At 34.8% G+C, this 115,343-nt stretch carries 132 protein-coding genes, 1 pseudogene, 1 riboswitch and 1 other annotated feature (1 of these 135 only partly in view); of the genes and pseudogenes, 19 read left to right on the top strand and 114 right to left on the bottom strand.

All coding sequences use genetic code 11. The features are described 5' to 3' along the window. Positions 1–336: 336 nt before the first annotated feature. From ACFVR1_RS11930 to ACFVR1_RS11915, 4 genes are all read right to left on the bottom strand, one after another. Positions 337–654 carry a hypothetical protein gene (locus ACFVR1_RS11930; protein WP_387584258.1) on the bottom strand — a complete coding sequence of 106 codons (318 nt, stop codon included), beginning with the start codon at positions 652–654 and terminating at the stop codon, positions 337–339. Positions 655–898: 244 nt separating this feature from the next. Further along, entirely contained in the window at positions 899–1,081 is a 183-nt protein-coding gene (locus tag ACFVR1_RS11925) for a hypothetical protein (protein WP_387584257.1), read from the bottom strand. Between the two features lie 128 nt (positions 1,082–1,209). Further along, entirely contained in the window at positions 1,210–1,851 is a 642-nt protein-coding gene (locus ACFVR1_RS11920) for a hypothetical protein (RefSeq protein WP_387584255.1), read from the bottom strand. 206 nt (positions 1,852–2,057) lie between these two features. Further along, the gene (locus ACFVR1_RS11915) at positions 2,058–2,567 is read right to left on the bottom strand and encodes a DUF3916 domain-containing protein (protein WP_387584254.1); all 510 of its coding nucleotides are present in this window, start codon (positions 2,565–2,567) and stop codon (positions 2,058–2,060) included. Between the two features lie 252 nt (positions 2,568–2,819). On the opposite strand from ACFVR1_RS11915, the gene ACFVR1_RS11910 reads away from it, so the two are divergent. Continuing rightward, complete coding sequence (locus tag ACFVR1_RS11910; RefSeq protein ID WP_387584252.1) at positions 2,820–2,954, top strand: hypothetical protein; 135 nt, start codon at positions 2,820–2,822, stop codon at positions 2,952–2,954. Between the two features lie 477 nt (positions 2,955–3,431). Here the strand turns inward: ACFVR1_RS11910 and ACFVR1_RS11905 are convergent, their stop codons facing one another. From ACFVR1_RS11905 to ACFVR1_RS11880, 6 genes are all read right to left on the bottom strand, one after another. Further along, positions 3,432–3,641, bottom strand: coding sequence for a hypothetical protein (locus tag ACFVR1_RS11905; RefSeq protein ID WP_387584251.1), 210 nt, complete (start codon positions 3,639–3,641; stop codon positions 3,432–3,434). A 270-nt stretch (positions 3,642–3,911) separates the two neighbouring features. Next, a complete protein-coding gene (locus ACFVR1_RS11900) occupies positions 3,912–4,364 on the bottom strand; it encodes a hypothetical protein (RefSeq protein WP_387584249.1) in 453 nt (150 codons plus the stop codon). A gap of 781 nt (positions 4,365–5,145) precedes the next feature. Further along, positions 5,146–5,694 (bottom strand): hypothetical protein, encoded by a 549-nt coding sequence (locus ACFVR1_RS11895; RefSeq protein WP_387584248.1) that lies wholly within the window; start codon positions 5,692–5,694, stop codon positions 5,146–5,148. Between the two features lie 232 nt (positions 5,695–5,926). Continuing rightward, the gene (locus ACFVR1_RS11890) at positions 5,927–6,382 is read right to left on the bottom strand and encodes a hypothetical protein (protein ID WP_387584247.1); all 456 of its coding nucleotides are present in this window, start codon (positions 6,380–6,382) and stop codon (positions 5,927–5,929) included. A gap of 211 nt (positions 6,383–6,593) precedes the next feature. Continuing rightward, positions 6,594–6,965, bottom strand: coding sequence for a YxiJ family protein (locus ACFVR1_RS11885; RefSeq protein ID WP_387584246.1), 372 nt, complete (start codon positions 6,963–6,965; stop codon positions 6,594–6,596). Positions 6,966–7,116: 151 nt separating this feature from the next. Continuing rightward, the gene (locus ACFVR1_RS11880) at positions 7,117–7,359 is read right to left on the bottom strand and encodes a hypothetical protein (RefSeq protein WP_387584245.1); all 243 of its coding nucleotides are present in this window, start codon (positions 7,357–7,359) and stop codon (positions 7,117–7,119) included. A 406-nt stretch (positions 7,360–7,765) separates the two neighbouring features. On the opposite strand from ACFVR1_RS11880, the gene ACFVR1_RS11875 reads away from it, so the two are divergent. After that, entirely contained in the window at positions 7,766–7,906 is a 141-nt protein-coding gene (locus ACFVR1_RS11875; protein WP_387584243.1) for a hypothetical protein, read from the top strand. Between the two features lie 276 nt (positions 7,907–8,182). Here the strand turns inward: ACFVR1_RS11875 and ACFVR1_RS11870 are convergent, their stop codons facing one another. The 11 genes from ACFVR1_RS11870 to ACFVR1_RS11820 all read right to left on the bottom strand — a co-directional run bounded on the left by ACFVR1_RS11870 (position 8,183) and on the right by ACFVR1_RS11820 (position 18,003). Further along, on the bottom strand, positions 8,183–9,844 hold the full coding sequence (locus ACFVR1_RS11870; protein ID WP_387584241.1) for an alpha-keto acid decarboxylase family protein: 1,662 nt from the start codon (positions 9,842–9,844) through the stop codon (positions 8,183–8,185). A 211-nt stretch (positions 9,845–10,055) separates the two neighbouring features. Beyond that, the gene (locus ACFVR1_RS11865; RefSeq protein ID WP_387584239.1) at positions 10,056–10,622 is read right to left on the bottom strand and encodes a 5' nucleotidase, NT5C type; all 567 of its coding nucleotides are present in this window, start codon (positions 10,620–10,622) and stop codon (positions 10,056–10,058) included. Positions 10,623–10,639: 17 nt separating this feature from the next. After that, positions 10,640–11,722, bottom strand: a complete 1,083-nt coding sequence (locus tag ACFVR1_RS11860; RefSeq protein WP_387584238.1) for an FAD-dependent monooxygenase — start codon at positions 11,720–11,722, stop codon at positions 10,640–10,642. After that, complete coding sequence (ribD, locus tag ACFVR1_RS11855; RefSeq protein WP_387584236.1) at positions 11,719–12,828, bottom strand: bifunctional diaminohydroxyphosphoribosylaminopyrimidine deaminase/5-amino-6-(5-phosphoribosylamino)uracil reductase RibD; 1,110 nt, start codon at positions 12,826–12,828, stop codon at positions 11,719–11,721. The genes ACFVR1_RS11860 and ribD overlap by 4 nt, the downstream gene beginning before the upstream one ends. A 13-nt stretch (positions 12,829–12,841) precedes the next feature. Then, positions 12,842–13,588 (bottom strand): GTP cyclohydrolase II, encoded by a 747-nt coding sequence (locus tag ACFVR1_RS11850; RefSeq protein WP_387584234.1) that lies wholly within the window; start codon positions 13,586–13,588, stop codon positions 12,842–12,844. Positions 13,589–14,074: 486 nt separating this feature from the next. Beyond that, complete coding sequence (locus tag ACFVR1_RS11845) at positions 14,075–14,500, bottom strand: GNAT family N-acetyltransferase (RefSeq protein WP_387584232.1); 426 nt, start codon at positions 14,498–14,500, stop codon at positions 14,075–14,077. Positions 14,501–14,503: 3 nt separating this feature from the next. Further along, positions 14,504–15,382, bottom strand: a complete 879-nt coding sequence (locus tag ACFVR1_RS11840; protein WP_387584230.1) for an aminoglycoside 6-adenylyltransferase — start codon at positions 15,380–15,382, stop codon at positions 14,504–14,506. A 127-nt stretch (positions 15,383–15,509) separates the two neighbouring features. Beyond that, a complete protein-coding gene (locus ACFVR1_RS11835) occupies positions 15,510–16,157 on the bottom strand; it encodes an HAD hydrolase-like protein (protein WP_387584228.1) in 648 nt (215 codons plus the stop codon). A gap of 122 nt (positions 16,158–16,279) precedes the next feature. After that, positions 16,280–16,693, bottom strand: coding sequence for a VOC family protein (locus ACFVR1_RS11830; RefSeq protein ID WP_387584227.1), 414 nt, complete (start codon positions 16,691–16,693; stop codon positions 16,280–16,282). 89 nt (positions 16,694–16,782) lie between these two features. Next, positions 16,783–17,208, bottom strand: a complete 426-nt coding sequence (gene fabZ, locus ACFVR1_RS11825; RefSeq protein ID WP_387584226.1) for a 3-hydroxyacyl-ACP dehydratase FabZ — start codon at positions 17,206–17,208, stop codon at positions 16,783–16,785. A gap of 285 nt (positions 17,209–17,493) precedes the next feature. Further along, on the bottom strand, positions 17,494–18,003 hold the full coding sequence (locus tag ACFVR1_RS11820; RefSeq protein WP_387584224.1) for a TetR/AcrR family transcriptional regulator: 510 nt from the start codon (positions 18,001–18,003) through the stop codon (positions 17,494–17,496). A 113-nt stretch (positions 18,004–18,116) separates the two neighbouring features. Between ACFVR1_RS11820 and ACFVR1_RS11815 the strand changes: the two genes are divergently transcribed. Beyond that, the gene (locus tag ACFVR1_RS11815; protein ID WP_387584223.1) at positions 18,117–18,455 is read left to right on the top strand and encodes a VOC family protein; all 339 of its coding nucleotides are present in this window, start codon (positions 18,117–18,119) and stop codon (positions 18,453–18,455) included. 243 nt (positions 18,456–18,698) lie between these two features. Here ACFVR1_RS11815 and ACFVR1_RS11810 read toward each other — a convergent pair whose 3' ends face one another. Together ACFVR1_RS11810 and ACFVR1_RS11805 are read right to left on the bottom strand one after the other, a co-directional pair. Beyond that, positions 18,699–19,175, bottom strand: coding sequence for a GNAT family N-acetyltransferase (locus ACFVR1_RS11810; protein WP_387584222.1), 477 nt, complete (start codon positions 19,173–19,175; stop codon positions 18,699–18,701). Next, positions 19,139–19,558: a GNAT family N-acetyltransferase gene (locus ACFVR1_RS11805; RefSeq protein ID WP_387584220.1), complete on the bottom strand. Its 420-nt coding sequence runs from the start codon at positions 19,556–19,558 to the stop codon at positions 19,139–19,141. Before ACFVR1_RS11805 ends, ACFVR1_RS11810 begins: the two co-directional genes overlap by 37 nt. Before the next feature lie 92 nt (positions 19,559–19,650). Between ACFVR1_RS11805 and pdxR the strand changes: the two genes are divergently transcribed. Together pdxR and ACFVR1_RS11795 are read left to right on the top strand one after the other, a co-directional pair. Then, positions 19,651–21,036 carry a MocR-like pyridoxine biosynthesis transcription factor PdxR gene (pdxR, locus tag ACFVR1_RS11800; RefSeq protein ID WP_387584218.1) on the top strand — a complete coding sequence of 462 codons (1,386 nt, stop codon included), beginning with the start codon at positions 19,651–19,653 and terminating at the stop codon, positions 21,034–21,036. A gap of 200 nt (positions 21,037–21,236) precedes the next feature. Further along, a complete protein-coding gene (locus ACFVR1_RS11795) occupies positions 21,237–21,401 on the top strand; it encodes an aspartyl-phosphate phosphatase Spo0E family protein (protein WP_387584217.1) in 165 nt (54 codons plus the stop codon). A gap of 83 nt (positions 21,402–21,484) precedes the next feature. On the opposite strand, the gene ACFVR1_RS11790 is transcribed toward ACFVR1_RS11795, so the two are convergent. From ACFVR1_RS11790 to ACFVR1_RS11780, 3 genes are read right to left on the bottom strand one after another with little or no spacing between them, the layout of a single operon-like run. Continuing rightward, positions 21,485–21,841, bottom strand: a complete 357-nt coding sequence (locus ACFVR1_RS11790) for a cupin (RefSeq protein ID WP_387584216.1) — start codon at positions 21,839–21,841, stop codon at positions 21,485–21,487. Positions 21,842–21,899: 58 nt separating this feature from the next. Further along, entirely contained in the window at positions 21,900–22,685 is a 786-nt protein-coding gene (locus tag ACFVR1_RS11785; RefSeq protein WP_387584214.1) for an SDR family NAD(P)-dependent oxidoreductase, read from the bottom strand. Further along, entirely contained in the window at positions 22,639–23,586 is a 948-nt protein-coding gene (locus ACFVR1_RS11780; RefSeq protein WP_387584212.1) for an MBL fold metallo-hydrolase, read from the bottom strand. Before ACFVR1_RS11780 ends, ACFVR1_RS11785 begins: the two co-directional genes overlap by 47 nt. A gap of 225 nt (positions 23,587–23,811) precedes the next feature. Beyond that, positions 23,812–24,025 (top strand) — a binding site (T-box leader). A gap of 103 nt (positions 24,026–24,128) precedes the next feature. Here ACFVR1_RS11780 and ACFVR1_RS11775 point away from each other — a divergent pair. From ACFVR1_RS11775 to ACFVR1_RS11765, 3 genes and pseudogenes are all read left to right on the top strand, one after another. Continuing rightward, a pseudogene (locus ACFVR1_RS11775) lies at positions 24,129–25,031 on the top strand (Nif3-like dinuclear metal center hexameric protein). A gap of 63 nt (positions 25,032–25,094) precedes the next feature. After that, positions 25,095–25,907 carry a pyrroline-5-carboxylate reductase gene (gene proC, locus ACFVR1_RS11770; RefSeq protein WP_387584211.1) on the top strand — a complete coding sequence of 271 codons (813 nt, stop codon included), beginning with the start codon at positions 25,095–25,097 and terminating at the stop codon, positions 25,905–25,907. Positions 25,908–26,006: 99 nt separating this feature from the next. Beyond that, positions 26,007–26,177 (top strand): hypothetical protein, encoded by a 171-nt coding sequence (locus ACFVR1_RS11765; protein ID WP_387584210.1) that lies wholly within the window; start codon positions 26,007–26,009, stop codon positions 26,175–26,177. 5 nt (positions 26,178–26,182) lie between these two features. On the opposite strand, the gene rnz is transcribed toward ACFVR1_RS11765, so the two are convergent. From rnz to mce, 6 genes are read right to left on the bottom strand one after another with little or no spacing between them, the layout of a single operon-like run. Continuing rightward, a complete protein-coding gene (gene rnz, locus ACFVR1_RS11760; protein ID WP_387584329.1) occupies positions 26,183–27,136 on the bottom strand; it encodes a ribonuclease Z in 954 nt (317 codons plus the stop codon). A gap of 4 nt (positions 27,137–27,140) precedes the next feature. Further along, a complete protein-coding gene (locus ACFVR1_RS11755) occupies positions 27,141–28,385 on the bottom strand; it encodes a DNA polymerase IV (protein ID WP_387584209.1) in 1,245 nt (414 codons plus the stop codon). A gap of 55 nt (positions 28,386–28,440) precedes the next feature. Beyond that, complete coding sequence (locus ACFVR1_RS11750) at positions 28,441–28,938, bottom strand: chemotaxis protein CheW (RefSeq protein ID WP_387584208.1); 498 nt, start codon at positions 28,936–28,938, stop codon at positions 28,441–28,443. Between the two features lie 22 nt (positions 28,939–28,960). After that, positions 28,961–30,073, bottom strand: a complete 1,113-nt coding sequence (locus ACFVR1_RS11745) for a M20/M25/M40 family metallo-hydrolase (protein ID WP_387584207.1) — start codon at positions 30,071–30,073, stop codon at positions 28,961–28,963. Between the two features lie 17 nt (positions 30,074–30,090). Beyond that, the gene (locus ACFVR1_RS11740; RefSeq protein ID WP_387584327.1) at positions 30,091–31,638 is read right to left on the bottom strand and encodes an acyl-CoA carboxylase subunit beta; all 1,548 of its coding nucleotides are present in this window, start codon (positions 31,636–31,638) and stop codon (positions 30,091–30,093) included. A 4-nt stretch (positions 31,639–31,642) separates the two neighbouring features. Next, complete coding sequence (gene mce / locus ACFVR1_RS11735) at positions 31,643–32,053, bottom strand: methylmalonyl-CoA epimerase (protein WP_387584206.1); 411 nt, start codon at positions 32,051–32,053, stop codon at positions 31,643–31,645. 126 nt (positions 32,054–32,179) lie between these two features. Here mce and prli42 point away from each other — a divergent pair, with 126 nt between their 5' ends. Further along, positions 32,180–32,275, top strand: coding sequence for a stressosome-associated protein Prli42 (prli42, locus tag ACFVR1_RS11730; protein ID WP_387584204.1), 96 nt, complete (start codon positions 32,180–32,182; stop codon positions 32,273–32,275). Positions 32,276–33,017: 742 nt separating this feature from the next. Here the strand turns inward: prli42 and ACFVR1_RS11725 are convergent. The 4 genes from ACFVR1_RS11725 to ACFVR1_RS11710 are packed head-to-tail and all read right to left on the bottom strand — an operon-like array spanning position 33,018 to position 38,436. Continuing rightward, positions 33,018–33,458 carry a BrxA/BrxB family bacilliredoxin gene (locus tag ACFVR1_RS11725; RefSeq protein ID WP_387584203.1) on the bottom strand — a complete coding sequence of 147 codons (441 nt, stop codon included), beginning with the start codon at positions 33,456–33,458 and terminating at the stop codon, positions 33,018–33,020. A gap of 40 nt (positions 33,459–33,498) precedes the next feature. Beyond that, the gene (meaB, locus tag ACFVR1_RS11720) at positions 33,499–34,593 is read right to left on the bottom strand and encodes a methylmalonyl Co-A mutase-associated GTPase MeaB (protein WP_387584201.1); all 1,095 of its coding nucleotides are present in this window, start codon (positions 34,591–34,593) and stop codon (positions 33,499–33,501) included. Then, positions 34,593–36,713, bottom strand: coding sequence for a methylmalonyl-CoA mutase (gene scpA, locus ACFVR1_RS11715; protein WP_387584325.1), 2,121 nt, complete (start codon positions 36,711–36,713; stop codon positions 34,593–34,595). The genes meaB and scpA overlap by 1 nt, the downstream gene beginning before the upstream one ends. 25 nt (positions 36,714–36,738) lie before the next feature. Continuing rightward, complete coding sequence (locus ACFVR1_RS11710) at positions 36,739–38,436, bottom strand: methylmalonyl-CoA mutase family protein (RefSeq protein WP_387584200.1); 1,698 nt, start codon at positions 38,434–38,436, stop codon at positions 36,739–36,741. A 74-nt stretch (positions 38,437–38,510) separates the two neighbouring features. Here ACFVR1_RS11710 and ACFVR1_RS11705 point away from each other — a divergent pair, with 74 nt between their 5' ends. After that, positions 38,511–39,212, top strand: coding sequence for a ZIP family metal transporter (locus ACFVR1_RS11705; RefSeq protein WP_387584199.1), 702 nt, complete (start codon positions 38,511–38,513; stop codon positions 39,210–39,212). Here the strand turns inward: ACFVR1_RS11705 and ACFVR1_RS11700 are convergent. After that, on the bottom strand, positions 39,209–39,781 hold the full coding sequence (locus tag ACFVR1_RS11700) for a maltose acetyltransferase domain-containing protein (RefSeq protein ID WP_387584198.1): 573 nt from the start codon (positions 39,779–39,781) through the stop codon (positions 39,209–39,211). The two genes, ACFVR1_RS11705 and ACFVR1_RS11700, sit on opposite strands and share 4 nt — an antisense overlap. Positions 39,782–40,539: 758 nt before the next feature. Next, positions 40,540–41,793: an MDR family MFS transporter gene (locus ACFVR1_RS11695; RefSeq protein ID WP_387584196.1), complete on the bottom strand. Its 1,254-nt coding sequence runs from the start codon at positions 41,791–41,793 to the stop codon at positions 40,540–40,542. Positions 41,794–41,897: 104 nt separating this feature from the next. On the opposite strand from ACFVR1_RS11695, the gene ACFVR1_RS11690 reads away from it, so the two are divergent. After that, positions 41,898–43,541: an ABC transporter substrate-binding protein gene (locus ACFVR1_RS11690; RefSeq protein WP_387584194.1), complete on the top strand. Its 1,644-nt coding sequence runs from the start codon at positions 41,898–41,900 to the stop codon at positions 43,539–43,541. A gap of 169 nt (positions 43,542–43,710) precedes the next feature. Here the strand turns inward: ACFVR1_RS11690 and ACFVR1_RS11685 are convergent, their stop codons facing one another. From ACFVR1_RS11685 to ACFVR1_RS11660, 6 genes are all read right to left on the bottom strand, one after another. After that, entirely contained in the window at positions 43,711–44,943 is a 1,233-nt protein-coding gene (locus tag ACFVR1_RS11685) for an ATP-binding protein (protein WP_387584192.1), read from the bottom strand. Positions 44,944–45,513: 570 nt separating this feature from the next. Then, entirely contained in the window at positions 45,514–46,983 is a 1,470-nt protein-coding gene (locus ACFVR1_RS11680; RefSeq protein WP_387584190.1) for a protein adenylyltransferase SelO, read from the bottom strand. Positions 46,984–47,152: 169 nt separating this feature from the next. Then, a complete protein-coding gene (locus ACFVR1_RS11675; RefSeq protein WP_387584189.1) occupies positions 47,153–47,350 on the bottom strand; it encodes a hypothetical protein in 198 nt (65 codons plus the stop codon). Between the two features lie 4 nt (positions 47,351–47,354). Then, complete coding sequence (locus ACFVR1_RS11670) at positions 47,355–47,792, bottom strand: NUDIX hydrolase (protein ID WP_387584187.1); 438 nt, start codon at positions 47,790–47,792, stop codon at positions 47,355–47,357. A gap of 66 nt (positions 47,793–47,858) precedes the next feature. Then, positions 47,859–48,125, bottom strand: coding sequence for a hypothetical protein (locus ACFVR1_RS11665; RefSeq protein WP_387584185.1), 267 nt, complete (start codon positions 48,123–48,125; stop codon positions 47,859–47,861). 49 nt (positions 48,126–48,174) lie between these two features. Then, complete coding sequence (locus ACFVR1_RS11660) at positions 48,175–49,053, bottom strand: aminoglycoside phosphotransferase family protein (RefSeq protein WP_387584183.1); 879 nt, start codon at positions 49,051–49,053, stop codon at positions 48,175–48,177. A gap of 789 nt (positions 49,054–49,842) precedes the next feature. On the opposite strand from ACFVR1_RS11660, the gene ACFVR1_RS11655 reads away from it, so the two are divergent. Next, a complete protein-coding gene (locus tag ACFVR1_RS11655; RefSeq protein ID WP_387584181.1) occupies positions 49,843–50,346 on the top strand; it encodes a S4 domain-containing protein in 504 nt (167 codons plus the stop codon). A 117-nt stretch (positions 50,347–50,463) separates the two neighbouring features. Here ACFVR1_RS11655 and ACFVR1_RS11650 read toward each other — a convergent pair whose 3' ends face one another. From ACFVR1_RS11650 to ACFVR1_RS11610, 9 genes are all read right to left on the bottom strand, one after another. Then, complete coding sequence (locus ACFVR1_RS11650; protein WP_387584180.1) at positions 50,464–51,033, bottom strand: isochorismatase family protein; 570 nt, start codon at positions 51,031–51,033, stop codon at positions 50,464–50,466. Between the two features lie 106 nt (positions 51,034–51,139). Continuing rightward, the gene (locus tag ACFVR1_RS11645) at positions 51,140–51,346 is read right to left on the bottom strand and encodes a hypothetical protein (protein ID WP_387584179.1); all 207 of its coding nucleotides are present in this window, start codon (positions 51,344–51,346) and stop codon (positions 51,140–51,142) included. A gap of 54 nt (positions 51,347–51,400) precedes the next feature. Continuing rightward, the gene (locus ACFVR1_RS11640; protein WP_387584177.1) at positions 51,401–52,393 is read right to left on the bottom strand and encodes an LLM class flavin-dependent oxidoreductase; all 993 of its coding nucleotides are present in this window, start codon (positions 52,391–52,393) and stop codon (positions 51,401–51,403) included. 209 nt (positions 52,394–52,602) lie between these two features. Next, on the bottom strand, positions 52,603–53,907 hold the full coding sequence (locus ACFVR1_RS11635; protein WP_387584175.1) for a dihydrolipoamide acetyltransferase family protein: 1,305 nt from the start codon (positions 53,905–53,907) through the stop codon (positions 52,603–52,605). 15 nt (positions 53,908–53,922) lie between these two features. Beyond that, positions 53,923–54,906, bottom strand: a complete 984-nt coding sequence (locus ACFVR1_RS11630; protein WP_387584174.1) for an alpha-ketoacid dehydrogenase subunit beta — start codon at positions 54,904–54,906, stop codon at positions 53,923–53,925. After that, on the bottom strand, positions 54,906–55,916 hold the full coding sequence (locus ACFVR1_RS11625; protein ID WP_387584172.1) for a thiamine pyrophosphate-dependent dehydrogenase E1 component subunit alpha: 1,011 nt from the start codon (positions 55,914–55,916) through the stop codon (positions 54,906–54,908). Before ACFVR1_RS11625 ends, ACFVR1_RS11630 begins: the two co-directional genes overlap by 1 nt. Positions 55,917–55,931: 15 nt before the next feature. After that, entirely contained in the window at positions 55,932–57,362 is a 1,431-nt protein-coding gene (gene lpdA / locus ACFVR1_RS11620) for a dihydrolipoyl dehydrogenase (protein ID WP_387584171.1), read from the bottom strand. A 90-nt stretch (positions 57,363–57,452) separates the two neighbouring features. After that, positions 57,453–58,547 carry a branched-chain amino acid dehydrogenase gene (gene bcd, locus ACFVR1_RS11615; RefSeq protein WP_387584169.1) on the bottom strand — a complete coding sequence of 365 codons (1,095 nt, stop codon included), beginning with the start codon at positions 58,545–58,547 and terminating at the stop codon, positions 57,453–57,455. A gap of 163 nt (positions 58,548–58,710) precedes the next feature. Further along, positions 58,711–60,732 (bottom strand): sigma 54-interacting transcriptional regulator, encoded by a 2,022-nt coding sequence (locus ACFVR1_RS11610; protein WP_387584168.1) that lies wholly within the window; start codon positions 60,730–60,732, stop codon positions 58,711–58,713. Positions 60,733–60,938: 206 nt separating this feature from the next. Here ACFVR1_RS11610 and ACFVR1_RS11605 point away from each other — a divergent pair, with 206 nt between their 5' ends. Continuing rightward, positions 60,939–61,178: a DUF2627 domain-containing protein gene (locus ACFVR1_RS11605; RefSeq protein ID WP_387584166.1), complete on the top strand. Its 240-nt coding sequence runs from the start codon at positions 60,939–60,941 to the stop codon at positions 61,176–61,178. Positions 61,179–61,427: 249 nt separating this feature from the next. Here ACFVR1_RS11605 and ACFVR1_RS11600 read toward each other — a convergent pair whose 3' ends face one another. The 30 genes from ACFVR1_RS11600 to ACFVR1_RS11455 form a co-directional block, all read right to left on the bottom strand. Further along, positions 61,428–62,147: a glycerophosphodiester phosphodiesterase gene (locus ACFVR1_RS11600; protein WP_387584165.1), complete on the bottom strand. Its 720-nt coding sequence runs from the start codon at positions 62,145–62,147 to the stop codon at positions 61,428–61,430. Next, positions 62,140–63,711, bottom strand: a complete 1,572-nt coding sequence (locus ACFVR1_RS11595) for a flagellar assembly protein A (RefSeq protein ID WP_387584164.1) — start codon at positions 63,709–63,711, stop codon at positions 62,140–62,142. Before ACFVR1_RS11595 ends, ACFVR1_RS11600 begins: the two co-directional genes overlap by 8 nt. Before the next feature lie 325 nt (positions 63,712–64,036). Further along, the gene (locus ACFVR1_RS11590) at positions 64,037–64,195 is read right to left on the bottom strand and encodes a hypothetical protein (RefSeq protein WP_387584163.1); all 159 of its coding nucleotides are present in this window, start codon (positions 64,193–64,195) and stop codon (positions 64,037–64,039) included. A 111-nt stretch (positions 64,196–64,306) separates the two neighbouring features. Further along, the gene (locus ACFVR1_RS11585) at positions 64,307–65,086 is read right to left on the bottom strand and encodes a hypothetical protein (RefSeq protein ID WP_387584161.1); all 780 of its coding nucleotides are present in this window, start codon (positions 65,084–65,086) and stop codon (positions 64,307–64,309) included. 41 nt (positions 65,087–65,127) lie between these two features. Continuing rightward, positions 65,128–65,841 carry a hypothetical protein gene (locus tag ACFVR1_RS11580; RefSeq protein WP_387584160.1) on the bottom strand — a complete coding sequence of 238 codons (714 nt, stop codon included), beginning with the start codon at positions 65,839–65,841 and terminating at the stop codon, positions 65,128–65,130. 229 nt (positions 65,842–66,070) lie between these two features. Further along, on the bottom strand, positions 66,071–66,262 hold the full coding sequence (locus tag ACFVR1_RS11575) for a hypothetical protein (protein WP_387584159.1): 192 nt from the start codon (positions 66,260–66,262) through the stop codon (positions 66,071–66,073). Positions 66,263–66,841: 579 nt separating this feature from the next. Continuing rightward, positions 66,842–67,633 (bottom strand): sporulation transcription factor Spo0A, encoded by a 792-nt coding sequence (gene spo0A / locus ACFVR1_RS11570; protein WP_387584157.1) that lies wholly within the window; start codon positions 67,631–67,633, stop codon positions 66,842–66,844. Positions 67,634–68,498: 865 nt separating this feature from the next. Then, on the bottom strand, positions 68,499–69,455 hold the full coding sequence (locus tag ACFVR1_RS11565) for a SpoIVB peptidase S55 domain-containing protein (protein WP_387584155.1): 957 nt from the start codon (positions 69,453–69,455) through the stop codon (positions 68,499–68,501). A 94-nt stretch (positions 69,456–69,549) separates the two neighbouring features. Continuing rightward, entirely contained in the window at positions 69,550–71,253 is a 1,704-nt protein-coding gene (gene recN / locus ACFVR1_RS11560) for a DNA repair protein RecN (RefSeq protein WP_387584153.1), read from the bottom strand. A 74-nt stretch (positions 71,254–71,327) separates the two neighbouring features. After that, positions 71,328–71,777, bottom strand: a complete 450-nt coding sequence (gene ahrC, locus ACFVR1_RS11555) for a transcriptional regulator AhrC/ArgR (protein ID WP_387584151.1) — start codon at positions 71,775–71,777, stop codon at positions 71,328–71,330. Between the two features lie 98 nt (positions 71,778–71,875). Continuing rightward, a complete protein-coding gene (locus ACFVR1_RS11550) occupies positions 71,876–72,694 on the bottom strand; it encodes a TlyA family RNA methyltransferase (protein WP_387584149.1) in 819 nt (272 codons plus the stop codon). After that, complete coding sequence (gene dxs / locus ACFVR1_RS11545) at positions 72,691–74,586, bottom strand: 1-deoxy-D-xylulose-5-phosphate synthase (RefSeq protein WP_387584323.1); 1,896 nt, start codon at positions 74,584–74,586, stop codon at positions 72,691–72,693. The genes ACFVR1_RS11550 and dxs overlap by 4 nt, the downstream gene beginning before the upstream one ends. Positions 74,587–74,675: 89 nt before the next feature. Beyond that, positions 74,676–75,560 carry a polyprenyl synthetase family protein gene (locus ACFVR1_RS11540; protein ID WP_387584147.1) on the bottom strand — a complete coding sequence of 295 codons (885 nt, stop codon included), beginning with the start codon at positions 75,558–75,560 and terminating at the stop codon, positions 74,676–74,678. Continuing rightward, positions 75,553–75,774 carry an exodeoxyribonuclease VII small subunit gene (gene xseB, locus ACFVR1_RS11535; protein WP_387584146.1) on the bottom strand — a complete coding sequence of 74 codons (222 nt, stop codon included), beginning with the start codon at positions 75,772–75,774 and terminating at the stop codon, positions 75,553–75,555. The genes ACFVR1_RS11540 and xseB overlap by 8 nt, the downstream gene beginning before the upstream one ends. Positions 75,775–75,779: 5 nt before the next feature. Continuing rightward, positions 75,780–77,132, bottom strand: coding sequence for an exodeoxyribonuclease VII large subunit (xseA, locus tag ACFVR1_RS11530; RefSeq protein WP_387584145.1), 1,353 nt, complete (start codon positions 77,130–77,132; stop codon positions 75,780–75,782). Between the two features lie 66 nt (positions 77,133–77,198). Further along, positions 77,199–78,053 carry a bifunctional methylenetetrahydrofolate dehydrogenase/methenyltetrahydrofolate cyclohydrolase FolD gene (gene folD, locus ACFVR1_RS11525; protein ID WP_387584143.1) on the bottom strand — a complete coding sequence of 285 codons (855 nt, stop codon included), beginning with the start codon at positions 78,051–78,053 and terminating at the stop codon, positions 77,199–77,201. 26 nt (positions 78,054–78,079) lie between these two features. Continuing rightward, positions 78,080–78,457 (bottom strand): transcription antitermination factor NusB, encoded by a 378-nt coding sequence (gene nusB, locus ACFVR1_RS11520; protein ID WP_387584142.1) that lies wholly within the window; start codon positions 78,455–78,457, stop codon positions 78,080–78,082. A gap of 557 nt (positions 78,458–79,014) precedes the next feature. After that, positions 79,015–79,410, bottom strand: coding sequence for an Asp23/Gls24 family envelope stress response protein (locus tag ACFVR1_RS11515; protein ID WP_387584140.1), 396 nt, complete (start codon positions 79,408–79,410; stop codon positions 79,015–79,017). A 17-nt stretch (positions 79,411–79,427) separates the two neighbouring features. Then, a complete protein-coding gene (accC, locus tag ACFVR1_RS11510) occupies positions 79,428–80,774 on the bottom strand; it encodes an acetyl-CoA carboxylase biotin carboxylase subunit (RefSeq protein WP_387584138.1) in 1,347 nt (448 codons plus the stop codon). A gap of 16 nt (positions 80,775–80,790) precedes the next feature. After that, positions 80,791–81,288: an acetyl-CoA carboxylase biotin carboxyl carrier protein gene (gene accB / locus ACFVR1_RS11505; RefSeq protein ID WP_387584137.1), complete on the bottom strand. Its 498-nt coding sequence runs from the start codon at positions 81,286–81,288 to the stop codon at positions 80,791–80,793. A 255-nt stretch (positions 81,289–81,543) separates the two neighbouring features. Beyond that, positions 81,544–82,077, bottom strand: coding sequence for a SpoIIIAH-like family protein (locus ACFVR1_RS11500; RefSeq protein ID WP_387584136.1), 534 nt, complete (start codon positions 82,075–82,077; stop codon positions 81,544–81,546). Between the two features lie 4 nt (positions 82,078–82,081). Continuing rightward, positions 82,082–82,513, bottom strand: a complete 432-nt coding sequence (locus ACFVR1_RS11495) for a hypothetical protein (RefSeq protein WP_387584135.1) — start codon at positions 82,511–82,513, stop codon at positions 82,082–82,084. A gap of 200 nt (positions 82,514–82,713) precedes the next feature. Beyond that, positions 82,714–83,625, bottom strand: coding sequence for a stage III sporulation protein AE (locus tag ACFVR1_RS11490; protein WP_387584133.1), 912 nt, complete (start codon positions 83,623–83,625; stop codon positions 82,714–82,716). Positions 83,626–83,638: 13 nt separating this feature from the next. Next, positions 83,639–84,022 carry a hypothetical protein gene (locus ACFVR1_RS11485; RefSeq protein ID WP_387584131.1) on the bottom strand — a complete coding sequence of 128 codons (384 nt, stop codon included), beginning with the start codon at positions 84,020–84,022 and terminating at the stop codon, positions 83,639–83,641. A gap of 3 nt (positions 84,023–84,025) precedes the next feature. Next, complete coding sequence (locus ACFVR1_RS11480; protein ID WP_387584130.1) at positions 84,026–84,235, bottom strand: SpoIIIAC/SpoIIIAD family protein; 210 nt, start codon at positions 84,233–84,235, stop codon at positions 84,026–84,028. 113 nt (positions 84,236–84,348) lie between these two features. Next, a complete protein-coding gene (efp, locus tag ACFVR1_RS11475) occupies positions 84,349–84,906 on the bottom strand; it encodes an elongation factor P (RefSeq protein WP_387584128.1) in 558 nt (185 codons plus the stop codon). A gap of 17 nt (positions 84,907–84,923) precedes the next feature. Further along, positions 84,924–85,985, bottom strand: a complete 1,062-nt coding sequence (locus tag ACFVR1_RS11470; protein WP_387584126.1) for a M24 family metallopeptidase — start codon at positions 85,983–85,985, stop codon at positions 84,924–84,926. A gap of 72 nt (positions 85,986–86,057) precedes the next feature. Further along, entirely contained in the window at positions 86,058–86,486 is a 429-nt protein-coding gene (locus ACFVR1_RS11465) for a hypothetical protein (protein WP_387584125.1), read from the bottom strand. Between the two features lie 476 nt (positions 86,487–86,962). Continuing rightward, positions 86,963–89,527 (bottom strand): vitamin B12-dependent ribonucleotide reductase, encoded by a 2,565-nt coding sequence (locus ACFVR1_RS11460; protein WP_387584123.1) that lies wholly within the window; start codon positions 89,525–89,527, stop codon positions 86,963–86,965. Between the two features lie 165 nt (positions 89,528–89,692). Beyond that, the gene (locus ACFVR1_RS11455; protein ID WP_387584121.1) at positions 89,693–90,529 is read right to left on the bottom strand and encodes a lipoate--protein ligase family protein; all 837 of its coding nucleotides are present in this window, start codon (positions 90,527–90,529) and stop codon (positions 89,693–89,695) included. A 126-nt stretch (positions 90,530–90,655) separates the two neighbouring features. Here ACFVR1_RS11455 and ACFVR1_RS11450 point away from each other — a divergent pair, with 126 nt between their 5' ends. Next, positions 90,656–91,015, top strand: a complete 360-nt coding sequence (locus tag ACFVR1_RS11450; RefSeq protein WP_387584322.1) for a rhodanese-like domain-containing protein — start codon at positions 90,656–90,658, stop codon at positions 91,013–91,015. Positions 91,016–91,953: 938 nt separating this feature from the next. Here ACFVR1_RS11450 and gcvPB read toward each other — a convergent pair. From gcvPB to ACFVR1_RS11355, 19 genes are all read right to left on the bottom strand, one after another. Continuing rightward, positions 91,954–93,414: an aminomethyl-transferring glycine dehydrogenase subunit GcvPB gene (gcvPB, locus tag ACFVR1_RS11445; protein WP_387584119.1), complete on the bottom strand. Its 1,461-nt coding sequence runs from the start codon at positions 93,412–93,414 to the stop codon at positions 91,954–91,956. Further along, entirely contained in the window at positions 93,407–94,753 is a 1,347-nt protein-coding gene (gene gcvPA, locus ACFVR1_RS11440) for an aminomethyl-transferring glycine dehydrogenase subunit GcvPA (RefSeq protein WP_387584321.1), read from the bottom strand. Before gcvPA ends, gcvPB begins: the two co-directional genes overlap by 8 nt. 23 nt (positions 94,754–94,776) lie before the next feature. Beyond that, the gene (gene gcvT, locus ACFVR1_RS11435) at positions 94,777–95,880 is read right to left on the bottom strand and encodes a glycine cleavage system aminomethyltransferase GcvT (RefSeq protein ID WP_387584118.1); all 1,104 of its coding nucleotides are present in this window, start codon (positions 95,878–95,880) and stop codon (positions 94,777–94,779) included. Between the two features lie 158 nt (positions 95,881–96,038). After that, positions 96,039–96,133, bottom strand: a riboswitch (glycine riboswitch). Between the two features lie 118 nt (positions 96,134–96,251). Beyond that, the gene (locus tag ACFVR1_RS11430; protein WP_387584116.1) at positions 96,252–96,764 is read right to left on the bottom strand and encodes a shikimate kinase; all 513 of its coding nucleotides are present in this window, start codon (positions 96,762–96,764) and stop codon (positions 96,252–96,254) included. Positions 96,765–96,778: 14 nt separating this feature from the next. Continuing rightward, positions 96,779–96,985: a hypothetical protein gene (locus ACFVR1_RS11425; RefSeq protein WP_387584115.1), complete on the bottom strand. Its 207-nt coding sequence runs from the start codon at positions 96,983–96,985 to the stop codon at positions 96,779–96,781. Next, positions 96,963–97,418 (bottom strand): competence type IV pilus minor pilin ComGF, encoded by a 456-nt coding sequence (gene comGF / locus ACFVR1_RS11420; protein ID WP_387584114.1) that lies wholly within the window; start codon positions 97,416–97,418, stop codon positions 96,963–96,965. Before comGF ends, ACFVR1_RS11425 begins: the two co-directional genes overlap by 23 nt. Continuing rightward, entirely contained in the window at positions 97,397–97,705 is a 309-nt protein-coding gene (gene comGE, locus ACFVR1_RS11415) for a competence type IV pilus minor pilin ComGE (protein ID WP_387584112.1), read from the bottom strand. The genes comGF and comGE overlap by 22 nt, the downstream gene beginning before the upstream one ends. Then, the gene (gene comGD, locus ACFVR1_RS11410; protein WP_387584110.1) at positions 97,698–98,132 is read right to left on the bottom strand and encodes a competence type IV pilus minor pilin ComGD; all 435 of its coding nucleotides are present in this window, start codon (positions 98,130–98,132) and stop codon (positions 97,698–97,700) included. Before comGD ends, comGE begins: the two co-directional genes overlap by 8 nt. Further along, positions 98,122–98,466, bottom strand: coding sequence for a competence type IV pilus major pilin ComGC (comGC, locus tag ACFVR1_RS11405; protein ID WP_387584109.1), 345 nt, complete (start codon positions 98,464–98,466; stop codon positions 98,122–98,124). Before comGC ends, comGD begins: the two co-directional genes overlap by 11 nt. Positions 98,467–98,482: 16 nt before the next feature. Next, complete coding sequence (gene comGB / locus ACFVR1_RS11400; protein ID WP_387584107.1) at positions 98,483–99,547, bottom strand: competence type IV pilus assembly protein ComGB; 1,065 nt, start codon at positions 99,545–99,547, stop codon at positions 98,483–98,485. Then, the gene (comGA, locus tag ACFVR1_RS11395) at positions 99,528–100,544 is read right to left on the bottom strand and encodes a competence type IV pilus ATPase ComGA (protein ID WP_387584106.1); all 1,017 of its coding nucleotides are present in this window, start codon (positions 100,542–100,544) and stop codon (positions 99,528–99,530) included. Before comGA ends, comGB begins: the two co-directional genes overlap by 20 nt. Before the next feature lie 343 nt (positions 100,545–100,887). After that, positions 100,888–101,172, bottom strand: coding sequence for a hypothetical protein (locus ACFVR1_RS11390; RefSeq protein ID WP_387584104.1), 285 nt, complete (start codon positions 101,170–101,172; stop codon positions 100,888–100,890). A gap of 165 nt (positions 101,173–101,337) precedes the next feature. Beyond that, positions 101,338–101,568, bottom strand: a complete 231-nt coding sequence (locus tag ACFVR1_RS11385; protein ID WP_387584103.1) for a hypothetical protein — start codon at positions 101,566–101,568, stop codon at positions 101,338–101,340. Positions 101,569–101,570: 2 nt separating this feature from the next. Then, positions 101,571–101,756, bottom strand: a complete 186-nt coding sequence (locus tag ACFVR1_RS11380) for a hypothetical protein (RefSeq protein WP_387584102.1) — start codon at positions 101,754–101,756, stop codon at positions 101,571–101,573. Between the two features lie 49 nt (positions 101,757–101,805). Then, the gene (locus ACFVR1_RS11375) at positions 101,806–101,943 is read right to left on the bottom strand and encodes a hypothetical protein (RefSeq protein WP_387584101.1); all 138 of its coding nucleotides are present in this window, start codon (positions 101,941–101,943) and stop codon (positions 101,806–101,808) included. Positions 101,944–101,947: 4 nt separating this feature from the next. Further along, complete coding sequence (locus tag ACFVR1_RS11370) at positions 101,948–102,187, bottom strand: hypothetical protein (RefSeq protein ID WP_387584099.1); 240 nt, start codon at positions 102,185–102,187, stop codon at positions 101,948–101,950. Beyond that, positions 102,169–102,480 carry a terminase small subunit gene (locus ACFVR1_RS11365; RefSeq protein WP_387584319.1) on the bottom strand — a complete coding sequence of 104 codons (312 nt, stop codon included), beginning with the start codon at positions 102,478–102,480 and terminating at the stop codon, positions 102,169–102,171. Before ACFVR1_RS11365 ends, ACFVR1_RS11370 begins: the two co-directional genes overlap by 19 nt. A gap of 30 nt (positions 102,481–102,510) precedes the next feature. Next, positions 102,511–102,792 carry a hypothetical protein gene (locus ACFVR1_RS11360; RefSeq protein WP_387584098.1) on the bottom strand — a complete coding sequence of 94 codons (282 nt, stop codon included), beginning with the start codon at positions 102,790–102,792 and terminating at the stop codon, positions 102,511–102,513. 65 nt (positions 102,793–102,857) lie between these two features. After that, on the bottom strand, positions 102,858–103,076 hold the full coding sequence (locus ACFVR1_RS11355) for a hypothetical protein (RefSeq protein WP_387584097.1): 219 nt from the start codon (positions 103,074–103,076) through the stop codon (positions 102,858–102,860). Between the two features lie 631 nt (positions 103,077–103,707). Between ACFVR1_RS11355 and ACFVR1_RS11350 the strand changes: the two genes are divergently transcribed. Then, positions 103,708–103,881: a hypothetical protein gene (locus tag ACFVR1_RS11350; RefSeq protein WP_387584095.1), complete on the top strand. Its 174-nt coding sequence runs from the start codon at positions 103,708–103,710 to the stop codon at positions 103,879–103,881. Between the two features lie 58 nt (positions 103,882–103,939). On the opposite strand, the gene ACFVR1_RS11345 is transcribed toward ACFVR1_RS11350, so the two are convergent. Further along, positions 103,940–104,218 (bottom strand): DUF1064 domain-containing protein, encoded by a 279-nt coding sequence (locus ACFVR1_RS11345; RefSeq protein ID WP_387584318.1) that lies wholly within the window; start codon positions 104,216–104,218, stop codon positions 103,940–103,942. Continuing rightward, on the bottom strand, positions 104,202–104,345 hold the full coding sequence (locus ACFVR1_RS11340) for a DUF1064 domain-containing protein (protein ID WP_387584093.1): 144 nt from the start codon (positions 104,343–104,345) through the stop codon (positions 104,202–104,204). Before ACFVR1_RS11340 ends, ACFVR1_RS11345 begins: the two co-directional genes overlap by 17 nt. 329 nt (positions 104,346–104,674) lie before the next feature. Between ACFVR1_RS11340 and ACFVR1_RS11335 the strand changes: the two genes are divergently transcribed. Then, positions 104,675–104,917: a DUF2626 domain-containing protein gene (locus tag ACFVR1_RS11335; RefSeq protein ID WP_053588888.1), complete on the top strand. Its 243-nt coding sequence runs from the start codon at positions 104,675–104,677 to the stop codon at positions 104,915–104,917. A 55-nt stretch (positions 104,918–104,972) separates the two neighbouring features. On the opposite strand, the gene ACFVR1_RS11330 is transcribed toward ACFVR1_RS11335, so the two are convergent. Then, the gene (locus tag ACFVR1_RS11330; RefSeq protein WP_387584316.1) at positions 104,973–105,611 is read right to left on the bottom strand and encodes an MBL fold metallo-hydrolase; all 639 of its coding nucleotides are present in this window, start codon (positions 105,609–105,611) and stop codon (positions 104,973–104,975) included. Between the two features lie 153 nt (positions 105,612–105,764). Here ACFVR1_RS11330 and ACFVR1_RS11325 point away from each other — a divergent pair, with 153 nt between their 5' ends. Then, positions 105,765–105,944, top strand: a complete 180-nt coding sequence (locus ACFVR1_RS11325) for a DUF2759 domain-containing protein (protein ID WP_387584092.1) — start codon at positions 105,765–105,767, stop codon at positions 105,942–105,944. A 46-nt stretch (positions 105,945–105,990) separates the two neighbouring features. On the opposite strand, the gene ACFVR1_RS11320 is transcribed toward ACFVR1_RS11325, so the two are convergent. From ACFVR1_RS11320 to rpmG, 5 genes are all read right to left on the bottom strand, one after another. Beyond that, entirely contained in the window at positions 105,991–107,100 is a 1,110-nt protein-coding gene (locus ACFVR1_RS11320) for a YqgU-like beta propeller domain-containing protein (protein ID WP_387584090.1), read from the bottom strand. A gap of 240 nt (positions 107,101–107,340) precedes the next feature. After that, complete coding sequence (locus tag ACFVR1_RS11315; protein WP_387584088.1) at positions 107,341–109,248, bottom strand: LTA synthase family protein; 1,908 nt, start codon at positions 109,246–109,248, stop codon at positions 107,341–107,343. Positions 109,249–109,616: 368 nt separating this feature from the next. Beyond that, the gene (locus tag ACFVR1_RS11310) at positions 109,617–109,814 is read right to left on the bottom strand and encodes a YqgQ family protein (RefSeq protein WP_387584087.1); all 198 of its coding nucleotides are present in this window, start codon (positions 109,812–109,814) and stop codon (positions 109,617–109,619) included. Next, positions 109,798–110,400 (bottom strand): 5-formyltetrahydrofolate cyclo-ligase, encoded by a 603-nt coding sequence (locus tag ACFVR1_RS11305; protein ID WP_387584085.1) that lies wholly within the window; start codon positions 110,398–110,400, stop codon positions 109,798–109,800. Before ACFVR1_RS11305 ends, ACFVR1_RS11310 begins: the two co-directional genes overlap by 17 nt. Before the next feature lie 62 nt (positions 110,401–110,462). Then, complete coding sequence (rpmG, locus tag ACFVR1_RS11300; protein ID WP_093265860.1) at positions 110,463–110,612, bottom strand: 50S ribosomal protein L33; 150 nt, start codon at positions 110,610–110,612, stop codon at positions 110,463–110,465. 176 nt (positions 110,613–110,788) lie between these two features. Here rpmG and ACFVR1_RS11295 point away from each other — a divergent pair, with 176 nt between their 5' ends. Together ACFVR1_RS11295 and ACFVR1_RS11290 are read left to right on the top strand one after the other, a co-directional pair. Further along, positions 110,789–111,139: a DUF6115 domain-containing protein gene (locus ACFVR1_RS11295; protein WP_387584084.1), complete on the top strand. Its 351-nt coding sequence runs from the start codon at positions 110,789–110,791 to the stop codon at positions 111,137–111,139. Beyond that, a complete protein-coding gene (locus ACFVR1_RS11290; protein ID WP_387584083.1) occupies positions 111,140–111,613 on the top strand; it encodes a hypothetical protein in 474 nt (157 codons plus the stop codon). Positions 111,614–112,092: 479 nt separating this feature from the next. Here the strand turns inward: ACFVR1_RS11290 and phoU are convergent, their stop codons facing one another. The 4 genes in view from phoU to pstC are tightly spaced (at most 27 nt apart) and all read right to left on the bottom strand, a layout consistent with a single transcriptional unit that may run on beyond the window. Beyond that, positions 112,093–112,752 carry a phosphate signaling complex protein PhoU gene (gene phoU, locus ACFVR1_RS11285; protein ID WP_387584081.1) on the bottom strand — a complete coding sequence of 220 codons (660 nt, stop codon included), beginning with the start codon at positions 112,750–112,752 and terminating at the stop codon, positions 112,093–112,095. A 19-nt stretch (positions 112,753–112,771) separates the two neighbouring features. Then, positions 112,772–113,572, bottom strand: coding sequence for a phosphate ABC transporter ATP-binding protein PstB (gene pstB / locus ACFVR1_RS11280; protein ID WP_387584080.1), 801 nt, complete (start codon positions 113,570–113,572; stop codon positions 112,772–112,774). 27 nt (positions 113,573–113,599) lie between these two features. Next, positions 113,600–114,478, bottom strand: coding sequence for a phosphate ABC transporter permease PstA (gene pstA, locus ACFVR1_RS11275; RefSeq protein WP_387584079.1), 879 nt, complete (start codon positions 114,476–114,478; stop codon positions 113,600–113,602). A gap of 1 nt (position 114,479) precedes the next feature. Beyond that, positions 114,480–115,343: the 3' portion of a phosphate ABC transporter permease subunit PstC gene (pstC, locus tag ACFVR1_RS11270; RefSeq protein ID WP_387584077.1), read on the bottom strand. 84 nt of this gene lie beyond the right edge of the window; only the last 864 of its 948 coding nucleotides appear in the window; the start codon falls outside the window, past its right edge; its stop codon occupies positions 114,480–114,482.

Raw genomic sequence — 115,343 nt, 5'->3', positions numbered from 1 at the left:
AATTTTTATCCCTTACCTTGATGCCTTTTAATTATCTCAAAAAATCAAAACTCGTGCATTGGTATCTCGTTCCTTGTTCAACTAACCTGCCACTTTAGTTGAATAAGAAAAAGAGCCGTTTTACCAGCTCAGTGAACTTCAAGTAAAGCACCACGTTAGTTTAACAAGAAGTATTTATGTAAAATCAATATCCACTTCAAGTTCAGCTACCGAAGCTAATTGTTTAAAATTACTCAATATCGCATTGAAAAATTCTGAGTCAATCTTGAATCCACCGCTTAGTGTATGTGTATTACTTAAATTTACATCTGAATTATATCTAAAGTTTGTAAGTGATTAGTAAATCATTGTATCTCCCTTGTTATTGTAGTTCACAAAAGTAATATTAAATTCATTAGTTGTCATCGCATATAAACATATTTCCTGTTGTCTAGTTCTATCCAATTTTTCTAACTTACCAATAAAAGATAGTAATTCATCCAGTGTAAACCAGACATTAACATTCCAACCGCTAAATTTGTTATCTAAAATTTCAATTGTACAAGACAAACTTGGTAACCGTTGATGTATATATTCTTCAAGTGTGAAAGTTATATGTGATGTTTTATCATCAGAATAAATTCTGAAATCATAGTCAGTTATAGGATTAAACATTTTCTCACCTCAAAAGTTTTTAAAATTCAATTTTATTTTACCACTTCTTATTGAACTAACCTGCTGCTATAGTTCAATAAGAAATAATGCTTTACTCCTGTAAAACACTTCGTTAGATTAATAAAAGTTTCCCTAATTGCCAATTATAGGAGTTTTAATATAGATTATTGCAGTGATGACAAGCGTCATAACAATTTCAATCAGAATACAAGAATCGAAAAATATAGGTTATTATATTAAATATTTAACCTGATACTCCTAAAATAATGACCCAAACAAGCTGTTTTTTCCATCTTTCCGCTAATTTGTCGGTAAGCTCTTGGTCCTTATCAATATTTTTTAATTCCTTTTTAAAACGTAATATTTGTACTGATGCCCCAAGCATACATATTGCTGATATTAACCCGAAACCTTTAACCCACTCCATGGAATTTACCCCAATTCATAATTTAAATTAACAATAAGTATTGCCTATACAAGTTCCTTGTTCAACTAACCTGCTTCTTTAGTTCAAAAACAAAAAATGCTCTACTCCTTCTTGAAGTAAAGCACCCGTTAGTTGAATAACGTATCAATTCTTTTTTGCTCTTGTTCTAACAAAGCTTTGTACTTGTTAAATTTTTGTTTATCCTTTAAATGCTCTGCAAAATACATTGCTTTATAAAACTTTTCAAAAGAGTTATACTCTTTTTCAATTTCAATTAATGCTATCTTTAAATCTGTATTTTCCCTTAACCATTCTAATCCATCGATTAAAAATGATTTTTTAATATCAGTTAAAACTTCCTTAATATTCGAGCCGTTAGGTTTTATCCACCAAATATCATTTCGTTCCTTTTCAGCAGGATTATCAAAATGATGGGTGTAAATTGATTGGTCAATGTTACAGAATAAGTGTTTTTGTAGGTGGCATTGTTGGGATTTAGGTAGTAATTCACCTTTATTACCAATTTTAATTTCCCCGTCTTTAAATGGAATGAAGTCATAATATATCCCTAAATCAACGTGAATAGACATAGGTGACCATCCCGTCACATCCGAAAAATACTTTCCAACAGCACTTATGTCCAATACCCATATACAGTGGTCAATACAAGCCCAATTATGTCTTGTATTAACTTTATTAAAACTATTTTCTTTTAATGTTGGCGATAGAATTTGTCTAATTACCATATTTATTTCGGGAGAGCCAATCATTATTAATCACCTCTAAAAAAGTTTGTTCCCTCAATTATAAACTATTTCTTATTGAACTAAACTGCTTCGTTAGTTTAAGTGTAACATTTCACAATGGTTCGCTGAAATGTACCTGATGATTTGGACATAAAAATAGAAATAGACCATCGAAATGATGGTCTTGTTAACTAAAGCACCCGTTAGTTGAGTAAGATGTAATATTAAGCCTACTCTAATTCACCTAAAAACCAAATATCTCTTTTATAAATTTCCCCATCTTCATTGGTTATTTCTTCTTTAAATCCTAAGAAATTCATAACTTTTGGGATATTTTTTCTCCAATCACTCTCAAAAATTCTTTCTTTGGACAGAGGAATCCATTTTTGAAATTTGTCATTTCTATTAAAGAACCCCTCGAAGTGAGAATCACCAGCAAACACCATAATTTGAGAATCAAACAATGCTTGGAAACTAATATAAACAACCACTCGATACTTATCAGGAGTATTTGGTTTGATTTCAATCAAATGTTTAGCCCGTTCTAATAAAGTTTGAACACAAAGTCTCTTAATTCCAAAAGGAGTTCTATCGGAATCAATAAAACCTTGGGCGACTGGTAAATGAAGATGCCAATACCCATTGTAAAAATCCAAAGGAAAATCAGAAGTTTCCTCCCAGATTCGCTTTATCATATTTCTTGTTTTCCGCTTTAAACCCCTTAACTTCTTATTACGCATTTTTATCTCCTATCTATTTTCCATTCAATTTAACCTTTTTTTGTTTAGTATATTGTTACTAATTTTCCCCCTTTCCTTATTGAACTAACCTGCTGCATTAGTTCAATAAGAAAAAAGAGCTGCCTAAGCAACCCATGTTCTTTATCTAAAGCACCAGTTAGTTGAAGAAGCACCTTCTCTTTTATTACACATTATGGTCGTAATGTGCATCATAGTATAGTTTTCTTCATACGATTACTTGAGGTGAATAAAATGGAATTACTTTCTGAAAAGGATGCATTGAACTGGATACTTTATGTTCTTTACTTCGGATTTCCTATTCTAATAGCAATAAATTTAGGTGTATTAATAACTTTAATCCAATTAAAGAGAAGAAATAAAAGATAAAATATAACCCTAAAGGAACAGAGTAATTGTTCCTTCTCTTATTGAAGTAAAGCACCTCGTTAGTGAAAAAATATAGAAAATATAGCAATAAGATAGAAAGCAATCCCTAAATAAATACACAACTTTGTTATTGACGAAAATTTCTTTAAAGTTCTTTCGAGTTCGACCTTTCCCATAGCTTTTTTTTGAACTAATTTCTTTATTGTTTTTAGTTACATATAAAGTCCTATAAGTCCTGCTATTCCGATGAAAGTCGAAGAAATTAATATAAAAAATCGGTATAATTCCAATAATAACTCCCCTAAAACTTTAATTTTTTAAAACCCGTTCACTATAAATTCTAGTAGTGCGATTAGATTTTCTACTTAAACTAAACTGCTTTTTTACTTCAATAAGAAAAAAGGCTTTACTCCTTATTGAAGTTAAGCACCCGTTAATTGAAAAAAGAACTCAAAGTTATATCAAATCTGTTATTTACTAATATTTAGATTTTCCTTTTCTCTTGGGTTTTAATTTAGGCTTAATAAATATTTGGTCTATCAAACCAAGTATTATTGCTATTGACAAACATACTATTAGATTACCTGAAATAGCTATTGCAAAACCAAGTGCAAGGGCACCGTACCAACGTATATTTTCGATTAACTTCCTATACTTTTCCATATTGCACCTTCTTTTGATAATCAATAAAAAATCTCCAAACAACAGATTAAATATGCCTTTTTTTCTTTTGTTTGAACAATCGTATTTTACTATACCCATCCTTTTTTACATATGGAAATATAAGCCTCTATTTTATACTTATTGTTGAACTAACCTGCTTCGTTAGTTTAAAAAGAAAAAGCTACCCTCCTTACAGGCAGCCACTTGTTTAACTAAAGCATCAGTTAGCTTAAGTACATTTCTTCACAATATTTTCGTTAAGTTCACAAAGACTTATCGCATTCGCTTAGTTCCTTAGTTACTCACTTCCCATTTGAATTTTCCATTATTTTGCTTAAGTTGTTGTTTCACCAATTCTAATTCATAGAAACTTAAGTTTGTTTTTTCTACAATCTCTTCGTTTGATTTACCTTCATTTAAAAGTGCTCTTGCTTTCTCGTATCTTGATACCTCAAACTCAAAATAACCATGATATAGTTTGAGCTGCTCTCTTATGTCCTTTAATTCCACATAGCTTGTTGGTATCAATCGAACAAGTTCTTCATCCGTTTTTCCTAATTGAATCAGGCTTCTTGCGATTCGATACCTTTCATTTACAGTTCCTGTACCATAACCCAGACTATACCCGTCATCCCAAGCGGTATCATAGCATTCTTTACAATGAAGGCATTTGTCTTGGTCTTTCTTAACAAAACCTGTAAGAATGATTACAGAAATTAATGCTATAAGAAAAAATGTTTGTTTCATAAAGCCACACCTTTTTATCTTAGTATGACCTGTTAGTTCACTAAAGAGTCTTAAGTGTAACATTTCACAATGGTTCGCTGAAATGTACCTGATGATTTGGACATAAAAATAGAAATAGACCATCGAAATGATGGTCTTGTTAACTAAAGCACCCGTTAGTTGAATAAGAAGAGTGGAACAAATGCTTATTAAAGCTTGCAACAAATCCAACTATTCAACCAATGACTTATTTAGGACGTCATAAACTTCAATCAGTATACAGAATTCGGAAAATATATGTTATTAAACTAAATATACATCCTGAAAAGAAAATTATAACGACCCATCTAAATCGTTTTCCCCATTTTTTTGCTAATTCAATAGTCAGTTCTTGGTCTTTGTCAATCTTTTTAAATTCCTTTGTAAAACTTAATAATTGTACTAATGCTCCTAGGTAACAAATTATTGATATTAATTCTAAAGCTTTGACCAATACCATTGAAACTCCACCTTATTTATCTATTGTTGCACTAAAACCGTTCTAATGTCATTGTAATGTCTTTTACCCACCAAATAAACTGGGAATTAAAGGGGTTTCTCAGAATAGGACTGTTCTTCTTGAAGTAAACTGCTGCGTTAGTTTAAGTGTAACATTTCACAATGGATCGCCGTAATCTACTTGATGTTTTGGACGTAAAAATAGACCATCGAAATGATGGTCTTGTTTAACTAAGCACCCGTTAGTTGAGTAAGGCAATGACGTTTATTAATCAAATTAAATTGCACCCAATTGTTGAGGATATTAAAGTGAAATTTTGAAAACTTTACCTTTTCTTGCAAATAACTGATTATCACTACTACTTGTATATTCTCCTATTTCTGTTCCTAGGCGGCTGTACAACGTGAATACCTTTTGATGACTTGATTTTACATAAATTGTTTTGAAATTTTTAGATTTATAATAAGGCATAATAATATCCCTAAACCATACTTGACCATTCCCTCTACCTTCTTGTGATATATGAAAATAGTTAAATATCAATACATCATTATTATTTTCACTTATAGGTATAGGTTCTTTGAAAAAGGTTTTATAGTCGATGTTTCCTCTATTAACTAGAGCAATCCCTAAATATTTTTCATCCTTCATCATTAGATGGAAATCCATATTCATATCTTTATTATTTCTAATATTCTCAATTAAGTTGCAACAATGATATACTTCATTATAATCATCCCACTCATTTTCTGCTTTAAACAACAAATTTTGTATTATTGGTGTAAGATAGTTGCTGTTAAATTCGGATGTTACTCCAAAACTAATACCATTTATATTATGAATAATCTCCAAATAATCTCCCCTTAGTAAATAAAGTTTTAAAGTATGTCTCATTATTTTACCATCTTACAGTTATTAAACAATCTTGCTCGATTGTTTAGAACAAGTTAAACAACACTATTAAACTAACCTGCACCGTTAGTTTAAGTGTAACATTTCACAATGGTTTGCCAAAATCTACTTTATGTTTTGGACGTAAAAATAGACCATCGAAATGATGGTCTTGTGTTTAACTAAAGCACGTTTAATCATTAAGATCCAAAATTCTTTCCGAATGCACTTCTAAATCTTCGCTATTTAAATTGGTGACTTTAATTTTATAAGTACCCGGACTAATTGAACCATATAGATTGCCGTCAGATTTACTTTTACCCTTTGAACCTTCCAAGACATTATAAATTCCTGTATCTATAAACGAACCACTACTATCCAATTTTAAAAGACGATATTCAACTATTGCTTTTGTCCGTTTTGATTCTGAAGTTGTACTTTGTTTAATATTATCCAATTTCAACTCATCAACATATTTTGTTATTACAAATTCCTCAGTACTTGCAGAAGTTGCAATATTATTCAATTGCCAGATTATATTATTGTCTTCCGCTTCATTCTTTGCAGCTATTGAATTTGATAGTCCTATATATAGTGAAAAAAGAATAAGTATTGACGAATAAATCATTATCCCAATATATTTTTTCATATTCCCACCCCCATTCAAAAGTTTTTAATTAATCACTATTTCTATATAACCCCAAAAAACTCCTTCTTGTTCAACTAACCTGCACCTTTAATTTAAGTGTAACATTTCACAATGGATCACCGAAATCTACAAAATGTTTTGGCCGTAAAAATAGACCATCAAAATGATGGTCTTGTTTAACTAAAGCACCCGTTAGCTTAAAAAGAAATGCTTATTTAGACAACAGATGTAATAACAATGTTCTTGTTTGTTCAAAGTTTTTATATTCCCGAAAGAAATCGTTATAGGTTTCAATTTTGTCTTCAAAAAACTTATATTGTTTAAAGAAATCAAAGAAAGACTTCCGCAACATCTCAATTTGACCTTGTGGGATTTTATTTGTTTTGCCTGCTAAAACATAACTTAAAGTTCCAGCTATATTCATACAGTAAGTATCAAAATCACCCGTTAGATTATCTTCTTCATCAGATAAACTTAAAAAATTTTTTCGAAAATCTTCTTGTATTTTATCTGTATCCCTGTATGGAAATGGCTTATCTAATTCGTTTTTAATTTCATTTATTTGTTTTAAAATATTGTCCATATTTTCACCCTTTGAAGTATGTCATTTACCTATTTTATCACGCTTCCTTATTCAACTAACCTGCTTCGTTAGTTCAATAAGAAAAATGGCTTCACTTCTTCTTGAAGTAAATCACTCGTTACTTTAATAAGTTAAAAAGATTATACTAATGCTAATTTTCAATTATATACTTTGCCCAATGACCAATTTCATTATCGTTAGGTTCAATCAAAAGTTCATCAGTTGAGGTTGCTTTATCAGGATTATTTACATCGTTTAGATTTTCCCATACAGACTCACATTCACAACAACAAAGAATTAGCTTGTTTGAAACTGCCTCTTTTTGTATTTCAACCCAACCTTGATTACAGATTACACACCATCTAACTTTGTTTTTATAGTAATTGTTTATCATAACGCACCTACATTAGATTTTTTTATTTGATATTAAAAATACCTTCTTTAACTAACCTGCGGCGTTAGTTTAAGTACATTCTTTCACAATCTTTATAGTGATAGTAACATAAGTTTCCATTGAAGTTACACATTATTCAGGTTCAAATCAACCGAAAACAACCGATTTTCAATCGTTTTTGCGTTAATCCTTCTTATAACAACCCCACCGTAGTCTAATAACCTCATTATTCTATATAACTAAAAACCTTATGAAGAAGTCCTTTATTAAATTTTAATACCAACCACCACAAAAATTTTAACTCCAATAAACCATTTCCAATTTCATTAAAGTATTGCAAATAATAAATCATTTTGAATAACACCATCTATACTGAGCACATTAAACTCTAGGAGGTGACGATACCATGGTAAAAAAAACTAAACCAAACTTTAAGAAGAAAGAACCTAATTCAAGAAACAACAATCATGAAGAATTTGCGGAAGATCAAGATTTGAATCAAACTAAACGGAAAAACGCACAACAAAATAACCAACAGAATCGATAATGAAACTATAATATGATTTAAATAGCACAATTTCATCTAATCAATAATTTAAAAGGTCATAAATAGAATTGTATTCACTAAGTGCTATATTAAAAAAAAAGCTCAGACGAATCAAATTTTTGGGTATTATCCCAATTCGATTTATCTGAGCGTTTTGTTTTTACTTCTATTATTACAATGAGGTAGCAGAGGAGACGTTGTTGAATATTATTCATCTCTTCAATGATCCCCCAGTGAATGAGTACTCCTTAAAATACACACATTCCTGGTGTTAGGTTATTGGTTCATTTTCTGCGATTCAAGTATTTTTCTTGATTCCACCAAATACTGCGGAGCGTCCAAAGGGTCTCCTGGGATAATCTCAATGATGCAAAGCCGGCTGTGGCATTCTTTTTCTGCTTGTTTCATGGCCTGCTCTAACTCTTCTACGGTTTTAACTGTAGCTGTATAGGCGTCCCCTCCAAATGCCATTGGCAGTTTGGTATAATCCCATTTGGGAATGACGTTGTATTTCTGGTTCAGGGTGTTTACGTTTAGATACTTTTCAACAATATATTGTCCATTGTTTAAAATAAAGATGATTGGCTTACAATTGTGTTCCAACATAGAACTGATTTCCTGTGCGGTTAACTGGAGGGAACCGTCTCCTGTAAATAGTAGAACCCTCCGTTCTGGTGCGGCGACACAGACGCCAAAAGCTGCTGGGGTTGCGTATCCGATAGATTGCCAGCCGCCCTGTGTGACATACGTTACATTTTTGCGCAGCCTGACCTGTGAAAACCCGTGCTGCAAGGTGCCAGTTTCCACAACAATCACATCATTGTCTTTGATAAACTGTTGAAACATTGGATAATAGTTTGCTGCCAACAACGCGTCGTTAGTCTGTCCCTGTGTCTGGCTATAGGAAAATGTGGCTTGGTTGACCTGGCTGCTTTGTTTGGCATTCAACTGAATAAGCGAATTTATCATATCAACTGCCAGTATATTCTGGTACATCGCTTCCCCGATTATTACGGTGTTCGGCTGAATTTGAATTGTCTTCGTAAAATCCACTTTAGCTGTAAAGTTTGCCGTATTTGTGTCAGCCCAAACCAATCCTACCGCAATTACGCATTGTGCATTTTCTACTGTATTTCGTACAGTTTCCTCACCACAGCTGCCTACGTAAACGCCGATATAATTGGGATGTGTTTCATCAAACGCCCCTTTTCCGTAAACAGTAGACGCAACAGGGATATTCATTGTTTCAACCAATTGTTGCACTGGCTTCTCAAGATGAAACCGCATGACCTTTACATCTGCCAACAAGACTGTATTATTACTTTGATCTAGAAGTTGTTTGGCATGTGCTACCGCCTGCTGTAAAGATGTTTGGCTAGTAACTGCGGCAGACAATTCCACTGTGCTGACGGCAATTTCCTTAGATAACAAATCATTCGCAATCATTATATATACTGGTTTCTTTTTTGTTTGTGCGATGTTTAAGGCTTTCGGGATTTCATCCGATGCGTTTTCCAGTGTAATGGCGGTTGTATAGGCGGAAATTGGTTCGTATACCTTTTGAAAGGTCCTGAAATTTCCATCCATCAGAGAGTGGTGCATAAACTTATGTTCTTTTTGGTCAGGAGAGGGTGGCGCTCCCACGATATGCACAACAGGAACATTTTCGCTGTTTGATCCAGCAATAGCGTTACAGGCACTGAGTTCGCCAACTCCGAACGTAGTAACTAGTGCGGCAATTCCTTTCAAACGCGCATATGCATCAGCGGAATAACCGGCATTTAATTCATTCCTATTGCCTATAAAGGTAATCTCTGGATGTTTTTCGAATTCATCCAAAATGGTAAAATTGTAATCTCCAGCTACGCCAAAAACCTCTTTAATCCCAGCCTGGCTTAGACAACGGCATAAAAAATTGCCTAATGTTATTTTTTCCAATGTGTAAAACTCCTCTCGAATGTTTCATTGATTAAAATTCCCAACTCATAACTTTTTATGTATTCAGGCGAATAGCGGCATCAATTTAGTCTTAACGGAGATGTTTGTAAAATAATGAGATAAGCCGTTTAACATATTAGACATGGTCCAAAATGTTAAACGGCTTATTGTTATTGAAATTATTTAATTTTAGTTTAGATAAAACAAACATCTACATTAATGACATGATTTTTTCTAACTCAGACCACTGTTTCATACGAGGTAGATCTACATGTTGATTATACGACTGGTCCATAATATAAACTTTCGTCGCAATTTCAATTAGAGTTTCAAGTACTGCTGGTTTATCGTCAAAATAGAAATCTAATTCTAGCTCTTTAATAGTTGCAATTTTTTCATCGTCTTGCATGCCACAGTAAAAATGATCATCTTGCACAGGGAAGCCTTGTGCTTTCATCCACTCGCGCGTTTGCATACAATATTTTATGGGACGTGATGTTATATAAAATATTTCATGTCCGTCTTTTACTAATTGCTGTAACGTTTCAATTGCTCCTTCAAATGCTGGGCAATCTGTAAAATATATTTCTTCCATTAAGCTAACCCACATTGCATTACCAGCTTCTTTTTCAAGTCCGAATGCTTCATGGATTTCGACAGTATTAATACTTTGAAACACGTCTAAGCCAATATTTTGATTTAGTTTTTTATTGTATAAATGAAAGGCATGTTCTCTTAAATTAATTAATGTGTCATCAATATCAAAACCAAATTTCACGTAAATTCTCCTACTCCTTAAGCCAATACGACAAATTGGGACGCAAAAGACTGTTCTTTCTCAATTTGAATCGCTTGAATCTTTTCTACTTCTTTTTTTCTTTTAGTTGCACAATCCAATAAATCAATTTGCGATACATAATTTTTATCAATAAGAGTTGCTAGAAAGTCTGCATCTTTTAATGCGCTATTTAATCCGAAAGCCCCTGTTGGTGTCATGGTATGTACTGCATCACCTATTAATATTACACCATCTTTTCCCCAGCTTTCACTCGAAGAACTGTACACATCTAATAAGACAAAATCCTGCCAAGATTTAATATGCTGGTGGACGGTTTCTTCAAGCTGTGGAAATGCTTCAACTAATTGTTCAATAAACGGAGTAAAAGGTTGCTTACGTAACTTAGGATAGGAACCTTCTTCAATATTCCAACCAATTTGTATGAAACCTTTCGCTTGGGTAAATAGAGATAATTGTTTATCCCCTATAAGTGCCATTTTAATCGATGGAGCCCAATCTTTAGGTGCAGGTATTCTAGCCCAAAGTAAATCAAATCCATGCTTTCGAATTGTCACATCAATATCTGCTTTTTTTCGAACAGTTGAATATCTACCATCTGCACCGATGATTAGATTGCTTTCGATCACAACTTCTTCTCCATCTCTTACTGCTTTGACACCACAAAAGTTTCCTGAGTTATCTTTTAGCAACTCTACTACTTTCGTATTCATCATACAACTAAAAGTAGGGTATTCCTGTGCTGCCTGCAACAACACTGTTAACAGATGCGTTTGTGGCACATGGATGCCGAGATGTCCGACTTTTGGATCGGGTAAAATCGTTTTAAATGGGGTTCCTTCGTGCCAATATTCTAGCTGTTCCATACGAAGTAATCCTAACTTTTCAATTTCTTCAAAAAGACCGTGTTTTTTTAAAATTGCTTCGCCTTCTTCGTTTAAATGTTCCCCGCGAAATGCTTTTCCTACTTCTTGTTGCCGTTCTAGTAGCATAACGGAAACATTTTTCTTAGCAAGTAAATATGCAAATAGTACACCTCCTGGCCCGGCCCCTACGATGCATACATCTACTTTATTATTCACTTTTTATCACCTTGCTTTGGATATGCTGTAATCCGAATATCTTCACCAAACTTCTCGATTTCTTCAAATGATACCCGCATTGCAGCATCCATTGTTTCTACATCATCACCAGTAAACGGTGTTAATGATTTTCCTCCACCTAATACCTTAGGTGCTATATAAATGAAGTATTTATCAATTAATCCTGCTCTTAAAAACGAGGCATTTACTGCTCCTCCACCTTCAACGAGCACATCAGTAATCCCACGTTTATATAACTTTACAAGCATTTCTTGTAAATTCAATCCATTGCCTTCACGTGACACATAAATAAAAGAAACACCTTTTTCTTCATACAGCCTTACAAGTTCTGAATCTGCATCAATAGTTGTGACAATAATTGTATCTGCCTCGTCGGTTTGTATTACATTTGATTCTAGTGGTGTACGTAAATGGCTATCTAAAATAATGCGAGTCGGGTTTTTCCCTCCACCTTCAGGTAATCTAGTCGTTAGGGATGGGTTATCCGCTAATACTGTCCCCACACCTACTAAAATAGCATCTACTTCATTACGAAGTAGATGAACATCTGCACGTGCAGCTTCACCTGTTATCCATTTTGAATGACCAGAATGAGTCGCAAGCTTACCATCTAGTGTCATTGCAAATTTTGAAATGACAAAAGGGCGCTCTGTGATCATGTTATGAACAAAGCGTTCGTTGAGTCTTTTTGCCTCTTTTTCTAACACACCAACATCTACTGCAATGCCAGCGTCAAGTAGCATCTTAATACCTCTTCCAGCCACTTCAGGATTTGGGTCCTGCATTGCTACAACAACACGAGATACTTCTGATTCTTTCACAAGCTTCGCACATGGTGGTGTTTTGCCGTAATGAGAGCATGGCTCTAAAGTAACGTACAAGGTCGCTCCTTTCGCATGCTCTCCTGCCATATTAAAAGCGTGTACTTCTGCGTGAGGCTCACCTGCTTTACGATGTAGCCCTGTTCCAACAATTACCCCATCTTTTACTATGACAGCCCCAACGATTGGATTCGGATTTGTTTTACCTTTTGCACTTGCAGCTAAATCAAGGGCAAGGCGCATATAATCTTGATCATTCTTCATCGCCATGCACTCCTTAAACGTTTATTGTCGGTTTTTCTTCTTGAATATGTCCTGACTTTTGCACTTTTGTTTCTAAATAGAAACGATTTGTATCTGTTAATCCACCCCAAAGTGGTACATGGTGATCTGCTAATAACCCATGAGCCTTTAGTGCAGAAAGCTTTTTCGGATTGTTTGTAATTAGTGTAACTGGTTTATCTCTTAATGCTTCTAACACACGAATCGCATCCTCGTATGAACGTGTATCATCTTCAAAGCCAAGTGCATGATTCGCTTCCACAGTGTCATACCCATCCTCTTGGAGTAGGTACGCTAATGATTTAGAAAATAAACCGATGCCTCGTCCTTCGTGGTCTGCTAAGTAAAAAATTGCTCCACAGCCATGATTCGCAATCATTTTCATCGATTCATGCAACTGATAGCCACAATCGCAACGCTGACTACCAAAAATATCACCTGTATGACAAATACTATGAAAACGAATGAGTGCATCATCTTCGTGTGCAAAGTCACCAAAGACTAATACCGATGATTGCTGTCCAAAAGCTAAATCTGATTTTGCAAGCAAGTCAACAACCTCTTCTTTAGAAAGCGAAGCATTGACTTTTAACCATGAATACCAGTTAAATGTTGCGGTAAAATCACCTTGTTTAATTGGCAATTTTACAGGGCCAACTAAACATAATTTCTCCTTATCAGTTATTTCAATTAATTTCATTTTATCTTGTAAAATATCCATTGTTTCTTTTAATATAGTCATCTAATTCTCACCAATCTTATAGTTTAAACAGATATTCATTCTACCACGAATCATCTGTCTTCTATTTGTCTATTAAATCATTTTCTGAAACCTTCACTTACATAACGTAACCAAGTATATAATTACAAGCACTCAGAGTCAAATGATATACACTTACTGCAAATAGCATACTAGAATCATTTATTTTATGCAAAAAGTTAAGATAATAATTGGACAAAAGCCGCAATGATTCTTTCATTTTAATGCACTTCACTTCAATTCGATCTTATCACATTAACTGACTAAGCTTTAAAACTACAAATTAAGTCTCCATGCTTTATTTGGATAATAAAAAAAGTATTGTCTCTAAAAGCAAAAAGTAGAGGAGGAACTTAAAATTCCTTCACTCTACTCTAGTTTTCATTCTTAGAAAATTATTGAAAAGGCAAATTTTTTCTTACTTATGTACATCATTGGATTTTTCTATTGTAAAAGAATTACTCGTTATTAATTCAGATCCTTCTTCATGTAATAATGCTTATGCTCTCTGCCGACATTATCCAAGCATCCATATACTTCATAACCATGTTTTTGATAAAATTCTAACGCCTGAAAACTCAGTGTATCGAGCTTAATGAAGTCACACTGACTATCTCGTGCAATTTGTTCGGCTTCTAATAATAGTTTTGTTCCAAGTCCGGATTTTCGTAAATTCTCATCGACCATTAATATTTGAATCTCTAGCCAATTCCAGCATACTTCCCCTATTATTCCACCACGTACAGTATTATTTTCGTCTCTTATAAACAGAGTTATCTCTTTATATCTGCCTTTTAACTCTTCGGGAAAATGCTTCAAATTGTATTGATATAACTCATTATTAATATATCTATTACCTTCTTTATCTGCCTCTTTTGTGATGTGAAAATTCATTATTTAATTCTCCTCTGTCATTAATTCATTTCTTCCATTGTAGTATGTAGTTACAAGTTTAGCTGCACTTTGATCAGCAATTATTGGATACTCGTAATCTAGTTCTACTGCAATTTGTTGGGCAACTTTTCTATAAAGATCCATCGTGTGAAATAAAGCTTCCCATACACTTTCTTCATTATACTTTCCATAAATCCCCTTGAATTCTTGAACTACCTTTTTATCTGCCCATTCTTCAAAAAATCTTACATCATGCCAACTTTGCTGATTTGTACTATTCTTCATCTTTGATTGCAACTTCACAAATTTTATCAACAGTCGCTTCAAATATTCATCACAGTTAGACTTTGCAACTAATAACTCTCCGCGGCGTAATTTCTTAGCCACATAAACTGCATGGAACCAAAAATCATTTACATCGTTTTTAAATTCACTAAACTTAGGTACTTCTTTGTTTTTTATCACGTAGGAAGTATTATGAAAGATTTCAGTAATGGAATCTTTATCAAGTAATACCTTTACTCCACGTGCAATTACACTTTGCACTTCTTCACTATTTAAAAAAGTTTTAGCTACTTCTAATTTCAAGAAATTAAAGTCTACGCTACTTGCTCCATCAAACATAACGCGTCTTTCTATTAAATTTCCAACTGGAGTTCCTTCTAAAAATGATATTTGAGGATTTCCAAAATTACAAATCCACTCTTCATCTCTCAACCATTTTTCAACATCTGAAGATACAATTACTAAGTCCATATCTGACCATTCATCTGCAGGTTTATCACTCCGAGCCATTGATCCAACGACAAAAATGGCGCGAATATCATCTTCACTTTCTCCCCATAGTATCACTTTATTCATTATTTCCTTATAATCGCTCATATGATTTCCCCTTTGCTCTTCATTGTTCAATGTTTAACCCTTCTACCCAATCTACAAAAAATAGCTGTTCAAATTTTACGCTTCTTTCTATTCTTTTAGACGCAGAAGCGTCTTTCCATATCAAAAATTACGTGAAAACTCTTTTCAGCTCTTGTAAATCATCAATAACTAGTTCTGCCTGAGAAAGTTCAGCTTCTTGCGAAAAATCAAATCTACATCCAATTGAAGTTAATCCATTCTTTTTAGCTGCGTTAATATCTGATAACCTATCCCCTATTACTGCACCTTCTCGAATCTCATACTTCTTCAGTATAGTAGAAACTAAATCGGCTTTGTCATCCGTTTGTACTTGCTGAATGCTAAATGTTTCAGTAACCCACTGATCCAACTCATAATAGTCTACAATCGCTTTTAAATACTCAATTTGACCATTACTTGCAATATAGATGGAGTAGCTATTACTTTTAAGATAGCTGAATACTTCCACCACATGAGGATATAAGGCTCCTTTTCCTTCTTTAATATTTGCTATTAATTGATCATGAAAAAACTCGTTTGCCAATTCATGAACTTCCTTCGAATAATTTGGTAATAAGTTTTCCCACACTACAGGTAATGGAACTCCCATAATCTCACGATACTTCTCTATTGGGGTTTCTTTATCCCATAGTTTTGATTCTCTCAAATAGTTAAAAGTATTTTCAAGTGATATTTCTAAGATCTTGTCCGTTTGAAATAACGTACCATCCATATCAAAAATTAATGATAATTTCATTTTTTTCTCCTTTATTCTTATGTACTACACTCTAATACGTTTATAGAAGAAAATGGTTGCAAATAAAAATCCGAAAAGAAAGATTTCCACTTTCAATTCGGACTTTTTAAAGGTTACGCTACTTAAATCCCAGCTGTATTCATTAACACTATTCGCCAACCATCTGGATCTTCAATTGTGATACCCGACTTTTCCCAATACGAATTTTCAGGGGTTACTATATTGTACCCCATTCCTTCTAACCTATTTTTTATCACTAAAATCTCTTCAATATTCGGCATATAAAAAACTAGCAAATTGTCTTTAGACGGAGCTGGACAAGGACTGCCTTGATCATGCTGAGTAAACTCTAAATGATAGTCTGCATTTGGTAGACCAATCATTACACCATCGTAGCCTTCATGCCCAGTAAAAGAGCCAATTCTCTTTAAACCAAGTCCTTCACAATAAAATTTTGTTATTTCCTTAATCTGATCTGTAGGACGTGCCACTCGAATTTGTGCTACTTGCATATTTGTAGGCCATGTATATTGCATAGAACCAATCCCCCTTTTTTGTTAATTTTATCATTTAAAATTAAGGGACTAACTCATACATTTGAATGAATTGTTGTTTTTAGACTTTGTTATTTTCCAAATGCAAATATCAAATCTGTTTCACAAACTAACTTTCCATCAACGGTAGCGATACCTTTTCCTTTTCCAATAGGTCCTTTTAGACGTGTAATCTCTACTTCCATTCGAAGTTGATCTTCTGGTTTAACTTGCTGTTTAAACCGACAATTATCTATGCCAGCTAAAAGTCCCAGTCTCCCCTTGTTTCCATCTGTAGTAAGCATTATTATTCCACTTAGTTGAGCTAGTGCCTCTACAATTAATACACCTGGCATTACAGGATAATTTGGAAAATGCCCATTAAAAAATTGTTCATTCACTGTCACATTTTTTATTCCAACAGCTCGTTTTCCTTCCTCTAATTCTAGTATTCTATCCACTAAAAGAAATGGATAACGATGTTTAATAATTGATTGAATTTGTTGAGTGTTTAACATTCTTAAAACCTCACTAACGATATATTTTTTTATTTACCATATTATATCACTTAGTATTAGTACCTAGTATAAAAAAGTGTTATTTGTTTTTAGATCATTGATTATCTCTCTTTGCCATTGATTGAAAAACTGCTTTACAGAGGGAACAAATGAAATAGCACCATTCGAGAAATAAATCCTCAAATGGTGCTACCATGTGTCACAAGTATGTTTTTAGAACTTTAAATAACTTTTCAAAAGTAATCGATGCATTTAAGAATCTGTAATTGTAATCAACTTTTACCCTTAGCTTCTAAATAGCCATTTAAGTAAACTTTTCCCCTGTTCATGAGTTATCTGTTCATCGGTAATTGCCTTCAATATAGAACGCCAAGATGAAAGTACGACAATATCAAGCGGAAGGTTTTCTTTTTTTAGCATGTTTGTTAAAAACTCCTCTATCATATCTTGATGAGTATATGGTTTTTCATCGCTCAGAAGTTTACAAAGGTTCATTTTTACTGCAAAATTTAAACCTGTAACAAGCGCTGCCTCCAATGCCTCTTTCTCTTGATCAAATAAAGAAGCTGCTCCCTCCATTCTATCTATAATTCTTTGTTCCATATCGTTTCTTATAATTTCATACAGTTTTGCTTTAGAACCAAAGTGGTGATAGACGGCGCCAGTTGTCATATCTGCCATTGCAGCTAGCTCTGCAATATTAACCGCTTTGTATCCCTTCATACTAAATTCTTCGATCGCCACTTTAATAATTTTATCTTTGTTTGAGCCTGGTATAGGTATCCAATTTTTCATACATTCATCATAACATGTCCTTTACTTTACGTAAATATATTACGCTTGACATAATATCGTTACGTAATACATAATTAAATTATCCGAAAAATAAAAACATTGGAGGAAAGTATATGAAATTAGTATTTATGGATTATCCAGTTGAAAATCTAAAGGAATCACTTGCTTTTTATCGTGATGTATTAGGTTTTGAAGAAGCGTGGCGAGAAGGAGATCATACCGTTGCATTAAAAATGCCAGGCTCAGAAGTCCAATTAATGATAGAAAATGATGAGGAAGGTTTAACTCCTGGAGCAGTATTTTTAGTGGATAGTGTAGATCAATACTTTGAGGAAAATAAAGACAGACTAAAGTTCATTAAAGAGCCTATCGATATTCCTCCTGGTCGATACGCTATCTTTCAAGACAACTCCGGGAATCTATTAAGAATCTTAGACTTTAGTAAAGAATAACAAAAAAAATAATGCCAGATTTCTAAAGTCAAATCTGGCATTGCAGCTTAGTTCCTTAACTTCATAACTAATTGACCCATTATATGCAAATAATTAACGAATCAATAAATCGCAATGATGATAAAGAATATGGAAATCACTAACCTCCATATATAAAACTGGAACCTTTACATTTGAGAAAATAAGTACCGGATAAAATCTTTTATCTATTTTACTTTGTTGCTTTTCTCCTCTCCTACATTTTTAATTCAAATATTTTATATAATAATCACACTCATTATCTATATGCATTCCCATCTGCTCATACAATGCTTTTGCATTATAGTTATTAGTTGCTGTCTGTAATGTAACAAATCTTGATTTCTCTTCTTCACAAAATTGAAAAGCCTCTTTCATAAGTGCTTTTCCTACTCCTTCCTTTCTATAAGCTGGATCTACAAACAAATCATTTAAAATGAACGCTCTCTTCATGGCTACTGAGGAAAAAAACGGATATAATTGCACAAAACCAACTGGTTTATCTTCCAAGTATGCAATATAAATAACAGATTCCTCATTTTGAATTCTTGCTAATAAAAAGTTTTTTGCCCCTTCTTCATCGCTAGGCTGTCCATAAAACATACGATACCCGTTAAATAGTGGAATGAGATCCTTTAGACATTTAAGATTCCCTTTTACAATTTTCATATCAATACCTTCTTTATAAATGAGTAGCACCATTTATTAAACCCCATCTTACTTTCATAGAAACGATGTGCATCATACCTCTCAAGACCTGATTCTAAAGCAACATAAGCAAAGTGATATTCTTTTGCGTACTTAAAAAGAGCATTCATAAGGCTTTCTCCATATCCTTTTGACCTCTCGTTTTCATTTGTCACAAAATCAAGTACAAATAAGTGTTTTTCATTGTAAAAGTTAAGACGTTCTTCAAAACCAATAAATGCTTTATATGTCCCATCCACAATAACCCATCCTTGATATGTTGGCATTTGTTTTAAGAGTTCAGAATACCGATCTTCTGATAAATGGGGTCGCAATTGTTGAATAAGAGGATATGCGGATTTCCAATCTTCATTTGTCTCTAAAATTTTTATTTGCATTTTTTTCACTCCTTTCATATAGTATTAAAAACAAATGACATTATAAAAAGATACAGTTTCAGCTATTTCGATATGTCAGTTAGAGGTGCAGTATGAGAGAGTTAATGATACATTTACATGAAAGCAGTCCAAAATATAAGCAAATTTACCTTTCCATTCGATTACTTATTGAAAATAAAGAGCTCCAGCCTAACACCAAACTTCCTTCAATTCGTCAGCTTGCTGAGATTTTACATGTTAGTAGAAATACGACACTTGTCGCATATGAACAATTACTTGCTGAGGGATATATTAGAAGTGAGCAAAAAAGAGGATATTTTGTTGAAACTTTCGAGTCAGTCGATATACATACCCCGACATTACATGCCGAAAAGTACATATCTGAAGAAACTAATATTAAGGTGGATTTTCGAGCAGGATCCGTTGATCAACATGCATTTCCTTTAAAAGCTTGGAAACAATGTGTCAACGAAGTGTCGAAGGATGGTATTGTATATATGTACGGTGAACAACAAGGAGATAGATTACTAAGAGAAAAAATTGCATTATATTTATTGCAATCTAGAGGTATCCGAACTTCTGCTGACTCTATTGTGATTGGTAGTAGTACACAACAACTATTAATGAACTTAAGCTTTATATTAAAGAAAGAGTATTCTTCAATTGCCGTCGAGAACCCTGGCTATGATGGTGCTCGTGCTGTTTTTCATCTTAATGGATTTCAAATTAATCCTATTGAAGTAAAAGAAAAAGGATTATGTATGAAACAGCTTGAACATACTGATTCAAAGCTTGTGTATATTACTCCATCACATCAGTTTCCTACAGGTGTGACATTACCTATCGCAGAACGACTAAAAATATTAAAATGGGCGCATTCACAAAATGGCTATATCATTGAAGATGATTATGACAGTGAATTTCGGTATCAACAACAGCCAATCCCGGCTCTATTATCGATTCAACAAGAGGCACGAGTCATTTATATTAGTACGTTCTCTAAAGCTTTTTTACCGTCGATTCGCTTAAGTTATATGGTTTTACCATCTGAATTATTGGATCAGTATCATCAACAATTCGCTACTTTTGAACAAACAGCTTCTAGCATTCATCAACGAACAATGGCTCGTTTTATGGAACGTGGACATTGGGATTCACATATTCGGAAAATGCGTGCAACATACAAAAGAAAAATGCATGCACTCGTTTCTTCCTTAAACTTCTCTTTTGGTAATGCCATTAGCATTATAGGACCGCAATCTGGATTATATATATTAATTCAATTACAGTCTTCTGATAGTGAAGAAAGACTAATACAATTAGCAAGTGACCTAGGTGTTAAAGTATATCCAACTTCACATTTATTTATTGGTAATCATCCACAAGAACCAATGCTTCAACTAGGTTTTAGTAATCTATCAATCGATGAAATTCAGCAAGGTGTTCAGCTTTTAAAAAAAGCATGGATGATTAATTAACGTATACAAAATAACTTTTCTTCTTTCATATTTCGACTAGTGTTTATTTCTAATATTACAAATATATTAAATTTATGATTCCCTACGTAATGTGACAAATTTTGCATTTTTTATGTCGTACAATGGACAAGTTGCTTCCCTACCTACTAGAAATTATCCTCAAGAATTGAAGCTAAATATACTATATGGAGGAAGTTTTTGTGAAAAGTTTTTTGAACGAAAAGGCATTATTGATTCGAATTGGAATCAAGAGGAAAGATATGTACAGAATGGCTAAAAAACATGGATACACCCATCGAGTGGTCGTTACTATCAGCCAAGAATTAGATCATCTACTTAATCAATATCAAAGCAAAGTATCATAATTAGATTGAAATCCTCACATAATAAAAACCGATTGGTCATTTAGAATGAGCTGATCGGTTTTATTATGAGAAGGGAAAATTCATCATATTCTTTTTTTCATAAATTCAGATGGATTTAATTCTTCAGACTCTATTACAATAGCAGTTAAACCAGTTTCAGTTGTTGTTTCATGTCCTTCCCCTTTTTTCCAGAAAACTGCATCGCCGGCTTTAACCTTTAACTTTAATTCATCTTCCCCACGAACCCATCCTTCTCCAGCAATTACCAGGAGTAGTTGAGGTACAACAGCTTCATGATAACCAACAACCCCATTGGTTTCTAAATACATACAACCAAGTTGTGTTGGCTTCTCCGTTCTTACAATTCGAGACATGATGAAATCCGAGTTAAAATGTGAAATATTTTTTCCTACTTGTTTATCAAATTTAAAAAGTTCCAATATTACTTTCCCCCTCAAATAATATCTCTAACCTTGAATCCTGTAAATAATTGACATGCTACTTTTTATTAAAAAACGATTTCCCTAGTGTTTCAACTGTCTTTGGGAAAATTGCATAAAGTTTACTCGTTAGACTCATATACGAAGGAAGATCTACTTCACGAACTGGATGTTCTATAGTTTTTATGATCGCTTCCACTACTTTTTCAGGTGATAAGAGATGTTTGCTAAGTTTGTCGCGATAATTGCCGGTTAGGTCTGCTAAATCAAGGAATGGTGTATCTATTGGTCCAGGATTAATTGTTGTGACTTGAATTCCATACGCTTTTAATTCCATACGAACGCTATTTGCGAATCCTAAAATTGCGTGCTTAGAGGCTGCATAAACGGATGCTTTTGGTGTCGCTACTTTTCCTGCTTGAGAAGCGACAAAAATAATATGTCCGCTACCCCTTTCTTTCATTTTCTCCGCAAAATACTTAGTTAGAATCATTGGTGCTATAACATTTACATGCATCATCTGTGTCATATCTTTTTCTTCTAATTCCGATAAATAAGCAAACGTACCAACACCTGCACAGAGTACTAATGTGTCTGGAGTTTCCATCATTTGAAACAAATCCTCAAAAGACTGTTCCTCTGCCAAGTCTGCTTGTATTGTATGTAAGCCAAGCTCATCTAGATGCTCCAAAACTTCAACATTGCGACCACTTGCCCAAATTTCATGCTCCGCTGCGTGGAGGTTTTTTGCAAGCAGTAATCCAACACCACTCGTAGCTCCAGTGATAAAAATTTTCTTACGCTTGGTCATATAACAAAATACCTTTCTCGTTTCGTCGTTCATTAATATAGCCTTCATCCATTAGATAATCGATTTGTCCAATCGTTTCTGAAAGAGTTAAACCAAGTTCTTTTTCATATACTTTTGGAAAAAGTTCCTGAGTAAGCTGAAAAATAGTTTTTTCCCCATCTTTCATCATGTCCAAAACTTTTAAGGCACGTTCTCGCTGTTTTTCAAGTCTGCTACTAATTAGCTCAGATACGTTATATACTTCGTTTCCATGCCCACTAAATATCTTTTCTACAGGTAAAGTTTGGATTCGTTTAAGTGAGGCATTATATTGAAGCATTGATTTTGAACGCTCAGCCTTTAGATTGAGAGGTGGCTCAATTAATGGATTAGAAGAAATTTTCTCCAAAATATGATCCCCACCTATAAGAACTCCCGTTTTCTCCGACCAAAAAGATAGGTGACTTTGAGCATGACCTAATGTTTCCAAGACGGTTAAATCGGGATGACCTGGAAGGATGTCACCATCTTTTAAAGGCTTTTCAAGTGGTCTGTTTCCGATAAAGTGAATCGGTCTTCTCATTTTTTCAACCCAATTGAAATAGCTCTCAGGTACTCCTTCCTCCATAAGGCACTGTAGATAAAATTCATCATGAAAGTGGAAAAAATCTGGATCTCTTGTTAGCCATGGTTGATTGTATGCATGTCCTAATATTGTTGCTTGTTCAAATGCATCGACCCAGCCAGAATGGTCTGGATGGTGATGTGTTAAGAGGACTTGTTCTATATCTGAATGTGAGTAACCAGCTTCTTTTATGCCTGCTGTAAGAGCAACAAGCGCTTCTTCTGTTTTAGGACCAACGTCTACTAGTGTGAGTGTATCTCCTTTAATTAAATAAGCATTTACATCCCCAACTGCAAATGGTGTTGGAATAGTAATTTTATGTATTGTCATATAAGAGCTCCCCTTCTAATGAATGGTAATTCATTCTATTGTACATTTTTTTATTGGCAACGTCACTATTGTATCTGTGGAAATAGAGTCTAATCAAAAAGCTTATCCGATGCGAGAGCAACATCCGTACTACCCGTTCGATATTAACCTAGTCTTCTCATCTACATTTAATATTGAGTTTGACTTTTACTCACAACAGTCCTATAATTTCATTAATTCAGAAAACGAAAAGCTAAGATGAAGAACAGTAAATATATGATGGAGTTTAGAGAGTGAAATGACCCGCTGCAAGTTTCACCTCCCTCTCATATGTCGAACCTACTTCGGAGCTACTATGTAAACATAGTCGTGTCCTTCGCGATAAGAAGGGTTAAGTTGTGCCGATAATTTCGGCAAATTTAGGTGGTACCGCGGAAATCATTGCGTTTTCGTCCTTATGATATATAGGACGAGAGCGCTTTTTTTATTTTACCTATAAATCTATATTCAAAGGGAAATCAAATTTCATAAAAGTTTTTACTATCTAAGGAGGTTAATAATCAATGGAACTTAAAGAAATAGTAAATAAACTAGACAAAGAATTTCAAATTAATGCATTTGGAAAAGACCCTGCTTTCAGTAGATTTATACCAAGCGTTTATGACCCTTTGAACTTTGATTGGAGAAATGCTTTTGAAAAAGAATTTGTTGAATTATTTAATGGCCTAATGATAAAAGGTGCTCCAAATACTGAAAGAGTATTTTTAGCAGTTTTTCCAACAGATCATGTTTTGGAAAAATTTATAGAAGAAAGTACCCAGGGAGATTTATTATTTATGCATCATCCCTTATTAATGGAATGTGGAGATCCTAAAGGTAGTTGGGGAAAAGGATTTGTTCCTATAAGTGAAAAATTTATCAATCGAATTAAAGACAAGAAATTATCAGTTTACACTTGTCATATCCCATTGGATTGCCATAAAAAACTAGGAACAAATATTGCTATTTCTAAAGAATTAAACGCAAAAAATTTAACAACGGATATTAATAATGACTTTGTTTTATTTTTTAATATTGAGAACACAAATACTGTGGACTAAGTATCTACTCTAAAGAAAGTATTTGATATTCCTTATGTTGATTTTGAGGGCCAAAATCTAAATGATATTCAAAAGGTTGCAATTGTTGCAGGTTGTGGAGACGTAGTAGAATGGATGAAAAATGCTGAGATAAATGGTGTTCAAGCATATATTACAGGTGAAATCCATTGCCATATTGATAACGAATATGGTAAACAAAAATTTAATAAGATGATGGAATATGCTTCAACAACTACCATGTCACTAATCGGAGTATCACACTCCTCTTCAGAATATCTAGTTATGAAAACTTTAATGAAGAATTGGTTTGAAAATAACTTAAAAATTAAGACCGTTTTAATTCCACAAGAAAAATGGTGGTACTAAAACGTAGTTGAACCTAAATTATTGTTTAAGCTATATACGCATACCCAAAAAGGAGGAGTTTATATGACGAAAATTGTATTTGTCGGTGCTGGTGCTATGGCTGAGGCTATTATTAATGGATTAACAAAGCAGGAGAAAATTTCCTCGGAAAACATTCATGTGATGAATAAGTCGGACGTGGAACAGCTTCAACAATTAAAAAAGACGTATAAGGTAGAGATTGTATGTAAAGAAAAAAAAGCGTTATGTGAGGCTAATATTGTTGTTTTAGCAATGAAACCAAAAGATGCTAAAGATGCAATGACAGACATTGCTCCTTTTTTAAACAAAGATGCAACGATAATTTCTGTGATAGCAGGTGTAACGATACAAACTATTTCAAATTATTTAGGGAGACGACCAATTGCGAGGGTTATGCCGAATACTTCTGCTGCTGTTGGATTGAGTGCATCCGCTGTTAGTTGGAATGAACACGTATCAGATAAAGAAAAACTTTTAATAATCGATATCTTAAATTCTATTGGAACTGTTAAAGCCGTGAATGAAGAAGACTTACATGTAGTTACTGCACTTTCAGGGAGTGGTCCAGCATATTTTTATTATTTTGCAGAGCAATTTGAAGCGGCCGCTATACAGCATGGTTTAGAAAAATCGGATGCTCGCCAATTATTTATTCAGACGATGGAAGGTGCGGCACAAATGATGAAAAAAGGTGATTTTGAGCCTGAAGAATTACGAAGAAGAGTCACAAGTCCAGGTGGCACAACAGAAGCTGGGTTGGAAAAGTTAATACAACATAATGTCGGGGATGCCATTTTTGCTTGTATAGATGCAGCACAAAATAAATCTCGTGTACTAGGAAAACAGTACGAGTAAATTAAAGAAAATGGTAGAACTTGTCTAAAAACCAATTAACGAAAGTCGTGGCCAAATTATTCTACCGAGACCAATCGATAAGAAAGGACTGAATGAATAATGGATAACTCCTACTTTGTAGGATGGGGTACACTTGCCCTCATAAATGCAGGGATTGCACAAGGGAAAAACAGAAGTGGGCTCAATTGGTTCCTACTTTCTCTATTCATTGGACCAATCGCTACACTTAGCCTAGTCATTGCCGAAAAAAAACAGAAAGATTCCGAGTGATCGTATCAACGCTCGGAATCAGTTATTTTATTTAATGTACCATTTGACCAATCATACTCTGCAAAATCTTCTGCAATATATATTGGGAAATCAAAATGCTCGACTTGGTTTAACATTTCTGTTAAATGGAAAGGTAAAAATCTTGCACTTATATGATTAACGATCAAATTTTTTGCATTCGCTTCTTTACAAACATTAGCTGCGTCTAAAATAGTAGAATGACCATATAAACCTGCTAATTCAGCAGTGTCCTTATCGAAAGTAGCCTCATGTATGACGATGTCTGCCCCATTACTAAGCGAAATAGCATTTTCACAATATTTTGTATCACCTAGTAATGCTATTTGGAAGCCATCTTTTGGCTCTCCAGTTACATCCTTACTTAAAACTACCCGTCCGTCTGGAAGTTCAATATCATGACCTTCTTTTAATTGTTTTAACAGAGGTCCTCTTGGAACTCCAAAAGCGTCTGTTTTCTCAATTATCAATTGTGGTTGGAGTGGTTTCTGTGTAACCTTAAAGCCAAAGCAAGGTATTACATGTTCGATTGATTTTGCTTCTACGATAAATTGAGCATCTTCAAAAATTATGCCATCTTCAATTTCAATAATAGTTAGTTTATATTGTAAGTATGTGCTCGATGTTGCAAGCGTTAATTCAATCCATGCCTTTATTCCTTTTGGACCATATATTGTAAGTGGTGCATCTCCCCCTAAAAACGAACGAGAGCCTAATAATCCAGGAAGACCATAAATATGATCTCCATGTAAATGTGTGATGAAGATTTTTTCTAATTTACGAGGTTTTAACGTCGTATGAAGAACTTGATGTTGTGTGGCTTCTCCACAATCAAAAAGCCAATACGTTCCTCTTTCCTCTAGCAGTTTTAACACAGTTGCAGTTGTGTTTCGCCCTTTTGACGGCATTCCTGCTCCAGTTCCTAAAAATAATAATTGCATTTTTTCACCTATTTTCATGGTCATCTAAAAAATCTTTACTAAAACTCGTTTTTGATTCTAATGAGGATTTCTTTTTGATTTTGATTCCTCTTTTTATACTTTCTGCACCAAATTTTTCTTGTAGCTGTTCTACAAGCTTTAATATAGGCTCTTCTTTTGCATGTTCTTCAAAATTAAATATTGATAGCTGCTCCACGTATTCGCCTTTATCATGCACATTATTTACTGTTACACCAAGTAAACGAATAGGCTCACCATCCCAAGTTGAGTCAAACAATGTTTTAGCAAGATGAAATATTTCTTTTTCTTCAAACAACCGATTATGGATTGTTTTACTTCTCGTTTTATTTTTCCAATTTGCATCACGAATATGAATGGTAATCGATCGTCCCGCAAGATTTTTTGCATCTAGTCGAGCAGTTACTTTTTTTGACAATCTTAATAAAACTTTGTCAATTTCCTCGATATTCGTTTCATCATATGGCAAAGTAGTGGAGTTCCCTACACTTTTTGTATCAAAAATAGAGGAAGGATCAACTGGTCTATCATCCACACCTTTGGCTCTTTCAGAAAGTCTTATTCCTACTTTACCTAACTTTTCCTTAATTATACCCAATGGAATGTTTGCCAGATCTCCAATTGATTGAATCCCTATTTCCGAAAGCTTTTTTGCAGTACTTTCCCCTACACCATGCATTTCGATAACTGGAAGTGACCATAACTTTTCTGCTACTTCTCGCTTTCTCAATACGGTTATTCCCATTGGCTTTTTCATATTGGAAGCTGTTTTGGCTAAAAATTTATTTGGCGCTATTCCTATAGAACAAGGCAAATCCAGTTCACGAACCAATCTTTGTTGGATGGATTTTGCAAATGTTATAGCATCGACTGAAAAATCTAGTTCACTTACATCCATATAACCTTCATCGATAGAAACTGGTTCTACGAGTTCTGTATAAGATCTGAGAATATCAAACATTGCTTTCGATGCAATCCGATATCGTTCAAAGTTTGGCGGGAGTAAAATAATTTCTGGACATTTTCGTTTTGCTTCCCAAACAGACATAGTTGTGTAAACGCCTCTTGCTCGTGCTTCATAAGAGCATGTAACTAAAATCCCACGGCGTTCCTTAGGGTTTCCCGCAATTGCGATTGGTTTTCCTTTTAGAGAGGGATCGTGCGCTTGTTCAACAGAAGCATAGAAACTGTTCATATCTAGATGAAAAATAATTCTATTTCTTCTCTTCAACTTAATCACCTCTCGTATGGAAAAAAGGTAGCTAAGTTAAGCTACCTCAGTTTTGTTAGTTATGGTTTTCTGCCATAGCTAACTCCTCTTTTTTCACTGATTCTAAATATGCTTGAATATCTTTAATACCTTCAATAGAGCGAACTAGAATAGAAGGATCCACAATTGTGATCATCCTGTTTTCTAAATTTGCAACTCCTGTAAAATATTGCGTTTTTGTGTAATTTACTAATCCAATTTGCTTAATATCTTCGGAGGCAATATCTAAAATCTCTTTTGCTTCTATCACAAGAAGCCCAATTGACATATCTTGTGTGTGCATTGTGATAACACGTGCTGATTCAATGTCAGCCCCTCTTCGATTATATAAAATTTGTTCAAAATCAATTATTGGAACTAACTCACCACGGATTTTCATCAAGCCTATTAAATAATTGGGCAAATGTGGTATCGGGTTAATATGCTCTAATTTTTCAATAGAAATAACATGTTCGATTGGAACTGCATAATCTTCGTTACCACATTGAAAAACAACTACTTTTTCACTAGACAATCAATCGTACCCCCTATTGGAATTATTCTGCAGCTACTTTTACGATTTCTACAAGTAAATCTGCAAGTTTTTCTAGCTCTTCTACTGGCATTCGCTCGTTTGTTGTATGAATTTCTTCATAACCAACTGACAAAATTACTGTTGGAATTCCGAATCCAGCGATGACGTTTGCATCACTGCCTCCGCCACTAATTTTAATATCGGCAGTTCTACCGATACTTTCAACTGCTCGTTTTGCAACTTGGACTACTTGATGATCTTCTTCAAAGCGGAATCCTGGATACATTAACTGTGTTTCTGTTTCGGCAGAACCGCCATTTTTTTCAGCAGTTTCACTAAACACTTGAACCATATGTGCCACTTGAGCATCTAACTTTTCTTTATTTATCGAACGAGCTTCTGCTAAAATATGCACTTCATCGCACACGATATTTGTTGCTTGTCCACCTTCAAAGCGTCCAATGTTAGCAGTAGTTTCATTGTCAATACGTCCTAGTTTCATCGCTGAAATAGCTTTAGAAGCTAATGTAATGGCTGAAACTCCTTTTTCAGGAGCAACTCCTGCATGTGCGGTTCTTCCTTTTATAGTTGTCCAAAGTTTTGATTGGAATGGAGCTGCGGTAACAATGCCCCCAACTTTACCGTCGCTATCAATTGCATAACCATATTTAGCTGTAATTAGGGATGGATCCAATTCTTTTGCCCCAACAAGGCCACTTTCTTCTCCAGCAGTGATGACTACTTGTATATCTCCGTGTTCCATATTTTCTTCTTTTAAACGTCTGATTGCTTCAAAAAGAGCTGCGATTCCAGCCTTATCGTCTGCACCTAAAATTGTTGTGCCATCCGAATAAATATAGCCATCTTCTTGTAATGTAGGCTGAATTCCTTTTCCTGGAACGACTGTATCCATATGCACAGTAAAGTAAATAGAATCTGCCTCTGCTTTTGTCCCTTTAAGCGTTGCAATTAGATTTCCAGCGCCATGTCCAGTTTTTTTAGTTGAATCATCTTGAATAACGGAAAATCCCAATTGTTCAAGTTTAGTCATTAAAACTGGAGCGATTACTTGTTCATGTTTAGTTTCTGAGTCAATTTTTACTAGTTCAAAAAATTCTTCTATTAAACGATTCATCTTATTTTCAGACTCCTTTATAGTGGAATATTTCCATGTTTTTTGTTAGGACGTGATTCTTTTTTATTTCGCATCATTTCCAATGCTTGAATAAGTTTAATACGTGTTTCACGAGGGTCGATTACGTCATCTACCATTCCCATCGATGCAGCAACATATGGATTGGCAAACTTTTCACGATATTCTTCTATTTTTTCCTCTCGAACTTGTTCTGGATTATCACCGTTTGCAATCTCACGTGCAAAAATAATATTTGCTGCTCCTTGAGGTCCCATTACAGCAATTTCTGCATTTGGCCAAGCAAATACAACATCCGCACCAATAGATTTGGAATTTAGCGCAACATAGGCACCACCGTATGCTTTACGTAAAATAACAGTCATTTTCGGAACTGTCGCTTCTGAATATGCAAATAAAATCTTTGCTCCATGACGAATAATTCCACCATGCTCCTGCTTAATACCTGGGAAGAAGCCTGTAACATCTTCAAAGGTAATAATCGGAATATTAAAGGAATCACAGAATCGAATAAATCTTGCTGCTTTGTCACTTGAATCGATATCAAGTCCACCAGCCATTACTTTTGGTTGATTGCATACAAGTCCTACTACTTCCCCTTTAATACGTGCTAATCCAATGACGATATTTTTTGCAAATTCTTTTTGTACTTCCAAGAAAGAGTCCACGTCTACAACTTGTTCAATTACCTTGCGAATATCATAGGGACGAATAGCTTCAAATGGAACTATATCTGCTAAATCCGGACGATCATCATTTTCACTTGCTACTTCTACAATTGAGGGTTTTTCTTCAAAGTTTTGGGGTAAATAACTAAGGAGTAAACGTACACTCTCCAAAACTTCTTCTTCTGTTTTTCCGCGGAAATGCGCATTACCACTAATCGTATTATGTACTTTAGATCCACCTAAATCTTCAGCAGAAATTTTTTCACCAGTTACCGTCTCAATTACTTTTGGCCCCGTAATGAACATTTGACTCGTTTCGTCTGTCATAAATACGAAGTCTGTAATTGCAGGTGAATAAACAGCTCCACCAGCACATGGCCCTAAAATTACTGAAATTTGAGGAATGACTCCAGAATAGATAGCATTGCGATAAAAGATTTGACCGTAACCGTCTAATGATACAACACCTTCTTGTATACGAGCACCACCCGAATCGTTTAATCCGATAAACGGAGCACCATTCTTGGCAGCTAAATCCATGACATTAGCAATTTTTAACGCATGCATTTCTCCAAGAGCTCCACCGAAAACTGTGAAATCTTGTGAGAATAAATAAATCGGACGACCATTCACTTTACCGTAACCAGTTACTACTCCATCACCAGGTCCTTCTTGCTTGTCCATACCAAAATCTACTGTACGATGCTGAATAAACGGACTTAACTCAACAAATGACCCTTTGTCGACAAGAAGATCAATACGCTCTCTTGCAGTTAGTTTTCCCTTTTCATGCTGCTTTTCAATGCGAGCGTCTCCGCCACCTAATTCTATTTTACGTTTACGATCGTATAGATCATTAATTTTTTCATAAATATCCATTTGTTTACTTCGCTCCCCCTGTTTTATCACATAATTCATACAATACTCCACCGGATGATTTTGGATGAATAAATGCTACTTGCGCCCCATGTGCTCCTGCTTTAGGCGTTTCTTGAATTAGCCTAACCCCTTTTTCTTTTAACTCATTTAATCGTTCTTGAATATTAGACACTCCGAAAGCAATATGGTGAATGCCTTCCCCTTTTTTCTCGATAAACGAATGAATCGTACTTGTTTCATCCAATGGTTGTAGTAATTCTAAGTTCAAATTTCCACTGTCGATAAAGGCAACACGAACTTTTTCTGATGGAACCTCTTCAATATGTATAAGTTTTAGCCCTAAAGTTTCTATATAATAAGGCAGTGCATCTTCAATACTTTTTACTGCAATCCCAATATGATCAACTTTCTCCATTGTCCCCAACACCCCAAATATTTAGACTATATCTTCTATTGTACATATTTCAAAAAAAAATCGCTACCTCTTGTGCTTTTTTTCGAATTTGTTAAAATAAAGTTAATTGTAAAAGGAGAGAAGTTCATGGGCAATCAAAAATTTCGTAAAATTATCGTATATTTAATGGTTTTAATCATGGTTATGTCTTCATTACTATTTGGATTGAGCTTTATCCTATAATTTCATTAAAAACAGCGGAGGCAATTAAATGCTTCCGCTGTTTTTATTTCTTAATGAAACAAGACGACGGCTTTTCAGTTCGTTTTTCAGAAAAAATACGTCGTAACACAAGAGTCGTTGAACCTTAGCGCTTGCCGCACCTTGCATGAGCCAACTCGTGCTGCGCCCGAGTGGGTCTCATGACTTCGGCTCATGCGGCCCGGCGCGCTTCGGCATAAGCGCCTAGCTATAATATTGTGAAAGTCTATTCCAAATAATAAAAAGTATTTCCCTTATTACTAACGGCACCATAGAACAGTTGCATAATGTTGCTAATATCCATTCAAACAATGATCACATCTAATAATTCGCTACCAATTACTAGACAGTCTATCACATTAGACAAATCATGGATTTTAAACTATAGAAAATGCATCATAAGACTAGATTGGATGCATCATTTTTAATTAAGTAACTAGCTCTATTAGATTGCAGCGGCAGGCGGCGACTCCGAAGGGATCAGGGAGACAGATGAGACAGCACAAACGGCGCGCATGCGACGGTGCTGGCTCATCGCTCCCCCCTCGGAAAGCGTCCGCCTAGAGCGGAAATCCCGGCGGTCACTAAGACGTATTATTTCTAAAGTAAGACAGAAAAATAATCGTACATTAACCTAAATGCTTTAATTGGGAAAAACATGATAATCAACAATCATGATTTGATACAAAAAAAGATGCCTACAATTGAGGCATCTTTGTTTCCTTTAAATCTCTTCGCAATGTTCTTCAAACAATGCTTGAATATGTGTAATAACAGACATTGGATCATGTCCTTCGATTTCGTGGCGACCTACCTCAGCTATTGCTTGGCCGTCTTTTAATAAAACAAATGATGGAGAAGAAGGTAAATGCTCATCTCCGAAATGGTTACGTGCTTGTTGAGTTGCTAATTTATCTTGACCTGCAAAAACAGTTACAAGATGATCCGGTCTTTTATCATAATGAACCGCATTTGCAGCTGCAGGACGAGCAATTCCTCCAGCACATCCACAAACGGAGTTAATCATTACTAGTGTTGTTCCTGGACGAGCAAATGCATTATCCACTTCTTCAGGAGAAGTCAATTGTTCGTATCCGCTTGCTTCCATTTCTCCACGTGCTTGCATAACCATATCATTCATCAATAAATTAAAATCCATATTCATAATTAAACGCTCCTTTCCAAACTATTTTTATCTTAGCAGATTATTGGTTAGAATTCGAGGAAAATAACTCTTCCACTGCTTGTGAAACCGTTACTTTCTCTTCCCTAACTAATCTTTCTAACTGTGTCATTGAATCTTTCTTCTCTACCGACGAAAAAAAGTCTTCATATAAACGATCGACTATCATTGATTTGAACCAAGCAACCGTTTGTTCTTTTCTTCTGTTTTGCCAAACGTTATTTACGATCATTTCTTTCTTAAAAGTTTGGATTGTTTCCCAAACCAAATCTAGACCAGAATTAAATAAAGAAGAAACTGCCAAAGCAGGTGTAGTCCAGTTTGGCGAAGATGGAGCTAAAAAGTGTAGAATTTGTTTATATTCTGCTACTGTCTTTTTAGCTAATTTTTCATTTGTTCCATCTGCTTTATTCACTACTATGGCATCTGCAAGTTCCATAATACCTTTTTTCATTCCTTGTAATTCATCACCTGCTCCAGTTAATGTAAGAAGTAAAAAGAAGTCTACCATTCCTCGAACAATCGTTTCACTTTGCCCGACGCCAACTGTTTCCACTAAAATAATATCGTAGTTTGCTGCTTCACATAAAAGCATGGTTTCCCTGGATTTTTTGTGCACACCACCAAGTGTCCCTGATGATGGGGAGGGTCTTATAAAAGCATTTGAATGCTTTGCAAGCTCCTCCATTCGTGTTTTATCACCAAGAATACTTCCACCTGTTAGCGTCGAACTAGGATCAATGGCAAGCACTGCTACTTTATAACCTTGGTCGCATAGCATTTTTCCAAACGCTTCAATAAATGTACTTTTCCCAGCACCAGGTACACCAGTAATACCAATTCTGATACTTTTCCCTGTATGTTGTAATAATGATTTTAATAACTGTTGGCCAATCGTTTGTTGATCTCTGACTGTACTTTCTATAAAAGTAATTGCCTTAGCTAAATGAAGCCTGGAGCCATTCTGAATTTCACGGATATATTCATATTGATCAATAACAAGTGAATTCTTTTTAGAGAACTTCTTTACAGAAGCTTTTCCCATTCCATCATGCTGAGATTTAATCCCATTCATCACATGCATCGCCGATTGGTTTGTTTTATCCGTTTCAGCCATTAGCCTTCCACTTCCTCGTAACCCAATCTTCTATATATTTCTTCAATTACTTTTTGTGCAGCAACCGGAATAACAGTTCCAGGTCCAAAAATAGCAGACGCACCGTTTTCACGTAAGAAAGCATAATCCTGAGCAGGAATTACTCCTCCAACGACTACAAGTATATCTTCACGACCCAGTTTGGCTAATTCTTCTCGTAATGCAGGGACTAAGGTCATATGTCCAGCCGCGAGCGAACTAACCCCAACTACATGTACATCATTTTCCACTGCTTGCTGTGCTGTCTCTGCTGGCGTTTGAAATAAAGGACTAATATCTACGTCAAAACCTAAATCAGCAAAAGCAGTTGCAATAACTTTTGCACCACGATCATGTCCGTCTTGGCCCATTTTTGCAATTAAAATACGAGGACGTCTACCTTCATTTTCAAGGAAGTCCTCAGACATTTGTTTTACAGCTTCAATTTCATCTACATCATTAAAGTTTGCACTATATACACCACTCACGGAACGAATCACCGCCTTATGTCTCCCAGCCACTACTTCAATTGCATCGGAGATTTCTCCAATAGTTGCACGTTTTCTAGCTGCATCTACAGCTACTGCTAATAAGTTTTCATTGCCCGTTCGAGCAGCTTCCGTTAATGATGCAAGTGCTTCTTGTACGGCTTTATTATCTCGATTTTCTTTTACTTGGGCTAAACGTTCCATTTGTTTTTGACGTACAACCGTATTATCAATATTTAAAATATCAATTGGATCTTCTTGATCCAAACGGTATTTATTGACTCCAATAATAATTTCTTTAGAAGAATCAATTTGAGCTTGTTTTTTAGCTGCTGCTTCCTCGATTTTCATTTTCGGAAGTCCTGTTTCGATTGCTTTTGCCATACCACCAAGCTCTTCAATTTCTTCTATAAGAGACCAAGCCTTTTCCATTAGTTCGTTCGTTAAAGTTTCCACATAATACGAACCACCCCACGGATCAATTACTTTCGTCATATTCGTTTCTTCCTGTAGAAATAATTGCGTATTACGCGCAATACGAGCGGAAAAATCAGTCGGAAGTGCAATAGCTTCATCTAGGGCATTCGTATGAAGAGACTGTGTATGTCCCATTGCAGCAGCATTTGCTTCAACTAAAGTTCTTGTCACGTTATTAAATGGATCTTGTTCCGTTAAACTCCAACCCGATGTTTGCGAATGTGTTCGTAGTGCTAATGTTTTTGGATTTTTAGGATCAAAACTAGCCATCATTTGTGCCCAAATTCTACGAGCAGCACGCATTTTGGCTATTTCCATAAAATAATTCATGCCAATTGCCCAGAAAAATGAAAGTCTGGGAGCAAATGAATCAATTTCAATGCCTGCTTTTAATCCGGTACGTACATACTCCAAGCCGTCAGCTAATGTATAGGCAAGTTCGATGTCTGCAGTTGCTCCTGCTTCTTGCATATGATAGCCAGAAATCGAAATAGAGTTGAATTTCGGCATGTTTTTAGCAGTGTATGCAAAAATATCAGCAATAATTTTCATCGACATTTCAGGTGTGTAAATATATGTGTTACGAACCATGTATTCTTTCAAAATGTCATTTTGAATTGTCCCAGCAAGTTTGTCAGGGGTTACTCCTTGCTCTTCCGCAGTCACAATATAAAACGCTAAGATTGGAAGTACCGCCCCGTTCATCGTCATCGATACAGACATTTGGTCTAGTGGAATACCATCAAATAAAATCTTCATATCTTCTACCGAATCGATTGCAACTCCTGCTTTACCTACATCCCCAGTTACTCGTTCATGATCCGAATCATAGCCACGATGTGTTGCTAAATCAAATGCAACGGACAGCCCTTTTTGACCCATTGCTAGGTTTCTTCTATAAAATGCGTTACTTTCTTCTGCAGTAGAAAATCCTGCATATTGACGAACAGTCCATGGTTTTGCCACATACATCGTTGGATATGGTCCCCGCGTATTTGGTGCTATACCTGGAAGCTCATTTAAATGCTGGAGATTATTATTATCGGATTCATCATATATTTGTTTTAACACAATACCTTCATTTGTCATAAATGTAGAAGTCTCCATTTTACTGGAGTTCATTGTTTTTTCTAACATATCGTCAATGGATACATTCGAGTAATTAGGCGTTGTCATGAGAATCCTCCTTTTTTGCAAGTGCTAATAATGCATTACCTTTTTCAAGAAGGGATTGACCAGCAAAAATTCTTCCGGAAAGTCCAGCATCTAACCAATCTTCATACTCTTCAAATTTACCAGCTACGTCCATTGGAACAGACAATTGCTCATTTAATAAGGCCGGGACGAGACCAGCTGTTTGTTCATCATTTCCAACAAATACAACATAGTCAATTGCTTGTTCATCGATCCATTTTTGAAGATCGAATGGTTTTAAGTTTTCTGGAGCAACTATTGGAGAAACTCCTAAAGCGATTAAATAACCACTAACAAAATCCATACGTGCTTTGTACTCTTTCAGAATTCCAAAAGGAATAATTGCAGTATTAAGTGGATTGTCTTTTAATGCTTTACGCATTTGTTCAAAAGGCTCTGCAAGACGTTTGTAATCTGTTTGAACAATTGTATTTTCCAAATTATCTTCTGGATTCGCATATACATTTGTTCCAATAAGTGATTTTTTACGAGTAGCAAGTGAAGCTAGTTGCTGTTCCCATTTAAGAGTTGCTCGTTCATTTAGCTTTAATTCTCTTTCTTCCAATGTACTTTCATTCATTAGCTCTAAAAAGTATGTCCAACTTTTTTCCACAAGTTCTTTCGTTAATGTTTCTATATAATAAGAGCCTCCAGGTGCATCTAGTACTTGGTTAATATGTGTTTCTTCTTTCAGTACTAATTGCATATTACGAGCGATTCGTTTAGATGTTGGATTGGCACCAGTTAAATAATCATGTGGATAAGTTGTAACACTGTCAGCTCCTCCAAGTACTGCTGCAAGTGCACTATTACCTGCTCGAAGAATATTTACATTCGAATCAAGTGTTGAGAATGACCGTAAAGAAGTTTCAGCGTGTACTGGAATAGCAGCAATTTCTGAATTCCCATGAGCTTCACCAAATGCCTTCCAAAGAATGCGAAATGCGCGAATTTTAGCAATTTCCATGAAAAAATTCGTATCAACTGAAAATTGGACAAATCCTTTTTTACTAAGTTGATCAAGATCAGAAGCATCTACAAAGGCATCCGCTTGTACAAGAACGCTTGCAAGCTCACTTACAGCATCTCCGCCGAATTTATGGATACGCGACCCATCTAAGAAAAAAGTACGGGCTGTTGTGAATTGATGTGCTCCTACACCCTTTATCATTCCTTGCATATCAGTAAAATTATGTAAAAACGAAGGATCACTTGATACATCTAGTAAAACAGTATGTCCTTCTAATATAGTTTTCAGTTCCTCTAAATCAGATGAAGACCACTTATGCTTTAGATCTAGTTTGTAGTTGATCACATCATTTCCTTTTGCTAGTGAGTCTTTCATGTCTGCTAAAATCTCTTCAACAGTGTTTCCAATCACAGTTTGAGCTACTAGCCACCTAGAAGATTGTTTTGTTTGGCGAACAATATTAGTTTGATTCGTAGGAATATCTTCTAAATCCGCTATAGAATAAAGCGGTTTCAAAATAATTTCTTCTAATGTTTTTGTCAAAAGAGACTCAAATGTTTTTCCTTTTAAGGATTTAATAGCAACTTGCTCCCATTCTGCAAGCGTAGCTTCTTTAAATGTCGTTTCCTTCATCTTTTGAATAGTCATGTGAACGCTTTCGCTTCCCCCTTGTAAAATCATTCGTACTATCTTCATTTTACACATGCTCATATCTATAAACAATATGCATATATTTTGTAGACAGAATTACTAATAATTTTGGTTGGAGAGTGCTTAAGTTGGATGCGTTCATTCTTGGTGAATTTCTTTTTTTAAGTGTCAGTGCAGGTGGCGGTATCGCATGGATAGTTTCTAAAATATTTCATGGTTCAAGTGAAGGATTGGCACTATTATGCGGGGGATTTTTAGTAGGTTTACTAACTCTAGATATAATTCCATCTGCATTAAAAATGAACCAATTATCAGGAATTGTTCTCGGAGTACTTATCGGATATATTTTTCTCGCAGTGGTGAACAACCTTTTCTTTACATCTAAATCACGTAAACCTTCCATCTCCTTGCTTATACTTGCCTTATTCATACATACGATCCCAATAAGCTTGTCTATCGGAAATTTGCTTGGGAATTCTACTATCGCTGTATCCATTACAACTTCAACAATTCTACACCATGTCCCAGAAGGATTTGCACTTACTTCAGCATTTCTCTCACAAGGTAAAAAAATAATGATGTTATTTGTTTGTTTCATCAGCTTATCGGTTTGCTTTAGCACTTTTATTTGGATTGGACTTCACGCGAATCTCACTATAAGGGCACAAAGTGTTCTTTTAGGGACATCCATTGGGATGATTGCGATTACAAGTGTAAAAGAGTTTATTTTGAATAATATTCGCGTTGTCCCGACGAGTCTTCTAGTAATATTTCTAATGATCGGCTTTCTCTTGAGTGTTATATTTCATATGGTGTTTTAAGTAAGTAAATCTACTTCAATTTGTTTAATTATTTTTGCAGGATTTCCTCCAACCACAACATTATCTGGAATATCTTTTGTAACGACGGAACCAGAGGCGATGACGACATTATTACCTATTTTAACTCCAGGATTAATAACCGCTCTTCCACCAATCCAAACATTGTGACCAATATTTACCGGTATCCCATATTCTACACCCGATATTCTTTCAGTTGGATTCAGTGGATGAGTCGCCGTATAGATGTGTACGCCTGGTGCTATAAAGCAGTTATCACCTATTCGTATTTCACATACATCTAAAAATACACAATCAAAATTGGCATAGAAGTTCTCCCCAACATGTATGTTGTAACCATAATCACATCGAAAAGTTGGTTCTATAAATAAATTTTTCTTTGTTGAACCGAGCAATTCTTTTAATATTTCTGCTCTATAAACCTCTTCTGTTTCAAGTGTTTGATTGTATAATCTGGTTAGCTTCCGAGCGTTTATTCTATCTTCTAGTAATTTAGGGTCTGCAGCAATATAAAGCTCGCCATTCAGCATTTTCTCTTTTTCAGTTTTCATTTTCTCAAATCTCCTTTTAAATAATATTTGATTAGTATGTAAGAAAAATCGGGACAGGAAAATACACCACCAGTTGTTTCCCAAAGCTTACCACTCGATTTCGTTGTTCCAAACGATAATATGCGAAAAACCGGACAAAAATGCGCCAGGTCCTTTCAAGAAGAGTAGCATATGAATGTCGTTGCTTTCCGGTATGGCGGACGCTTTTTCGCGGGCATGGCTTCAGTCTCATCGTCACTGCGTTCCTGCGGGGACCTTCCGCTCAAGTACCTGCCGCTTCGCTTTCGGTGCAGAAAACATCTGCTATTCACGCAGAAGTCGCCTCCTACGCTCCAATCAACAAATATGTAGGGGACGATTTATAATTGCTTAATATGAACAATGATGGATTATCGTCCAGAGAAACCAGTGTTCATAAATAATACCCGGATTTCCGTTTCAGGTGGACGCGTTCCGCGGGGTGAGCGATGAGCCCTCACCGCCGCTACGCGTTCGTTGTGATGGCGCATCTGTCTCACAGAGGAACAAAGACTAAGAGCGCCACATCGTGTGGCAACGCCTTCGAGACCAACATCCTGTTGGCCTCCCGCTGGAGTCGCCACCTTTCACTACAATCCATTTAGTGAGTAGTACCTGACATACTTTCTTATCTTTTGAGAATCGACACTCCTAAATAATTTACAATTATAACTTGCAACGCTACGTTTCTACTCATTCTAAGCTTTAAAGATTTCATTTTTCTGTTACAGTTTTATATTCTATAAATTCGCTAACGATTCCTTTATTTTCTTTGTGGTAGGTTTTTTTAAAAATATTCCTGTGTATAAGAGGGAGATTCCAATCATTAGTAAAACCCCTATATAAACAGACATCATTGTAGGAATTAAATATGCACCAACAATAATCGATGAGCGAGCGATTAAGTCAGCGCCACTAAATGAGAAATTGGAGAATGCAGAGTAAGATCCCCTTTTATCAGCAGGCATCATATTTGCTTGCTCCGCATTTCTAACTGGAGAATAGATAAGTTCACCTATTGTTGCAATGAAATTAAACAACACTAGTATGTACCAAATGTTAGCAGAAGTTACTGTAATATACCCAACACTATAAACAATGAGCCCAATTAACAAAACCTTCCTCTTGTTAAAACGATCGGTAATTTTATTGATGAAAAACGTAAAGCAAACTACAAGAAGCATATTTTCTATATTGAGAATACTTAACATGCGAACCCCTGCTACCTCAAAGTTTCCAATATGTACAGTTTTAAAGGTTTCTGCTAAACGAACTCCAATATAACTATTCAACGAGAATTCAGCAGCAAAGATAAACATAGAGCCAACTACTACTTTAACAAAAGGCATATCTTGAAAAGCAACTTTATAGTTCTGTATTAAATCCATAAACACATTTTGATGTTGCTTTTCTATTCTTTTAGAATTTTCATCTATTAACCAAATCTGATAGGCAATTGGTAGACTAGAAGATGTAATCGTGAGTAATGCAAATAGCTCAATTTGATGATTTACATATAACAAACCACCTAATGCAGCTCCTATAGCCATGGATAAATTCACAAGCCAATAATCGAGTGCATACACTTCTTTTCTATTTTCAGATGTTGTAGAGTCAATAATTATAGCATGCATCGCGGGTCTCCCAAGACTACTTGTTACAATGTATGCAACATAAGAGAAAGCAAAAAGACCAATTATATTCTCTTTAGGCAATAAACTAATTGTCATTAATAAAAACATCAATGCGCTTAAGAAAGAGGTAAACACCAATACTTTCTTTCGTGGGAAGCGATCCGAAATATAACCTCCAATCAAGTTAACAAAAAAGCTAATGATCACTGTAAATACTAGAAATAGTCCTGCCCAAACCTTATTCATTTCTTGAGAGAAAAATAAGGCCATGAATGGCATTACTGCAGATGATACTGCACGATTAAAAAAAGATGTAATAAGACGAACTTTAATATTTTGCGGATATTTTTTCCATTTCATGTTGTGTCCCTCCTCTGTCTTATGTATATTAAACTAGACGCATTAATTTAAAAATGGACATTATTTATTTTTATGACCACTTATTTATAAGGAGAATACATTGGATGGATAAACATTTATTGACATTATGGACCTCTGTGCCATCAGGAGGTATTAAACATGAAGACGTTGCAGAAATTCTTCAATTAAGTACGAAACAAACTGTACGTTATATTCAAAAATGGTCTTCTGAAGGATGGCTACAATATACTTCGGGACGGGGAAGAGGCAATGTTTCCAAACTTAAGTGGTTAAAAAATGTGGAAGCTATTTTTGAAGAACAAGTTACTAAAATAATTGATGAAGAACCTGTAGAACTAAGTAGTAAGTATTTAATATTTGATTGGTCGTCAGATAGCAAACTTCGTCTCATGAATAAGTTTCGCTCCAAATTTGGATACGTTCAAACAACAAATGATAAACTTGTTATTCCAAGAAGATATCCATTTTTGACCATACATCCTTTAGAAGCTGCAGATGTCAATAGTGCCAGCATGGTTGCTAATGTTTATAATCGTTTAGTTACTGTAGATGAACAAGGAATTGTTTTACCTGAACTGGCACATAGCTGGGACATTACTTCCACGAAAGTTCGAATTTACTTAAAAAAAGATATTAAATTCCATGATGGTTCTATATTAACTGCTGAAGATGTGGTCTTATGCTTAAACAAATTACGCAACTATAAACAGTATCAAGAATTGTGGGAACCTATCCAAAAAATAATTGTAGCAGCTCCTCTAATAATTGATCTGTATTATCCAAGCGGATGTAGTTATTGTTTACAATTGCTTGGGACGATGAATGCCAGTATATATAAAGAAAATAATGGTGAGGTAGTTGGTACAGGTAGTTTTTATATTGAAGATAATAACGAGACTAAAACTACATTGGTAGCATTCAAGGAATACTTTGGAGAAAGACCATTATTAGATGTAGTTGAATTCGTACAAGTGCCTCAAGATTTCGATGTTGTGTATCGTTCATCTGCTCAAGTAGAATCTCAGTCGACCTTTCAAGTAGAAAGTGATTCTGGATTCGGATTAGTTATTATGAATTCTTTTCGAAATTCTCCTATACAACACAAGGAAGTTCGTGATTATTTACACTATATTATTGCGAAAAACCGACATAAAATAAGCAATGTAGATTCTCGTAAATTGCCTAATCATCAAGGATGTCTCCGTGAAAGTAAAATTAATACTCTCCCAATGGTTAAAAAGCCTATACTTTCAGAGCCTCTTGTTTTAAAGCTAACGAGTTATACTGAAAATACATCGATGTGGCTAAAAGATATCTTGGAAGAAGAAGGAATTCCCATCATTACAAAATGGGTTTCATTTAAGGATACAGTTTCTAACAATACAGAAAATGAGGAAGTTGATCTTTTTATACACGGAGAGGTGTTCGAGATGAATCAAAACTTTTCTTTCTTTTATTTCCTACTTAATGGGTATTCAAAATTAGCTTACATTCTAAAAAAGGATATAAGGTTAAACAGTTATATTAAGGAATACCTTTATACTCCATTTGAAAAATGGACATCCCTAAATCTAACTGTTGAAGAAGCATTAATTAAAGAATCTATCATGATCCCATTATATTATTCCAAACGCCATATTCCTTTTTCCGCTGACTTAATGAATATAAATATTAAACATTTTGGGTATGTAGACTTTTCAAAACTTTGGGTAAAACCAATAATTTAACGAAAGTAATTATAATGGCAATAAAAAATGTAGAAAGAAGTGGAACCATTACTTCCTTCTACATTTTTTATGGAATTCTTATAACGGAAGTTTGTCTGTTATAAACTAGTAAGAAGACAAACTGAATATGGGTTACAGATGTTCAGGCTATCCTATGTTCCCTTGTTTTTTATGTTGGGATAGTAATAGTAAAGGTTGTTCCTTCGCCTTTTTTACTCTGTACATCAATTCTTCCTTTCATTTTTCCGATCGTTCCATAAACCATCATCATTCCAAGACCGGTTCCTTCTTTTTTATTAGAATAGTATGGCTTTCCTAATTGAAGGATCTCTTCTTTTGACATTCCAATACCGGTGTCTTGTATCCGAATAACTATATTCTTTCCTTGATCAGTTACTTCGATGACGAGATTACCTCCATCTTCCTTCATTGCTTCAATCGCGTTTTTCAATAAGTTGATCAGACATTGTTTTAACTGGTTTTGATCAAACTTTTTCTTGAGAGTATTGGAAAAATGATAGGATATTTCCACATTATTGAGATTGGCTAATGGTAACAATACATTTTTAACATATTCAAACTCTTTTTTAAAATTGGATTGTACCATATGCTCTGATTGAGGTTTAGCAAACGCTAAATAATCATTTAAAATATTTTCAGCTCGAATCAATTCTTTTAAAGAGTAGTCTAAATATACTTTATCTTCGTCCTGGACAGTTTTTGATACATTCAATAATTGCAGAAATCCTTTAGTCACTGTTAGAGGATTTCGAATTTCATGAGAGACACTAGCAGAAAGCTCACTTATGACATGGAATTGTTCCGCTTGGAGAAAATTTTCACGATTTTTAATGTTAGCAATGATTTTTTCAATCATAATTAAATCAATGGCTATGACAATTCCATGGGTTGTTATTGCATAAAAGGTTAATGTCCAATACTCTTCATTTAGTACTTCAAAATATGAAGATAATAATAGTAGATAAATAATCATGATGAAAACTGCAGCACTTACTCCAGTGATTATTCGCATTTTTGTATTATATCCATTAAATCTTTTAGTCATTAACGGCAATAGTATAAAAATTACTGTAGAAGTTGCAAATGAATTAAACGTACCGTTTCCACCAAGGAAAATACGATATACATTTAAAATGAGAAAAAGCGGGAATAATCCTTTATAACCGCCATATAGACCAACTATAATATATGGGACATACCTCAAATCAAAAAGAAAACCAAGTTCTAATTTAATTGGATAAACCATGCATAGAATCATGGAAGCAGCGAAAAAAAAGAGGATAACCAATTGGTCATTTTTCTTTTTATTATCAAAAAATACAACAATTAACAGGATCGGTAAAACTAAAAATAAGATATTAACTAAAAATGTTTCTAACAATAGATTCCTCCCCCTCCCTAACAAAATTATCGGTACTAGGAGAATCTGACTTATGTCTGCCTCAACAAAGATTACGATAATATAATTTCAAAAAACTGTATGAAAAACTACAACCTTAGAATTATACCATACATGCAATTTTGAGAATGAAATATTTTGTTTTGATCCATTTCATTTGGACTCTTATTTTAAATTATTCTCAGACTGAAAACCAATTCACTTTTGGACAACTCATTATCTAAATGGAGAATTTTTCACCGCTATTATGCTTTATAATGTTGCACACAACTTATATATTGCGCATATGGATCGGAATGTTGCGAGTAGCACATTCGATATTGCGAAAACGCCTATAATATTGCGAGTAACGCGTAAAATGTTACGCGTAATTTGTAAAATGCACTACATAACACAGATTAATTGCAACAACTTTAAGAGGTGTCTTTCCAAACATAGAAAGACACCTCTTAAAGAATAGTTAAATGAGTAAAGTAGGAATTTAACTATCCCTAAATTATTCATATAAGACTGCTACATGCAATATTCTGAGTCATATTTGAAGCATTTATTTTATGTTCCACAAAAGGTTTTGTAATGACCGTTAGATTGCGCAGGCAATTTACAGTATTCAGCTTGTTCAGAGGAGTATGCGAAGGGTCTTGAAAGAACATGGAGAAGCTGCTCCATTACATTAAATTCTCCCTGCTCTGCGGCGGCTAACGCTTCTTCTACTCGATGGTTTCGAGGAATTACCGCAGGATTGCTATTTTGCATTAACTGCTGTACTGCAGCTTTAGATTCCTGTTGTCTACTTAGTCTTTCCTGCCACTGCTCATACCAATGAGCAAATTCTTTCGAGTCGAACAGATCCGTATCCTCCAGTTTATCAACAGTTATCGCGCGGAACGTATTCGTATAATCTGCCTGATATTTTAACATCAAACCAAGAAGTTCATCTATGAGTGCATCATCTTGTGCCTCTTCATTGAACATACCTAATTTTGCTCTCATTCCTGTTAACCAATTGAAATGATACAGCTCTGGAAAAACTTGAATAGCATCTTGAGCAAGCTTAAGCGCCTCTTCTTCATTATCATGTAAGAGTGGTAATAGACTTTCAGCAAATCGCGCAAGATTCCAACCTGCAATCTTAGGCTGATTGCCATATGCATAACGGCCTTGAATGTCAATAGAACTGAATACCGTTGCAGGATTATAGACATCCATGAAAGCACAAGGACCATAATCAATGGTTTCTCCACTAATCGACATGTTGTCCGTGTTCATCACGCCATGAATAAAACCAACTAGTTGCCACTTGGCAATTAGCTCTGCTTGACGCTTGATCACTTCCTGAAGTAAGGCAAGATAGCGATTTGGTGCAGATTGAATTTCTGGAAAGTGTCGTTCTAATGTATAATCTGCCAATAACTGAAGATCTTCTATGGTACCCCATTGGGCAGCATATTGAAAAGTTCCTACACGTAAATGACTGGCAGCTACTCGTGTTAAAATTGCACCAGGTAAGTTGGTTTCGCGGATTACTGGTTCACCCGTCGTCACCACTGCTAGGCTCCGAGTAGTAGGAATGCCCAGACCATGCATTGCTTCGCTAATAATGTACTCTCTTAACATAGGACCGAGGGCAGCTCTGCCATCTCCACCGCGGGAATATGGGGTTCTTCCTGCTCCTTTAAGTTGAATATCAAATCGCTCATTAGTAGGCGTGATCTGCTCGCCAAGTAAAATGGTCCGGCCGTCTCCTAACATATTGAAATGCCCGAATTGATGTCCCGCATAAGCTTGAGCAAGAGGCGAAGCACCTTCGGGTATCTCATTACCTGCAAGAACTGCTACACCATCGTCACTTTGTAATGCCTCGATGTTCAACCCTAGCGAAGTTGCCAGTTTATCATTGAACATCACTAACTTTGGTGCATGCACAGGGTTAAGATCAAGGCTTGTAAAAAATGGATCTGGAAGTCGGGCATAACTGTTATCGAAATTCCATCCTGTTTCTCTCTCATTTCTTTTTGTCATTGAATCACCATCTCTTTTGTATCTTATTTTTCTTCTATTTAAAATAAAATCTCCAGTTTATTTATTATACCCTTTCGAAGTAAAAATACATCGTTCACTATATCGATATTTCTCCAGTAGTAAATCTTTTGGTTTCTTATGTAGCACAAAACACTAGAACAGCACTGTATTATTTCTGATTCAACTTTTCTATGTTATTGTTAATTTTTATTAGTAGGTTAATGATGATCGTCAATAAAATAATGAAAATAATTGCAATTAAAATACCTGCTCCTTCATAGCCTACAAACGCAATTATTCCGCCAAAAACTAAAAACCCAATAAAGCCGAATGTAATTGCAGTAGTTAAATTTAAAATAAATTTCAAGTAATCACCCCTTTTTTTCAACTTCCCTTAAAATATATGGAACTGTATTTCTGTCCAATATTAGCCCTTCAAATCCACTTGAAATATGTATATATTTTTCTGCTTGTTTTAGTTCCATCCATGTTACTTCCTCAATTTCTTCCGGAAAAGATATTTCTATTTTACCACCGATTATTTTTCCGACAAAAGTAAAGAAGATAGCATGGTGTCCCCTTTCTTCAAAAAATGCTTCCCCCACTGAGAAAACACCCTCTACTTGTACATCTAGCCCCGTCTCCTCTTTTACTTCACGGATGGTAGCTTCTATAAGTGTTTCTCCATTTTCGACTGCCCCACCTGGAGGTGTATAGTAAGAGGACCCTTTACCTTTGTTTTTTACCATTAATACATTCTGTTCAAGTTCATCAAACAGAAGAACATATGCAACATCTACTCTTTTCATTTATTTTTACTCCCCTTTCATACAATAAAAAAAGAGCTCACTAAACAGCCCAAGATTTTCAAACCCTTAATTACTTTGTCCCCTACAAAATCTTAATACCGATTCTGCCTGATCTTTGTCTTTTATCAAACCAACTTGTCTGCTTGTTTCTACGGTGAACTCTGGAAATGCAATTCCTTTTGCTGTAATAAAACCTGTTTCCACCTCTATGTCTGTACCGGTATATATACATTCATTGAAAACCTGACTATATGCTTTATTAACAACTTCGACGTCTTTCCTATTATACCTCCTTACTAATTGAATTTTTACACCTATAAATAGTACATACAAAGAGAGCGACTCCTTTCTGCTTTTCTAATTTCAACTATTCTTTGTTTAACTACCGTTCATTCATGAGAATAGATTTTAAAATGACATAGTTTTCATTAAAAAATTGCTTATGCTTTTGTATTCCACGTTTTTTACACCAACCTAATGAATTAAATGCATCGGTAAAACGATAAAATGGTAATACAACTTTTAAATCTATTATGGGACGAATTGTTTTGTAACCCTTTTGAAAAGCTTCTAGTGTCCTAGGATTTTTCATAAAAATATCACGATTAATTTTTGTAAAATCCATTTCTGTCGATCCAAAGCGGGCACTTTCAAAATCAATGATACCTGACACTTGATTATTTTGGATAATTATATTTGCTGGACGAAAATCCATATGTATAAAGCTCGGTCCATCTGGATGAGGAAGAAATTTTCGTTGCTCTTCAAATAGTTCTATTGATTGTTTAAATAAATCTTCTGGTATCACACCTTTTACTTCTTCTGCAAAACCATAAAAATGTGTTTCAAGAAATGTTGACCATTGATCATATACATTTGAAATCCCCTGATAAGTAGTGTTTTGTTGTGGTCTGACGTTATGCAATTTTGCATGGTTAACACCAATATCAAAAGCTAGTTTTTCATCAACTTTTTCAGACATAGGTTCCCCTTTAATTGCCGATAGTAGAAGTGCACCTGGTATTTCATCGTTCCCTTCCCAAAATTCTAATAGCCTAGGTACTGGAATCGCACCACTTAATATTTCTAACGCCTCATATTCACGTTCTAATTTCACTTTAGAATAGGGAATTTTAAGATAAACTATTTGCTGATTAACCTGCTTTATTTTATAAACAGTTGAGCTAAAAGAATCTAGTACATCTTCAATGGAAAGTACATTCAGTTTTAATTTTTCTATAATTTGTTTTATCTGTTGCATTTAATATCACCCTCATTCTATTTACGCAAATTTTCTAACACCTTATTACTTAATGATATAACAATTGAATTCCATTTTTAAAAATTCAAACGTACTACCATTTGTATCACTCCATTAAATAATTCTAGAAAACACAAAAAACCTACCATCTCATAAAGAGACGATAGGCTATCCCTAACGTGGTACCGCTCTTCTAGGCTTGTAATAAAACGTGACTAACCTTGACTGCATTTCAGCATATAGCAGCTCTCTTAAAAATAGAAATATCCTTAACAATCCCATTCAAAGTGTTTCACTTATTGGAATATTTTAATTACTATATCAACTAAAAAATATACTGTCAATACTATCTACTTCAACGAATGACCGTTTGCTGTACTGAAATATGTATCGCATTTTACTAAATTACATTTAATTGATCATTTTACCAGTACTATATTTCATCATTTCAATTCGGACTATTCAAATAAGTCTTTCAACAATATGGAAGATATGCTACAATGTATCTAATCTGTTTGGAAGAAAGGATACAAAACCAGTATGCCAAATTTTACTTTGTAATGGACAATCAAATTGGATAGTACTATTTCTTGAAAAAACTTACTGTTTTTAACCAAGGGATTAGTCTGCCCATTTACCATTACAAGGGAACAAGCGCAAACCAGTAGTTTTGTATGCTTGAAGAGATCCTATAAATGGGATCTCTTTTTTGTTTTTCAAAAGTAAATATAGAACTGCCAACGTCCAAACGGATGCCATTGTTCCTTTATCTTATAAGAGGTGAAGGATATGACAATTGTTTTTCATAATTGGGAAATTCTACAGGAGGAAAGAGTTCGAACGGAAATTAGACACTGTAAAATGTGCGGAAAGAATTCCACATTTACAGATACAAATATCCGAAGGCATAACTCCAATGGTAAGTATATATACCGTTTTGCAATTTATAAATGCGAAAATAATCATACGTGGAATAAAAAATTAGATATTTACAAAAATTGTAGAAAGCATGAAAGGGTCCTTGGAAAAGCTATTTTCCAAAAAGTGAATGTGTTAACTGAGCTACCGATCCCTGTGTATATGGAAGCAGGGATATTAGAAGTCCAAATTAGTATTAATAATATTCGAGGCTCTCAACGCCTCGATTCCCTTCTTGCGAACCAAATACCGGACTGGAGCAGGACCTTAATCACAACAAAAATCCGTGAGGGGCTCATTCTGGTAAATGAAAAAACAGTGAAGCCGAGCATTAAATTATTACAGCATGATATAATTCATATATTCTTAAGGTAGAAATAAGAAAAATAAAGAATCCTGATAGATTAATCTATCAGGATTCTTTATTAATATGGAATTGATTCATTCTAATGACTTCAAGAAATGATACAAGTTAGCCCCGTACCCTTTATATCATCTCACCTGTTCAAGAAATTCGGCGGTTGTTCGAAGTCTACCTATTCTTGGAAAAATGAAGCGTACAGACATTTCATGTTCTTCTTGACTAAATGCTGTCATTGCATCTGTAATAAAGATTTGATTATAACCAAGTTGATATGCTTCGCGTGCTGTACTTTCCACACCTATATTTGTTGAAATTCCGCAAAGTACAATCGTTTCAACTCCTCGTCTTCTAAGCTGTATATCTAGATCCGTTCCAAAAAAAGCTCCCCACTGGCGTTTTGTTACAACATAATCATTTTCGGTCACATTTAACCGTGGATCTAATACAGCCCAATCTTTTGGTCGATCTCCAGAAGAACGAGCCGCTTGATTGTCTAATGCAGGCTGGAGAGCGTCTTTTCCATCATGGAAATCAACCTTTACAAAACTAATAAATCCTTCATTTTCTCGGAATAGTTGGACAAGTTTTTCTGCTTTTTGAACTACTTCATTGCCTCCAGGCATTGCAACAATACCTTTTTGTAAATCAATTAATACTAGCGCCGTTTTGCTAAAGTTAATATTAAATGTTGTCATCATCATTTCCTCCTGTAAAATTGTAGCTTCCTTACAATTACTCTAATATGATTATCCATACATATGCTATATTTATCCTTCAACAAGTGCTAAGTATTTTTTTACTTTTTCATCGTATTTCCACAATTAATATATCCCCTCGCTCTTTTGCAGAATAAATTTTTGCACCTACTGGTAATTTATTTGCCATACCATCATTGAAGTTTTTATTGGAAATGTCAGAAAAAACGTCTGTAATTTCTCCAGCTAACTTGTTCTTAGTGAGCGGAATCTCATCCACCCAGTCTATATCAGCTTTATATTTAAGCCTTCCCATTGAAATATGTCTGCATTTTTATCGCTATTTTAAGCGTATCTTAATAGTTACCAATTATAATAATTCCTCTGCCAATAGTCGGTAAACGTTCAATCTTTTTTCCTGTGAGTGTGGAATACTACAAATCATTACTTCATCAAATCCATAATGTGCTTGTTCTTCTTGTAAAACCGTCGCCACTTCTTTTGCAGAACCGACTAAATGAATTTTACGATTTTCTTGAATCATCATGCGATCCATTTCTGTTAATGGATAATTTTGTGCTTCTTCTGGAGATAATATTTGATGAATTTGACCTTTCATTAGTGATAAACGTGCAATATCCTGTGGTAACGCTTCGAACTCTGCTTCTTCTTTCGTTTCAGCAGCAGTCACTAAATACGTTACGTTAATTTCTGGTTTCTCCATAAACACAGAAGGTTTAAAATTCGTACGATACGCTTCTAGTATCGCTGGTGTCATTCCCCCTTGGAAAAATTGTGCAAATGAATATCCAAGACCCAATCTACCAGCTTGAATTGCACTGTTCCCAGTAGAACCTAGCAACCATGCCTCTGGTAATACGATATTTGCTGGAGTTGCAATTGTTTTGTTATATAGACTTTCTTCAGGCACTTCGTCATTTAATAGTTTTAATGCTATTGCTAATTTTTCATACATATTATTGACCATTGGAGGACGACCTTCTGAGAGTGCATACATCGCATAATTATCTCCACCAGGTGCACGACCTACTCCAAAATCAATTCGACCTGGAGAAAAGGCACTTAGTGTTTTGAATACTTCTGCTAGCTTTAGTGGTGAATAATGCATCATCATGACACCACCAGTTCCTATTCGAAGATTAGTTGTTTTTGCTGCTAAGTGAGCAGCGGTTACTTCTGGGGCAGAACTAGCAAAAGCACCCGTTCCATGATGTTCTGCCATCCACATACGATGGTAGCCAAGTTCATCTGCTAATATTGCTAATTCTTCCGCATTTTTTAATGCCACTTCTGCAGTATTACCTTTCGTAATGGGGGCTTGATCGAGTACACTTAGTTTCATTTTCGTTTCCTCCCTATATTTCGATTATAAGATTAGTTGTCTTTGTTTAATATTAATGCTAACGAACCGTTTTCAAAAAGTAAATGAAATGGACTTGAAGAAATCTTACATTTCAAGTTTTCCAACTAAACAATTCATTTTTCCAACTATTTTTTTCACACACAAAAAAACGGAGCATTTCCCGCTAGGGAACGCTCCGTTTTCATCTATTAATATACAGATGTATTTTCTTTTGTAATGTTTTCTAAAATTTCTTTCACACGTGCTAAGAAGCGTCCGCAAACTAAGCCATCTAGTACGCGGTGATCTAATGATAGACATAGGTTTACCATATCACGAGCAGCAATCATTCCACCATCCATAATAACAGGACGTTTCACGATTGATTCAACTTGAAGAATCGCTGCTTGTGGGTAATTGATAATACCCATCGACTGAACAGAACCAAATGAACCAGTATTGTTTACAGTGAATGTGCCACCCTGCATTTCGTCTGATTTTAATTTACCAGAACGAACTTTTGCAGCAAGTTCATTAACTTCACGAGCGATTCCTTTAATCGTTTTTTCATCAGCGTTTTTGATAACAGGAACGAAAAGTGCATCATCTGTAGCAACGGCGATAGAAATATTTATGTCTTTCTTCTGTACGATTTTATCGCCAGCCCACATGGAATTCATCATCGGGAATTCTTTTAATGCTTGCGCAACTGCTTTTACGAAGAAAGCAAAGTACGTCACATTAAAGCCTTCTTTTTGCTTGAACTCATTTTTAATGGAGTCGCGGTATTGTACTAAACTCGTTACATCCACTTCAATCATCGTCCAAGCATGTGGAGCTTCATGTTTACTTCTTAGCATATTCGCAGCAATTGCTTTACGAACACCTGTTACTGGTATTTCGATGTCTCCTACTGAAACCGGCACATTTGTCGGTGCAGCAGCTTTTGGTGCAGGAGCAGCTGCTGGAGCTTGAGATGCTACAGGTGCCTGAGCAGTGATTGTTTCTGCAGGAGCAGCTACTGGAATTTCTCCGCTTTCAATGATTTTCAATAAATCTTTGCGTGTAATACGCCCTTCATTGCCAGTACCATTCACTAAAGTAAGGTCAATACCATGTTCTTGTGAAAGTTTTAATACAGCAGGAGAATAACGTGCTTTTGCACCTTTTTCACGTTGAATTGGAGCAGCGTGTTTTTGGACTTCGGCTGGCTTTACTGTTTCAGCAGTTGGTTGCTCTGGTGCCGCTTCCACTACTTCTGCTGTAGCTCCACCTTCAGTTTCAATCGTACAAACGATTTCACCAACTGCAAGTGTATCTCCTTCGTTTGCAATTAGTTCTTTAATAACTCCTGTAAAGGAAGAAGGTACTTCAGCAGTTACTTTGTCTGTGTTTACTTCTGCTAGAGCGTCGTATTTATTGACATGATCGCCTGGTTTCACTAACCATTTTTCAATCGTACCTTCTGTTACACTTTCCCCAAGTTGAGGCATTTTAATTTGTTCTAGAGCCATATATGTTCCTCCTTCCTAATAAGCAGCTAGCTCGCGCATTGCTTTTTCGACTTTATCTGGATTAATCATAAAGAATTTTTCCATCGTTGGCGCATACGGCATAGCAGGAACATCTGGACCAGCAAGACGCATAATCGGTGCATCCAAATCGAATAGACAGTTTTCTGCAATAATTGCAGCGACTTCACCAATAATACTACCTTCTTTGTTGTCTTCCGTAACAAGAAGTACTTTTCCTGTTTTAGATGCAGCTTCAATAATACCTTCTTTATCTAAAGGATAGATTGTACGTAAATCAAGAACATGCACAGAAATTCCGTCTTTTTCTAAACGTTCAGCTGCTTGCAGTGCAAAGTGAACAGCAAGACCGTACGTAATTACCGTAATATCTTCTCCTTCACGTTTAACATCTGCTTTTCCGATTTCGATTGTGTAATCTTCTTCCGGAACTTCCCCTTTAATCAGACGATAAGCACGTTTGTGCTCAAAGAACATAACAGGATCTTCATCGCGAATTGCCGCTTTTAATAATCCTTTTGCATCATATGGAGTAGAAGGAATAACAATTTTTAATCCCGGTTGGTTTGCAAAAACTGCTTCTACAGATTGTGAATGATATAAAGCACCGTGAATACCGCCACCAAATGGAGCACGAATAACAATTGGACAAGTCCAGTCGTTATTTGAACGGTAACGAATACGGGAAGCTTCTGAAATAATTTGGTTCACAGCTGGCATAATGAAATCAGCAAATTGCATTTCTGCGATTGGACGAAGCCCGTACATTGCAGCACCAATACCTACTCCAGCAATAGCGGATTCGGCAAGTGGTGTGTCTAGCACACGGTATTCTCCGAACTCATCATATAGACCATTTGTTGCTTTAAATACGCCACCTTTGCGCCCAACGTCTTCTCCAAGGATAAAAACGCGTTCATCACGAGTCATTTCTTCTTTCATTGCAAGTGTAATTGCATCGATATAAGACATTACTGCCATTATGCGTTCCCCCCATCTTTTTCTGCGTAAACATGCTTCAATGCATCTTCTGGAGCAGCATATGGAGCTTCTTCCGCATAATCAGTCGCTTCATTTACTTCTTTCATGATGCGGTCATTTATTTCTTTTTCTAATTCATCCGTTAATACATTTGTTTCTTTTAAGTATTGCGCGAACGTAATTAGCGGATCTAATGCTTTTCCTTCTGCAATATCTTCCGCTGTACGGTATTGTCTATCATCATCATCTGAAGAGTGGGCCGTTAAACGGTAAGTCACTGCTTCGATTAAGCTTGGGCCTTCTCCGTTACGAGCACGATCAGCCGCTTCTTTTACTACTTTATAAACAGCAATTGGATCTTTCCCATCCACTGTCACACCAGGCATTCCGTAACTTGAAGCACGATCTGCTACAGTTTTACTTGCTACTTGACGATCAAATGGAACAGAAATCGCATAGTTATTGTTTTCAACCATTGTGATACATGGTAACTGGTGAACTCCTGCAAAGTTTAACCCTTCGTGGAAATCTCCTTGGTTTGAAGAACCTTCACCAAGAGTTACAAAAGTAATAAAATCTTTCTTCTCAATTTTCGCAGCAAGTGCTACACCAACAGCATGTGGTAGTTGAGTTGTAACTGGGGAAGAACCAGTAAGAATTCTATTTTTCTTCTGTCCAAAATGTCCAGGCATTTGACGACCACCAGAGTTTGGATCTTCTGCTTTTGCAAATGCAGATAACATTAAATCTCTAGCTGTCATACCAAAATGTAAAACAACACCCATATCACGGTAATATGGTGCAATATAGTCTTTTGTATTATCAAGCGCAAAGGCAGCTCCAACCTGTGCCGCTTCTTGACCTTGACATGAAATAACAAAAGGTATTTTTCCAGCACGGTTTAATAACCACATACGCTCATCAATACGACGCGCCATTAGCATCGTTTCAAACATTTTTAAGACATCTTCATTTGTTAAGCCTAATTCTTCATGACGATTTGTTGTCATTTTCATTGCCTCCTTTTACATGTGAATTGCTTTACCATCTACAGCCAAAGCTGCTTCTCCCATAACTTCACTAAGAGTTGGATGTGGATGAATTGTATGGGCGATTTCCCATGGTGTTGCATCTAATACCATAGCTAGACCTGCTTCAGAAATAAGATCTGTAACATGAGGTCCAATCATATGAACGCCCAAAATATCATTTGTCGCTTTATCCGCAACAATTTTTACAAAGCCATCTGATTCTCCGTAAACAAGTGCTTTACCAATCGCTTTAAATGAGAATTTTCCAACTTTCACTTCAAACCCTTGTTCTTTTGCTTGTTGTTCTGTAATACCAACGCTCGAAGCCTCTGGATTTGAATAAATGCAACGTGATACTAAATTATAGTCAATTGGTGAAACATCATTACCAGCAATATGTTCAATTGCATTAATACCTTCATGACTTGCAACATGTGCCAGTTGAAGCCCTCCAATAACATCACCAATTGCATATATATGTGATTCCTTCGTTTGGAATGTATCAGATACTTGGATAAATCCTTTTTCTATAACGATATCGGTATTTTCTATTCCAATTCCTTCAATATTTGCTTGACGACCAACTGAAACAAGCATTTTCTCTGCTGTGAAGGATTTTACTTCTCCATTCAACTCAGCAGAAATGGTTACTAAATTGTTATCGATTTGAAGTGTTTCAGGAAGAACTTTTGCACTTGTTGCAAAGGTGATACCTTTTTTAGCTAAGAGCTTTTGCATTTCTTTAGAAATATCTTTATCTTCCGTAGGAATAATTCGATCCGCATATTCAATAACGGTCACTTCCACACCAAAATCATTTAACATTGAAGCCCATTCAATTCCAATTACTCCTCCACCGACGATTAATATCGATTTCGGTAATTCTGTCATTGCTAATGCTTCATCTGAACTCATAACAAATGTCCCGTCTATTGTTAAACCTGGTAAAGTTCTTGGTCTTGAACCAGTAGCAATAACGACATTTTTAGGAATTAGCATTTCATTTTCATCACCATTATTCATTTCAACTGAAACTGTTCCTCCTGGAGAAGGAGAGAAAATGGATGGTCCAAGCATTCTTCCTGTACCTTCAAAAACATCGATTTTCCCTTTTTTCATCAAGCCTTGAACACCTTGGTGCAATTGGTTTACAATCGATTCTTTTCTTGCTTGCACGCGGCTAAAATCAAGTGTTACTTCCGACGTATTTACTCCAAATTCAGCAGCATGGTTTTTAGTAGTAGAATAAACTTCAGCACTTCGAAGCAATGCTTTACTCGGAATACATCCTTTATGTAAACAAGTCCCGCCAAGTTTTCCTTTTTCGACAATTGCTGTTTTCAATCCCAATTGAGCGGAACGAATAGCAGCTACATACCCGCCTGTACCGCCACCTAATATGACAACATCATATTCTTTTGCCAAAGTGTTATCCCCCTTTTATTTCATCTAAGAAGGCCGCTTCATAAGAAAGACGGCCATTCTTTTAAATGATGAAATTAGTTGTGTTTCGTATTAACGTCCTGTGATAATATGTTTTCCATTTTGTAAGAACTGGCTACGAGATTTGCCAACACGAGCAATGCGCTCTTCTGCTAATCTGTCTGCTGCAACATACGTTGGAATACCGTCACGTTTTGAAATTTCAAAAATACGTTCGATTTTATCGTAAATTCCTGCTACTCGTTTCATAGCACGGTCGTGGTTATAACCATATAATTCGTCTGCTACATTAATTACTCCACCTGAGTTAATTACGTAATCTGGTGCGTATGCAATACCCATTTCATGGATTATATCTCCATGTTTTGTATCTTTTAATTGGTTATTTGCAGATCCTGCAATTACTTTTGCTTTAAATTGTGGGATTGTGTTGTCATTAATAATTGCTCCAAGTGCACATGGTGCAAAAATATCAACGTCTTGTGAATAAATTTCATCAATACCAACTTGAACAGCTCCGAATGCATTAACAGCACGGTCAACTGAAGCTTGGTTGATATCCGCAACAATTAGTTTTGCCCCTTCTTTATGTAGAAACTCACAAAGTGTAAATGCAACATTTCCTACACCTTGAACTGCAACTGTTTTACCCTCAAGAGAGTCGGATCCAAATGCTTCTTTCGCTGCTGCCTTCATCCCAACGTATACGCCATAAGCAGTCACTGGAGAAGGATTACCAGAAGAACCAAATGCTTCTGAAATACCTGTTACATAGTTTGTTTCTTCATGTATTAAGTCCATATCTTCTACTGTTGTACCTACATCTTCAGCAGTGATATAACGTCCGTTTAATCCTTGAATAAAACGACCGAAAGCACGGAACATTTCTTCGTTTTTATCTTTTAATGGATCACCAATAATTACAGTTTTACCGCCACCTAAGTTAAGTCCCGCAGCTGCGTTTTTATAAGTCATTCCTTTTGCTAAACGAAGTGCATCTTCAATAGCTTCTTCTTCTGTTGCATAATTCCACATACGTGTTCCACCAAGTGCTGGTCCTAATGTTGTATCATGAATAGCAATAATTGCTTTTAATCCTGAAGTTTTGTCCTGACAAAAAACTAATTGCTCGTAATCATAAGTCTCCATATATTTGAAAATTTCCATCTGTAGTTCCTCCTAGTAGTTAAGTAATTATTTATTTTTTCGAAAATATTTATTTTCGTAAAATACATCCCCATGTAATTAACTGAATTTATATGTTTGAAACCCCTTTGTAGAAGCTTTTGACATTTCAAGTAATTTTAGCATCCCCATGCAAAATATCACTTTAATCTAAATTATATTTCTCTAGTTTATAATATAAGGTACGAAGTGAAATGTTTAGCTTTTTCGCTGTTTGAGATTTATTTCCACCACAAACTCTTAGAGCATTCAGCAAAACTTTTTTCTCCATCTCATCCATTTGTTCAGCAAGTGTTCCTAATTGTGCCTCATTGAAGCCGTTCTCCGAAAATGATAAGATCGATTTTGGCAAATGATGTTCTTCAACAATTCGATCTTGCGCTTCTAAAAAGATCATTGCTCGGCTAATTATGTTCTCCAATTCTCGTATGTTCCCTGGCCAATCGTAAAGCGTTAAGCTTTCCATAGCTGATTTTGTGAACCCCTCAATATTACGCCCAAATTCCTTATTTAATTTTACTAATAAATGCTCTGCTATGGAAGAAATGTCTTGCTTCCTTTCCCTTAGAGAAGGAACATGTATGGGCATACGATTTAACTGAAAGTAGAAATCCTCTCGGAATAATCCTTCTCGCATTAACTTTTCAAGATTAAAATAACTTGCAGCGATAATACGAACATCCACTGGAATTGATGTGGTTCCACCTATTCTTACAAAGGCATTCTCACGAAGTACTCTTAAGAGTTTAGCCTGAGTCTTATTTGTTAATTCACCAACTTCGTCTAAGAAAAGTGTTCCGTTATTTGCTTCATCAAATAAACCTGAATAGACTACTCCGTCTTCTTCATATCCAAATAACTCACGTTCTAATAGATGTTCTTCTTGAGAACTACAATTCACTCGAAAGAATCGATTATGCCTTCGATTACTTGCACTATGTATGGCGTGAGCAAATAATTCTTTTCCTGAACCGACTTCTCCTCTTAGAAGAACGGTTATAGGTACACTGGCAGCAAGCTTAGCTTGATTTATAGCAAGTTGAATTTGTTCTGATTTCCCTAAGATATCCTCAAATGAATAACTTAACTCTAGGTTTCGGATAAGAGTACGTGCTTGATCGAGTTCTTTCATTAACGAGCGGATTTCCGTCATATCGTGAATTACCCCAACACTTCCTTTTAGAAGGTTGTTAACAATAATTGGAGCAACATTCACAATAACGTCTTTTTTCTGTTTACCTACTCTTATATTTACACCTCGAATAGGCTTACGAGTTTGAAGAACTTTCAAGTGAATACTTTCACCTTCAGATATGTCAGCAGTTGCTGGTTTTCCTATGACTTCTTCTTCACTTAAACCGGTAATACGAGAATATGCAGGATTGATGAGAATACCTTTTCCTTCCTCATCCACTACAGATATCGCATCTTCACTAGACTGAATTATCGCTTCAAGCATTGTTTGTATTTCCGTAAGGTCGGTTATTTCTTCTGCAAGCCTAACAACTTCTGAAATGTCTTTAAAGACTGCAAATGCTCCGATTTTTTTACCTTGCTCATTAATCATTGGATATCGTGAAGTTACTATTTTGGTACCGCTTTCAAGAATTAGTTCTTTATTTAACTCAATTTGACCAGAATCAAAAATTCTAGGCAATTCACTTTGTGAAATAACATCATATACATGTCTTCCAATGGCATCTTCTATAGAAACTTTCGTCATTTTAGAAGCACTTTTATTAAAGAAATTTACAATTCCTTTTTCATTGATTCCAATCATGCCTTCTTCAATTGAGTTAAAAATAAGTTCTTGAATCATTTTTTTACTATCTAATATTTGGATAAATTTATTCTTTTCTTCTACTAACGTAACAATTAAATTTGCAATTTCACCAGGGATTAAAACTGTAGTTACTGGACGTTTCGAAAGTAGTTCTAAAAATACTTCTTTACTTCCTGTAACATCAATTATAATTTGGATATCACCATTTAAGAGGGGTTTCCAATCGGTATAAGTATGAATATGATGCTTTTTTGCATATTGCATTCCAGGAGCATTTTCATCAATATCGACGATTCCTTTTACTTGAAGGTAATCAGCCTGTTCAAACAGCCTCAAAAGTGCATATCCGCCTTTACCCGCACCGATGATTAATATGTTTTGCAAAAAAATTCACACCCCCATTTTCCCTCTGCAACTTATTGCACTTCTCATATATCATAACTCATGTTCCATGAGTTGACAATAATATTCTCCCATGTAAAATTAAATTTATTAAAAGTGCTAAAGCTCATGGTCGAATAATATATTTTTTGGTATTTTTACCTTGACTTGTTGACGGCTGAAGCAACTTCAAAACAGGAGTGATCATTATGGCCCGTTTAGCTGCCTTAATTGTACTATTGATTCCTGGTATACTCGCAGCATTTGGTATTAAGCTAATGAGAGATACTTTTTTCGGGATACATATCTTACCTATTGGTGCTTTGTGGTTTCAATTTATTTGTGGAGTTCTATTCACACTATTAGGTTTAGGTTTTTTTGCAGGCTTTTTGTTGAACAGAGATCGGAAAAACGGAAAAGTTGCCCCTCGTTTTCAAAAGAAGAAGTAACATAAATACATCCGTCATATAGCTGAGCCTTGTCTTAACTATTCGATGAATGCTTTTGGACATACTATTTCCAGAGAAAAAAAGCTCGTACAGTGATTATGTCGCTGTACGAGCTTTTTCAATATCTATATCTTGTGATGAATATTGTCCGTTACACTATTAGTTCATCCCCTGAATTAATAAAAAAATGACTGTATGCAAGCTCCTTTATATGAGTTTACCTACAGTCAGAGACGATGATCTTTTTATTCATCTTCTTTTTTGTATTTTTAATATTTTTCCAGGGAAATCTGTAATCCAACCAATGACGGAATCATGCGGATCTGCTAGATAATTTTCATTACCTTTAATATTGTAAAAACGCATAGGAAATCCCGCATTCCAAATGGAATACATTAAATCTGATCCGTAGAATTTTTTGTTCAAATGGATAGCATCGAACTCTTTTATGGAAAGAACATAATCCCAATCCGAATTCTTTTTCCCTATAAATGCAGTTTGAACATTACGATTCATTGCATGAATTGATTGAAGGATACTAAATTCAAAAGAAGAAAAATGGATATCTTCCACGCCTTTACTTTTTTCTACGACTTCACGAATTTTTTCACTTTTACCAAGAAAAGATTCTTTTAATTCTACATTTAGTTTAATACCAGTTGGAATTGCGAATTTCAAAAACTCATCAAACGTCAATACTCTGCTTCCGGAAAATTTCCTGAAAAAGGAATGACCTAATCTTAATTGCAATACTTCTTCGGCAAGCATGTCAGTTATTCTTCTTTTGTTTCCTGCCAAGCGAAAAAAATCGATATCGTGTGTGACAAACGCCACACCATCAGCAGATAATTGTAGATCAAGCTCGATACCATTTGCACCAAGAGTTACAGCTTTTTTAAATGCCTCCAAAGAATTTTCAACCGTTCTAAACTTAGCACCTCTATGTGCATATACTGGAATTTTAGACATTCAACTCTCCATTTTCAAGCTTAAATTTACCCTTTGTTTTTTTAGATAACGTCGTTGATTTATTAGCAATTTGTATAACAGTACCAGCATTTGCTTCTTGCTTAATATCAATGAAATAGTCTGTAGAAGTGCGAAGAAGCTTCAATATTCTTTGTATTTCAGTATCTAATTCTTTCACTTCGCTCTCCATCGTATGACATTTTTGTTTTGTTTGCTCATAAGTAGCGATCTGTTGTTTTGACATGGTACTTTTAAACTGAGTTAGTTGGTTAATTTGAAAATTTATCTTTGTTATCTCATCTTGAAGCTTCAACATTTCTTCCGCTTTAATTTTCGCATTTTCTGTTAATATTTTTCTATCGATTCCTTGGACAATTAGTTCCGTCTTTCTTTCTAAACTATTACCAGTATAGGCAGCGGTTATAGAATTAATAGCTATTACTTTACCACCTATGATTTTCCCTTTACGCTCGTCCAAAATTATTTCATTTCCGAAAATAGTTGATCCCATAGAATAAAATCCGATGTGTACATTTTCTTTTGCTTCTAAAGTACAGCCATTCGCATGTTTTATATAGATATTTTTATCTGCTTCTATTTTCGTAATATCTTTTCCGAAAACTCCACCTTTTATAAATACATCGCCTTCCGTTGACTTTATCAATTCAGCAGAATTAACCCCTTCGTTTGATTCTACGGAAATATCTCCTGAAGCAATTATTGAATAACCAGGCATTACGGTACCTTTTATTTGGATCGAACCATCAAATTTTAAATTACCTGTTTCCAAACCGACATCTCCATTAATTACAAGATGTTTTTGAACAGAAAGAACCCCATTTACTTCCCCAATAATTCCGTTGGTTTTGGATCGAAGTATTGTTTTTCCATCTTCCTCTACTTCATATGCCGATTCATTATCATATTTTAATGGGAAATCATCACCTTTTTCAGCTGGAACGACCCCACCTAGAATATTTCTACCTACTATCCCCTCTTGCGCCGGTATTTTTTCTCCAAGCCAAGAACCTTCTTTAATTTCTACGATAAAATTCATATCGAAATAATCTGCTTTTCCATCCACGTTTATTTGGGGCTTTTTTTCAGCTTGCTGTAGATATGTTACTATTGCATCTTTACCTTTTTGAGGAGGCAGTCCACTTGCAACTATGTATGCTTTTCCAGTTATTATATTTTGAAAATCAATTGGAGTATGACCAAAAATAATATTATTCTCAGTTAGTAACTGGTCAATTGCTTCTTGAATTTCTTTCGTATGTTCCAGTATATGACTTTGAGATTCGTAAACTGTTACAACTGCTTGCATCTTGTCATTACTGATTTCTATATCCACACTATCTATCCAACTACCAATTTCTATAGGTTCGTTTATTTTATTTTCTACTGCTTTTTTTAACGCCATAAAATTAGTAACTCTTAATCGGGCATACTTGCGAGTCATTTCATCAAATTTTTTCAGATTATATCCATCTTTATTAATAGTTATAAATACTCTTCCTTTTTCTTCGGAAAGTGTTACTTCTTCATTCTTCTCAATTATCACGACTTATACACTTCCTTCCTATTTTCTATTATACTCATTTTTCTAACAATGGGTAAAAACAATAGAAAAAGCGTTCGAAAATAGTATCTTCGGACGTTTTTCCTCTCATTGGAAATAGATTTTCCTCTAACTATTGAATCTTTTGCACTAGCTTATTTATCTTTTATTGTGAATATTTTCTTTTTATTTTGTTACTTCTCAACAAAAAAACATCATACCTTACTGATAAGTTTAACTACCAATAAAAAATAATGTCTATTTTGAACTTATATTGGATTTATAATTCATATAACTTCAGTACACTTAAGATTCAAATCCACTTCAACTAGCCATATTCCCCATACGGATCTTGTATGATATCTAGATCCCATTCGTCTACTAGTTTAAGATGCTCAGGCAACATCATAGCAACCCATTTTTTCGAACCTCTATCACGAACTTTGGATAAATCTAACGCTTGGTCAAAATAGTCATTATTCATCATATAACCGTACTCCTTTCCAACCATTATAAGAACACATGTTCGATTTGTCTACTCATACTAAAAAGTACTATTGACTGGAAATAAAAAAAGAGAGCAAATTCGCTCTCTCACTTACTTCTGTTGATAATAAATAAGTTGTGCTTTAGTATAAAAGTTTTCATCATCTATTTGTAATAAAACGTCAAAATCAGATTTCTTCCAACGTGTAAATAAAGATGAGTATTCGGTAGAAGAAGCAGAATAATCTTTCCCAAGTTCTTTAACTGCAGCAGTATGAAGTTGATTATACAAATAATTCATTTCATTCCAAGTGTTGTACGAATCTCTATCTGGTAAAAAATCATATACTATGTATTTAATTTTTCCGTTTAGGAAATAGTATTTTAAGTGAGCGTAGTAGCCAAATTTTTTCGTTTCGTATGTCAACTGAGTTATTTCCTCATCTACTACTTTGCTTAAAAATTTCGCTGATTCAGATTTTTCAACTTCGCTAACACTCATATTAAAGGTTTCTTCCGAAATTGATAATATTGCTCCTTGATTTTTTAATAAAGCTAACTTACTTTTTGATGGAGTTTCATACAAAATATTAGAATTCTTCTGAATATAGCTACCTCCACCTACTCCATATAGTCCACCTTGATTACTCTTATAACTATACACACGAAACTCTTCACCCTTTTTAAGTGTCCGAACAGTAGTCAACGATCCGTCACTTTCTAATTTAACTAGCGATGAGTTTGAAAGCACGGTTATTTTCCCGACTTGTCCAAGTTTCAGCTCTGTTTTACCCCACATAACCTTAGCTGCACTTGCACTATTGCCGTTAAAAGACCCAATCCCAACTACTAACATAAACATTAAAATAACTTTAAATGATTTAGATAACAAAATGTACCTCCTCCTATATTTTAATAGTACAAGCATATTATTTATTCAATCCTATCTAATGAATCTGCGTATTTCTTAAAATTTGCGTCACTCATATCTCCATTCATTTGAAGAAGAAAGTTACCTTTTTGATGAGTGTGTGAATAAAACATAGGTCCAGCATTCCCCAATTCGTCATAGTAGCTTTTTGCTTGTGCCAAATCTTTCTCATTTTTAAACAAAAATAATCGACCGCCAGCATCTTCTCCTAATGAAGGAATTAAAATCCGTTTCCCTTCCTTGCGCATGTTACCGAACTCCTTATTTTCTAAATCGAATGTCCCACCAACTTCTAACCCATCATCTTTAAATTGTTGAATAACATCTTCTGTAGTCAATGACGCATTTTCTTTAGTTGATCTATGCTGGAGTAGAGCTAGTTTTGATTTAGATGGTGTTTCATATTTTACTTTAGCATTCTTTTGGATATAGCTGCCACCACCTACTCCAAACAATCCACCGTGATTACTCTTATAGCTATAAACTCGGAACTCTTCACCTTTTTTTAATGCACGAATATTAGATATAGACCCATCACTTTCTAATTTAACTAAAGCAGTATTTTCTGTAATAGTAGCCTTACCAATTTGACCTAACTTTAATTCCGTTTTACCCCACATTACTTTGTTTGATGCATCTGCTCCTACTGTGTACATACTACTTAAAGTGAAAGCTAACACTGTAAGCATTACTACTTTAATAAATTTTGATAACATTACAATTCCCCCTTATGTATTTACTTATATAGTACATTTTGGAAGAATATAAGTCTATTAGAATGTAAAAAAAGCACCTCTTCCGAGATGCTTATCTTTATTTTAACATCATTATTTTCACAAACTTTTACCCGCCATTCGTTGATACACATTAATCTCTGCCGTAATCACATTGAAGTCTGTCGATAATGTCAACTCGTTCTCAGCTAATTAAAGCACCTTTATCTATTTACAATTCTACAATTATTACTTTCCATTTAGCTTTACTAGTTATTTTACCTCCTACTTTCATAATTTTTCCGTTCAGATTATTTTCCAAGAAAAAATCTACAGCTTTTGGATGGGAAATAAAAGATAAATTAAATGGTTTAAAGTTATCTATTATTTTTGCTTGTATTTTTACTTTTCCATCTAGCCCCATTTCAACTTGTACTCTATCGATTTGTATTTTCGCTTCAAATTGTGCTCTAGGTGTTTTATCGTCAAGTTTTTGTTGGAACTGACGTAGCTTACCATCTTGTCCATAATACTCATTAGTTGTTAGCTCACCATTTACTGATACTTCATCAGCTACTAATTCTTGACCATTCTTTGCAGCTTCAGCAACATCTTAACAGATTCATTAGCCGTTGACATTTCATACTTGCCACGTTCAGACAGACTTCTCATGTATGCCCTCAAATGTTCGTCTGTTATATTTTTAGGAGTTGTTATATTAAATTCAACATCTAAAAACTTTCGCAAACAATTTCAATGTCTGTTCATATGACTTCATTGTTTTACTTGCTAAACCTTATGCTGAACAATCCAACATAAACCTATCTATTTCTATGTCAAAATCAGACACAACAAAAAACACCTCCACTAACAAGCTGGAGCACTTGTAAATAAAGGCGTTTCATATTCAACATCAATTAATTTAGGTTTATTGGCTACAGAAAGTAGTCAGTTGGTATAGAATCTGTGACCTCAATTTTTATAACCCCTTGGTACGATTACGTCAACTAGCCATATTCTCCATACGGATCTTATCAGCTATCATTGCAATGAATTCGCTATTTGTAGGTTTACTTTTCAAATGATGTACAGTATATCCAAACATTTTCGAAATTGTTTCATAGTTTCCTCGGTTCCAAGCTACTTCAATTGCATGTCGAATTGCTCTTTCTACACGTGATGGTGTAGTTTGAAACTTTTTAGCTATTTCTGGATACAAAACTTTTGTAATGGAACCAAGTAGTTCAATGTCAGAATAAACCATTTGTATTGCTTCCCTTAAGTAGGAATAACCTTTAATGTGAGCAGGTACTCCAATTTCTTTAATGACATTTGTAATTATGTTGTCAATTATACGTTTATTTTGCAGAGCATCTTTTTCTGGGTTCGATTTTAATGGAGCTTCTTGGACTCTTTCTTTTCTGCCAGCAACTTGTTTTATTTGAGTAACTAATCGTTCAAATTCAAAAGGTTTAAGCATGAAATAAGAAGCACCTAGTTCTGCTGCTTGTTTCATCACATCTTCTTGTCCAAAAGCAGTTAACATTATTACTTGGAGATTATTCAATTGATCGTTTTTCTGTATACTGTCTAAAACTGCAATTCCGTCTAGATGAGGCATTATGATATCTAATAGTAAAACGTCGGGACTAACTGTTTCAAGTAACTCTAAACAAAGCTTACCGTTTACTGCAGTTCCTATAACTTCAATTTCTGGATGTTTGTCAAAATAAGCATCCATTGTTCGAATTAAATCTTTGTTATCGTCTACAATTACAATTTTTATTTTTTCCATTACCTCATCCACCTTTTGTATTTTTTCACTTAGATAGTATTCGCTATTATTAGACTACATCCTTTAATTTTGTTAAAAATGAGGCTTTAATAACACAGTTTCTATACATTCCGACAAAACGTTAACCATTTCTACAGCTTTGTCGAATTTTCTTTACTTCATTGTATATGTAGTTTTAGAAAAAGGCTACACTAAAAAAGTACAGCCTCAAACAATCACCTTGGTTTTAGTTGAATACGACAAAGAGTCGTTATCCCGCTTGAAGAAGTCTCTTTTTTTATTATCGCATAATATGAAGTATATTTTTTCTCACCCACAGTATTTTTATAAGAAAAAAAGGCAGAAAGACTCCCAGTCCTTTCAAGAAGAGTAGCATATAAATGTCGTTACTTTCCGCTACGGCGGGCGTTTTTCGCGGGGATGGCATCAGTCTCCTCGTCACTGGCGTTCCTGCGGGGCATCAAGGAAGAGGTGCCTTTAGCCTTCCTCTCCTGCATTCCTGCGGGCATTCAGCACGAAGGCATGATCATCTATCCCCTTAGCGATAGATGAACTATCTCTTCTTGTTAGGTACTACTCACTTAGTGGATTGTAGTGAAAGGTGGCGACTCCAGTCGGAGGCCGACAGGATGTTGGTCACGAAGGCGTTGCCACACGATGTGGCGCTCTTAGCCTTTGTTCCTCTGTGAGACAGATCAGCGATCTCAACGAACGCGTAGCGGCGCCCCTGCGGAACGCGTCCACCTGAAACGAAAATCCACGGTATTATTTTTCGCAGTTCTTTTCTTTAAAAAAAATGACTGTAGGCAACCTCGATTGATATCGGGTTTTCTACAGTCATTGGCTACACTTATATGTTATATCCTCATGGATTCTTTTTCATCATTTCCGTTATGGATAGTGCTGCTCCATTTTTAGGTTTTTCTACGTACATATGTGTTACTACACCGATAAGTTTATTTTGCTGAATTATTGGACTCCCGCTCATACCTTGAAGAATTCCACCTGTCTTTTCAATCAGAACCTTGTCAGTTACAGTAAATTGAAATTGATGGTCTTCAATAGTTGTGATTTCAATTGTAAAGTCTTGTACTTTCTCGCCATCGATCGAAGTTCGCATAATTGCTTCACCAGTCATTATAGCTTCTTTGTCAGCAATTTCTACTTCTTGCAAAGGAATATTTTCTATTGCATTTTCTTCCATCTTCCCAAAGATTCCATAAATATTATTTTCATTTATTCCACCAATTGGAGAAGTATTGTTTTGATGAGACGTTATTTTGTATCCGGGTTTTCCAGGGATACTTTTCTTTATTTGCTCAATGGAAGACAAGTAAATCGAACCTTCGGAAAAACTTGGAGTTAATCCTGAATTATGATCGATAATTTGATGACCTAACGCACCAAATTCATGTGTTTCTAAATTTAGATACGTTAAGGTACCTATTCCTTCTGTTGCATCTTTTAAAAATGGAAGAAGTTTCAGTATCTGTTCAGAAGTAATTTCTTTTGTATACATCTTTTTATTACGCTCATAATGAATAATGAGTTGCTTTTTATCTTTTATATGGGTTTTAATATCTTCCATTGAAGTCACGTTTTGTGAATCTATTTGTTGAATGGAGTCACCTGTACGCAGCCAATAATCGTCTGTTAGTAATACATCATGACTAAGTAACACGGCTCCGTACTGAAGATCAATTTGTATGGATTGTCCTAATGGAACTACCGAAGTTTTTTGTGCAAAAGTGGGACTGACTGCAAAGAAAAAAGTAAAGAAAAGTATCGGAATTAGCGACCATATACGATAGCTTGGCTTCATATTTCACCTCCTATACAATTACTATATCCTACAGAAGAAACTCTATGTGAGGTAAATAATTGATAAAAAAAGAAGACCTTAATCAGCAAGGTCTTCAAGCATTTCGAAATATTTTTTTTCGTTCATTCGCTAATTTTAACAGCTCTTTAGAATGTTGTAAGGTCGCGCTTGTAATTTCAGCTCCTGACATCATTCTACTTAATTCCTCTGCTCGTCGATCATCTATAACTTCTTCTAAGATGGTGTACGTTCGATTTCCAGTTACTTCTTTTTTGATCATTAAATGCTGATCTGCCATTGCGGCAACTTGTGGTAAATGTGAAATACATAACACTTGCGAATTGGTTGCAATTGCAGCTATTTTCTCCGCAATCGCTTGTGCTACTCGTCCACTAACACCAGTATCAACTTCATCAAATATAATTGAGGTAATTCCTTGGTGCTTTGAAAAAATACTCTTTAATGCAAGCATCATTCTAGATAGCTCACCACCAGATGCAATCTTTGTTAAAGGCTTTGGTGGTTCACCTACATTAGTTGAAATATAAAACGAAATATCATCCATTCCATTTTCGTTATATATTATTTTAGAATGCTCATGAAACATTACTGAAAAAGTCGCTTTTTCCATATAAAGTTCTTGTAATTGTTCCATTATCGCTTCACTTAATTGTTTAGCTGCTTTTTTTCGTTTATCCGTTAAATCATATGCTTCAAGTTCCAAATCTTTTTCGATTTGTCTTATCCTCTCAGACATTTTTTGAATTTGTTCATCTCTGTTTACTAACTGCTCAAGACTGTTGGAAATTTGCTCTTTATATTCTAAAATAGATTCAATTGACTGACCATACTTTCGCTTTAATGTTTGAATGAACGCTAAGCGATCTTCCACATCTTGAAGTTGGTTACTATCGTATTCCATTTCATCTAATTCACTTTTTAACTGATATGCAGCATCTTGCAACATATAAAATGCAGATGAAACATTTTCACTTAGCTCGAGCATATTTTTATCTACATCAGAAATATCTTGTAAATCTGCCATGGCAGTTCCAATATAATCTAAACCTCTCGATTCTGATAAAATCGCTTCATATGCGCTACTCATTTTATCAAAAACCTTATGAAAATTTTGTAATTTCTTTTTTTCTTCTTGAAGTTGTTCTTCTTCCCCAATAACTAAATTTGCGTCATTTATTTCTTCTACTTGAAATGTATACAAATCAATCTTATGGGCAATTTGTTGTTCATTTTCCGTTAAAGTCGCTAAATCTTTTATCCACTTTTTATATTTAGAGAAGAGTTCTTTATAAGATTCTTTCACTTGCCTTATTTTTTCACCCGCAAACTGATCTAGTAAATGAATATGTGCTTTTTCATCCATTAGTTCTTGGCTCTCATGTTGTCCATGGATATCAATAAGGGATGCTCCGATTTCGCGTAATATACCAATTGTCACAAGTTTACCATTTATACGACAAACACTTTTCCCAGAGTCACTAATATCTCTTCTTAAAATAATAGATTCTTCGTCAATTTCTATTCCAACATCTATCATTTTATTAAAAACTCCATGTTTTGGATTAGTAATGATAAATAAACCCTCTAATTCTGCTTTTTTTGCACCATGTCGAATAAACTCTTGAGAACCTCTTCCACCACATAACAAATGTACTGCATCAATAATAATAGATTTCCCTGCACCAGTCTCTCCAGTTAGAACTGTAAGTCCTTCTTCAAAACCAACAGTTAACTCATCAATAATAGCAAAGTTTTTAATTGATAACTCTTTTAACAACGGCTTTCACCTCTTTATCATCCACCTTGGTATTTTACCTAATCACAAGTGTATTATAACGCCTGTTCTTTAGGTTATAGCATTTCTAGTAAACGTTTTTTCACAACTTCACAATCAGAATCTTGTCTACATATTATTAAGCATGTGTCATCTCCACAAATTGTTCCTAATATTTCTGTCCAATCTAAATAATCGATTAAGGAACCTATTGAATGTGCATTTCCTGGTAAAGTTTTCATAACTAAAAAATGGCTTGCTCCATCAATACTAACAAAAGCATCGGTCAATGCTCGTCTCAACTTTTGGGTCGGGTTAAAACGTTGATCTGCAGGTAAGCTATATTTGTAACTACCGTTAGGAAGTGGAACTTTCACTAAGTGCAATTCTTTAATATCTCTTGAAACAGTAGCTTGAGTAACGTTATATCCTGCATTTTTCAAAAAATCAACTAAGTCATCTTGTGTTTCTATTTCATTATTAGAAATAATATCACGTATTCTAATATGCCTTTGTCCTTTGTTCATTTATGTCACCCCATTGTATATTTATACTAATTACTTAATACATTATCATTTCAACTAAAAAGTAACAAGAAAAAAACGCGACTCAGAAAGGAGCCGCGTTATTTTAATGTAGCATGTGCTTCATTAACTAGAGCCACAAAATCGATTTGATGAGGTATTAATAATTCATTTTCAACACTTGTTAAATGAAATAAGAATTCTATATTTCCCTCTCCACCTGTAATTGGAGAATATGAAGCATTTTTTAAATAGAAGTTTTGACTCTCTGCAAATGCTGCAATTTCATTTAACACATCCAAATGAACTGCTTTATCTCGTACAACCCCTTTTTTACCTACACGATCTTTACCTGCTTCAAATTGGGGTTTAACAAGTGCAATAACATCTCCGTTTGGAACTAGAATTGTTTTTAAAGTTGGAAAAATTAGTTTCAAAGAAATAAAGGATACGTCGATTGATGAAAATGAAGGCAGTCCTTCACTAAAATCAGCAGGTGTTGCATATCTGAAATTCGTTTTTTCCATTACAGTGACACGAGGATCTTGGCGAATTTTCCAAGCTAGCTGATTACTTCCAACATCGAGTGCATATGCATGCTTTACACCATTTTGTAATCCGCAGTCTGTAAAACCACCTGTAGATGATCCGATATCCAACATAATTTTGTCTTGAATTGTGAGATCGAATTGTTCTAATGCTTTTTCAAGCTTTAACCCACCTCGACTAACGTATTTCAAAACTTGACCTTTTACAGTCAAAAGTGAATCTACTTCTATCTTTTCTCCTGGCTTATCAATACGTTCTTCCTTTTTATATATAAGCCCGGCCATTATTGCACGCTTCGCTTTTTCTCTCGTTTCAAATAGTCCCTGTTCTACTAACAGGATGTCTACTCGTTCTTTAGGAATTTTTGTCATGATGAGATATACCTGTTAGCAGTAGCAACAGAATTTTCTACTACATTCACAATTTCATCGCTTGTAATATTGATTTCATCTAATAATTGATTTACATCGCCATGTTCTATAAATACATCGGGTATACCAATACGTTTAACATTAGCTTGCAATTCATTTTCGTTGAAAAACTCTAAAACAGCACTTCCAAATCCACCTTGAAGTATACTTTCTTCCACAGTAATAATTGAAATATTACGTTTTTGTAATGAACGCAACATCTCTTCATCTAAAGGTTTTATGAAACGAGCATTTATTACTTCTACAGAAATATTTGCTTGTTCTAATTTAGATGCAGCTTCTAAAGCCATTGGAATAGTTGTTCCGAAAGTTAAAATGGCAGCTTGCGTTCCTTCTCTCAAAACTTCCCATGTACCAATTGGAATTGTTTTCAATTCTTCGTCCATAGGAACCCCTAATCCATTTCCACGTGGATAACGAAGGGCGATTGGACCATCCGAATATTGAAACGCTGTTTTCACCATATGTTGCCCTTCATTTTCATCTTTTGGCATCATGATCACCATATTTGGTAAATGACGCAAAAACGAAATATCAAATACACCTTGATGTGTTTCTCCGTCTGCTCCAACCAATCCTGCACGATCAATGCCAATAACAACATTTAAGTTTTGTCGACAAATATCATGAAGAACTTGGTCATATGCACGCTGAAGAAATGTAGAGTAAATGACTAAAAACGGTTTCATACCATCTGCAGCAAGACCTGCTGCCATTGTAGTAGCATGCTGTTCCGCAATACCTACATCAATCATTCGATCCGGAAATTCAGAGGCAAATCCTTCAAGCTTTGAACCAACCGGCATAGCAGGGGTAATCGCAACAATACGCTTATCTTGTCGAGCAAGTTTTCTGGCAGTTTCTGCAATAAGTCCACTCCAAGATGGTGCAACAGTGGTAGACTTAACAAAATCTCCTGTCTCCATTTTATATGGACCAGTTCCATGCCAAGTACCAATTTTATCTTGCTCTGCCGGTTTAAATCCTTTACCTTTTTTCGTAATAACATGAAGAAGGACAGGACCTTTCATCTTTTTCGCATTTTTAAGGTTTTCTTCTAATGCCTCAAAGCTATGCCCATCAATCGGACCTAAATAAGTGAAACCTAACTCTTCAAAAAATACTCCTGATACAAGTAAGTACTTTAAGCTATCCTTCACACGTTCTGCTGTATTTGCTAATTTCCCTCCGACTGCAGGGATTTTCTTTAGTAAATATTCTAGTTCATCTTTTGCTTTGTTATATGTTCCATGTGTACGTAATTTTCCTAATACATTATGGAGAGCTCCGACGTTTGGAGCTATCGACATTTCGTTATCGTTTAAAATGACAATCATGTCTGTTTTTTCATGTCCGATATGATTTAATGCTTCTAGAGCCATTCCACCTGTAAGTGCGCCATCTCCAATGATTGGTATGACGTAATTCGATTTTTTTTGTAGATCTCGTGCTGTAGCCATTCCCATTGCAGCTGAAAGAGAAGTTGAGCTATGTCCTGCTTCCCATACATCATGTTCGCTTTCAATTCGTTTAGGGAATCCGCATAATCCTTTATATTGTCGTAAAGTATCAAACTGGTCTGCTCTACCAGTTAAAATTTTATGCACATATGCTTGATGCCCTACGTCCCAAAGTAATTTATCGTCAGGACTATTAAACGCACGATGAAGTGCAATTGTTAGTTCTACGACTCCTAAATTTGGTCCAATATGTCCACCCGTAACAGACAATTTTTCTATTAAAAACGATCGAATATCTTCACTTAATTCCTTTAATTGTTCATTATCTAAACTTTTTAAAAAGGATGGGCTAGAAATTGATGTTAAATCCATTGCCATCACACACCTTCTATTAGATTTCCTTCGTGATACTTCAGTAAATATAATAACAATAATCTACCTTAAAACAAAATTATTCGCTATCAATTAGATCTTTTCGTAATATAATTTGCAATTTCTAAAAGTAGACCTTCTTGTAAATTAACTGTTTGAAGTGCATTTATCGCTAAATTATATTGCTTTTGTAACTGCTCTTTAGCCCCATCTAACGTTAATATAGATGGGTATGTATTTTTTTCACTTAAAACATCCTTGCCAGCTGTTTTCCCCAGTTCCTCAGATGTTCCTTCGATATCTAAAATATCATCTTGTATTTGGAATGCTAATCCTATATGAAATGCATAGTCTTTTAGAGCTTGCATTATTTCTTCGTTAGCATCAGCAATAATTCCACCCGCCAAAATGCTAAATGAAAGAAGTGCCCCGGTTTTGTTTACGTGAACTTCTTCTAATTCAGATAAGGACAGGGATTTCCCCTCTCCAAGCATATCTAATACTTGGCCACCAACCATTCCTTCTGCTCCTGCCGCATAACTCAATTGGTTAGTAAGTTGTACTTTTTGTTCCGCTTTAAGATTATTTAATCGAGCTATAATTCCAAAAGCAAGGGTTACTAATGCATCTCCTGCTAATACTGCAAGCGCTTCCCCAAATACAATATGATTTGTTGGTTTACCACGACGAAGATCATCATCATCCATACATGGAAGGTCATCATGAATTAGAGAATAAGTATGAATCATCTCAATCGTACATGCAACAACGATTGCATCCTCATTTTGTACTTCAAGCTCTTCTAGAACTGCAAGCGTGTATAGAGGTCGTATTCTTTTTCCACCTGCTTGAAGAGAATAAGCCATTGCTTTTTTTAACTCAGATGGTGCTTTTAACTCTTTTATTAATAAATCTAATTTTTGTTCAATAAGTGGTTGATTTGTTTGAATAAATGTTTGTAATAAACTACTCATTTGTACTACCAGCTTCTTCTGTATTTTCACCGATGAAAGAGACAAGTTGTTTTTCGGCACTTTGTAATTTTTCACTGCAAAGTTTCGAGAACTCCATCCCTTTTTGATATAGTTCTATTGCATTTTCTAGGGGTACATCGCCTTGCTCAAGTTGCCGAACGATATTTTCCAATTGCTGCATTGCTTCATCAAACGGAATTTCATTTTTTTTCATAAAAGTTAGTCCCTTCTTTCTTTCATTTCTGCATGTTGCACAATCGCTTCAATCTGGCCATCAGGGAGTGTTACATATATGGAATCGCCTTTTACTACTTCATCCACCGATTTTACCACTTTTCCATCTAAATACGTAATACTATAACCTCGATCAATAATTTTTAATGGATTTAATGCTTCAAGTGTTCGGATTGAGCCTATAAAGTTTTGCCGCTTCTTTTCATAGGTGGAAAGGGTTATTTTAGCTAAATGATTGGTTAAAGTGTCCACTAATTTCAACTGTTGATCAATCATTTTTTGCGGTGATAATAAAAGCATTCTATTTTCTATTTGTATTAAATTTCGTTCTTTTTCTTTAACTAAGCGATTTATTTCTCTTTGTAATTGTTGCTCCGTTCGTATATACCTCTCTATAAAAGGACGATATAGTTTCTCGGGAGTTGCAAGAACTGGAGATTGGATTGCACGCTGGTATCTATTCTTTTCATCATGCAGCTTTTTAGATACCATATTTAAGCATGTCGCTTGATAAGCAAGAATATTCTTCATAAGATTTTCTTTACTCGGAACAGCAATCTCAGCAGCTGCGGTTGGTGTTGGTGCACGCAAATCAGAAACAAAGTCCGCAATCGTAGTATCCGTTTCATGTCCAACTGCACTAATAATAGGGACATGACTATTAGCAATTGCACGAGCTACTATCTCTTCATTGAATGCCCATAAATCTTCAATGGAACCACCACCACGACCAACAATTAGTATATCAACTGTACCTAATCGATTAGCTTGTTCAATCGAATTCACAATGGAAGGAGCTGCTTGTGGGCCTTGAACGATACTAGGAAAGACGACCACCTCACATATTGGGTATCGACGTTCTATCGTCGTAAGAATATCCCGAATAGCCGCACCAGTTTTAGAGGTGACAATTCCAATTTTTTTAGGAAATGAAGGAAGTGCTTTTTTTCTACTTGGATGAAATAATCCTTCTTGTTCGAGCTTCTTTTTTAATTGTTCAAAAGCTAAGAACAGTTCCCCAATTCCATCTGGCTGAATAGTGGAAGCATATAGTTGATATTGCCCAGCAGCTTCAAAAACATTAATGTCCCCCCGGACAAGCACATTCATCCCACTTTCAGGTGTAAATTTTAATGATTTGGCATGCATAGCAAACATGACGGAAGTAAGACGAGCAGCATCATCCTTTAACGTGAAGTAAATATGCCCACTAGAATGTACTTTCACATTCGAAAGTTCCCCCTTTACATACACATCCCGTAAATGCGTATCTGCATCGAACTTTCTTTTTATGTATTTGGTTAAGGCTTTCACCGTTAAGTAAGTATGTGTAGACATCTATGACACTCCAATACTATAACAAGTTAAAAGCTGTTCTTCTGTAGAAAAACAGCTTTTAACATATTAATTTTTACATGTATTTTCTGCTGATAAGCAAGTGTTTTCCATTAACATCGCTATTGTCATAGGACCAACTCCACCTGGGACTGGTGTAATTTTCGATGCAACTTCTTTCGTAGACGTAAAGTCTACATCTCCGCATAATTTGTTGTTTTCATCGCGGTTCATCCCTACGTCAATAACAACTGCACCTTCCTTAATATAACTAGCATCAATCACTTTTGCACGACCTATAGCAACAACCAGAATATCAGCTTGTTTCGTAAAAGTTTGCAAATCTTTTGTTTTGGAATGACAGTATGTTACTGTCGCATCTTTTTGTAATAATAGCTGTCCCATCGGCTTTCCAACAATATTGCTTCTACCTACGATTACTGCATGTTTCCCAGCAATCTCAACACCACTATATTCTAATAATTTCATTACACCAAATGGAGTGCAAGGAAGAAAAGTTTGTTGACCAATCATCATCTTTCCAACGCTTACAGGATGAAAGCCATCTACATCTTTTAAAGGTGAAATTGCTGCAATTACACGATCTTCATCGATTTGTTTTGGTAACGGCAACTGAACTAAAATACCATGTATTTTCTCGTCGTTATTTAATAATTCTACTTGTTTTAATAATTCTTCCTCTGAAACCTGTTCTTCTAATTTAATTAGAACCGAAAACATCCCTAGTCTTTCGCATGTTTTCGTTTTGTTATTTACATATGTTTGAGAAGCCGCATTATTTCCGACTAAAACAACTGCCAACCCAGGTGTAATACCTTTCGATTTCAAATCTTCCACTCTTTTTTGAACTTGTTCTGTGACTTTTTCTGCAATTTGTTTTCCGTCAATAATATTGTTTATCAAGATTAACTCTCCTTCAATACGGGCCATTATTGATTTGTATATTTAGATAATACACCATTTACAAAACGACTAGATTTTTCATCACCGAAGATCTTACATATCTCTAGAGATTCGTTAATAACTACTTTTGCTGGTGCATCTTCCATAAATAGTAATTCATATATCGCTATTCGAAGTACAGTACGTTCTATTTTGGGTAATCTAGCTAGAGACCAATTCTCTAATTTCTCTGTCAATGATGCATCGATCTGTTCCTTGTTTTCAATCACACCACTAACTAGTTGTGTTAAAAATGCATCCTGTTCGTCTGTTACATGACCAATTGCTTCCTCTATCGAAATTTCATGGTTGTCTAATTGAAACAGGGCTTGTAATGCTAATTCTCGTGCTAATCTTCGTTTCATTATTTAGTTCTCCTTTAAATGTAACTATCTAATCAATAGTATACAGGAATTTCGAGTGTTTTCATATTATTTCAAAACCCTTTTTACTAAAGCAATTTCTTTAAATACTTCATCACATATTTCTTGCCATCACATATTAATAATAATTTTTCTATTTGTATTGAAAACAACTATAAAGACCTTCTTATTATAGAGAGCCGTAATGACTATTACAAGGTTATTACAAAAACAAGTTATAATAATTATTTAAAAATGATAGATTAAGAACCATATTTGAGAAGATGTTTTGCTAAAGATTACAGTGAGCATATATTTTCATTTTATAGTCTTGGATAAGAAAAGCGCAAGTGCCCTATAAGTGCATCTTGTCTTCACTTATTCCTGGGTGCTTTGGACAAAACATTGGCACCACCCCTAAATGGATTGCATATACCCCTTCCAATTGCGTTAACACCTAAACCGGCGCTATATGCCCCTTAAGCTTGGATATCCCCCCTTAACGGATGGCATAAGAGCTTGATAAAGAAAAAGAGCCATCGCTAGGATGACTCTTCTACTTATTCTGTAGTGGTTTCAAATTGTACGCCAGTTATATGGACATTTACTTCTTTCGGCACTAAACTAGTCATATTTTCAATTGCTTGGCGGATTTGGGACTGAACTTCGGTTGCAACTTTGGGTATAGAAGCACCATACTTCACCAGACAGTAAACATCAATAAATAAGCCATCATTTGTTATTTCAGTTTTTATTCCCTTACCATGTACTTTTTTGCCTAAACGCTCGACAACTCCTGCTGCAAAGTTACCGCGAGTGCCCGCAATACCTTCTACTTCATTTGTAGCAATTCCAGCAATTACCGTAATTACTTCAGGAGCTATTTCAATCGTACCTAAGTATTCTTTTCCTTCAGGAGTCATCTGAACAAATTTTTGCTCATTTGTTTCTGTCATATTTTTCACTCCTATTATCAATTAATTACATCGTATTTTTCAAGGAATTTCGTATCAAAATCTCCAGATTTAAATACTTCATGATTCATTAATTTTTCATGGAATAAAATAGTTGTTTCAACACCATCTATAACAAACTCGCCTAAAGCACGCTTCATCTTCGCAATAGCTTCTTCTCGTGTATCTCCAAAAGTAATTAGCTTTGCAACCATCGAATCGTAAAATGGAGGTATACTATACCCTGGATACATAGCAGAATCTACACGTACACCATTACCTCCTGGAGCAAGATACATGTCAATTTTACCTGGTGATGGCATGAAATTTTTAGCAGGGTTTTCTGCATTAATACGACATTCAATTGCCCAACCTTTTATTTTGATATCTTTTTGTTCAAATGCAAGTTTTTCGCCTGCTGCAATTTTCAATTGCTGTTGAATCAAATCAATGCCAGTTACCAATTCTGTTACTGGATGTTCTACTTGAATTCGTGTATTCATTTCCATGAAGTAAAATTTTTGATTTATATGGTCAAAAATAAACTCTACTGTTCCTGCACTCTTATAATTAACAGCCAGTGCAGCTTTTACAGCTGCATCCCCCATAGCTGAACGTAATTCTTCAGATAACGCAGGAGAAGGAGCTTCCTCCACTAGTTTTTGCATTCGACGCTGGATCGAACAATCACGTTCACCTAAATGAACAGCATTACCATGTCCATCAGCTAATACCTGAATTTCAACATGTCTAAACTCTTCAATAAACTTTTCTAAGTAAACGCCAGGATTTCCAAAAGCTGCTGCAGCTTCTTTTTGCGTTATTTGAATTCCTTTTACTAGCTCTTCTTCATCTCTCGCAACACGAATTCCTTTTCCTCCACCACCAGCAGTGGCTTTAATAATAACTGGGAAACCAATTTCACGAGCGATTTTTAAGCCTTCTTGTTCATCTGGAACAATTCCCACTGAACCAGGTACTACAGGAACCCCAGCTTTTCGCATTGTTTCTCTTGCAACATCTTTTGTACCCATGCTAGATATCGCAGATGACGAAGGTCCGATAAATTCAATCGCACATTCTTCGCACAACTCAGCAAAGCTTGCATTTTCTGCTAAAAATCCATATCCAGGGTGAATACCATCACAACCTGTTAATTTTGCAACACTAATAATATTTGAGAAATTTAAATAAGAATCCTTTGATAATCTTGGTCCTATACAATATGCTTCATCCGCTATTTGAACATGTAAAGCATCACGATCTGCTTCTGAATAAACAGCAACTGTTTCGATGTCCATTTCTTTACACGCTCGAATGATACGAACCGCAATTTCACCACGATTGGCAATTAAAACTTTTTTCATTGTCCTAGCCCCTTTCTTAGTTGCCCTTTACAAGGAACAGAGGTTGTCCATATTCAACTAATTGTCCATCTTTAACAAGGATTTCAACGATTTCACCATTTACTTCTGCTTCAATTTCGTTAAATAATTTCATTGCTTCTACTATACAAACAATGGACTCTGATGAAACTTTTGTTCCGACTTGAACATAAGCAGCTGCATCTGGTGATGAAGATTGATAGAAAGTACCCACCATTGGTGAAGTAATTTTATGTAACGATTTATCTTCTTCAATTTTTTCTACTTTTTCTTTAATCTCTTCATTCGGTACTTCGCTCACTTGAACTTGTTTTGTTTCTACTACAGGTGGTTGCGCTACTAATGTAGTGCTTTCCAATGTTGCTACACTAGCTGTAACCACATTTTTTTCATTCTTTTTTAGTTTGATTTTAGTACCCTCAGATTCATATAAAAATTCATCTAATGTTGATTGATCAATCAATTTAATAATTTCTCTAATTTCTTGGATTTTCATTTTTGATCTATCTCCTTTTTGTATACATCATTAATACTTACCTTACCCATTTTAGACGTTTTTACGATAATTTGAAATAGGTACGCGTGAAAACTTCCGAAATAATAAAAAAAAAGCGCCTATATGGCACTTTTTTTAAGAGAAAGTATAAACTTTTCTTTTAAGTAACTATCTAGATCCAAACGCCAGCTGCTCCCTCGCAAGCTCGTCACAAAAAGATCATTTTAAGCATGGCGGTGCGTGCCATATTACATATTATTGTCCATCAAATTTTACTTCTACTTTATAAGCTTTTGGCCACTCACGTTTTACAGCATATATAATATCTGACGCTTTTTGTGAAGACTGTTCGTTCGATACTACGTCAATTAACACTGCATTATCTTCGATTCTTACAAGTGCGTCGTCATAACCTAATGATTTAATAATAAGCTCTAACATTGCTTCAGTTGAATCTATTTTTACTAGTTCCTCAATTTGATCATAAGCTGCATCTTTTTCCTCAGCTGTAAAATCATTACTACCTACTTTTGATCGTAATTGATCATGTAATTTACTACGTTTATCTTGCACTTCCATTCTCATTTCTTCAAACTGATTGCTTTTTGAAACAAAAGATTGTTCATTCGTAGAAGAAGTTTCAACTAATTTTACGTCGTCTACCGTGTCACTCGAGAATAACTGCAATCCATCAAATGGTGATGTTCGATCTGTAACATAAAAAACGGTAATTACAGCGATTAAACTAATTAATGTTAAAAACCAAATGGATCTCTTTTTTACATTCATATCATCATTCCTCCAATTCCATTTCTTCAATCACAATTCGATGCGGAGATATTTGTAACACAGATGAAATTGTCGTTAATAGTTTATTTTGAATATGTTTATCGCTCGCTCCTTCCGCAACTACTAATATTCCAACTAGCTCCTCCTTGTCCCTCTTGCTGTCACTTGTCCATTGGAAAAATGATACATCACTCTCCGTTTTTTCTTCAGAACTATTCGAATAATGAAAGTATATAGAAACTCGGCCTACTCCTTTTATTTTTTCTAGCACTGATGATAAGTCACCAGGTGTTTGGAGTGTTTGTTTATTCGATTCTAGTTTATTATCATTATTCGAATTGAAAAATCCTGAAAGAAGTAGACTTATGAAAAGTACTGTTCCTCCTATAACAACAAAACGAAAAGTGGGTTTTTGTTTCAGTGTAATAGTGGTCACCCTTCTTTTCATTATGGATATAATACTTTATGCAGTTAAAACTATTTATATGAAGAGATTAGAAATAATCCAAAATATTATTGAAATTTTTACGATGAATCCTGTTTTCTCTTTATCTATTTGATCTAATAGAATAGAAAAAAGTTCTCCAATGACAACAATTAGTAAAATTCCATATAGGATTCTTTGAATAATAATAATTATCCTTTCACACTAACTAAGAGTTTCGCAAAAAGCATTGTTAATATAATCGTAAAAAAGAAAGCAAATGCAACTAAAACAGAAATAATAGATAAAACGAAAAGACTCTTTCCAATATCATCTAATAACCCACTTATATCTGAGTCTAAAAAAGGTTCTAATATCGCTCCTAGTAATCTATATAAAAAAGCTATTAATATTGTTTGAATGGTTGGAATGGATACTAATACTAATACAGAAAAAAGAAGTGCATTCCCAGTAACAATCGATGCTGATGAAGAATAGCTTTTCATTGTACTGATACTTTCCGTAAGTAAAGACCCTACAAATGGTATATTATTTTGGATTAAACGCTTAACAGATTCACTTACTGCCCCCCCTACTGTCCATGTAATAACACCATTTACAGTAATGAAGAAACTGTACAAGACTAATATAATTGAAGTAGTTCCAACTAACGTCATTCTTATTAAATCGGAAAGTTTTGAAAAAGAAGTAGTTGGATGAATCCTTGTAATTAAGTCAAAAATAAAAGCTGCAGTTATGGATGGTATTAATACTTTCTCTGCTAAAAAGGCAGTAAACGAAGCAAATAAAAGAACTGCCGGATTCCATAAGGTGACTAACAGGGCTCCACCAGAGAGAGCCATTCCTGCTGTTAGCAAAGGATACATTCCTAAAAATAATGTAACTAAGCTGCTAGTGAGAGTTTGAATCAACTCTAATGTACGGAAAGCTGGGTCTAGGCAAAAAAAACAAATGAGATAGATAAACAGAAACTTTAACAATCTCTTACTCTTCGGAATAAACCATTCTAAACAAAGGAATACAAAGGCAAAAAAAAGTATAAAAGTAAACGTCTGAATAACTTCTTTTACTGGCAGAAGTATAGTGTTAATCATTTCGTCCATATGACTCATTCCTTCAAGAAAGTAATCCCATTATAGAAAAGAATTTATTGTAAAATGGTTGCATATGTCTAAGCCAAGTCATTATTAAAATTGCTTTTGTTGTAAATGTAAGAATTATAGCTAGGCTTGTATATTCATATTCAATTAGAAGTTCTTCGACTATTTGCGATACAAATAATAGAACAACAGAAAACAGCAGTAACTTTATAACAGGTAGTATGGCAGTTGGGATAATTGCGATGAGATTAGTGGTATAAGGAATGATGAAGGTCATTAAAATATATGTTAAAAATAAAAAGATATAGATTGTGTAAATAACTGAATGTATTTTAGGATAGATTTCTTTTACTAGTTGTAACAAACAGAATGCGATGATGATCGTAATATACACAATCATTAGTTAACTCGTCATAATAAGCCATTCTAAAAATGTAGAAATTTCATAAAAAAATACTTTTAATAATCGTAATAATTCAATTGTCATATAGATGTAGCCTACAAAAAATAAAAAAAAAGCGAACTCCTTTTTGCCAGTAGATTCAAAAAACAGATGAAGCATAGCGATTAATAAACCTATACCTGCCACTCGAAGTACATCGTGAAGTTCCACAATGCCTCCCCCTTCCATATAAACAACATATGAAAGTCCGTCCACAAATATGAAAAAGAGCCACGCATATACGTGACTCTTTTTTATATAACTTATAATTTACTAGCTTGAAATTATGCTCTTGAAACGTATGAACCTTCATCGGTGTTAATAATTAATTTGTCTCCAACATTGATGAAAAGTGGTACAGTTACAACAAGACCCGTTTCAACGGTTGCTGTTTTAGATCCACCACCTGAAGTATCACCTTTAATACCTGGTTCAGTTTCTGTTACTTCTAATGTAACTGATTTAGGTAATTCTACTCCAAGAGTTTCTCCTTGGTATTGAATTACATGGATTTCCATGTTTTCGCGTAAAAACTTTAATTCATACTCGATTTGTCCTTCACCTAATTCTATTTGCTCGTAAGAATCTGTATCCATGAATACATGTTGATCTCCGCTTGCATATAGATATTGCATTTTTCTATTATCAATTTGTGCTTTTTCTACTTTTTCTCCAGCACGGAATGTTTTTTCATTCACTGAACCGTTTCGTAAATTTCTAAGTTTCGATCGAACGAATGCTGCACCTTTACCTGGTTTTACGTGTTGGAAATCAAGTACGCGGTAAAGTACACCATCTACTACTATAGTTAAACCTGTTTTAAAATCATTTACAGAAATCATTCTTTTTCCTCCAAATTTTAAGATAAAATGAGTAATTCTTTTGTCGAATGCGTTAGTTTTTCGAGACCATGTTCAGTTACAATCGCATCGTCTTCTATTCGAACGCCACCAATATTTGGCAAGTATATTCCTGGCTCAATTGTAATAATCATCCCTGGTTCTAGTGTAATATCGGAGCGGGAAGATAACCCTGGTCCTTCATGTACTTCAAGTCCAATTCCATGACCTAAAGAATGACCAAAAGCTTCACCATATCCTTTGGAAGCAATATAGTCACGTGCAATTGCATCTGCTTCTTTTCCAGTCATCCCTGGCTTTATTTTTTCTAAAGCAAGTAATTGTGAATCTAAAACGACTTGATAAATTTCTTTTAATTGATCACTCGGTTCCCCAACAGCAACTGTTCGAGTTGTATCCGAGATATATCCATTATAGATAGCACCGAAGTCAAGTGTCACAAAGTCTCCCACCTCAATGACTTTGTCTGTTGCTACGCCATGTGGAAGTGCTGATCTTACACCAGAAGCAACGATGGTATCAAAAGAAGATGACGAAGCACCGAGTTTTCGCATGAAAAATTCAAGCTCATTTGACACATCTAGCTCTGTCATACCTGGTTTTATGTATGTAACAATATGTTCAAAAGCCTCATCAGCAATGCGACAAGCTGCCTTTATAATACTAATCTCTTCTTCCGTCTTAATCAAGCGAATTTTTTCTACTAATCCAGATAGAGGTACTAAATCCGCTTGAATAGCTAGCTTATATACTTCATAACCACTATAACTAACATCGTCTTTTTCAAATCCAAGTGTTTTAATTCCCATTTCCGTTACTTGATTTGCTATCTCTTCAATTAATGTTTTCGATTGTTGAATAATACGATAGTCTTTTATTTGACTAGCAGCTTGTTCTGTATATCGAAAATCTGTAATGAATACTGCGTCTTTCTTCGACACAATTGCCACACCTGCTGTCCCTGTAAATCCTGTCATATAGCGTCTGCTATATCCATTCGTAATAAGTAAAGCATCTACCCCGTGTTCTTCTAACGCAGCACGTAATTTTTCAAGTTTCATTGTTTTACCCCTTTTCGTTTTCATTTTATATCTACTCTATATTTTATCATAGGAAACGGTTTGGGTAAATTTTCATTTGCTTATTGGATTATCTTGAGCATGAAAGATAGCAGATTCCATTAAAAACCTTAATAACATAACTACAACACATACGAATGGGATTGATAGATGTTTAATTGTTTTTGAAACGGAGACTTTATCCAAAAAAATCCATTCCAAAACAATAGCCAAAATAATTCCTAACACTAAGCTACTAATCGAAACAGGTATTTTTAAAAAGATTAAACTTATATAATAAAGAAGAATACAAAAACACCAAAGTCCTATAAATAAAATTCCCCATTTTAAATAATCTTTGATCGAGCTTAAAGCATCAAAATACTCTGCATATCCAATAGGACTCCATTTAATAAAATGAAAAAAATCCAGCATTTTCAAAAAGACCATACAAAAGATTGCCGCTACAAAACTAGTGCTTATTGATAAACTATTTACCTTCATTTTCACTTCTCCTTTTTACATCAGTTTGCTACTTTGAGAAGAGAATTAATCAAAATATATAAAAGTCATAAAAAATATAAAAAGTGCAAGAGATCTTCTTTCATTAAACCTTGTTTTCGCTACTCCTCAAATGCTTTTGTCTAAAAAGTTACCCCTCTGTTACGAGGGCACTGAAAAAGTGTCAATAATAATTTGCAAATAAATTATTAATAGCTACTTCCTGGATTTAGCGCTCTGGCATTCGCTTTCCGCGGGTCAAGTGAGACAGATGAGCCATAGCAACGAACACGTAGCGGCGATGATGCCTCATCGCTGAATCCACGAAACGCGTCCACCTATAACGGAAATCCGCGATATTATTTAATTCTTTAAAGTACGATGAACACAGGTTTCGCTGGACGATAATCCATATAATTTCTTTCTAAAAAAAACACACATTGAATAGTAAATTCAATGTGTGTTTAATAAGTTTTATATTATAAACCGCATTTTAATTGGGCGTTACAATTTGTACATGTATTACAGCCACCCATTGCTTCTACAGTTCCTTTTCGGCACACTGGGCATGTATTACCTACTTCAGATCCAATTGTTACATTTGTAGAACGTAAATCTTGAATAGTATCTATTAGTACGATTGGTCTCTTTTCAAAAACCTTTTCTTCATGTGGTTGTTCTTCTAGTGTATTTTCTTCAGCTTTCAACGTTAGCACTTGGGAATCACGGCTTCCATCAACGTAGACTGTCCCTCCTTTTGCTCCACCACGATATAGACGTTCATATACACCTTCTACTTGTTCGACTGTGTATCCGCGAGGTGCATTCACAGTTTTTGAAATAGAACTATCAATCCAACGCTGGATAATACACTGAACGTCTGCATGTGCTTCAGGTGCAAGCTCCATTGCTGTTACAAACCAATTTGGGAGGCTTTCTTCTTCAGCTGTTACATTTGCACTTAGATATTCTTGTACAATATCTGCCTTTACTTCAATGAATTTCCCTAAACGTCCACTTCTGTAATAAGTGAAGGAATAATAAGGTTCAAGTCCAGTTGAAACACCTACCATGGTGCCAGTAGAGCCTGTTGGAGCAACTGTTAGTAAATGAGAGTTACGAATACCATTTTCTAATATAGAGTTACGAATTCCTTCAGGCATAGATTGCATAAAGCCTGTTTCTGTAAATGCTCTTCGAAGACGATTCGTTTCTTCTTCTGTATCAGCTGTTAAGAATGGGAAGCTCCCTCTTTCTCTCGCAAGCTCTGCAGATGTTTCGTATGCAGCTATTGCAATCGTTTTAAAGACCTCATCAACTAATACATTACCTTCTTCCGAACCATACTCTTTTTCACAATAAATGAGAAGATCAGCAAGACCCATCACACCTAATCCAACACGACGTTCTCCTAGTGCTTGTACTTTATTTTCTTCTAAAAAGTAAGGTGTTGCATCAATTACGTTATCTTGCATGCGCACACCAACACTTACAGTTTCTTTTAAAGCTTCAAAATTCACCGTCTTAGTTTCTTTATTCGCAAATTGCGCTAGATTAACAGCAGCTAAGTTACAGACCGAATACGGTGCAAGTGGCTGTTCCCCACATGGATTTGTTGCAACTACTTTTTGGCCATATGCTTTCGCATTTGTTTTTTCATTTGCATTATCGATGAAGAAAATTCCAGGTTCTGCTGAGTATGTAGCACAAACATTTATCAAGTTCCAAAGCTCTTTCGCTTTAACCGTTCTGTATGTTCTAACTGAATAACCCATCTGCTCCCATTCACGAACATCTCCAACCTCATGCCAATGTTTGTTATAAAAAGCCATTTGTTCTGGAGTGTAAGTTTCAATTGCTGGGAAACGCAATTCAAAATCTGTATCTTCTTCTACTGCTCTCATGAAATCATCTGTCAGTGTAACAGAGATATTTGCTCCAGTTAAGAATTCTGGATTATGAACTGTATATGTTCCACCGTCTCTTATTTTTGTTTCTGCATCACGAATAATTTCGTTGCTGAAGCCACCGAGACCCGGTATAGCTTTATAATTGACAATTCCTTGGTACATAGCTTCTTCTTGATTTGTTAAAGGTTTAAATTTAAGCTTGTCCTTCGCTAATTGTTTAATTGTTTCATCAGTCGTATTTTCGATTAAGAATCGTAAAATTCTTGGATTTTGCATTTTTGAAATGATAAATTCTGCAATATCTGGGTGCCAATCAGCAAGCATAATCATTTGTGCTCCACGACGGGAACCACCTTGTTCAACAAGATGTGTCAACTTGGCGATATCATCTAACCAGGAAACAGAACCAGAAGATTTTCCATTTACTCCACGTGCTAGTGTGTTTCTTGGACGAAGTGTTGAACCGTTTGTTCCAACTCCACCACCGCGGCTCATAATTTCCATTACTTGTTTACGATGATCGCTAATTCCTTCACGAGAATCAGCTACGAAAGGCATTACATAACAGTTGAAATAGGTTACATCTGTTCCAGTGCCCGCTCCGTACAATACTCGTCCAGCAGGAATAAATTTCATAGAAACAAGTTGTTCATAGAACTTTTGGAACCACTCAGCACGTTTTTCTTCCGTTTTTTCTACAGAAGAAAGTCCCGTTGCATTACGTTTTGCGATTTGTTCATAAAATACTTCTAACGGTTTTTCAATAACATTGATTGAACGTTTTACAATCCCAGTTTCAAGCTCGTCACTATCATCTATTGCACTACGATAGTCTTCTTCGATCAATACTTCTGCGGTTCTTGTCGATTCATCAATTGAAACGATAAAACCTAAACCACGAGCTGGAAATTTTGGGTCAGCTTTTACAGTTAGAACGACAAAATCTCCTACTTTTAGCGTTTTCTTTTCAGTATCCTTGAATGAATATCTGTCAATCATTACTAATCGGGATACACCTTTGTGTGTCGTATTCATACTTTCTGTAATTGGATGAACTTGTGAAAATTGTCCGATGTCCTTGTTTAACTGTTCAATGTTAATGGTTGCATTTTTATTCTGAGATGCTAATACCATCATATTGCCTCCCTTTTATTTAAAAAAATAAAATACACCATACCGTATATGGTGTATTATTATTTATCACGTTACTATATGTTGTGTTTTTTTGCAAATTAACAAATTAGCTACGAACGCAAGCGTATCAATAGTCAATGTACTAAAGGACTAAAAAAAATATAATTATTTTTTAAAATTCCATTCATCATTTGCATATCGCTTTTGTTCCAGCTCTTTCACGTACTTTTCTTGCTCCTCACTTAAAGTAATTTCTACTAACTCTATGTGTAAAGCATCTTCAAATCCGTTTTTAAAAGCTCTTTTACAGTCGTCGATTGTTACTGGACTTTGGCTAATTTTGTTTATAGCGACTGCTTTCTTCGACAAACTTGCTTTAACCCTATCTCTTAACTCATTCGAAGAAAATTTAAATGTTTGAATCAACTTATCTTCATCTAAATCTAATAAAATTGCTCCGTGTTGAAGTATAACACCTTTTTGTCTCGTTTGCGCACTTCCAGCTACTTTTCTCCCTTCCACAACAAGTTCATACCAACTTGGTGTATCAAAACAAACAGCTGATTTTGGTTTCTTTAAATTTAATTTTTTCTCTTCTGTGTCAGGAACTGAAAAATAAGCATCTAGACCTAGTTTTTGAAACCCGATTAACAAACCTTCACTAATTACCCTGTACGCTTCCGTAACAGTAGCTGGCATGTCAGGGTATTTCTCCGATACAATAACGCTATAAGTAAGCTCATGTTCATGTAGAACACCTCTTCCTCCAGTTGGCCTTCTAACAAAACCAAGACCTAAGCGCTCCACTGCCTCTAAATCTATCTCTTTTTCTACAGACTGAAAATAACCAATGGACAATGTAGCCGGATTCCATTCGTAGAACCGGATGACTGGTGGAATAAGCCCTTCACTATGCCAATCAAGTAGCGCTTCATCTAACGCCATATTATAAGATGGACTACAAGGTCCAGAATTAATAAAATACCATTTTGTCTTTTCCAATACTTCTTCCTCCTCACAACGATATTCATTTTATCAAATAGATTGAATTGTATCTAGTTAATCTTTTATAATGAGTATTGAAACATAGAAAGGGGAAAGACTGTGCCTACTACATTATACTTTTTTATAGGAGTAATTGTCGTATTACTAGTTTATGCTGGTGTACAAGCATTTCGTTTAAAAAAAGCCGTTACAAATCTTACGCAAGACCAATTTATCGAGGGTTATCGTAAAGCACAATTAATCGATGTAAGAGAACCTAAAGAGTTTGATGCTGGACATATTCTTGGAGCAAGAAATATTCCTTCTTCACAACTTAGACAACGTTTTAAAGAGGTCAGACCTGACAAACCAGTATATTTATATTGTCAAAGTGGCGCAAGAAGTGCACGTGCAGCAATGTTTTTAAAGAAAAAAGGATGTACTGATTTGAACCAACTTCAGGGTGGATTCAAAACTTGGACTGGGAAGATTAAATCTAAATAATAATACAGGTACTTCTTTAAACAGGAGACCCTCAGACTGTAGCCAACCTCGGTAAGAAGCGAGTTTGTCTACAGTCTTTTTTTTATTAAAAAGAAAGGAAGAAAAATCGATGACTGAAAAAATTTTCGTTTGATTTAATTCACCTGCAGAATACAGCAGGAAAGATAAAAAAGAAAAATGCAAGCGCCTTTTAAGAGCTTCTTGCCTTCACTATTTCCTGAGTATTTTAGACGAAACTAGGCGTTTGCGCAATATTTTAACCCTTATTCGCAATATTGGGTATCAATTGCGCAATATAAGACTTCTTATTCGCAATATATTGTGGCCTACTCGCAATGTATTTGGAATGTGCATTATTTTATCCATTTCTCGCAGTCTTGCGTATCAATTGCGCAATATAAGGCTCCTTACTCAAAATATTTTGTTGCCTACTCGCAATGTATTTGGAATGTGCATTATTTTATCCATTTCTCGCAACATTACCTATCAATTGCGCAATATAGGACTCCTTACTCAAAATATTTTGTTGCCTACTCACCATGTATTTGGAATGCGCAATATTTTATCCATTTCTCGCAACATTACCTATCAATTGCGCAATATAGGACTCCTTACTCACAATATTTTGTGTCCTACTCACCATGTATTTGGAATGCGCAATGTATTTGAAATGCGCAATATTTTATCCATTACTCGCAACATTACCTATCATTTGCGCAATATAAGACTCCTTATTCGCAATATATTGTGGCCTACTCGCAATGTATTTGGAATTCGCAACATTTTACCTCTTATTCGCAACATAGCGTATCAATTGCGCAATATAGAACTCTTTACTCGCAATATTGCAAGAATATGAATTAGTAATGAGATTTGCACTTGCTATTAGCCATTTAACATAAAAAAGTGCGATCCATTTTCAGGACCGCACTTCCATTTTATGCTTTTGTATAACGTAATACCGGTTGACGAGCAGCTTTTGTTTCGTCTAAGCGATTGATTACTGTCGTATGTGGTGCATTTTGAACGATTTCTGGATTCTCTTCTACTTCTTTTGCAATTTGAATCATCGCATCACAGAAAGCATCTAATGTTTCTTTAGACTCTGTTTCTGTTGGCTCAATCATCATGCCCTCTTCTACGTTAAGAGGGAAGTAGATTGTTGGCGGATGATAACCGAAGTCAAGTAATCGTTTTGCCATATCTAGTGTACGAACACCTAATTTCTTCTGACGACGACCACTTAATACAAATTCATGCTTACAATGACGGTTATAAGGAAGATCGAAAAATTCTTCCAATCGTCTCATCATATAGTTTGCATTCAATACAGCATACTCTGTGACAGCTTTTAGACCATCTGGACCCATGGAACGAATATAAGTATAAGCACGAACATTAATTCCAAAGTTACCGTAGAATGGCTTTACGCGACCAATTGTTTGTGGACGATTATAGTCAAATACATATTTATCATCTTCTTTTACAAGTACTGGGCTTGGTAAGAATGGGATTAAATCAGCTTTCACTCCAACTGGTCCTGAACCTGGACCACCACCACCGTGAGGCCCTGTAAATGTTTTATGCAAGTTTAAGTGAACACAGTCGAATCCCATATCCCCTGGTCGCGCTTTTGACATAACTGCATTTAAATTAGCTCCATCATAATACAATTTACCACCAACACCGTGGATGATTTCAGCTAATTCTAAAATGCTTTCTTCAAATAGACCTAATGTATTTGGGTTTGTAAGCATTAATGCTGCTGTATCTGGACCAGCAACTCGACGTAAATCTTCTAAATCTACTAATCCATTTTCATCAGATTTTACGGTAATAGTTTCAAAACCTGCAACAGTTGCAGATGCTGGGTTCGTTCCATGTGCTGAATCAGGTACGATTACTTTTGTTCGATGAATATCCCCATTTGCTTCATGGAAAGCACGAATCATCATTAAAGCCGTCCATTCACCATGCGCACCAGCAGCCGGTTGCAGTGTTACCTCGTCCATACCTGTGATTTCGATTAAATGTTCTTGTAGATCATACATTAACTCCATTGCACCTTGTACAGATGATTCATCTTGTAACGGATGAATATTAGCAAATCCAGGGAAACGCGCTACAGATTCATTTATCTTTGGATTGTATTTCATCGTACAAGAACCTAGAGGATAAAATCCAGTATCCACACCGTGATTACGATTAGAAAGAGCTGTATAGTGACGCATGATATCGAGCTCAGATACTTCTGGTAAATCCGCTTCTTCCTCACGAAGAACACCTTGTGGTAAAAGAGATGCTAAATCTACTTCTGGCACATCTAATTCTGGTAGGTTATACCCTACACGACCTTCTTTCGTAATTTCAAAAATTAGTGGTTGATTATCTTTATGCATAAAGAGCCCCCATTTCTTGCACGAGTGCATCTATCTCTTCTTTTGTACGTTGTTCTGTAACAGCGATTAACACATGGTTTTTAAGATCAGAATTGACACGTCCTAAGTCGAATCCACCGATTATACCTTTTTCTAGTAGAGCATTATTGGCATCTGAAACAGAACCATTCACTTTAACAACGATTTCATTGAAATGACTTCCTTGGAAAGGTACAACAAAACCTGCTTTTTCAAATGCTTGTTTTGCATAGTGTGTCTTTGTTATGTTTTGAATAGCCATTTCTTTGACACCTTTTTTACCTAGAGCAGTCATTGCTACTGATGCTGCAAGAGCATTTAATGCTTGGTTAGAACAAATGTTAGAAGTTGCTTTGTCACGACGAATATGTTGTTCACGAGCTTGTAAAGTTAATACAAATCCACGACGACCTTCTTCGTCTGTTGTTTCTCCAATTAGACGACCAGGTACTTTTCGCATTAATTTTGAAGATACCGCAAAAAAGCCACAGTGTGGTCCCCCAAATGCTTCTGAAATTCCAAATGGTTGAGCGTCTCCAACAGTTATATCTGCTCCAAACTTACCAGGAGGAGTTAATGCTCCTAGTGCAAGAGGGTTTGCAGAAACAATGAATAACGCTTTTTGTTCATGTGTCAATTGTTCTACTTTAGCTAAATCTTCAATTTGACCAAAGAAGTTAGGGTATTGAACAATTACTGCAGCTGTTTCTTCATCTACAAGTTCTTCTAACTTCGAAAGATCAGTCACACCATCTTTTGTAGGAATCGTTAAAACACTTACATTTTGTCCTTTAGCATACATTTTGACAACATCTATATATTCTGGGTGGACAGCCTCTGAAACTAAAAGTTTCTTTCTACGAGTATGACCTGCCGCTAAGTTACCTGCTTCTGCTAAAGCAGTACCTCCGTCATACATGGATGAGTTCGCAAGATCCATTCCTGTTAATTCACAAATCATTGTTTGGAACTCAAAAATCGCTTGCAATTCCCCTTGGGAGATTTCAGGTTGATAAGGAGTATATGCAGTGTAAAACTCTGATCTCGAAATAACATGATCTACGATTATCGGTTTGAAATGATCGTAAACGCCAGCTCCTAGAAATGAAGCATATTTTTTGCTATCTGCATTTTTTTCTGCCAAGTTTGCTAATTCTTTTAATAAAGCTGACTCCGCTTTCGCAGGTTTAATATTATATTCCCCTTTGAATCGTACTTTCTCAGGAATATCTGCAAACAATTCATCAACGGAAGAAATGCCGATTACATCTAACATTTCCTTTTGATCTTGTTCAGTCATTGGTAAATAACGATGCTTCATCAATGGACAACCTCTTTCTGCAATTATTTTTGCCGTTTATAAAATGGAGTGGCTACAGTAACAGCTTTCAAGCGTTTATTTCTGATTTCAACTTCTAATTCTTGACCAAGTTCTGCAAATGTTGCGTCAATTAATGCGAGACCAATATTTTTTTTCAACGTAGGAGACTGTGTACCTGTCGTTACAAAACCAATTTGCTGTTCGCCGGCGAACACTGGATATCCAGTACGAGGAATTCCTTTATCAATCATTTCAATTCCAATACTTTTTCGAGGAGTGCCATTTTCTTTTTGATTCTCCAATACAGATTTACCATTGAAATCTTGCTCTTTTTTAAGTTTTACTACGAATCCTAAACCTGCTTCAAGTGGAGAAATGTCTTTCGATAACTCTTGTCCATATAAAGGTAGGCAAGCTTCAAAACGTAATGTATCACGTGCTCCAAGTCCGCAAGGAAGAATCCCATCTTCTTTACCAGCTTCAAGGATACTGCTCCATAAGTCTGAAACATCATTGCTTGCTGCATAAATTTCAAACCCATCTTCACCTGTGTAGCCAGTACGAGATATAAGAACTGTTTTTCCAGCTACTTCGATATTTTCTGCAAAACGGAAAAATCCAATATCCTCAAGATTTTTGTTTGTCAACTTTTGTAAAATATTTTGAGCTAGTGGACCTTGTAAAGCTAGTAATCCATAATCATCTGATTTATTTACTAATTCCACTCCGTCAATAGCATTTTGCTTCATCCATTCAAAATCCTTGTCAATGTTGGAAGCATTGACAACAAGTAAGTAATCGTTATCATTTTTTTTATACACTAATAAATCATCCACAATACCGCCATCTTCATAACACATCGCTGTGTATTGTGCTTGACCAATTACTAGTTTGGAAACATCATTTGTCATAACCTTTTGTAAAAAAGCTTCACTTTGTGATCCCGATACAGTAATTTCACCCATATGAGAAACATCAAACAATCCTGCTTTTGTTCTTACTGCTTCATGTTCTTCTTTAATACTAGAAAATTGCACAGGTAATTCCCAACCACCAAAATCGATTGTTTTCCCTCCATAGGTTGCATAATCTTCAAATAGAGGTGTACGCTTCAACTGTTCTGACAAATAAATTCCCCCTTTTTAATTTTTCACACAAAAAAGGACAGAAAAACCCCTTTATTAAAAACAGGGGGTTCTCTGTCCTGGCACCTGAAAGTTTACCAAAATGGCTTTCCTCTTTGGTGGCTTTGCGCGAAACAAAACGAAAGCACTCTCCAGAGTTGCGTCCTATACGAGTTCTTTTGCCTGAGAGATTCATAAAATTCATTACTTGCTCCTTCGGCGACGCATCGAATGCGTTCTCTCCCCGTATGCTCATCCGCTATATCTGTAATAATTCTCTTGCTTTGTCTATATCCTAACATTGAACAAATAAAGACGCAATAGCTTTTCTAAAATAAGTTAAAAGGCGAACGTTTCACCTCAAAACACTATTTTCATTCGCCTTTCAGTCTATTTACTTGATATCCAGCATATTCTGTTATTTGTCTTAAAGGTCGATTTTCTGTAAGGATTGTAATATGAGCTGATTTTTTATACGATTTTCTTCGGTTATTATACAATTGCTCTAACTCTTCTCTCGTACTGCTCTGTACAATTGGTCTATTCTTATCACTTTTTACTCTCATCCAAATATCATTAAAGGTTGCATCTAAATATAAGACTAAACCAGTTTTTCGCATGATTCGGATATTTTCATCATTCATCGCAACTCCACCTCCTGTTGAAATAATACAGGATTCATTACGGAAATTTTGAAGGAACTTTGTTTCGATCTTTCGAAAATACTCTTCACCATCTTGCTCAAATATCTCAGGTATTGTCCTTTTTTCATTTTTCACAATTTCTTTATCCATATCATAATATGGCATTTTTAATAAATAGCTCAGCCTTCTCCCGACTGCACTTTTTCCACTTCCCATAAAACCAACTAGATATACTTTATACATGATTCACCATCTCACTACATACCAGGATTATTTTTCGCGCTCGTAAAATTTTCTATTCTTATGATAGTAGCATTAATATTGTTCAATTCCAACGAATCATACGTTCGATATTTTGACTGGTATGCTGCTGTTATAGCAAATAATGAAAAACAAACGATTATCAACAATAAAATTGCAGCAGGAAGTAATACTCCTTTTTCATTCTGAATGAAATGTAACATAAAATGTATGCTCCTTTTTTATCCCATTCATAAACTCAACACCAAAATTTAATGAATTTCCTTCGAGAGTTGTTAAAATAGATTTTACATTGAGTAGCATTTGTTCATGTCCTAATCTATTTTTTTGTTTCCGAATTAAATTTTCATATAGTTCTATATCAAACTCTTCTCCATTTTTCCGAAAACGAATTCCTAATTCCTCACTTTGTATCATTATTGCTTCTACATTATTTAAGTAAGTTTCTACATCTTGCAAGAAAAGATACCACTCTATCTCAGTTGGATTTGCCACATTCTCTTCCATCTTATGTAGCCATCCAACTGTAATTGCAAAAATTTGAGAAAACATCATCAATACAGAGAGTTGTAATATACCTTCTATTAAAGTGTATCCAGATTCCTTGTTTTCTTTCAATAGGAAATTGAAACGCAATTAGATATCTCCTCTCGCATCCCTTCGTATTTAACACAAATTTGTTTCTCATCGATTGCAAAAGTATATTTAAGTTTATCGATATGCATTGCTCCAGCAAAAACGTTTTCAGCAATATACATTTTTATTGCTTCATGCATAACAACAGAAGAAATATATTTTCTCCTCTTCTCCTCAAGATTTGTAGTCAAATTACTTAATAACGGAAGCAATGATGTTGCCACTAGTAAGATAACAGCCAATGAAACGATTGTCTCAGGCAGTGAAAAACCTTTATTATTATTCATAATTCATTCTACCTCTTCCAATATATAAAATTACTTTTTTAGACCCTTTCTTTGTTTCGAATATTAAGGTTCCAAAATCTTTTATTGATCCATTAGGATGAAAACCAATTTCTTTTAAGTTGCTCTCTGTAGATAACCTGTATCCAGCTGGCATTTCTGATTCAAATAAAATGGTATTAGCGGATTTTGCAACATATTTTGTTCCACCATTAAAAAAATTGAGATACGCATATTTTTCTTCAGCAATTGCTACTGACTGAATACTTTGAACATCCAATTGAAATTGTCTGATAAAACGTTTTTCCTCTATTTCCACAAATTTTGATGTAGCAATGAAAATAACTGAAGATGTTATTGTCATAACAATAGCCAAAACGAGTAGCATCTCGATTAAAGTAAATCCTTTTTCATTTAATTTATTCTCCACTACTATCAGAACCAGAAGCTACTTCACCTTCGATAGTCACACTTCCATTATTAGGATTGATGTTAACTACCGTGCCATTCGGACATGTTTTATCACCTTTCAAATAACCTTCCTTGTCCAACTCTTCTAAGGTTGGAACTTTTTTATTTTCAATTTTATATGCTTCAACCTGTCCTTCCAACATCTTCGCAAATGCTTTACAGCCCTTGTCATCAATAGATGCAGAATGTTTTGTAACATTGGGAATAGCGATTAAAATTAATACAGAAATAATTAACAAAACGATCATCATTTCTATAAGCGTAAATCCTTTACTATTTTTTAAATATTTCACACTGTTTTCTCTCCTTTTATACAATATTTATCATTTCGTAGATTGGTAGAAGTATGGCTAAATAAGCACCTATTATAAAAATAGCCAAAATAATAAAAAGTGTAGGTTGTAATATACTTAAGTATTTGGAGATTTTCGATTCAATTCTTTCAGTTAAAAATTCACTGTAAAGGGAAAGTTCTCTTCCGAGATAGCCACTATTTTCTCCATGAGTAACAAACAGATAGAAATCTTCCGTAAAATAATTTAATAGCATGGCTGCTTGAGAGAACGATTCTCCGTGTACTATTTTGCCTTTCATTTGATTAGCGATATATTGGATTGTCATATTTTCTTTTTGAGAAACAAGTGCATCAAATGCTTGTTGGATAGACATCCCACTTTCTATTAGTCCACCCATTTCTCTTGAAAAAACTCTTGTTAAGAATAAATAGTACCAACTATTAAAAATCGGGATTCTGCTATATATATTAAGCCTTGTTTTAATATCCCTTTTACTCATTCCAAAAATAAATGCGAATATTAATACTACAATTGTTGAGATACCAATTAAAAAAAAATTTGGCAATTGGAGTAATACATTCGTCCAGACGATAGTACTTCCGGTATCTATTGAATTTCTAGTACCTAGTAAAGACTCCATATGAGGTAGAAAATATATTCGAAAAACAGTAAACAACAAAAAAATGACACCAAAAAGAAACAATGGATACATTAATAAGGTGTTCATCCTTTTTCTAGCGTTTTCAAAAATAGCTGATTGAACCCCTAAAACTGATACAGTTTCTTGGAGATTCCCATGTTTACCAGCTAGGCTAATAGGTAGAATTAACCGTTTAGGAAAACCAAGCAACTTAAACACTTCTGAAACATCGGAACCGCTTTTATGCACCTCAATCACTCTTTGAATGATTAGTTCCGATTTCTTCACATGAAAGGGTAATAACATTGAGACCGATTCATGAAATGTATATCCTTCTTTTAACAGATCGCTCAATCTTTTCAAAAAAGAGGATTGTACATTTATTGGAATGCTTTCCTCTTTCCGCGCAAAGTAGTACCTAACTTTTTGGAATAACACCTTCTCTGACCCCTCTCTCTATTTGATAAGAAAGTGTTAAAGAATAAGGTATTTGAAAGTCTCTTCCAGTCATCAGTGAATACAATGCTTCTGAAAGAAATTCACCAGAAATAATTTCAAAAATAGCTGATAACTCTGGTTGTTTGGAAAGGGAGACTGTCACAAGTCTTTGTGTAACTATACCAATAACTGATTGTTTCAATTCATCTAAAGAAATACCAAGATCCATCATTCTGTACAATGAGCCTACCGCATCTTTTGCATGAATTGTGGAAACAACAAGATGACCAGTTAAACCCGCTTGGATAGCAGCTTTCGCAGTATCTTCGTCACGAATCTCACCAATCATAATAACATCTGGTGAATGTCGTAAAATTGCTTTCAAACCAGATGCATACGTAACTCCAGAACGCTCATTCACTTGAATTTGCAATAGATGAGACTGACTATTTTCAACCGGATCCTCGAGGGAAATAACATGTCTATTCAAATTTTCAGAACAATATTTTGTAAGAGAATACATCGTAGTAGACTTCCCTGATCCTGTGGGACCAACAAAAAGTATCAATCCTTGTCGATAATTTGCAAGTTCTACTATTTTATCGGAAGCATCATGAAATAAAGATAAGGAATGTAAGAGTTTGGCATTGTCATGTTGTTGGAGACGAATTACTAATGATTCTTTTCCAAAAATGGATGGTAATGTAGATACACGAAATGAAAATTTTTGTGAGTTGAAATTCTGTTGAAATGAACCACTTTGTGGCTTTCTTTTTTCGCTGATATCAAGAGAGGATAAAAACTTGAAGTATGAAATAATACGTTCACCCATGTTCAGGGGAAGCTTCCCTGCTTCAAACATTTGAGAATTTTTCTTAAAATAATATAAATAATTCTCTTCGTTTGGAATCATGTGCAAATCAGAAGCACCAAATCCATGTGCCTTCTTTAATAATTGAAGAGATTTTTGTTCTACAATATTTTCTATTTGTTGCATTCATTTTTCCTTTCTCCAGTTACAAGTTGCGACCGCTTACAGCTTGTACAACACAAGTATACTTGGAAAAGAAAAAGAATGAAAGAGTTTTAATTAAATATTCTATTAATTCACTCGTGAATTGCATTTTAATCCGTTAGATCCTTTAATCAAAGATAAATCTAATCCCAGTTGTTTCATAGCTGGGAAAAGTGTAGCCCCTAAATACAGAATCGCATTGGAAGGGTTATTTTGGTAATACGTTGCAACCGCAACATTCACTTAATGATATGGAAACTTTAAGATTTCTTTTTTATTCGTGTACATTGTTTCTACAAATTTACTCATTCATTTTTTCTTCACATTAAAAATAAGTTTTTCGCGCTGGGTCTAACCCTTCATTACCTTTCGAGCGTTCTTCGGCAAATTGTTTGCCGTAGTCATTGTTACTTAGTGATGGGATAACTCTCCCGATAATTGTTGTCTGTTGACCTTCAGGAACAAACAAAAAATGCTTCGATTCTTTCAGTGTTTTTAATCGCTCATCCAAAACTTTTGTAACCTTGCCTTCTGCATCTAATTCAATTAAGAATTTGTCAATATGGTCGATTGTCATTTCATCATCATGGACTTTTCTTGCGAGTGCCAAACTTTAATGCACTGAAAGTTGATTCTTTTAACTTCTCTTCATACTCGCCTTTTTCAGTATCATACTTTGTTTGAAACCTTTCTCGAATTTGACTTCTGAAAACGCAAGTTCACCACCACCTCTTAGACATAATAAAAAGCACTCAACTTGTTAGGTTAGGTGCCTTTAAAAATACTGCCTTAATTCAATTTCAGATTTTATATATACTGCATTAATATAATAATCATTGTGAACACTTATCTCTGATCCTTGCAATAAATATGTTCGAACTTCGCTTCCATCGACATCAATTAATCTTTCACCTTTCTTGATGTCAGGAATATTCTTTTCCAGTGCCAGACACTGTTTATTATAAATCTTCTCATCGGCTTGATTACAAATAGTATAATCAAACATTATTATTCCTCCAATCCTAATGATTTATCTACACGTTTATTAGTTGTCTTTGAACTTCTAATGATATCTTTGAATGCATTTTCGCCTTGTAATTTGTAAACCTTTTGTTTTTTCTCTAAAAATTCTTCAAAAGTAAGGTTAGGGTTAGATTTATTTAGTCCATTTGCTATCTCTCTATTACGCATCATCAATCTTACTTCGTTTCTATATTGTTTCTTAAAAAATTGGCTTTTTAGTCTATGATTCAATACTGTTTTCAAGGTTCAGCTTTTCAGGAATGGACTTGTCATGCGTTTTGTACCACAATCGAACTTCTGTAACACCAAATTTATCATAAAATCTTGTTTTAGGATTCTTAGGAGTTAGTGTTGTCAATGCCCTACACCTCCGAAGTAGTTGCATTAAAAGCTTCGTTGAAACCATCATCCTCATAATCTTCTGACTCATTAGCGCCAAAAGTTTTATGATGAGCTATTTTGAGTTTCTCTTCTTCTACTTCACGTTGGCACTTGTCTGGAAATGGATATAGTTTATCTAATACTTTCATTTTGTAGGCAAGTTTTATAGATACACCATCTTTACCTTGTTTCACCGCTGTATTTATTGAGCCATCCACCATAGATGATTCTTTGAAGGCGACATAGTTATCTCATGAGTGAGTTCGTTTCCATCTTCATCTTTTATCGGACCAAAATACCTATTAAAAGGGAATTCTTTTCTTCCGAAAGTGGTATACTCCGTTATGTCAGCAAAGGCTATTTTGATATATTTATCTAGCACATCCATAGCATCTATAAATAAACCTTGTCGCATCTCACCTTTAATTCTTCTGATTTCTTCTGCGACCTTAGCGTTTCTTAGCAGACGACTACCTTCTACATGAGCACTATCTTTTGCATATCCAGCCTTAATAGCAGCTTGCGTAGCATTGAATGACTTTAATTAATAAATGCAGAACAGGCTTTGCTTTTCGCTAATACCTAACTTTTCGACTAGCTCATCTAATGAGGGAATTTCTTCTTCTAAGTTAGTTGTATCCTTCTTTGAAATAGTTCCAACCTTTTTCGTTTTAGTTGCATCTTTTTTATGTGCACTTCTTACCCAAGTTTCACGACTTTTACTACTCTTTAATGTAGCGAGCTTTATGTCACATCTGTCTGCAAGAGCTACTAAAGTAATTTTTGTGGTTTCCCACTCTAATTTTATTTTATTCCAGTTAATCATGTCACATCACCTGCCACCCCCGTTTATTATACATAGAAAAAGCACCACCTAAATGATGGCGCAAATCAAGCTAAAAATATTTGTTTATAAGCATAATACATTACTATCAAAGTAGTCATAAGTGAAATAAATTTTGTTAAAGGAGCAGGGACTTTCACTACTCTTAAAATTAAGAAAGTAACGACATATGCGATTACAATTGTGACCCCAAAACTAATAAGTTGTATGCCCATATTATTAAATACCTCTTTTAAAGGACCTAAAATTACATTTTCATTATCCATTTTACACCTCCATCTGACAACATTCGCCAAAGAAGGTGAAAATCCTTCTAATAGAATATAAAAAGACATCCACAAATCGTGAGCGCCTTATATAAATATATGAAGTTTGTATATTACCACACCACCACAAGCGTGCACGTACTCTCTTTGTTTCAATTATTATTATGTTTTCTTATTTTGCAACTTGCTTGTCATGTTGTTGTCATGTTTTCTTCTTATTAAATCATTTGTTTTTTTATCATAGTAATAATTTCATCTTATAGTTCTTTAACTATACTATTATCGTGATTGATCGAATAACTTTCTTGAGTCATTACTTTTAAAAGTACATTTTCAACTTCTTTTATATATTCTACAAATGAGTCCAACTTTACTTTGGCATCTTCTTTTAATAAAAAATTGTATGTTTGAACAGTTTTCCTAAATTCAAAACTTTTTTTGAGTAACTTTTATACGCTTCGATAGCATGAATAGCAAGTAGAGATAAATAATATTATGGATGTGTAAATGCTATTCAGCTCTCTCAAGTGGTAAGGAATTTAATAAAAGCAAACATTTTATTATTTGAATCACTTTTAATTCATGGTTTCTATCCATATAATTAAATTAATTACTGAAGGAGGGACGAAAAATGAACCACAACACTTTGCATCAACGCCAAAAGGAGCATAGTGAGCGCGTTAAAGCATTCCATAGGAATCACGAGATTGAAATACAACTTGGAAAAAATGGGAACAGTTTGTTAGCTAAATGGGAAAGATTTTTTTATAACAATGTCATTTCCCCTCTAAAAAATGCAAAATAATACCTATTAATTGAACTGTCCTCCAGGTGCAGTTCATTTTTTTATTCACAATTTTTGTCTAGGACTTCTGGGAAACCTTTGCCTTTTTCCGTTCACGTCTAGCTTTTTTCAATTTATCGATTTCAATCCATCCAACATCAATTCGTGAGAATGCCAGAATTGATAACTTGTGCGGATATTTCCTTTCAAAGAGTTTTCTTCTAATTGCAAAGTCTGTAGTTTCGAACCCCTTAACATCTACTGTCTCAATTGATCCGTCCAGATGATGAATCTCAAAGTTGTCTACATATAAATTTTTTCGATGTAACTTCTCTTTCTTTTTAAGCTTGCATGCAATTTGATAAATAATATCTCTTATTCGTTTGTTTTAACTTCAGTAGTTCGTAATATCTTGCTTCTGCTTTTGAATCAAAAACATGTCCATCTAGCTCTATCTTTTTGCTTTTGTATTTTGTTTCTCTCATGTTGCCACTCCTTTTATAATGAAAGGTGCACCTGGCCACTCTCAATTTATACTTCCAGCCGAATGATAAGATGATTGTCCAGTGTAAAAATTGCATATAGGAAGTAGAAGTTCTATAATGGTTCTAAATTTAATTGTTGAGTATATCTTCTCCATACAGAGGTCAAACTAACAATTAAATGTTAATCAACAAGTTGATAAAATACACATTTTTGTGACAATGTGTGGCTTAATAACATTAGAAAGATAATATTCGGTTTACATGTATGAACTCTTTCATTTATAATGAATAGGAGAATATTTGTGTCGTTGCAAAAGGAGGGACTACAAATGGGCAATATGTATAAAGTGATGGCTTTCTGGACAGGGATTTTTGCAGTTATGTTTTATTTAGGTGATATGACAGAAGCTTCTTTACTATTTTTAGCAAATACAGGAATTTTCCTTCTTTTAGGCTTCTTAAACCTTTCTGAACGTATGTATATGTACATCTTCGGAGCTTACTTAATGTTCTTCTTCGCTGGTTTTACATACTATACTACGTTTATTCATGTACCAGGCGCAGGACATTAATTTTCACCATAAAAGCAGCTCAATTATTGAGCTGCTTTTTTGTGTATTCATTTTATTAAAACCCATTTATAAATGGATTATTTTCCATCTCATCTTCAGGAGTAGTTGATGCCCCATGTCCAGGGTATACTATAGTTGTTTCCGGTAACGTTAATAACTTGGAATGAATGGATTTTATTAATTCCGCATTATTCCCACCTAGTAAATCTGTTCTTCCTATACTATTTTGAAAAAGTGTATCTCCTACAATAGCAAATGAGTCATCCCCAAAGTAAAAAGTTAAACTGCCTGGTGAATGGCCAGGTGTATGGAGTATTTGGAATGAAAAGTCCCCTATTTCTATTTGAGATTCATTCGTTAAAATAATATCCGCATCCTTGCAAGAAATAGATGGGATTTCCGCATATTTGCTAGAACCATTTTTAGTAGGATCGTTCAGCCACTTTTTCTCAGCCTCATGGATGTATACTGGGATTTTATACTTATCTCGTATCTGATCTAATGCGCCAATGTGATCGAAATGTGCATGTGTTAACAAAATCGCTATCGGCTTTAAATTCAAACGATTTAGTTCATGTATTAATTTATCTCCATCTCCTCCTGGATCAAAAATTAAACATTGTTTAGAAGAATTAGATACAACATAACAATTGGTTTGTATAAAACCTAGTGGATAAGTTCTTACATTTAAAATATTAATCACCTCTCTATTATATTAAACGATTTCCTATTCTTTGTTCAATTATTCGTAACTTTTTTCACTCGACAAAGATGATGAATACAATTACAATAGAAGAGGAATATGCAAAGCGGCATTCATTTTCTGATGTCGAAAGGAGTGTCTTTCATGAACTTATTAATGGTTATTTTTGGACTTGTTACAATTTTAGCTGTAATCGGCACTGTCCAAGCTTTTAAAGAAAAGAATGTGCTAGGAGTTCTTTTTAACTTTGGTACATTTGCTGTTTTTGGCTTCTTTACAGTCATGACAATTGTGAATCAAGGTTTTCCACCAAGCTTACACTAAAATGTAATAGAAAGAGCTGTTGTACAAACTGTACAACAGCTCTTTTCTATTCATCCAAGTGAATCCAAACTTTTTCTTTTAAAGGATTTAATTGAATCCAATTCTCCAACTCATATCCACCTAGGCAAGTTTTACCGTCCGGAGCACATGTAATGGGCTGAGATAAAACTTGCCCCAATTCATGTTCCCCTTCCAATGAGATGGATGAAATAATACTTTTATCACCAGTTTCATCGACGTTTCCACTTTCCAATGCCTTCATTGTAATAATTTGACCGGGCTTCACAACAGAAATCGTAGGTATAACCCATTCAGAATAATTACTGATTGCTGGTGATGTCCATTCGAAAGAGTCTTTGCTTTCATTATTAACTAAATGATATTCATATAGCTTTTTATCTTCGTTAATCTGAATATAAAGCATACTATCTCCTAAATTTTGAACGTCAACCAAGTGTTGTATACCTGTGTCTTTGAGTGTTTTATCGTCCAAAGAATATAGAATTAATTCATTTCCATCTAAACTGCTATCAGTTCCTTTTAAAAGCATTAAGTGCTTATCATCGTACCATTTAACAAAGGGATTTCCAGCTTCTATAGATTGTAAATTTTGAGTAGATCCATCGTAGATGAATGTATTATATGACCAATCCTCATAAAAGGTTGTAAAAACAATTAAATCAGGATTCGTAGGATGCCAATCCATATATATTTCAGCGGATTCAAATGTTAGGCTTTGTACTAAGTATCCATTCTTATGTATGATTTGAACTTCTGCTGATGAAGAATTGTTAGAAGTATGTAATAAAATAAGTTCTTTATTTGGATGTATAAATCCTTCAATTATCGGTATAGCAGATGTATAGATAGTTTTCCATGATTCATTTGAAATAGAGTAAGATTGAACAGTCCACTTTCCTTTTTCCAGAAGGATAAAAAGGATTTCGTCATTTGATAGCCATCCTATAACACTATGAAAAGTAGAGGAAGTTAATATTATCGACGGAATCTCTTTGGGAGAATTCGAATCAGGTGCTGTGACCAAAGTAGAATCAGTAGTTTTCACCGTCTCTTCAGGATCATTATCTGAACTTTTACTTTCTGAACAGCCTTGAAGAAGCAATATTAACAAAATGAGTGTTCCAATTTTCTTCAATAGACTCCCCCCTTCAACTAATGTATTAGACGTGTGAAAACTTAAATTGTTTCATAGTAAATGTCTGTGGACTCACTTTGCTCAAAATTGTCGTAAATCGAATGTATGAGTGCTAAATAATTCTACTACAATTAAGCTAGTAGTAGGAGCTTTTTTGATTTCATTTTTAAAAATGACTGTAGGCAAACTCGTTATATAGAGTTTGCCTACAGCCTGAGCACAGATTAGTCTGTGTTTTTATTATTTTTTATTCTCTTTTTCAGCTTGATCGAGAAGGAGATTTCCTGTTTTCAGATCATAGAAACGGAGTAAATCTCCATTAATAATTTGATCAGAATAACCTAGTTCTTGTGTAGTACGATCGATATAAGGTTGACATTTTTCAATATCAACTTCAGTACCAGTAGAATTATCGTAACAAGCATTACCTGCATAAACTAATTTATCCGTCACGAAACCACCATTTCGGAAAATAGCAAAGTCTTCATGATCTTTAGAAAATAGATCCGCTCCTAACTGCATGTCTTTCGCAGTGTCTACACCTAACAAATGTAATATTGTAGGTCTTATATCAATTTGTCCAGCAGTTTCTGTCATTTCTTTCCCAACACCACTATGTGGAATATGGATAAAGAAAGGAACACGTTGAAGTTTAGCTGATTCATAAGGTGTAATTTCTTTGCCTAAGTACTGAGACATTGCAGCATTATGATTTTCGGAAATTCCATAATGATCGCCGTACATAACGATAATTGAATTATCGTACAAGCCTTTTGCTTTTAAATCATCAAAGAACGATTTTAAAGCCTCATCCATATAACGGACAGTCTGAAAATATTTATTTAGAGTCTTTGAATTAGAATCGTAAGGAGGAATAAATTGATCTTCCTCATCTAAATCAAATGGATAATGATTTGTTAAAGTAATCATACGAGAATAAAATGGTTGTGGCATATCAGCCATTAAATCAACCGATTGACTGAAGAAAGGTATATCTTTCATTCCCCATCCAACAGAATTATCTTCTGTAACATCATAACTATTTACATCAAAAAATTTCTGAACAGAAAGAGCCTGATACATCATATCTCTATTCCAAAAACTTTTGTTGTTTGGATGCATTACATTCGTGAAATAACCTTTTTCATTTAAACTTTCTGCCATTGAGTGAAACTTGTTCCCACTATGAGTAAAGAAAACTGCTCCACCACCTAAAGGAAAAAGGGAATTTTCAACTAGAAATTCCGCATCAGAGGTCTTCCCTAAACCTGTTTCATGGTAAAAATTAGAAAAGTAAAAAGTATCTTTGTCTTTCGTTAACGAATTCAAAAACGGAGTAATTTCGTGACCATTCATATCGTTATTAATAACAAAGTTCTGTAAAGATTCCATAGAAACGACTATTAAGTTACGTCCATCAGCTAGACCAAACATTTTCGCATTAGGTTCAGCTTGATTTGAACGAACATAGTTATTTACTTCTACTAGCTCACTACCATCAGCAAGTGCTCGTTGAGCATGCGACTTCGACTGAATATATAAATCGTATAAATGATAGTTGTAAGGTCCAAGGTTTTTCACTAACATTTCTCTATCAAAGCTTCTTGTAAGAAGTTGTGGTCTTTCAATTTCAGATAAACCTAGATTTAAAAACAATACTGCCGCAGCTAAAACAAAATACGCTCTTCTAATAGCTGGTTTAACAATCGAAATCTTTTGACCTATCTTTAACCATTTTAAAGCAACAATAATAATTGCTACATCAGTAAAATAGAAAATATCAGTTAAATTAATACTAGATTTAGCGGATGTTCCTAAATCACTAAAGTTATTTGTTTGGAATAATACTGGAATTGTAATAAAGTCCGTAAAAAATCGATAAAAAACAACATTGACATATAACACTATCGATAGAATGATACTTGTAATAACAATGTATCTATTTCTAGCTTTTGAGCTTTTAAAAAACAGTGACAGCCCATAAATAAACAAAAGAAAACTTAGCGGATTTATTAATAATATAAATTGTTGCATCATATTTTCTATTTTCAAATCAAAGCTAGTGTGATAAACCACATAGGTTTTAATCCAAGTAACCACAATAGCAATAACAAGAATTGAATGTGTCGGCCAGTTTTTCTTTATCATGCCTACATCCCCCCCTTTTTACACTCTTTATAATATGAGTAAAAGTAACAGAGTATATCTTAATCCTTTCTATTAAATAAATCAACAGAAAGGAAAGGGTAATCTGTTAAAATTTTTCATATCTTAAATTCTCATACCCATTAATAGACGGTTATAAACCTCAAAAGTTTCAAATATTTTTTAAAACTGGAGATTTTCGTTAAAGGCGGACGCTTTCAACCTGAACAGCCAGTGGTACTTCCGGAGGTGTAGCAACACGAGGTGCATTCCTAACCTTAGTTCCTTTATTCGCTCCCTCTTCCCACTGGATTAGCAGCCTAACATAGCCTTTAAAAGAGAAAAGCAACAGATAGAAATGAATCCGTCGCTCATTTTTTTTTATAGTTATTTTGTTCTTTCCTTAATACTAGTATCGCTATTTGAAAGTCATTTGCTTCGATCAATTGCATCTTATACAATTCTTTTATTTCATCCTCCATCATTTCTAAGTCAGCTAAACGATCTTTCGTGTATATATATATTCCAAAACGTTTTAAAAGTTGCATTATATCATAAACTGTTTTCATCTAATTTTACCTCTTTACGATGTAATTCACACGAAATGGTTTTTATATTGGTGATAATTTTGTCTACTGGGATGTCGTAGTTTTCTCTCTCCACTAAACTACATACTTGAAAATCAAATGCTAAGGAAATTGTATGACCAGTAAATTCAGATAAATAACGATCATAATATCCTCCTCCATAACCAATTCGAAAACCTGATAAATCGTAAACAATACCTGGTACTATAAGCAAGTCAATATCGTTTGAGGACACTGCTGTAGTTACAAGTGGATTTGGCTCTTGTAAATGCATATAAACAGTTTCAAGCTGATCAAAGCTTTCAATTTTATAAAATGTCATTGTCCGATCCTTTGGAACGCATTTTGGCACTACAACTGTTTTACCCATCCCCCATAGTTTTTTAATGATATTTTCCGTTTCAACTTCTGGGAAGTCAGAAATAGTAATACCAATTATGGATGCTCGTAAAACATTTTCATCCGCAAGAAAGCGCCGTTCGATTTCACTTGAATACATCTGATATAAAGACTTATCTAAGGTACTGAGTTGCTTTTTCATTTCATCTCTTTGTTCTTTTTTGGGCATACATTTCCCTCCAAAAATTAATAGAAAAAAACCAAAACCGAAATTGGTTTTGGTTTAAGTTATTATTTAGTTTCTCTATGAAGAGTCGATTTCTTTTCACGTGAGCAATATTTTTTAAGTTCAAGACGTTCTGGATTGTTACGCTTGTTTTTCTTAGAAATATAGTTGCGCTCTCCGCAATCTGTACAAGCTAATGTAATATTAACGCGCATGGTTGTCCCTCCCACTCTTTTACAGGATGAAATATAAAATCTGAGCATGATTTATACGACTAATCCATTATAGCATATAAAGAAATAAAATCCACAGTTTAAGGAAAGAATTTATTCAAAGTTTTTTGGAATATGTTAGTATAATAAGAGGAAGATATTAATCAGAGGTGAATATTATGGACTACTCAATCATTATTATGGTTATTGGTATTATATTGATCATTGTTTCATTTTTCGTAAAAGATTCTGTCAAAAAAATGGAGACAGAAATGGAAGATCTCTCTTTTACATTATATCAAGAAACAAGTGCTTTAAAGAGAAGGCTAAAAATTGTAGAAGAAGAATTATTAATAGAAACCACCAAAATTACTCCACCAGCAAAACAAAAAACAAAACCGGTCATTCATGAAATAATTAAAAGCCAAGTATTAGAATTACATAAACAAGGTTACTCTTTGCTAGAAATAAGCAAACGATCGTCATTAACTATTGATGAAGTGAAATCCGTCATAGGCGGTGGAAAATAAATGAAGAGAAGCTCTATCCTCTCATTGGGAATTGGATTATTTCTTGCTGGTGCTGTATTCCAAATTCAACATATATCCAAATCAGATGAAAATGCTCCTTCGCAAGCTATAAATGAGGAAGCATATGAAAAGTCCCAAGCCGAATTAAAAATTGTTAAACAACAGCTTGCTCAACTTCAATTAGATTTAGATAACGCAAAAAAGGAACAGATGACAGAAGTCAGCGGTAAAATTGAAGAAAAAGAATCGCCCGCACAAAAAAGCACTACCAGTTCTATTTTAATAGTTCAATCCGGCATGAATTCTAAAGATATCAGTTCCGCATTAGAAAGCACAGGCATCATTCAGAAAAAACAAGATTTTGAAGACTATCTAGATGCTCAGAATTTGACTGGACTTATTCAGATAGGGGAATATGAATTGGATTCTTCTATGACTATGAAACAAATTGCTGAAAAAATAACGAAAAAATAAGAAAAAGACCAGTGTCCTTTAAGTGCACCTGGTCTTTATAATTTACAGATTGCTCTGAACGAAACATTGGCTACAATATTAACGAAGACTTTTATGAAGGATCTGGAAGTGACTGAGTTACTTCCAGATCCTCTTTTTTCGGTAATCTTGTGGTGGACGTTTGTCCGTAGCTCGCTTGAAATAGGTAGAGACATGGTGCAATAGGTTTGGTTATTCGAGATTAGATACTTTCCTATTCTTTTAAAAGTGGACGAAGATGCAATTTCGTCCACTCAGCGCTTCTTGACCAATGGATACTATCTATTTGTACAGGAGCATATCTTTTCTGCGAAGAGTAACCGCAAGGGAAGCGGCTTGATTCTTGCACGCTCTTGCAAGCTTCCGCCTACAGCGGAAATTAACCTATTCAGGGCATAAAAAATTTAAATAATTTCTGTAAAAAAACCACCTCAAATGAATATTTGAAGTGGGCTTTTCCATTAGTTATTTAATTCATAATGCTTTCCTTTAAGTAAATATAAGACTCTCTCGGCCATATTGGTAGCATGATCCGCCGATCTTTCCAAATAACGACATACAAATGACAATTGAGTAATTTGACTAAGTTGTGCAGGTTGTTCTACTCCTACTGATAGAAGTGTTTTAATAGCATGCCCATACATTGCATCAATCTCATCATCTAGTTTTGCAATTTTCTTTGCTTCCTCGATATCTTCTTTCATAAATGCATCTAAAATTTGTTTCAACATCGCAATTGTTTTGATACGCATTTCATCTAATAAATGAATCGGCGCAATATGCTCATCTTTCCCAATCCTGATTGTTTCTTTTGCAATATTTACTGCATAATCACCAATTCGTTCCATATCTGCAGCTGCTTTTATCAGCACCATTAATCTTCTTAAATCAGTAGCTACAGGTTGTTGTTTAGCAATAAGTAAAATAACTCGGTCATTAATTTCTTCTTCCATGCGGTTAATATGAAGATCATTATTAATAACTGTAAGGGCACCTTCAATATCGTTTGCTAATAAATAATCCATGGAATCATTAAGCGTATTAATTGCCATATTACTTAATTCGAGCATTAAGTTCTGTACTTGATGCAATTCCGCATTGAACTTCTCTCTACCTACCATTTTTCATTAACTCCCTTCCTCATCCGAAACGTCCTGAAATATAGTCTTCTGTGCGTTTATCTCTAGGTGTAGAAAAAATGGTATCCGTATGATCAAACTCGACCACTTCTCCATTTAAGAAAAAGGCTGTTTTATCCGAAATACGAGCAGCTTGTTGCATATTATGTGTAACAATTATGATGGAGTAATCCGTTTTTAGTTCTTGAATTAGTTCTTCTACTTTTAACGTAGAAATTGGGTCAAGTGCTGATGTAGGTTCATCCATTAAAATTACATCAGGTTCTATCGCTAAACAGCGAGCGATGCAAATACGTTGTTGTTGACCACCAGATAGGCTATAAGCATTCGTTGATAAACGATCCTTTACTTCATCCCAAATTGCTGCTCCACGTAAACTTTTTTCTACGATTTCATCTAGTATTTTCTTGTTTTTTATACCGTGAATTCTTGGTCCATATGCAATATTATCGTAGATTGACTTTGGAAATGGATTTGGCTTTTGGAAAACCATCCCCACTTTTGTACGTAATTCTTCTACTCCATAGTCCGAATCAAAAATATTGCGGTCACGATATAAAATTTCCCCGGATGTTTTAACAGTAGGTACTAATTCGACCATTCGATTTAATGTTTTAATATAGGTAGATTTACCACATCCAGATGGACCAATAATTGCTGTTACTTCGTTTTCTTTAATTTGAAGATCTATGTTTTTTAACGCATGGTGATTGCCATACCATAAATTTAGTTGTTGTGTATTATATACAATATTTGATGTTTCTTGGTTTGTTAATGAAGCTTTTTCGATAACCTGTACCATCAATATTCCTCCTATTTACAATTTAGTTTAGTACCTTTTTTGAAATTTATTTCGAATAAAAATGGCTATTGAATTCATGATTAATAAGAACATCATTAATACAAGAATTCCTGCAGCAGCTACATGTTGGAATTCTGCTTGCGGTCTTTTCGCCCAATCATAAATTTGCATTGGTAGTGCCGTAAACTGGCTTAGTAAATTCTCCGGTAGAAACTGAATAATAACAGGTACACCAATCACTACTAAAGGAGCTGTTTCTCCAACTGCTCGGGAAAGAGCCAAAATTGCTCCCGTTAGAATACCAGGAATAGCAGAAGGCAAAACAACTCTAATTATCGTTTGCCATTTTGTAGCTCCCATTCCGTATGAAGCTTCTCTAACATCATTAGGCACTGAACGGATTGCTTCTTGAGCACCAACGATTATAACTGGAAGTATTAACAAACTCATTGTAAATCCAGCAGCAAGAATGCTATTCCCTAGTGATAAAGTACGAACAAAAATAGTCAAACCAAGTAATCCAAATACAACAGAAGGTACACCAGCAAGGTTCGAAATATTCATCCGAATAAAATCATTCAATTTGTTTTTCTTTGCATATTCTTCTAAATATATAGCTGTACCTACCCCTAATATTAAGGAAACAGGGGCAACAACGCACATTAACCAGATAGAACCAACTAAAGCCGCCTTTATCCCAGCTTTAGCAGGAAAACGAGAACCAAAGTTTTGAAAAAACTCAGGTGTTAAATAGCCAACTCCTTGCGTAGTAATTCTATAAAATAGAATCGCAAGTATGACTAATGCAAATAAAGTTGCAAAGAAAAATATTGTTTTAAATATACGATTAGTAATAAGTCGTTTGTTCATTCTATTAACAACTGATTCATGATTAACATATTTCATATTAATATTCCTCCCGATATTTTTTTGAAATAACGTGAGCAATATAGTTCATTAAAAGTGTAAATAGGAACAAAGTAAAACCTACAGAGTATATTGAGTAGTAAATTGTTGTTCCATAGCCAGCATCCCCTGACGATACTTGAACGATATATGCTGTCATTGTTTGTATAGAATCCGTCACATTAAAATCAAATTTTGGAGTAGAACCTCCAGCTAATGAAACAATCATTGTTTCCCCAATTGCACGAGATACCGCAAGCACAATGGATGCAATTATTCCTGACAAAGCAGCAGGTAACACTACTTTTAAAGCAACCTCTAATTTGGTTGACCCCATTGCAAGAGCTCCTTCACGAATGGACCTAGGAACGGATGACATTGCGTCTTCTGATAAAGATGCAATCATAGGTAAAATCATTATGCCTACAACAATACCTGGGCTTAATGCATTGAAGATTTTTAGTCCAGGAATTAATTGTTGTAGTAACGGTGTTACGAAAGTTAAAGCAAAGAATCCATACACGATCGTTGGAATACCTGCTAAAACTTCTAAAATTGGTTTAATAATTCTTCTTGTATTATCACTTGCATATTCACTTAAAAATACTGCAGAAGCAATTCCAAATGGAACAGCAACGATAATAGCAATTAAGGTTACTTTTAAAGTACCTGCTATTAATGGTAGAATTCCAAATTGTTGTTGTGTGTTAGCAAATGGAAACCATTCTGTCCCAAAAAGAAAATCAGTAATTCGAACTTTTGAGAAGAAAATCCCTGTCTCCACAATTAGTGTAAAAACAATTCCAAATGTCGTCAAAACGGACACAGATGCAATAAGTAAAAGAATGACCGGAATCATCTTTTC

Origin of the sequence: Psychrobacillus sp. NPDC058041 (assembly GCF_042885655.1) — a bacterium.
Classification (GTDB): domain Bacteria; phylum Bacillota; class Bacilli; order Bacillales_A; family Planococcaceae; genus Psychrobacillus.
Note: the sequence above shows the minus strand (reverse complement) of the source record. Positions and strands in the feature narration are given on the sequence as shown.

Coding starts and splice junctions, on each gene's coding strand:
- ACFVR1_RS11930 (WP_387584258.1), bottom strand. CDS start 654: ATGTTTAATCCTATAACTGACTATGATTTCAGAATTTATTCTGATGAT.
- ACFVR1_RS11925 (WP_387584257.1), bottom strand. CDS start 1,081: ATGGAGTGGGTTAAAGGTTTCGGGTTAATATCAGCAATATGTATGCTT.
- ACFVR1_RS11920 (WP_387584255.1), bottom strand. CDS start 1,851: ATGATTGGCTCTCCCGAAATAAATATGGTAATTAGACAAATTCTATCG.
- ACFVR1_RS11915 (WP_387584254.1), bottom strand. CDS start 2,567: ATGCGTAATAAGAAGTTAAGGGGTTTAAAGCGGAAAACAAGAAATATG.
- ACFVR1_RS11910 (WP_387584252.1), top strand. CDS start 2,820: ATGGAATTACTTTCTGAAAAGGATGCATTGAACTGGATACTTTATGTT.
- ACFVR1_RS11900 (WP_387584249.1), bottom strand. CDS start 4,364: ATGAAACAAACATTTTTTCTTATAGCATTAATTTCTGTAATCATTCTT.
- ACFVR1_RS11890 (WP_387584247.1), bottom strand. CDS start 6,382: ATGAAAAAATATATTGGGATAATGATTTATTCGTCAATACTTATTCTT.
- ACFVR1_RS11885 (WP_387584246.1), bottom strand. CDS start 6,965: ATGGACAATATTTTAAAACAAATAAATGAAATTAAAAACGAATTAGAT.
- ACFVR1_RS11880 (WP_387584245.1), bottom strand. CDS start 7,359: ATGATAAACAATTACTATAAAAACAAAGTTAGATGGTGTGTAATCTGT.
- ACFVR1_RS11875 (WP_387584243.1), top strand. CDS start 7,766: ATGGTAAAAAAAACTAAACCAAACTTTAAGAAGAAAGAACCTAATTCA.
- ribD (WP_387584236.1), bottom strand. CDS start 12,828: ATGAAGAATGATCAAGATTATATGCGCCTTGCCCTTGATTTAGCTGCA.
- ACFVR1_RS11850 (WP_387584234.1), bottom strand. CDS start 13,588: ATGACTATATTAAAAGAAACAATGGATATTTTACAAGATAAAATGAAA.
- ACFVR1_RS11845 (WP_387584232.1), bottom strand. CDS start 14,500: ATGAATTTTCACATCACAAAAGAGGCAGATAAAGAAGGTAATAGATAT.
- ACFVR1_RS11840 (WP_387584230.1), bottom strand. CDS start 15,382: ATGAGCGATTATAAGGAAATAATGAATAAAGTGATACTATGGGGAGAA.
- ACFVR1_RS11835 (WP_387584228.1), bottom strand. CDS start 16,157: ATGAAATTATCATTAATTTTTGATATGGATGGTACGTTATTTCAAACG.
- ACFVR1_RS11830 (WP_387584227.1), bottom strand. CDS start 16,693: ATGCAATATACATGGCCTACAAATATGCAAGTAGCACAAATTCGAGTG.
- fabZ (WP_387584226.1), bottom strand. CDS start 17,208: ATGTTAAACACTCAACAAATTCAATCAATTATTAAACATCGTTATCCA.
- ACFVR1_RS11820 (WP_387584224.1), bottom strand. CDS start 18,003: ATGAAAAATTGGATACCTATACCAGGCTCAAACAAAGATAAAATTATT.
- ACFVR1_RS11815 (WP_387584223.1), top strand. CDS start 18,117: ATGAAATTAGTATTTATGGATTATCCAGTTGAAAATCTAAAGGAATCA.
- ACFVR1_RS11810 (WP_387584222.1), bottom strand. CDS start 19,175: ATGGTGCTACTCATTTATAAAGAAGGTATTGATATGAAAATTGTAAAA.
- ACFVR1_RS11805 (WP_387584220.1), bottom strand. CDS start 19,558: ATGCAAATAAAAATTTTAGAGACAAATGAAGATTGGAAATCCGCATAT.
- pdxR (WP_387584218.1), top strand. CDS start 19,651: ATGAGAGAGTTAATGATACATTTACATGAAAGCAGTCCAAAATATAAG.
- ACFVR1_RS11785 (WP_387584214.1), bottom strand. CDS start 22,685: ATGAACGACGAAACGAGAAAGGTATTTTGTTATATGACCAAGCGTAAG.
- ACFVR1_RS11780 (WP_387584212.1), bottom strand. CDS start 23,586: ATGACAATACATAAAATTACTATTCCAACACCATTTGCAGTTGGGGAT.
- proC (WP_387584211.1), top strand. CDS start 25,095: ATGACGAAAATTGTATTTGTCGGTGCTGGTGCTATGGCTGAGGCTATT.
- ACFVR1_RS11765 (WP_387584210.1), top strand. CDS start 26,007: ATGGATAACTCCTACTTTGTAGGATGGGGTACACTTGCCCTCATAAAT.
- rnz (WP_387584329.1), bottom strand. CDS start 27,136: ATGCAATTATTATTTTTAGGAACTGGAGCAGGAATGCCGTCAAAAGGG.
- ACFVR1_RS11745 (WP_387584207.1), bottom strand. CDS start 30,073: ATGAATCGTTTAATAGAAGAATTTTTTGAACTAGTAAAAATTGACTCA.
- ACFVR1_RS11740 (WP_387584327.1), bottom strand. CDS start 31,638: ATGGATATTTATGAAAAAATTAATGATCTATACGATCGTAAACGTAAA.
- mce (WP_387584206.1), bottom strand. CDS start 32,053: ATGGAGAAAGTTGATCATATTGGGATTGCAGTAAAAAGTATTGAAGAT.
- prli42 (WP_387584204.1), top strand. CDS start 32,180: ATGGGCAATCAAAAATTTCGTAAAATTATCGTATATTTAATGGTTTTA.
- ACFVR1_RS11725 (WP_387584203.1), bottom strand. CDS start 33,458: ATGAATATGGATTTTAATTTATTGATGAATGATATGGTTATGCAAGCA.
- meaB (WP_387584201.1), bottom strand. CDS start 34,593: ATGGCTGAAACGGATAAAACAAACCAATCGGCGATGCATGTGATGAAT.
- scpA (WP_387584325.1), bottom strand. CDS start 36,713: ATGTTAGAAAAAACAATGAACTCCAGTAAAATGGAGACTTCTACATTT.
- ACFVR1_RS11710 (WP_387584200.1), bottom strand. CDS start 38,436: ATGAAGATAGTACGAATGATTTTACAAGGGGGAAGCGAAAGCGTTCAC.
- ACFVR1_RS11700 (WP_387584198.1), bottom strand. CDS start 39,781: ATGAAAACTGAAAAAGAGAAAATGCTGAATGGCGAGCTTTATATTGCT.
- ACFVR1_RS11695 (WP_387584196.1), bottom strand. CDS start 41,793: ATGAAATGGAAAAAATATCCGCAAAATATTAAAGTTCGTCTTATTACA.
- ACFVR1_RS11690 (WP_387584194.1), top strand. CDS start 41,898: ATGGATAAACATTTATTGACATTATGGACCTCTGTGCCATCAGGAGGT.
- ACFVR1_RS11680 (WP_387584190.1), bottom strand. CDS start 46,983: ATGACAAAAAGAAATGAGAGAGAAACAGGATGGAATTTCGATAACAGT.
- ACFVR1_RS11670 (WP_387584187.1), bottom strand. CDS start 47,792: ATGAAAAGAGTAGATGTTGCATATGTTCTTCTGTTTGATGAACTTGAA.
- ACFVR1_RS11660 (WP_387584183.1), bottom strand. CDS start 49,053: ATGCAACAGATAAAACAAATTATAGAAAAATTAAAACTGAATGTACTT.
- ACFVR1_RS11655 (WP_387584181.1), top strand. CDS start 49,843: ATGACAATTGTTTTTCATAATTGGGAAATTCTACAGGAGGAAAGAGTT.
- ACFVR1_RS11650 (WP_387584180.1), bottom strand. CDS start 51,033: ATGATGACAACATTTAATATTAACTTTAGCAAAACGGCGCTAGTATTA.
- ACFVR1_RS11645 (WP_387584179.1), bottom strand. CDS start 51,346: ATGGGAAGGCTTAAATATAAAGCTGATATAGACTGGGTGGATGAGATT.
- ACFVR1_RS11640 (WP_387584177.1), bottom strand. CDS start 52,393: ATGAAACTAAGTGTACTCGATCAAGCCCCCATTACGAAAGGTAATACT.
- ACFVR1_RS11635 (WP_387584175.1), bottom strand. CDS start 53,907: ATGGCTCTAGAACAAATTAAAATGCCTCAACTTGGGGAAAGTGTAACA.
- ACFVR1_RS11630 (WP_387584174.1), bottom strand. CDS start 54,906: ATGGCAGTAATGTCTTATATCGATGCAATTACACTTGCAATGAAAGAA.
- ACFVR1_RS11625 (WP_387584172.1), bottom strand. CDS start 55,916: ATGACAACAAATCGTCATGAAGAATTAGGCTTAACAAATGAAGATGTC.
- bcd (WP_387584169.1), bottom strand. CDS start 58,547: ATGGAAATTTTCAAATATATGGAGACTTATGATTACGAGCAATTAGTT.
- ACFVR1_RS11605 (WP_387584166.1), top strand. CDS start 60,939: ATGGCCCGTTTAGCTGCCTTAATTGTACTATTGATTCCTGGTATACTC.
- ACFVR1_RS11600 (WP_387584165.1), bottom strand. CDS start 62,147: ATGTCTAAAATTCCAGTATATGCACATAGAGGTGCTAAGTTTAGAACG.
- ACFVR1_RS11590 (WP_387584163.1), bottom strand. CDS start 64,195: ATGATGAATAATGACTATTTTGACCAAGCGTTAGATTTATCCAAAGTT.
- ACFVR1_RS11580 (WP_387584160.1), bottom strand. CDS start 65,841: ATGTTATCAAAATTTATTAAAGTAGTAATGCTTACAGTGTTAGCTTTC.
- ACFVR1_RS11575 (WP_387584159.1), bottom strand. CDS start 66,262: ATGGGGCTAGATGGAAAAGTAAAAATACAAGCAAAAATAATAGATAAC.
- spo0A (WP_387584157.1), bottom strand. CDS start 67,633: ATGGAAAAAATAAAAATTGTAATTGTAGACGATAACAAAGATTTAATT.
- ACFVR1_RS11565 (WP_387584155.1), bottom strand. CDS start 69,455: ATGAAGCCAAGCTATCGTATATGGTCGCTAATTCCGATACTTTTCTTT.
- ahrC (WP_387584151.1), bottom strand. CDS start 71,777: ATGAACAAAGGACAAAGGCATATTAGAATACGTGATATTATTTCTAAT.
- ACFVR1_RS11550 (WP_387584149.1), bottom strand. CDS start 72,694: ATGACAAAAATTCCTAAAGAACGAGTAGACATCCTGTTAGTAGAACAG.
- dxs (WP_387584323.1), bottom strand. CDS start 74,586: ATGGATTTAACATCAATTTCTAGCCCATCCTTTTTAAAAAGTTTAGAT.
- ACFVR1_RS11540 (WP_387584147.1), bottom strand. CDS start 75,560: ATGAGTAGTTTATTACAAACATTTATTCAAACAAATCAACCACTTATT.
- xseB (WP_387584146.1), bottom strand. CDS start 75,774: ATGAAAAAAAATGAAATTCCGTTTGATGAAGCAATGCAGCAATTGGAA.
- xseA (WP_387584145.1), bottom strand. CDS start 77,132: ATGTCTACACATACTTACTTAACGGTGAAAGCCTTAACCAAATACATA.
- nusB (WP_387584142.1), bottom strand. CDS start 78,457: ATGAAACGAAGATTAGCACGAGAATTAGCATTACAAGCCCTGTTTCAA.
- ACFVR1_RS11515 (WP_387584140.1), bottom strand. CDS start 79,410: ATGACAGAAACAAATGAGCAAAAATTTGTTCAGATGACTCCTGAAGGA.
- accC (WP_387584138.1), bottom strand. CDS start 80,774: ATGAAAAAAGTTTTAATTGCCAATCGTGGTGAAATTGCGGTTCGTATC.
- accB (WP_387584137.1), bottom strand. CDS start 81,288: ATGAAAATCCAAGAAATTAGAGAAATTATTAAATTGATTGATCAATCA.
- ACFVR1_RS11500 (WP_387584136.1), bottom strand. CDS start 82,077: ATGAATGTAAAAAAGAGATCCATTTGGTTTTTAACATTAATTAGTTTA.
- ACFVR1_RS11490 (WP_387584133.1), bottom strand. CDS start 83,625: ATGGACGAAATGATTAACACTATACTTCTGCCAGTAAAAGAAGTTATT.
- ACFVR1_RS11485 (WP_387584131.1), bottom strand. CDS start 84,022: ATGATTGTGTATATTACGATCATCATCGCATTCTGTTTGTTACAACTA.
- efp (WP_387584128.1), bottom strand. CDS start 84,906: ATGATTTCTGTAAATGATTTTAAAACAGGTTTAACTATAGTAGTAGAT.
- ACFVR1_RS11470 (WP_387584126.1), bottom strand. CDS start 85,985: ATGAAACTTGAAAAATTACGTGCTGCGTTAGAAGAACACGGGGTAGAT.
- ACFVR1_RS11465 (WP_387584125.1), bottom strand. CDS start 86,486: ATGAAGGTAAATAGTTTATCAATAAGCACTAGTTTTGTAGCGGCAATC.
- ACFVR1_RS11460 (WP_387584123.1), bottom strand. CDS start 89,527: ATGGTATTAGCATCTCAGAATAAAAATGCAACCATTAACATTGAACAG.
- gcvPB (WP_387584119.1), bottom strand. CDS start 93,414: ATGCATAAAGATAATCAACCACTAATTTTTGAAATTACGAAAGAAGGT.
- gcvPA (WP_387584321.1), bottom strand. CDS start 94,753: ATGAAGCATCGTTATTTACCAATGACTGAACAAGATCAAAAGGAAATG.
- ACFVR1_RS11430 (WP_387584116.1), bottom strand. CDS start 96,764: ATGTATAAAGTATATCTAGTTGGTTTTATGGGAAGTGGAAAAAGTGCA.
- ACFVR1_RS11425 (WP_387584115.1), bottom strand. CDS start 96,985: ATGTTACATTTCATTCAGAATGAAAAAGGAGTATTACTTCCTGCTGCA.
- comGE (WP_387584112.1), bottom strand. CDS start 97,705: ATGAATAATAATAAAGGTTTTTCACTGCCTGAGACAATCGTTTCATTG.
- comGA (WP_387584106.1), bottom strand. CDS start 100,544: ATGCAACAAATAGAAAATATTGTAGAACAAAAATCTCTTCAATTATTA.
- ACFVR1_RS11385 (WP_387584103.1), bottom strand. CDS start 101,568: ATGTTTGATTATACTATTTGTAATCAAGCCGATGAGAAGATTTATAAT.
- ACFVR1_RS11380 (WP_387584102.1), bottom strand. CDS start 101,756: ATGATGCGTAATAGAGAGATAGCAAATGGACTAAATAAATCTAACCCT.
- ACFVR1_RS11370 (WP_387584099.1), bottom strand. CDS start 102,187: ATGGTGGATGGCTCAATAAATACAGCGGTGAAACAAGGTAAAGATGGT.
- ACFVR1_RS11360 (WP_387584098.1), bottom strand. CDS start 102,792: ATGATTAACTGGAATAAAATAAAATTAGAGTGGGAAACCACAAAAATT.
- ACFVR1_RS11355 (WP_387584097.1), bottom strand. CDS start 103,076: ATGGATAATGAAAATGTAATTTTAGGTCCTTTAAAAGAGGTATTTAAT.
- ACFVR1_RS11350 (WP_387584095.1), top strand. CDS start 103,708: ATGAACCACAACACTTTGCATCAACGCCAAAAGGAGCATAGTGAGCGC.
- ACFVR1_RS11340 (WP_387584093.1), bottom strand. CDS start 104,345: ATGAGAGAAACAAAATACAAAAGCAAAAAGATAGAGCTAGATGGACAT.
- ACFVR1_RS11335 (WP_053588888.1), top strand. CDS start 104,675: ATGGGCAATATGTATAAAGTGATGGCTTTCTGGACAGGGATTTTTGCA.
- ACFVR1_RS11325 (WP_387584092.1), top strand. CDS start 105,765: ATGAACTTATTAATGGTTATTTTTGGACTTGTTACAATTTTAGCTGTA.
- ACFVR1_RS11315 (WP_387584088.1), bottom strand. CDS start 109,248: ATGATAAAGAAAAACTGGCCGACACATTCAATTCTTGTTATTGCTATT.
- ACFVR1_RS11310 (WP_387584087.1), bottom strand. CDS start 109,814: ATGAAAACAGTTTATGATATAATGCAACTTTTAAAACGTTTTGGAATA.
- ACFVR1_RS11305 (WP_387584085.1), bottom strand. CDS start 110,400: ATGCCCAAAAAAGAACAAAGAGATGAAATGAAAAAGCAACTCAGTACC.
- rpmG (WP_093265860.1), bottom strand. CDS start 110,612: ATGCGCGTTAATATTACATTAGCTTGTACAGATTGCGGAGAGCGCAAC.
- ACFVR1_RS11295 (WP_387584084.1), top strand. CDS start 110,789: ATGGACTACTCAATCATTATTATGGTTATTGGTATTATATTGATCATT.
- ACFVR1_RS11290 (WP_387584083.1), top strand. CDS start 111,140: ATGAAGAGAAGCTCTATCCTCTCATTGGGAATTGGATTATTTCTTGCT.
- phoU (WP_387584081.1), bottom strand. CDS start 112,752: ATGGTAGGTAGAGAGAAGTTCAATGCGGAATTGCATCAAGTACAGAAC.
- pstB (WP_387584080.1), bottom strand. CDS start 113,572: ATGGTACAGGTTATCGAAAAAGCTTCATTAACAAACCAAGAAACATCA.
- pstA (WP_387584079.1), bottom strand. CDS start 114,478: ATGAAATATGTTAATCATGAATCAGTTGTTAATAGAATGAACAAACGA.